112 protein-coding genes, 2 tRNA genes, 3 pseudogenes and 1 other annotated feature (2 of these 118 running past the window's edge) are annotated in these 115343 nt (G+C 38.7%); of the genes and pseudogenes, 36 read left to right on the forward strand and 81 right to left on the reverse strand.

The features are described from left to right. The 8 genes from CZ382_RS12945 to CZ382_RS12980 all read right to left on the reverse strand — a co-directional run. Positions 1 to 1266, reverse strand: partial view of an HsdM family class I SAM-dependent methyltransferase gene (locus tag CZ382_RS12945; RefSeq protein ID WP_088051632.1) — the 5' portion only. 468 nt of this gene lie to the left of the window's left edge; 1266 of the gene's 1734 nt are visible here — the first part of the coding sequence; the start codon lies at positions 1264 to 1266; its stop codon lies off the left edge, out of view. 12 nt (positions 1267 to 1278) lie between these two features. Next, positions 1279 to 1860, reverse strand: a complete 582-nt coding sequence (locus tag CZ382_RS12950; protein WP_088051633.1) for a hypothetical protein — start codon at positions 1858 to 1860, stop codon at positions 1279 to 1281. A 161-nt stretch (positions 1861 to 2021) separates the two neighbouring features. Next, positions 2022 to 2387, reverse strand: coding sequence for a hypothetical protein (locus CZ382_RS12955; RefSeq protein ID WP_088051634.1), 366 nt, complete (start codon positions 2385 to 2387; stop codon positions 2022 to 2024). Between the two features lie 105 nt (positions 2388 to 2492). After that, entirely contained in the window at positions 2493 to 2861 is a 369-nt protein-coding gene (locus CZ382_RS12960; RefSeq protein ID WP_088051635.1) for a hypothetical protein, read from the reverse strand. Positions 2862 to 3277: 416 nt separating this feature from the next. Continuing rightward, positions 3278 to 4153, reverse strand: a complete 876-nt coding sequence (locus CZ382_RS12965; RefSeq protein WP_088051636.1) for an S-4TM family putative pore-forming effector — start codon at positions 4151 to 4153, stop codon at positions 3278 to 3280. After that, the gene (locus tag CZ382_RS12970) at positions 4146 to 5144 is read right to left on the reverse strand and encodes a nucleotidyltransferase family protein (RefSeq protein ID WP_088051637.1); all 999 of its coding nucleotides are present in this window, start codon (positions 5142 to 5144) and stop codon (positions 4146 to 4148) included. The genes CZ382_RS12965 and CZ382_RS12970 overlap by 8 nt, the downstream gene beginning before the upstream one ends. Positions 5145 to 5351: 207 nt before the next feature. Further along, the gene (gene rlmH, locus CZ382_RS12975) at positions 5352 to 5831 is read right to left on the reverse strand and encodes a 23S rRNA (pseudouridine(1915)-N(3))-methyltransferase RlmH (RefSeq protein WP_088051638.1); all 480 of its coding nucleotides are present in this window, start codon (positions 5829 to 5831) and stop codon (positions 5352 to 5354) included. A 24-nt stretch (positions 5832 to 5855) separates the two neighbouring features. Beyond that, positions 5856 to 6611 (reverse strand): AAA family ATPase, encoded by a 756-nt coding sequence (locus CZ382_RS12980; RefSeq protein ID WP_088051639.1) that lies wholly within the window; start codon positions 6609 to 6611, stop codon positions 5856 to 5858. Positions 6612 to 6847: 236 nt separating this feature from the next. Between CZ382_RS12980 and CZ382_RS23440 the strand changes: the two genes are divergently transcribed. Continuing rightward, positions 6848 to 6961, forward strand: a complete 114-nt coding sequence (locus tag CZ382_RS23440; RefSeq protein WP_106427350.1) for a Lin0512 family protein — start codon at positions 6848 to 6850, stop codon at positions 6959 to 6961. Between the two features lie 201 nt (positions 6962 to 7162). On the opposite strand, the gene vanY is transcribed toward CZ382_RS23440, so the two are convergent. From vanY to vanR, 3 genes are all read right to left on the reverse strand, one after another. Next, entirely contained in the window at positions 7163 to 8053 is an 891-nt protein-coding gene (gene vanY / locus CZ382_RS12985; RefSeq protein ID WP_088051640.1) for a VanY-A/VanY-F/VanY-M family D-Ala-D-Ala carboxypeptidase, read from the reverse strand. Positions 8054 to 8170: 117 nt separating this feature from the next. Beyond that, positions 8171 to 9277, reverse strand: a complete 1107-nt coding sequence (locus CZ382_RS12990; protein WP_088051641.1) for a sensor histidine kinase — start codon at positions 9275 to 9277, stop codon at positions 8171 to 8173. Beyond that, positions 9270 to 9971 (reverse strand): vancomycin resistance response regulator transcription factor, VanR-F/VanR-M family, encoded by a 702-nt coding sequence (vanR, locus tag CZ382_RS12995; protein ID WP_088051642.1) that lies wholly within the window; start codon positions 9969 to 9971, stop codon positions 9270 to 9272. Before vanR ends, CZ382_RS12990 begins: the two co-directional genes overlap by 8 nt. 224 nt (positions 9972 to 10195) lie before the next feature. Here vanR and CZ382_RS13000 point away from each other — a divergent pair, with 224 nt between their 5' ends. After that, positions 10196 to 10555 (forward strand): Lin0512 family protein, encoded by a 360-nt coding sequence (locus tag CZ382_RS13000; protein ID WP_088051643.1) that lies wholly within the window; start codon positions 10196 to 10198, stop codon positions 10553 to 10555. Between the two features lie 124 nt (positions 10556 to 10679). Here CZ382_RS13000 and CZ382_RS13005 read toward each other — a convergent pair whose 3' ends face one another. From CZ382_RS13005 to CZ382_RS13020, 4 genes are all read right to left on the reverse strand, one after another. Continuing rightward, the gene (locus CZ382_RS13005) at positions 10680 to 10985 is read right to left on the reverse strand and encodes a TFIIB-type zinc ribbon-containing protein (RefSeq protein ID WP_088051644.1); all 306 of its coding nucleotides are present in this window, start codon (positions 10983 to 10985) and stop codon (positions 10680 to 10682) included. Positions 10986 to 11080: 95 nt separating this feature from the next. Next, the gene (locus tag CZ382_RS13010) at positions 11081 to 14521 is read right to left on the reverse strand and encodes a hypothetical protein (RefSeq protein ID WP_088051645.1); all 3441 of its coding nucleotides are present in this window, start codon (positions 14519 to 14521) and stop codon (positions 11081 to 11083) included. An 80-nt stretch (positions 14522 to 14601) separates the two neighbouring features. Continuing rightward, complete coding sequence (locus tag CZ382_RS13015; protein WP_188725265.1) at positions 14602 to 14808, reverse strand: GNAT family N-acetyltransferase; 207 nt, start codon at positions 14806 to 14808, stop codon at positions 14602 to 14604. Positions 14809 to 15114: 306 nt separating this feature from the next. Then, positions 15115 to 15327, reverse strand: coding sequence for a hypothetical protein (locus CZ382_RS13020; RefSeq protein WP_188725264.1), 213 nt, complete (start codon positions 15325 to 15327; stop codon positions 15115 to 15117). Positions 15328 to 15636: 309 nt separating this feature from the next. Here CZ382_RS13020 and CZ382_RS13025 point away from each other — a divergent pair, with 309 nt between their 5' ends. Beyond that, complete coding sequence (locus CZ382_RS13025; protein ID WP_088051646.1) at positions 15637 to 16182, forward strand: GNAT family N-acetyltransferase; 546 nt, start codon at positions 15637 to 15639, stop codon at positions 16180 to 16182. Between the two features lie 18 nt (positions 16183 to 16200). Continuing rightward, the gene (locus CZ382_RS13030) at positions 16201 to 16578 is read left to right on the forward strand and encodes a group-specific protein (protein ID WP_088051647.1); all 378 of its coding nucleotides are present in this window, start codon (positions 16201 to 16203) and stop codon (positions 16576 to 16578) included. A gap of 243 nt (positions 16579 to 16821) precedes the next feature. On the opposite strand, the gene CZ382_RS13040 is transcribed toward CZ382_RS13030, so the two are convergent. From CZ382_RS13040 to CZ382_RS13065, 6 genes are all read right to left on the reverse strand, one after another. Continuing rightward, on the reverse strand, positions 16822 to 17748 hold the full coding sequence (locus CZ382_RS13040; RefSeq protein WP_088051649.1) for a sensor histidine kinase: 927 nt from the start codon (positions 17746 to 17748) through the stop codon (positions 16822 to 16824). 18 nt (positions 17749 to 17766) lie between these two features. After that, entirely contained in the window at positions 17767 to 18528 is a 762-nt protein-coding gene (locus CZ382_RS13045; RefSeq protein ID WP_088051650.1) for an ABC transporter permease, read from the reverse strand. Further along, positions 18521 to 19444: an ABC transporter ATP-binding protein gene (locus tag CZ382_RS13050; RefSeq protein WP_088051651.1), complete on the reverse strand. Its 924-nt coding sequence runs from the start codon at positions 19442 to 19444 to the stop codon at positions 18521 to 18523. Before CZ382_RS13050 ends, CZ382_RS13045 begins: the two co-directional genes overlap by 8 nt. 83 nt (positions 19445 to 19527) lie before the next feature. Further along, the gene (locus CZ382_RS13055; RefSeq protein WP_200809530.1) at positions 19528 to 20208 is read right to left on the reverse strand and encodes a response regulator transcription factor; all 681 of its coding nucleotides are present in this window, start codon (positions 20206 to 20208) and stop codon (positions 19528 to 19530) included. A gap of 134 nt (positions 20209 to 20342) precedes the next feature. Then, the gene (locus CZ382_RS13060) at positions 20343 to 20795 is read right to left on the reverse strand and encodes a DinB family protein (RefSeq protein WP_088051652.1); all 453 of its coding nucleotides are present in this window, start codon (positions 20793 to 20795) and stop codon (positions 20343 to 20345) included. Between the two features lie 404 nt (positions 20796 to 21199). Next, the gene (locus tag CZ382_RS13065; protein WP_088051653.1) at positions 21200 to 22108 is read right to left on the reverse strand and encodes a helix-turn-helix transcriptional regulator; all 909 of its coding nucleotides are present in this window, start codon (positions 22106 to 22108) and stop codon (positions 21200 to 21202) included. Between the two features lie 77 nt (positions 22109 to 22185). On the opposite strand from CZ382_RS13065, the gene CZ382_RS13070 reads away from it, so the two are divergent. Next, positions 22186 to 22641 carry a VOC family protein gene (locus CZ382_RS13070; RefSeq protein ID WP_088051654.1) on the forward strand — a complete coding sequence of 152 codons (456 nt, stop codon included), beginning with the start codon at positions 22186 to 22188 and terminating at the stop codon, positions 22639 to 22641. A gap of 311 nt (positions 22642 to 22952) precedes the next feature. On the opposite strand, the gene CZ382_RS13075 is transcribed toward CZ382_RS13070, so the two are convergent. The 14 genes and pseudogenes from CZ382_RS13075 to CZ382_RS23775 form a co-directional block, all read right to left on the reverse strand. After that, positions 22953 to 23687, reverse strand: coding sequence for an ABC transporter permease (locus CZ382_RS13075; RefSeq protein WP_088051655.1), 735 nt, complete (start codon positions 23685 to 23687; stop codon positions 22953 to 22955). Further along, positions 23684 to 24592: an ABC transporter ATP-binding protein gene (locus CZ382_RS13080; protein WP_088051656.1), complete on the reverse strand. Its 909-nt coding sequence runs from the start codon at positions 24590 to 24592 to the stop codon at positions 23684 to 23686. The genes CZ382_RS13075 and CZ382_RS13080 overlap by 4 nt, the downstream gene beginning before the upstream one ends. A gap of 196 nt (positions 24593 to 24788) precedes the next feature. Then, a complete protein-coding gene (locus CZ382_RS13085) occupies positions 24789 to 25166 on the reverse strand; it encodes a hypothetical protein (protein ID WP_088051657.1) in 378 nt (125 codons plus the stop codon). Positions 25167 to 25562: 396 nt separating this feature from the next. Beyond that, a complete protein-coding gene (locus CZ382_RS24810) occupies positions 25563 to 25727 on the reverse strand; it encodes a putative holin-like toxin (RefSeq protein WP_155554620.1) in 165 nt (54 codons plus the stop codon). 1085 nt (positions 25728 to 26812) lie between these two features. Beyond that, on the reverse strand, positions 26813 to 26968 hold the full coding sequence (locus CZ382_RS23770) for a hypothetical protein (RefSeq protein ID WP_159457800.1): 156 nt from the start codon (positions 26966 to 26968) through the stop codon (positions 26813 to 26815). A 375-nt stretch (positions 26969 to 27343) separates the two neighbouring features. After that, complete coding sequence (locus CZ382_RS24260; RefSeq protein ID WP_235000430.1) at positions 27344 to 27496, reverse strand: hypothetical protein; 153 nt, start codon at positions 27494 to 27496, stop codon at positions 27344 to 27346. Positions 27497 to 27629: 133 nt separating this feature from the next. Continuing rightward, on the reverse strand, positions 27630 to 28409 hold the full coding sequence (locus tag CZ382_RS13095; protein ID WP_088053468.1) for an MBL fold metallo-hydrolase: 780 nt from the start codon (positions 28407 to 28409) through the stop codon (positions 27630 to 27632). Positions 28410 to 28495: 86 nt separating this feature from the next. Beyond that, a pseudogene (locus CZ382_RS13100) lies at positions 28496 to 28927 on the reverse strand (GNAT family N-acetyltransferase); the annotation flags it as partial. Between the two features lie 122 nt (positions 28928 to 29049). Continuing rightward, positions 29050 to 29544, reverse strand: a complete 495-nt coding sequence (locus CZ382_RS13105) for a phosphoribosylanthranilate isomerase (RefSeq protein ID WP_088051659.1) — start codon at positions 29542 to 29544, stop codon at positions 29050 to 29052. Then, a complete protein-coding gene (locus tag CZ382_RS23445) occupies positions 29537 to 29701 on the reverse strand; it encodes an alpha/beta fold hydrolase (protein WP_123057238.1) in 165 nt (54 codons plus the stop codon). Before CZ382_RS23445 ends, CZ382_RS13105 begins: the two co-directional genes overlap by 8 nt. A 122-nt stretch (positions 29702 to 29823) precedes the next feature. Then, positions 29824 to 30267: a DUF4181 domain-containing protein gene (locus tag CZ382_RS13115; RefSeq protein WP_159457801.1), complete on the reverse strand. Its 444-nt coding sequence runs from the start codon at positions 30265 to 30267 to the stop codon at positions 29824 to 29826. Further along, entirely contained in the window at positions 30254 to 30562 is a 309-nt protein-coding gene (locus CZ382_RS13120) for a hypothetical protein (RefSeq protein ID WP_088051661.1), read from the reverse strand. Before CZ382_RS13120 ends, CZ382_RS13115 begins: the two co-directional genes overlap by 14 nt. Before the next feature lie 76 nt (positions 30563 to 30638). After that, positions 30639 to 31157 (reverse strand): GNAT family N-acetyltransferase, encoded by a 519-nt coding sequence (locus CZ382_RS13125; RefSeq protein WP_088051662.1) that lies wholly within the window; start codon positions 31155 to 31157, stop codon positions 30639 to 30641. Between the two features lie 117 nt (positions 31158 to 31274). Continuing rightward, positions 31275 to 31556, reverse strand: coding sequence for a helix-turn-helix domain-containing protein (locus tag CZ382_RS23775; protein WP_159457802.1), 282 nt, complete (start codon positions 31554 to 31556; stop codon positions 31275 to 31277). 476 nt (positions 31557 to 32032) lie between these two features. Between CZ382_RS23775 and CZ382_RS13135 the strand changes: the two are divergent. Next, positions 32033 to 32519, forward strand: a pseudogene (locus CZ382_RS13135) (N-acetyltransferase family protein). 70 nt (positions 32520 to 32589) lie between these two features. Here CZ382_RS13135 and CZ382_RS13140 read toward each other — a convergent pair. Then, positions 32590 to 32886, reverse strand: coding sequence for a 4a-hydroxytetrahydrobiopterin dehydratase (locus CZ382_RS13140; protein ID WP_088051664.1), 297 nt, complete (start codon positions 32884 to 32886; stop codon positions 32590 to 32592). 518 nt (positions 32887 to 33404) lie between these two features. Beyond that, positions 33405 to 35120, reverse strand: a complete 1716-nt coding sequence (locus CZ382_RS13145) for an ABC transporter ATP-binding protein (RefSeq protein ID WP_088051665.1) — start codon at positions 35118 to 35120, stop codon at positions 33405 to 33407. Positions 35121 to 35308: 188 nt separating this feature from the next. Here CZ382_RS13145 and CZ382_RS13150 point away from each other — a divergent pair, with 188 nt between their 5' ends. Beyond that, complete coding sequence (locus tag CZ382_RS13150) at positions 35309 to 35689, forward strand: DoxX family protein (RefSeq protein ID WP_088051666.1); 381 nt, start codon at positions 35309 to 35311, stop codon at positions 35687 to 35689. 229 nt (positions 35690 to 35918) lie between these two features. Here CZ382_RS13150 and CZ382_RS13155 read toward each other — a convergent pair whose 3' ends face one another. The 12 genes from CZ382_RS13155 to CZ382_RS13215 all read right to left on the reverse strand — a co-directional run bounded on the left by CZ382_RS13155 (position 35919) and on the right by CZ382_RS13215 (position 50831). Then, positions 35919 to 37148, reverse strand: a complete 1230-nt coding sequence (locus tag CZ382_RS13155) for a S1C family serine protease (RefSeq protein ID WP_088051667.1) — start codon at positions 37146 to 37148, stop codon at positions 35919 to 35921. 208 nt (positions 37149 to 37356) lie between these two features. Beyond that, entirely contained in the window at positions 37357 to 38154 is a 798-nt protein-coding gene (locus tag CZ382_RS13160; RefSeq protein WP_088051668.1) for an MBL fold metallo-hydrolase, read from the reverse strand. Then, a complete protein-coding gene (locus tag CZ382_RS13165) occupies positions 38151 to 39071 on the reverse strand; it encodes a two-component system regulatory protein YycI (protein ID WP_088051669.1) in 921 nt (306 codons plus the stop codon). Before CZ382_RS13165 ends, CZ382_RS13160 begins: the two co-directional genes overlap by 4 nt. Before the next feature lie 2 nt (positions 39072 to 39073). After that, the gene (locus CZ382_RS13170) at positions 39074 to 40372 is read right to left on the reverse strand and encodes a YycH family regulatory protein (RefSeq protein WP_088051670.1); all 1299 of its coding nucleotides are present in this window, start codon (positions 40370 to 40372) and stop codon (positions 39074 to 39076) included. Beyond that, a complete protein-coding gene (walK, locus tag CZ382_RS13175; RefSeq protein ID WP_088051671.1) occupies positions 40372 to 42195 on the reverse strand; it encodes a cell wall metabolism sensor histidine kinase WalK in 1824 nt (607 codons plus the stop codon). Before walK ends, CZ382_RS13170 begins: the two co-directional genes overlap by 1 nt. A gap of 5 nt (positions 42196 to 42200) precedes the next feature. Beyond that, positions 42201 to 42905 carry a response regulator YycF gene (gene yycF / locus CZ382_RS13180; protein WP_088051672.1) on the reverse strand — a complete coding sequence of 235 codons (705 nt, stop codon included), beginning with the start codon at positions 42903 to 42905 and terminating at the stop codon, positions 42201 to 42203. Between the two features lie 597 nt (positions 42906 to 43502). Further along, positions 43503 to 44093: a uracil-DNA glycosylase gene (locus tag CZ382_RS13185; RefSeq protein WP_088051673.1), complete on the reverse strand. Its 591-nt coding sequence runs from the start codon at positions 44091 to 44093 to the stop codon at positions 43503 to 43505. Positions 44094 to 44298: 205 nt separating this feature from the next. Next, positions 44299 to 45585, reverse strand: coding sequence for an adenylosuccinate synthase (locus CZ382_RS13195; protein ID WP_088051675.1), 1287 nt, complete (start codon positions 45583 to 45585; stop codon positions 44299 to 44301). A gap of 227 nt (positions 45586 to 45812) precedes the next feature. Further along, on the reverse strand, positions 45813 to 47183 hold the full coding sequence (dnaB, locus tag CZ382_RS13200) for a replicative DNA helicase (protein ID WP_088051676.1): 1371 nt from the start codon (positions 47181 to 47183) through the stop codon (positions 45813 to 45815). Between the two features lie 166 nt (positions 47184 to 47349). Beyond that, positions 47350 to 47796, reverse strand: a complete 447-nt coding sequence (gene rplI / locus CZ382_RS13205) for a 50S ribosomal protein L9 (RefSeq protein ID WP_088051677.1) — start codon at positions 47794 to 47796, stop codon at positions 47350 to 47352. After that, a complete protein-coding gene (locus CZ382_RS13210; protein ID WP_088051678.1) occupies positions 47793 to 49766 on the reverse strand; it encodes a DHH family phosphoesterase in 1974 nt (657 codons plus the stop codon). Before CZ382_RS13210 ends, rplI begins: the two co-directional genes overlap by 4 nt. 120 nt (positions 49767 to 49886) lie before the next feature. Next, positions 49887 to 50831 carry a YybS family protein gene (locus CZ382_RS13215; RefSeq protein ID WP_088051679.1) on the reverse strand — a complete coding sequence of 315 codons (945 nt, stop codon included), beginning with the start codon at positions 50829 to 50831 and terminating at the stop codon, positions 49887 to 49889. Positions 50832 to 51242: 411 nt separating this feature from the next. Here CZ382_RS13215 and CZ382_RS13220 point away from each other — a divergent pair, with 411 nt between their 5' ends. Both CZ382_RS13220 and CZ382_RS13225 read left to right on the forward strand, forming a co-directional pair. Further along, positions 51243 to 52961 (forward strand): IS1634 family transposase, encoded by a 1719-nt coding sequence (locus CZ382_RS13220; RefSeq protein ID WP_088049902.1) that lies wholly within the window; start codon positions 51243 to 51245, stop codon positions 52959 to 52961. Between the two features lie 470 nt (positions 52962 to 53431). After that, complete coding sequence (locus CZ382_RS13225; RefSeq protein WP_088051680.1) at positions 53432 to 53929, forward strand: DUF1189 family protein; 498 nt, start codon at positions 53432 to 53434, stop codon at positions 53927 to 53929. 87 nt (positions 53930 to 54016) lie between these two features. Here CZ382_RS13225 and rpsR read toward each other — a convergent pair whose 3' ends face one another. The 7 genes from rpsR to CZ382_RS13260 form a co-directional block, all read right to left on the reverse strand. Then, complete coding sequence (rpsR, locus tag CZ382_RS13230; protein ID WP_088051681.1) at positions 54017 to 54247, reverse strand: 30S ribosomal protein S18; 231 nt, start codon at positions 54245 to 54247, stop codon at positions 54017 to 54019. A 73-nt stretch (positions 54248 to 54320) separates the two neighbouring features. Then, complete coding sequence (gene ssb, locus CZ382_RS13235) at positions 54321 to 54797, reverse strand: single-stranded DNA-binding protein (RefSeq protein ID WP_088051682.1); 477 nt, start codon at positions 54795 to 54797, stop codon at positions 54321 to 54323. A 15-nt stretch (positions 54798 to 54812) separates the two neighbouring features. After that, the gene (rpsF, locus tag CZ382_RS13240; protein ID WP_088051683.1) at positions 54813 to 55103 is read right to left on the reverse strand and encodes a 30S ribosomal protein S6; all 291 of its coding nucleotides are present in this window, start codon (positions 55101 to 55103) and stop codon (positions 54813 to 54815) included. 229 nt (positions 55104 to 55332) lie between these two features. Continuing rightward, positions 55333 to 56433, reverse strand: a complete 1101-nt coding sequence (gene ychF / locus CZ382_RS13245; protein ID WP_088051684.1) for a redox-regulated ATPase YchF — start codon at positions 56431 to 56433, stop codon at positions 55333 to 55335. A 211-nt stretch (positions 56434 to 56644) separates the two neighbouring features. Then, entirely contained in the window at positions 56645 to 56842 is a 198-nt protein-coding gene (locus tag CZ382_RS13250; RefSeq protein WP_088051685.1) for a DUF951 domain-containing protein, read from the reverse strand. 20 nt (positions 56843 to 56862) lie between these two features. Continuing rightward, positions 56863 to 57774 (reverse strand): mechanosensitive ion channel family protein, encoded by a 912-nt coding sequence (locus CZ382_RS13255; protein ID WP_235000431.1) that lies wholly within the window; start codon positions 57772 to 57774, stop codon positions 56863 to 56865. 102 nt (positions 57775 to 57876) lie between these two features. Further along, positions 57877 to 58899, reverse strand: coding sequence for a YkvI family membrane protein (locus CZ382_RS13260; protein WP_088051686.1), 1023 nt, complete (start codon positions 58897 to 58899; stop codon positions 57877 to 57879). Positions 58900 to 58987: 88 nt separating this feature from the next. Between CZ382_RS13260 and yyaC the strand changes: the two genes are divergently transcribed. Beyond that, positions 58988 to 59614 carry a spore protease YyaC gene (gene yyaC, locus CZ382_RS13265; protein ID WP_088051687.1) on the forward strand — a complete coding sequence of 209 codons (627 nt, stop codon included), beginning with the start codon at positions 58988 to 58990 and terminating at the stop codon, positions 59612 to 59614. A 304-nt stretch (positions 59615 to 59918) separates the two neighbouring features. Here yyaC and CZ382_RS13270 read toward each other — a convergent pair whose 3' ends face one another. The 14 genes and pseudogenes from CZ382_RS13270 to rpmH all read right to left on the reverse strand — a co-directional run bounded on the left by CZ382_RS13270 (position 59919) and on the right by rpmH (position 72640). Then, on the reverse strand, positions 59919 to 60623 hold the full coding sequence (locus CZ382_RS13270) for a DUF554 domain-containing protein (RefSeq protein ID WP_088051688.1): 705 nt from the start codon (positions 60621 to 60623) through the stop codon (positions 59919 to 59921). A 20-nt stretch (positions 60624 to 60643) separates the two neighbouring features. Beyond that, positions 60644 to 61798, reverse strand: coding sequence for an aminotransferase class V-fold PLP-dependent enzyme (locus CZ382_RS13275; RefSeq protein ID WP_088051689.1), 1155 nt, complete (start codon positions 61796 to 61798; stop codon positions 60644 to 60646). Between the two features lie 83 nt (positions 61799 to 61881). Then, entirely contained in the window at positions 61882 to 62718 is an 837-nt protein-coding gene (locus CZ382_RS13280) for a ParB/RepB/Spo0J family partition protein (protein ID WP_088051690.1), read from the reverse strand. Continuing rightward, positions 62699 to 63472, reverse strand: a complete 774-nt coding sequence (locus CZ382_RS13285) for a ParA family protein (RefSeq protein WP_088051691.1) — start codon at positions 63470 to 63472, stop codon at positions 62699 to 62701. Before CZ382_RS13285 ends, CZ382_RS13280 begins: the two co-directional genes overlap by 20 nt. Positions 63473 to 63642: 170 nt before the next feature. Then, positions 63643 to 64500: a nucleoid occlusion protein gene (gene noc / locus CZ382_RS13290; protein ID WP_088051692.1), complete on the reverse strand. Its 858-nt coding sequence runs from the start codon at positions 64498 to 64500 to the stop codon at positions 63643 to 63645. 474 nt (positions 64501 to 64974) lie between these two features. Next, positions 64975 to 65691: a 16S rRNA (guanine(527)-N(7))-methyltransferase RsmG gene (rsmG, locus tag CZ382_RS13295; RefSeq protein WP_088051693.1), complete on the reverse strand. Its 717-nt coding sequence runs from the start codon at positions 65689 to 65691 to the stop codon at positions 64975 to 64977. An 18-nt stretch (positions 65692 to 65709) separates the two neighbouring features. Next, on the reverse strand, positions 65710 to 67596 hold the full coding sequence (gene mnmG, locus CZ382_RS13300; protein WP_088051694.1) for a tRNA uridine-5-carboxymethylaminomethyl(34) synthesis enzyme MnmG: 1887 nt from the start codon (positions 67594 to 67596) through the stop codon (positions 65710 to 65712). A gap of 84 nt (positions 67597 to 67680) precedes the next feature. Beyond that, positions 67681 to 69057: a tRNA uridine-5-carboxymethylaminomethyl(34) synthesis GTPase MnmE gene (gene mnmE / locus CZ382_RS13305; RefSeq protein WP_088051695.1), complete on the reverse strand. Its 1377-nt coding sequence runs from the start codon at positions 69055 to 69057 to the stop codon at positions 67681 to 67683. Positions 69058 to 69458: 401 nt separating this feature from the next. Next, a complete protein-coding gene (locus CZ382_RS13310) occupies positions 69459 to 69977 on the reverse strand; it encodes a hypothetical protein (protein WP_088051696.1) in 519 nt (172 codons plus the stop codon). Positions 69978 to 69982: 5 nt separating this feature from the next. Beyond that, positions 69983 to 70414, reverse strand: a pseudogene (locus CZ382_RS13315) (SAR2788 family putative toxin); the annotation flags it as partial. 107 nt (positions 70415 to 70521) lie between these two features. Further along, entirely contained in the window at positions 70522 to 71139 is a 618-nt protein-coding gene (jag, locus tag CZ382_RS13320; RefSeq protein ID WP_088051698.1) for an RNA-binding cell elongation regulator Jag/EloR, read from the reverse strand. Continuing rightward, positions 71136 to 71903, reverse strand: a complete 768-nt coding sequence (spoIIIJ, locus tag CZ382_RS13325; RefSeq protein WP_088051699.1) for a YidC family membrane integrase SpoIIIJ — start codon at positions 71901 to 71903, stop codon at positions 71136 to 71138. The genes jag and spoIIIJ overlap by 4 nt, the downstream gene beginning before the upstream one ends. 134 nt (positions 71904 to 72037) lie before the next feature. After that, entirely contained in the window at positions 72038 to 72379 is a 342-nt protein-coding gene (gene rnpA / locus CZ382_RS13330; protein WP_088051700.1) for a ribonuclease P protein component, read from the reverse strand. A 126-nt stretch (positions 72380 to 72505) separates the two neighbouring features. Then, positions 72506 to 72640, reverse strand: coding sequence for a 50S ribosomal protein L34 (gene rpmH / locus CZ382_RS13335; protein WP_011067894.1), 135 nt, complete (start codon positions 72638 to 72640; stop codon positions 72506 to 72508). A gap of 652 nt (positions 72641 to 73292) precedes the next feature. Here rpmH and dnaA point away from each other — a divergent pair. The 8 genes from dnaA to CZ382_RS13385 all read left to right on the forward strand — a co-directional run bounded on the left by dnaA (position 73293) and on the right by CZ382_RS13385 (position 84647). After that, positions 73293 to 74645 (forward strand): chromosomal replication initiator protein DnaA, encoded by a 1353-nt coding sequence (dnaA, locus tag CZ382_RS13345; RefSeq protein ID WP_088051702.1) that lies wholly within the window; start codon positions 73293 to 73295, stop codon positions 74643 to 74645. Positions 74646 to 75328: 683 nt separating this feature from the next. Beyond that, positions 75329 to 76465 carry a DNA polymerase III subunit beta gene (gene dnaN / locus CZ382_RS13355; RefSeq protein WP_088051704.1) on the forward strand — a complete coding sequence of 379 codons (1137 nt, stop codon included), beginning with the start codon at positions 75329 to 75331 and terminating at the stop codon, positions 76463 to 76465. A gap of 262 nt (positions 76466 to 76727) precedes the next feature. Next, positions 76728 to 76949, forward strand: coding sequence for a S4 domain-containing protein YaaA (gene yaaA, locus CZ382_RS13360; protein ID WP_088051705.1), 222 nt, complete (start codon positions 76728 to 76730; stop codon positions 76947 to 76949). Positions 76950 to 77294: 345 nt separating this feature from the next. Then, complete coding sequence (gene recF / locus CZ382_RS13365) at positions 77295 to 78407, forward strand: DNA replication/repair protein RecF (protein ID WP_088051706.1); 1113 nt, start codon at positions 77295 to 77297, stop codon at positions 78405 to 78407. Positions 78408 to 78421: 14 nt separating this feature from the next. Next, the gene (gene remB / locus CZ382_RS13370; protein ID WP_088053470.1) at positions 78422 to 78700 is read left to right on the forward strand and encodes an extracellular matrix regulator RemB; all 279 of its coding nucleotides are present in this window, start codon (positions 78422 to 78424) and stop codon (positions 78698 to 78700) included. A gap of 105 nt (positions 78701 to 78805) precedes the next feature. Further along, entirely contained in the window at positions 78806 to 80731 is a 1926-nt protein-coding gene (gyrB, locus tag CZ382_RS13375) for a DNA topoisomerase (ATP-hydrolyzing) subunit B (protein ID WP_088051707.1), read from the forward strand. 220 nt (positions 80732 to 80951) lie between these two features. Beyond that, the gene (gene gyrA, locus CZ382_RS13380; RefSeq protein WP_088051708.1) at positions 80952 to 83453 is read left to right on the forward strand and encodes a DNA gyrase subunit A; all 2502 of its coding nucleotides are present in this window, start codon (positions 80952 to 80954) and stop codon (positions 83451 to 83453) included. Positions 83454 to 83546: 93 nt separating this feature from the next. Further along, positions 83547 to 84647, forward strand: a complete 1101-nt coding sequence (locus CZ382_RS13385) for an HD-GYP domain-containing protein (protein WP_088051709.1) — start codon at positions 83547 to 83549, stop codon at positions 84645 to 84647. Positions 84648 to 84708: 61 nt separating this feature from the next. On the opposite strand, the gene CZ382_RS13390 is transcribed toward CZ382_RS13385, so the two are convergent. Continuing rightward, positions 84709 to 85653 (reverse strand): YaaC family protein, encoded by a 945-nt coding sequence (locus CZ382_RS13390; protein ID WP_088051710.1) that lies wholly within the window; start codon positions 85651 to 85653, stop codon positions 84709 to 84711. Between the two features lie 169 nt (positions 85654 to 85822). Between CZ382_RS13390 and guaB the strand changes: the two genes are divergently transcribed. The 5 genes from guaB (at position 85823) to serS (ending at position 91914) form a co-directional block, all read left to right on the forward strand. After that, the gene (gene guaB, locus CZ382_RS13395; RefSeq protein ID WP_088051711.1) at positions 85823 to 87292 is read left to right on the forward strand and encodes an IMP dehydrogenase; all 1470 of its coding nucleotides are present in this window, start codon (positions 85823 to 85825) and stop codon (positions 87290 to 87292) included. A gap of 169 nt (positions 87293 to 87461) precedes the next feature. Then, the gene (locus tag CZ382_RS13400; RefSeq protein ID WP_088051712.1) at positions 87462 to 88808 is read left to right on the forward strand and encodes a serine hydrolase; all 1347 of its coding nucleotides are present in this window, start codon (positions 87462 to 87464) and stop codon (positions 88806 to 88808) included. A gap of 42 nt (positions 88809 to 88850) precedes the next feature. Further along, a complete protein-coding gene (gene pdxS, locus CZ382_RS13405; RefSeq protein ID WP_088051713.1) occupies positions 88851 to 89735 on the forward strand; it encodes a pyridoxal 5'-phosphate synthase lyase subunit PdxS in 885 nt (294 codons plus the stop codon). Between the two features lie 15 nt (positions 89736 to 89750). Beyond that, the gene (gene pdxT / locus CZ382_RS13410) at positions 89751 to 90338 is read left to right on the forward strand and encodes a pyridoxal 5'-phosphate synthase glutaminase subunit PdxT (protein ID WP_088051714.1); all 588 of its coding nucleotides are present in this window, start codon (positions 89751 to 89753) and stop codon (positions 90336 to 90338) included. A 38-nt stretch (positions 90339 to 90376) separates the two neighbouring features. Continuing rightward, positions 90377 to 90587, forward strand: a binding site (T-box leader). A gap of 52 nt (positions 90588 to 90639) precedes the next feature. After that, the gene (gene serS / locus CZ382_RS13415; protein ID WP_088051715.1) at positions 90640 to 91914 is read left to right on the forward strand and encodes a serine--tRNA ligase; all 1275 of its coding nucleotides are present in this window, start codon (positions 90640 to 90642) and stop codon (positions 91912 to 91914) included. A 43-nt stretch (positions 91915 to 91957) separates the two neighbouring features. Here serS and CZ382_RS13420 read toward each other — a convergent pair whose 3' ends face one another. Continuing rightward, the gene (locus tag CZ382_RS13420; protein WP_088051716.1) at positions 91958 to 93307 is read right to left on the reverse strand and encodes an MATE family efflux transporter; all 1350 of its coding nucleotides are present in this window, start codon (positions 93305 to 93307) and stop codon (positions 91958 to 91960) included. 164 nt (positions 93308 to 93471) lie between these two features. Here CZ382_RS13420 and CZ382_RS13425 point away from each other — a divergent pair, with 164 nt between their 5' ends. The 6 genes from CZ382_RS13425 (at position 93472) to CZ382_RS13450 (ending at position 97758) form a co-directional block, all read left to right on the forward strand. Further along, the gene (locus tag CZ382_RS13425; protein WP_088051717.1) at positions 93472 to 94449 is read left to right on the forward strand and encodes an NAD(P)H-quinone oxidoreductase; all 978 of its coding nucleotides are present in this window, start codon (positions 93472 to 93474) and stop codon (positions 94447 to 94449) included. 87 nt (positions 94450 to 94536) lie between these two features. Beyond that, positions 94537 to 94629 (forward strand) — tRNA-Ser (locus CZ382_RS13430). 762 nt (positions 94630 to 95391) lie between these two features. Continuing rightward, complete coding sequence (locus tag CZ382_RS13435) at positions 95392 to 96822, forward strand: PTS sugar transporter subunit IIC (RefSeq protein ID WP_088051718.1); 1431 nt, start codon at positions 95392 to 95394, stop codon at positions 96820 to 96822. Between the two features lie 60 nt (positions 96823 to 96882). Further along, positions 96883 to 97107 (forward strand): hypothetical protein, encoded by a 225-nt coding sequence (locus tag CZ382_RS13440; RefSeq protein ID WP_088051719.1) that lies wholly within the window; start codon positions 96883 to 96885, stop codon positions 97105 to 97107. A gap of 15 nt (positions 97108 to 97122) precedes the next feature. Then, positions 97123 to 97311: a DUF3188 domain-containing protein gene (locus CZ382_RS13445; RefSeq protein ID WP_088051720.1), complete on the forward strand. Its 189-nt coding sequence runs from the start codon at positions 97123 to 97125 to the stop codon at positions 97309 to 97311. A gap of 9 nt (positions 97312 to 97320) precedes the next feature. Further along, positions 97321 to 97758 (forward strand): DUF3284 domain-containing protein, encoded by a 438-nt coding sequence (locus tag CZ382_RS13450; RefSeq protein ID WP_088053471.1) that lies wholly within the window; start codon positions 97321 to 97323, stop codon positions 97756 to 97758. Between the two features lie 456 nt (positions 97759 to 98214). Here CZ382_RS13450 and CZ382_RS13455 read toward each other — a convergent pair whose 3' ends face one another. The 5 genes from CZ382_RS13455 to CZ382_RS13475 all read right to left on the reverse strand — a co-directional run bounded on the left by CZ382_RS13455 (position 98215) and on the right by CZ382_RS13475 (position 104013). After that, the gene (locus tag CZ382_RS13455; protein ID WP_088051721.1) at positions 98215 to 98532 is read right to left on the reverse strand and encodes a PTS lactose/cellobiose transporter subunit IIA; all 318 of its coding nucleotides are present in this window, start codon (positions 98530 to 98532) and stop codon (positions 98215 to 98217) included. 385 nt (positions 98533 to 98917) lie between these two features. Further along, entirely contained in the window at positions 98918 to 99235 is a 318-nt protein-coding gene (locus CZ382_RS13460; protein ID WP_284732546.1) for a PTS sugar transporter subunit IIB, read from the reverse strand. Positions 99236 to 99361: 126 nt separating this feature from the next. Continuing rightward, on the reverse strand, positions 99362 to 100444 hold the full coding sequence (locus CZ382_RS13465) for a DUF871 domain-containing protein (RefSeq protein ID WP_088051723.1): 1083 nt from the start codon (positions 100442 to 100444) through the stop codon (positions 99362 to 99364). Between the two features lie 218 nt (positions 100445 to 100662). Next, on the reverse strand, positions 100663 to 102597 hold the full coding sequence (locus CZ382_RS13470; protein ID WP_088051724.1) for a BglG family transcription antiterminator: 1935 nt from the start codon (positions 102595 to 102597) through the stop codon (positions 100663 to 100665). A gap of 105 nt (positions 102598 to 102702) precedes the next feature. Further along, on the reverse strand, positions 102703 to 104013 hold the full coding sequence (locus CZ382_RS13475) for a 6-phospho-beta-glucosidase (RefSeq protein ID WP_088051725.1): 1311 nt from the start codon (positions 104011 to 104013) through the stop codon (positions 102703 to 102705). 274 nt (positions 104014 to 104287) lie between these two features. Here CZ382_RS13475 and CZ382_RS13480 point away from each other — a divergent pair, with 274 nt between their 5' ends. Beyond that, positions 104288 to 105004 carry a GntR family transcriptional regulator gene (locus CZ382_RS13480; RefSeq protein ID WP_088051726.1) on the forward strand — a complete coding sequence of 239 codons (717 nt, stop codon included), beginning with the start codon at positions 104288 to 104290 and terminating at the stop codon, positions 105002 to 105004. 431 nt (positions 105005 to 105435) lie between these two features. Continuing rightward, entirely contained in the window at positions 105436 to 106254 is an 819-nt protein-coding gene (proC, locus tag CZ382_RS13485; RefSeq protein ID WP_088051727.1) for a pyrroline-5-carboxylate reductase, read from the forward strand. Between the two features lie 715 nt (positions 106255 to 106969). Here proC and CZ382_RS13490 read toward each other — a convergent pair. Continuing rightward, positions 106970 to 107293, reverse strand: a complete 324-nt coding sequence (locus tag CZ382_RS13490) for a hypothetical protein (RefSeq protein ID WP_088051728.1) — start codon at positions 107291 to 107293, stop codon at positions 106970 to 106972. A gap of 714 nt (positions 107294 to 108007) precedes the next feature. Between CZ382_RS13490 and CZ382_RS24815 the strand changes: the two genes are divergently transcribed. Beyond that, complete coding sequence (locus CZ382_RS24815) at positions 108008 to 108337, forward strand: TIGR04104 family putative zinc finger protein (RefSeq protein ID WP_407701323.1); 330 nt, start codon at positions 108008 to 108010, stop codon at positions 108335 to 108337. Between the two features lie 203 nt (positions 108338 to 108540). After that, a complete protein-coding gene (locus tag CZ382_RS13500) occupies positions 108541 to 109797 on the forward strand; it encodes an IS110 family RNA-guided transposase (protein ID WP_088051730.1) in 1257 nt (418 codons plus the stop codon). Positions 109798 to 109986: 189 nt separating this feature from the next. On the opposite strand, the gene CZ382_RS13505 is transcribed toward CZ382_RS13500, so the two are convergent. Both CZ382_RS13505 and CZ382_RS13510 read right to left on the reverse strand, forming a co-directional pair. Continuing rightward, positions 109987 to 110670: a deoxynucleoside kinase gene (locus CZ382_RS13505; protein WP_088051731.1), complete on the reverse strand. Its 684-nt coding sequence runs from the start codon at positions 110668 to 110670 to the stop codon at positions 109987 to 109989. 15 nt (positions 110671 to 110685) lie between these two features. Beyond that, entirely contained in the window at positions 110686 to 111333 is a 648-nt protein-coding gene (locus tag CZ382_RS13510; protein ID WP_088051732.1) for a deoxynucleoside kinase, read from the reverse strand. Positions 111334 to 111473: 140 nt separating this feature from the next. Here CZ382_RS13510 and CZ382_RS13515 point away from each other — a divergent pair. Next, a tRNA-Arg gene (locus CZ382_RS13515) sits at positions 111474 to 111546 on the forward strand. Positions 111547 to 111782: 236 nt separating this feature from the next. Further along, positions 111783 to 113498 carry an acetate--CoA ligase gene (gene acsA, locus CZ382_RS13520; protein WP_088051733.1) on the forward strand — a complete coding sequence of 572 codons (1716 nt, stop codon included), beginning with the start codon at positions 111783 to 111785 and terminating at the stop codon, positions 113496 to 113498. 44 nt (positions 113499 to 113542) lie between these two features. On the opposite strand, the gene hmpA is transcribed toward acsA, so the two are convergent. Continuing rightward, complete coding sequence (gene hmpA, locus CZ382_RS13525) at positions 113543 to 114778, reverse strand: NO-inducible flavohemoprotein (protein ID WP_088051734.1); 1236 nt, start codon at positions 114776 to 114778, stop codon at positions 113543 to 113545. Between the two features lie 137 nt (positions 114779 to 114915). On the opposite strand from hmpA, the gene CZ382_RS13530 reads away from it, so the two are divergent. Continuing rightward, a protein-coding gene (locus tag CZ382_RS13530; RefSeq protein ID WP_088051735.1) for an RrF2 family transcriptional regulator crosses the window boundary here: on the forward strand, positions 114916 to 115343 show its 5' portion. Its footprint extends 10 nt past the window's final position; only the first 428 of its 438 coding nucleotides appear in the window; the start codon lies at positions 114916 to 114918; its stop codon lies off the right edge, out of view.

Raw genomic sequence — 115343 nt, forward strand, 5'->3', positions numbered from 1 at the left:
AATATAAGGAGGATTTCCGACGATATAATCAAATTTTTGAGACCAAAACTTCCCTTTATCGATAAATGCAATTGCCTCATCCCAACTTGGCTGTAATGTTATAATATTGTTCTCAGAATCCTTCGAATCCAAAGTTAGGAATAAATCGCCATTATAAAGTTGGTTCTCAAGTTCTTTCCAATCATAGTCCTGCTCCCACTTAACTAAACTATCGCTTTCAATAACATTAATTCTATCTGTAAAGTTGTCTAAATCCTTTAATAGTAAGTTGATAGTCGTTAATTGGATTGCGAAACTATCTATATCTGCACCATAGATACAGTGATTTAAAATATGATAATGAATATTTTCCTTTTTCCAATAGTCATATCCTTTAATCTCTCTTTTTTCATCACCTTCATAAATAATATATGTTTCTGAAGCAAACTTTGTATTCAATCTTGAGATATTTCCCTCAAATTTCCCCCTCAAAATATCATATGCTTTAATTAAAAAATGACCAGATCCACATGCAGGATCAAGCACCTTAACGAATGGATCCTCAAGAACGTTTGTATTTTCCACAGTATTCTTAAGGATATATTCAATAATATAATCAGGTGTATAGAATTGACCTAGTTTTTTCCTAGTCTCTCTATCCATAAACTTCTCATATACATCACCAAGAACATTATCTGAAGATGTTCCAAAGTTGTAACGAGAAGTATCTAAGGTTTCAATTATTTTTTTTAGTAGCGCTTCAAAAGCATTATAAAATTTAACTGAACTTTTATCATTAATACCATTTTCTATATCGGTGTTATTCGGAATTAACCAGTCGTAAACATCATCCTTGTAAAGGTTTATGTTTCTATAAGACCTATTCATATCCTTAAAAGCAAACTTTATAAGTTCAGTAAGACTGTAATTGGAAATCAAATTCGACCATTTTTGCAAACCAATCATTGACAACTTTTGACCAACTTTTGAATTTAGTTCTTGTCCCATGATTTTGTCATCATCATTTAACATAAATCCTTTATCTTCACAAATGCGAATAAATAGGATTTTATTTAATAGGGTATAAGCAGAGCGATGGAAGTACTGCACGTTCCATGAACTTTTCTCATCATCCTTAACGATATTATCTCTTTCATACTCTTCTTCAACGAACCTATGAAAAATAGTATCATTTTCAAATTTATATTCAAAAATACTTTTATAAACCTGTACAATTTCAATATGAAGTTCCTTTAAGTCGTTTATTAAATTTTCCTTATTTAACATTTTAACTCTCCTTTATAACAACCCTACTTGTTGTAATAAGAAATTCAAGATTGGAGATGGATGGGAAAGCCTCTGAAGTTCTTCTCTCTTTTCAAGGTTATATAATTTATCAATTACTGATAAGGTTGTATTCGCATCTAGTGTGGCAAAGTCATATTTCGCCATTGTTGGAATATGTTCTGCTAGTACCTTACTAGTTTTATCATTAAATTGTTTCTCGTCATAAATTGATTCTATAAATATTTCCGCTAAGTCATGTTCTCTTTTTACATCTTTTTCAGCGAATTCCAATAGTAGATTATAATCTTCCCTAAAGTTTTTGCTCATTTGATGCCATTTTTTCAATCCATCTTCATTTAACTTTACTTTAACCCTCCCCATTGATTCCTCAATCATACGAATTAGAAAGTATTTAAAGAGTGTATGTAATGCGGCTTTTTCAATAAAAAACTCCTTAAACCTTTCTAAACTATACTTTCCTATATATTCCTCTCTATATTTCTCAACATTTTCGGAACTTAAGGCCTTAACTAAATTACTTTTTATTGTAAACATTTCCTCTAAAAACTCTTCTTGATTGACCTCAATATTCATATTCAAACCTCCATGATAAAAATATCAAAATATCCATCTATTTACCTATTTTAACATAGGGTATCAACATATGGACTTGTTTAAAGAAAATAGCAACTATGAACATTATAGCAACTTGTTCTGTCTTTAGTTCACACACTCTTTCTATGATCCACTATAAATTACTTATCCATCCCTTTTTGATGATCAATTATGCGTTTTATATAGTTAAGTTCCTCTAAATTACAGTAATACTTATATCCATCTTCCACAGAAATCTGAACAGGGTAATGCTCAATAGACTTTTCTATTTTCACTTCAATCTGACCATATACTCCTGATTGAACTATGTCACAAATATCCTCTACATAGAAATTTCTTAACACCATTATCAAATCTCTTTTGCTAAGAATAAATTCTTCAGTTACAACATCCTCATAAAGTTCCAATAGAACAGTATCACCTGTTACATAGGTTATTGTTACCTTTGATGCACTGTTATAAAAATCATTAATTTCAACCAATTCTTCTACTTTTAATTTAAGCAATATTTTCACCTCCCTTATCCTTTACTTCAACATTCGAGGGGGTATTACTGCTTTTTTAATATCATTTTTGTCTGTTGTTATTTAAAAATCAAAAAGACAAGGATTTTATTCCTTGCCATTGTTGTCTAAATAAATAGGATTTAATTTTTCAACCACTTTTAAACACCTAAAGATTGCATCATCATTCAAAATATACTCGCTCAAAATAACATCTAAATTTTGCTTAAGACTTTCAAAGGTTTCAAAAACATTGTCTCTAATCTCTGTATTGAAAACTTCGGTTATAGAATCCCCATTATTAACCTTTGCTAGCCTTTTGTCGAACACAAATAAAAAGTACTGATATTGGGAAAACCCCTTGTATTGCTTCCAGTTAATTCTTTTAAAACGTGTAATAATAAATTGGTAATCCTCATGATTGAATTCAACAATTTCATTTTCCATTGTTTTTCTTGAGTTATTAATTTGTTGCAAGTGTATCTCCTCCATTATCTTTTGAAAGTTTAGTCATAACGACTCTTCAAGATAATGAAGTAAAACCCTTGATTTTATGCTGTAAAACTCAAGGTTAGTGTTATGTATTACCTGTAAACTTAAAATTGATTTAAAAGGCTATTTACCCCTAATTTTTGGACGATATATCAACCTTAGACGAGTATTTCACAATCAAAGGTGAACAAATGCAATATTTTATAGATATGGGTAAACAAGAAGAGAGGCATATTCTCATTTCGAAAGATAATCAAGAAATAACACTATTTCAATTTTATCTGAATTCTAGTAATTGGATAATACCAAATAGCAATACCTGATTTTAGCATCATCCTGAAATAAACACCATGATATAATAGCCATAGTATGGACATTACATCATGGTGTAAAAAATAATATTAATTTTCGGTGTTACTATATTCTTCATTTACTTCTTTGGATAACCTATCATAGGTGATTCTTTTTATCCAATATACTTTTTCGGGTACTGTGTTAATATCGCATCTATTTAAATAAATATAATCTTGAAATTGTCTGCACCTATCTTTAATATCATCAGATGTGGTTATTGATATTTCATTTGTTATTTTCGCTAAAAGTACTCCTAGAGTACTTGACTTTTTCTTATGAGCAACAGCAGTTTCAATTAAATGTAGTAGTAATGGTAAAGAAGGTATAATTAAAGATAAAATAAGTGTTTGAAACGACGCATTTAAATAAAAACCAATAAGTATAAATGTTATTAAGCATATACTAAAGACTGTAAGTAAAAGATTCCCATAGAACTTTCTTAAATTCATATCCCATACAACGCTCGTTCTCTGTGCTAAAAGGACATTATAGAAGTGACTTGTTGCCTTTAATCCATGATACCAGTCCTTTAATTTATCTCTATCTCCTTTAAATTTTTGATTTAATTCAATTTTATATTCTGGATCTACTTTTTCCCCAACCAAAATATCATTCCAGTTAATTTGAAATAATGCCACATCAAACTCTTCTTGTATTTTTGCTGCTTTTTGAACAATATTTTTTTCTAATTCCAGAATCCATGTTCTATTAAGGATTAACCAGATTGCACTTAAAATAGCAATTGTAGGAATAGCAGAGGCAAAATAATTTACACAAATCACACTAATAATTGGAAATATAATTGTAATTACTATTCTTATTAATCTGATGTGTTTTGAAATACCGTATAAATGTCTCATAGCAGCGAGCAGCCTAATTGATTCAGGTTTATTTTGTTTTACTGTGATATAGTCTTTATTCATACTCTGGGAATTCCCCTCCAAAAACCTTCCTCCATTCATCGTGAGCAGCCTTATGATTATCATTAATGGAATAATTTATAGCATTATCCGCATAAGTACATGCTAGCGATGCTGCAGCAGAAAATTTGTTTTTTGTATCTTGATCCAACGTATTTAAATCTCCCTGTATTCCCTTTGGGTCAGGACAACTATAGTAGATATTAGTACTTAAATAAAAGAATATATTTCTCAAAGTAAATTGGTCTGTCACTGAAACATCATTATTATCAAAATAGTTTAGGACTAGGTTTTCCAAAAGATATGAGCCTATATTCGACATTATTGGTCTCCTATGCCAATACTTAATTAAGCGGATATATCTTAATACTTTACCATCCCTTTTTTGATTAATACGGGTCGCTCTAGCAGCGTCTACTCGTGGGTCGGTTTTTTTCCAATTCCCATATCCATCGGGTATCAAATAATAAGATCTACCATCACTTTCGGGTTTTGTTAAAAATGCTGGAACTATATCAAAATTCCATGTATATGATTTTAACTTTAATGTTACTGCTTCTTTGTTACGCTTTATATCTGCCTGATCATATTGGGGAACATCTTTCAAAGAACTTTTTAATTTATTTAACAATTTAATTGAATTTAAAGTATTATCATCGTTAGTTAGCGCCTTTAATCTTGTTGCAGTTTCAGGAACATTCATTGAAATCTTGCCATCAAAAATACTTGTACTATAGGTTGTACCCTCTGCATTAAAAACCACTATAAAATCAATGTCATCTATTGGGCGTATTTTGGTTCTCCTGCTAAATGAGCCCATCTGAACGTCATTTTCAGCAGTATAAATTTTCGGAAAGGATTCGTCAGTTGTTGGAAAGTCTTCTATTTTCCCAACCAACCACTTCCTACTACTTCTTGCTTTTGCTAGATTTTCAGGATCCAAATCTACAATATTCTTCGCAAACGTATTTATAGATGAATATATTGATGCCATTGATTATCCCCCTATTTTTTTGACATAAGTATTGATTCTAATAAAAAAACAGACCTCTATAATTCATGAAGTCTGTTTACAAAAGGTCTCCTATATTATAACATTTTTACCATGGTGTATTTACATTTAACCAACTAGTACTTCTCTATTATTAAATTCTATCTAGATATTTTTTGTTAATAACAACTTCCACTCTCTGCTTTACCACTATTTGTGATACGGTTCCCCCCTAACAATCCGAAACGCCCGATAAACCTGCTCCAACAGCACCACCCGCATAAGCTGATGTGGAAAGGTCATCTTAGAAAACGACAGCGCCAAATCACTCCGCTTCTGCACCGTTTCACTAATCCCAAGTGAACCGCCAATTATAAAGGCAATTTTGCTTTTCCCGTATGTTGCAAGCTCATCCACTTTGGCTGCCAGCTGCTCGGAAGTCAGCATTTTTCCATTGATTTCAAGTGTGATCACATATGTATCAGGTGAAAGCGCACCAAGGATCCGCTCTCCTTCCTTCCGCTTCACTTCCGCCATTTCTGCCTCACTCATGTTTTCTGGCGCCTTTTCATCGGCAACTTCGATAATATCTACTTTTGCATATGCAGAGAGCCGTTTTAAATACTCCTGGATTCCCTGCTTTAAATATTTTTCCTTTAGCTTTCCCACTGCTACGATGGATATTTTCATGTTCAACCATTCCTTTTCCTAAGACTACTGGAACAAATGATGCAGCAAGCGCTCCCGATCTTCGAAAAACTGCTTCATAATTGAATAGTGATTCGTGTCCTCCAGGGCTTTTTCTGTCATACCATCTTCTGTTAGTTCTATAATTTTTGCCTGACTGTACGCCATGATAATCGGCGAGTGGGTTGATATGATGAACTGTGATCCCTCGTTGACCAGCTCATGGATCCGGGCAAGTAAAGACATCTGCCGGAGTGGTGATAGTGCCGCTTCCGGTTCGTCTAAAATATATAACCCTCCACCCCGGAATCGGTGGACAAAAGCAGCGAAAAAGGATTCGCCGTGTGATTGTTCATGAAGTGATTTTCCACCAAAGGAATCAACAATCCTTGGAGCCGGGGCAGGTTGTGCATCCATTTCTTCAATATTCGTCGCCACATTATAAAATGATTCGGCACGGAAAAAGAAGCCATCCTTTGGTCGCTGGACACCTTTTGCTATCCTTAAGTATTGATCAAGGCTGGAGTGGGAGTCATAGCTGGAAAAATTGAAATTGCGTGTGCCGCCTTCCGGATTAAATCCAAGTGCCACGGCAATGCCCTCAAGCAACGTTGATTTTCCCATTCCATTTTCCCCAATAATATACGTCACATTCGGATGAAGAACCAATTCCTGAAACATGTTAATGACAGGCAAATGGAACGGAAACGTGTCATACGAAGGTATCATTTCTTTTTTCAATGTTACGTTTTTAACATACTGTGTATCACGATTTAACTTCATGCCAATGAAAACACCTCGATACGTAAAAAAACTGTTAACCCTATCATAGCAAAATTCCCGTACAAATTGGCTGTTAATTAAACTGAAGATACACCTAACTCATTTTTCTTCGCAGGCATTCCTTGGGGCAGGAGGCAGTTGTCGCTTACCATTGATACTGCATTTTGCTAAGCAAGTTTGTATAATATTAGCTAAGGGAAACATTATTACATAAATCTCTAACAAGGAGCGATACCATGCAGCAACTCTTATTCATTCAAACCGGAACAGGTCTTGACTTGCAAGGACAAGATGTGATACAAGCATCCCAGCGTGCAGTAGAAGATGCGATTCTATTATTTTGGAACTGAATATGAACGAATTCACCAATTAAGTGCAATTCCTCACAATAACTTGTACAACCCAACATAATTTTGTTTCTTAAAAGCGTTTAAAGACCAGGCCTACAACAAGCCTCTTTCTATATTAGGTAAGCATACGATTGTAGGATAAGCTTTTACTTTTAACCTTACTCTTACATTTATTCGATTAGCTATTTCTTTTTTCACTTATCATTCATAAACGGTCACAATTACTCCATCCATATTGTTACCTGAAATCTCATACTCGTGATTTTCCGCTATATTAATGGTCGTGTTTTCAGAAAAAGCGTAATAAGAAACAGTATATTTTTGACCATCAACCTTAGCAGAAACCTTCTTTTTTTCCTTGAGATAATCTAAATACTCTTCTAAAACAAAATTATTTTCCTTCATAATCGCACTATGCGGTAAACCAACATAGCGAATGTGCCAGGGTTCATAGTTGATACCTGTGACGTCAGCTTTATCCTCTGGATAGCGTAAAATGAACCCGTATTTCCAAGCGTTTTTTTCTATCCACTCTCCTTCAGGTGCTTCAGCCATCTTCATTTGAGTAGTTCCTACATCAAGCGATAAACCCAAATTGTGTTCGCTATAGCCGGGTGGCAAGGCATAGGCAGAGCCCTTTTCTTGATAAAGTACACGTTGTTCATCAAAGTCTCGAAATCCACTAGTAATGAAGAAATTAGAAACTCCTTCTTTTTCCGCAGCAGCAATCATATCTGAAAATTTACGTGCTATATCCTCTGACAAATAAGTGTCGTTATCTAACAATCCGTATCCTTTTACCAATTCATTGTGCTTAAATAGATTGACAACATCTGATTTAATACTTTCGCGGTCAACCGGATACTCACTGTTGACCAAGAGCAGATTTCCTTGATAGATTTGATCTTTTGTAAGATCTATTTGGACACTTTCAGAAGTCCTTCCATCCCCTGCTTTATCATTTTCATGTTGATCATATTCTTGTACTTCTACATTTGGCAAATCTGCTTTTGGTTCAAAAAACGGTCCAATATATATATAGGTTAGACACAAGCACAATAGTAATAAAAATAAACATCCCCATTTCTTCATTTTTTACGTTTCCTCCTTATTCTTCTTTACTCAAAAGAATAACTAAAACTATTTAAAAAAATAGTGGGGTAAATCTTAAATTTTTCTTAAATCATGTACTTGCTTGAAGTTTCTATCTTAATTATTTCGTTCACTTTCCTTTGGTAAACGGACTTCAAAAATTGTCTGTATGACGCTACTTTTGGCAGTAATCGATCCATTATGCTGCTCCACAATATTCTTCGCAATGAACAAGCCAAGACCTGTGCTATCTTCTTGGTTAGTTCGTGCTTTGTCCCCGGTATAGAACATATCAAAGAGATGCGGAAGTTCATCCGGAGGAATGCTATCTCCATAATTCACAACTTGAACTACCACTTCATCTGTATCAATAAAACCGTTAATATCGACATACTGGCCGTCATATCCATAACGAATAGCATTAGTAATAAGATTTTCAAACACACGTGCTATCAAATCTCCATCGCCCAGAATGGGTAAATGGGTCGTACTATTCATCCGAGCAATCAAATGACTTTTTTCGAATAAAGGATACAATTCCTCCTTTAATTGGTTAAGTAGATCAGTTAAATTTATTCTCTTATTTTCAACTGGCAGCATTCCATAGTTCATTCTAGTTATCTCGAATAATTCATCAACCAGCCTTTCCAAACGTTGGGATTTGGTAAAGGCAATCGTTAAAAAGTGTCTGACTTGTTCTTTAGACAAGCTTTCATCCTTAAGGATCAAATCCAAATAGCCTAAAACAGAGGTAAGTGGAGTTCGTAAATCATGTGCTAAGTTTACTACTAGCTGATCCTTACTGCTTTCCGAAAAATCACCTCTTTCTATGGCTTCTTTTAACTTTTTACTAGCAAGATTAATGTCGTTCGTAATGTCGTTAAACTCATCATTTGATTGGATTGTAACCTGATGTTGAAAGTCGCCACGGGCAAGGTAGTGAATTCCCCTTGAAATCTCTTTGAAATAAGTGGAATAGCGCTTCGTAAAGAGAAAGAAAAACAATATTGAAAGTGGAATAAATATAAGTAAAAAGAAATTAATATCGCCAATTTTGTACATAAATGAACGGAAATGCGTCAATGGATCGCCGTAATCAACCCAAGTATGGTAATAATATTGAAGTATTTTAAAGATTATATAAGTTATAGTGCCAGAGAGAAACATACTAAAACCAAATAACAACACCATCTTTGAACGAAAACTGCGCATCATTTTAACCATTGAATGTATACCCTACTCCCCAGACTGTCTTAATCCATTTGTCTTTCCGTTTATCTTCTTCAAGTTTTTTCCGAAGCGTACGTACATGAACCATAACGGTATTAGCCCCTTCAAAGTATGCTTCACCCCACACTTGCCTGAAAATACTTTCCACACTAAAAACTTTTTTTGGATGACTCGCCAGTAAATACAAAATATCAAACTCTTTCGGTGTTAGCTCGATGCTTTCGCCATATAGAGTAACTGTACGTTGCTCTGGAGAAATAACTAATCCACCATATTCCACGCTAGTGTAATTATTTGTATCTGTTTTATGTTGATTTAGTTTCATAAAACGTCGGAGCTGAGCATTTACACGAGCGACCAATTCTATCGGGGTAAATGGTTTAGTCATATAATCATCTGCTCCAATTACAAGTCCCTGTACTTTATCAAAATCAGATGTCTTAGCACTCAAAAATATGATAGGCATATTATGCTGTTCACGAATGCGGCGGGTTACTTCATATCCATCCATTTTCGGCATCATAATATCCAAAATCAGCAAATCAAAGACCTGTGTCTCAACAACACGAACAGCCTCTTGTCCATTCGATACTTTCATAACATGGTACCCTTCTTTTTCTAAATGAATGGCAATCAAATCAGCAATCTCCTCCTCGTCATCAGCAATTAATATCGAAATATCTCTCATCTTCCCACTCCTAAGTAAAGTTAGCTATATATAAAGTCCTTTCATAAACCAGCATGGCACTGAAGACAAAGTCATATTCCTTATGCTCGGTTACATATATGTACAATCCCCCTTAAATTTCTTTACTATAGTTTACCAAACTATATGTGCATTTATCTAATCGTGTTTGTATAATCTTACCTAAGGGAATATCATTATCAGACTCACAATAAGGAGCGATAAACATGCAGCAACTACTATTTATTCAAACCGGGACAGGCCTTGATGTACATGGTCAGGATGTTACCACCGCCTCACAACGGGCAGTGGAAGACGCAATTCATTACAATTCCATGCCAGGGATTGCAAAAATGCTTCCTGATGAGAATTTAGAAAATATGAAAGTAAATGTCAAATTGGCAATCCCTGCCGATCATGACAAATTAGACGAGGAGAAAATCAAAATGATGATTCCATATGGCACCGTGACGGTTGAAGTCGTCGATGGCGGCATGGCAACAACAAGTGGTATTTTCCTTGAGGACCAACAGGATAAGAATGATTTGATGTATATTGTCAACGCAGCTGTTGAAGTTGGTTATTAATTTTAAAACGCGTATCCAACATTCGCTTCATGGATACGCGTTTTAATTAAAGCGTCTAAAAACAAGTGAATCATGATAAAGAGACAGGGATTACTTGCCTGTCTCTTTAGTAGAGTATATTTAACTATCCCAACAAGTCACTAAGAATATCTGTCATTCTTTTTTTCTTTTTATACTTTGGTGGGTAACCATGCCTATCGTATTTCGAGTCGTAATCTTTTCGGGAATAATCACGATCATCCCGATAGTATCGATCATCAGATTTGTGGGACCGATCGTTATACTGTTCGTCCTCTCGTAAGCCTTGTGTGATTTTTTCCAGTTCACCACGATCCAGCCATACACCTTTGCAATTCGGACAAATATCAATCAACACGTTTTCCTTCTCAACCTCGCGCATACGTACATTATCACAAACTGGACAATTCATTGCTCCACTCCTTTAATATGGGATAACACAATTTATATTATTATACCACGAGCCTCGAGGAAATAATTTGACAATTTAATTAAGACTTGTGCCTGTCATTCCCACCGTTTTATCCTCTGAATAACCTTTTTATAAAAAATAGAGGCTAATGTTTCTTTCCCATCTGCCGTTTTTTGCTTATGCCATTCATTATAGCTTGCCACCGCAATTAAAATCGATCCGGCAATTAAAAGGTATGCCCACCATGGCAGGTTTCCCCAGTATGGCCTTGTTTGCAAGAAAACATTCAGCAGTAATACCCCTGCTCCGACAAAGAAAAATGCTTTTCGCTGATAAGCCATGCCGCCAAGCATCGAGGCAAGAGACAGCACACCCATGATTAACGCATCATAGATAGTCGAGCTTGCCAGTGCATCCTGGATAAGTAACAGCGAAACGATGACCAGAACAGCCCACTGTATATAATTTACGACCGTTTTATACTCCCTGTCTGCAACCTTTTTCAGGAAAATAACAACAACCACCCACGGTAAAACATATAATTCCCGCTCGATTAAATTAGGTAATCGAATATTTCCAAGTAATACATAATATGGCTGCAGCAGATAAGCACATGCTGCAAAGATTACCCATTTTACCGGAACAGATGGGATACGTTTCCGTTGCAGCAGCAAATAAAGGGAAATGAGCAGCCCAGGCAACAGTTTTGTCCATAACATTTCTGTTGTAACCATATACAAATTACATAGTGCGATAAGGCCAATGATCGAATACCAATCAATCATGTAAGGTATTTCCTTGTCTTTTTGTTCTTGATAAATAACCGGATACGATAACAAACCAACCACCATAAGTACACCAGCAAACACGACAAGTCTAACTAACATGCTATAATCTGGCGATAGAAACGCATCTTCATAAATCCATAGCACATAGTAGACAAGTATGAGTGGGACAACATTAAAGATATCCCATTTTTCCTTATGCATCATGAATAGCGTCAACATTGCGTAAAGCACTGTAACGAGAAATAGCGTAATGTCAAAATCCCGCACTAACGTGAATACAAAAATGCCAAATACGGAAAAAGGAATGACATAAAATGCGATCCGTCTTGTCCACGCTCCCTTACTGAAGTACCATCCAATTGCAATCATGATGCTTGTAAGAAGTCCAGCATAATGAATGTGTTCGTCCAGATCCAACAAGACAAACAATAGACTGAGACCGATCCAAAACGTTGAAAATCCGGCATATAAAAAACTTAAGATCATCCATTCCGCTTTTGCCAACCGAAGACTAAGTCCATAAACAACTGTAGCTACGAAAAATGCCCAGACAGTTTTTTCCTCAAAAAGTAAAAAACTAGCAAGCAAAGCAAATGGCAAGAAAGAGTGTCCTGCCCACCAGAAACTGTTCGTCAGGTTGCTGTCATATTTTCGGGCCATATATCCCACTATTAAGAGCAGCACCGCCCCGATAACGAATTGTAGTGAATTGAAAAGGTCAGATTGGATATCCATTTGCGAGTGAATAGCAAAAAGTACTGCTATATAAAACGTTAGAGATATGCCACTGACAACATACGAGACAGAAGTCGAGTTTGTTTTTCGGTACAGCAAATAAGCCATTACTGCTCCACCTAGCATAATTACAGCACGTATCACAGCATCAAAATCAAGCGTTACTGTTAATACCATCCCTAGCAAATAAAAGCCATTTGCAGTATAAAAGGAATGTTCCTCATACGGCTTTCGTTTCAGCTGCCACCACACAAAGCTTGCCAACAGAACAACAATGCCTGCCAGAACAAAGCTCTCCGCTTGCAATGGTCCAGTATAGTGTTCGATTGTTACCTGATTCTCAATAGCAGCATAAAACATCATAACGGCAAGACCCAATGATAGCGCATGGACCCAAGAAGGAGAATCGCCTTCTGTAAATACCGCTCTTTTTTCAAAACGTTCCATGGTTAATGCGGTCATACTTACAAGCAGGAGCATAATCCCAACCTGCCACCAGTTCATCAACAGATAATCAACCAAAACGCATAATAGCATTATAACTCCACCGACATCTCGCGTGCTTTCTTTAATCGTTTGGAAAAAGGACATTTTCATCAAACAACCAAAGACAATATAAATGATTAAACCCATTAAAAATAACGGCAGTATTAATCCCTCATAACCAAACCAATCCTGACCAAACAAAACAACCTCATATAAAGCACTCATCAAAAATACAGGACTTAAATAAGCAAACAATATCTGTTTTGGCATGTTGGAAAGAAACGTAAAATTCAAGGCAATCAGCACATACGCCAGTAGCATGACTAACGACGGCTCATGCATCCTCATCATAATCCCTTCAAAACTGATATACACAAAAGCACAAGCAGACACGACTGCACTTGTATAACGAAAGGAAATTTTTAGTGAATGATCATCCGCTATGAATCTCGGTATCGCTAAAAAGACAAACCCTAATAGCGCGTAGACGATGGCCCCAACCACATGCAAAATGGAATATTCAATTAGCTGGTATGCACCGTAAACAAGCATGGCACTGAAGACAAAATGATACTCCTTATGCTTGGTTACATATACCATTGCAAAGTAAAGAATCGCCGTTAACAGCAAATTAAAACCATAAACGACTTCATGATTGTAAAAAACGAGCATCAGCAATGTGGAGAAAACCAAATTGAATTGGATATAAAGTACAAATTCTTTGATAAACAGCTGTATACGCTGGTTATCCTTAAGCCGTTTGTATAGTACGATAAGCAATGCATTAAACAACATAATGCCAAGATAAAACCCATCCACAGGCAAATACAATGCCGCTAGCAAGAAGCCTGTAAAAACGGTAACCGTAACATACGAGAACCATACAAAAAGCCGTGATACTAATTTTTTCGCAAGCAAAAGGTAGATTGGCAGAATGACGACACTGCCAGCAGCCCCAAACAGATAACGCCCTTCACCGATAAACGAAAAATAGGGGCCTAGTAATTCAAAAAAGCCTACAGACAAGATAGTGATCGGCAGGAACAGACCGCCAAGTACGTGAAATGCAAATGCTGTCTTTTTGATTTTCAAAATGCGCATCGTAAATAGGGCAAGCCCAAAAAACAGCAAGGAGACGAGTGCAATTAATCCGGATTTCATCCAATTGGCAAGTGTTTCCCATGTGCTTGTAGCAAGAACCAGGCCGCCAATCAAAAGCAAAACGACCCCCAGATTTAGTGACCAGGTAATATTCCGCTCCCGAATCTCCTGTGGCGATAATACTTTCTTTTCGATAACAGGTTCTTTCTCGGGTAACTTTTCCAAAGGGACATCTGTGTCAAACAATTCAGCCTCTTGCATTTCTGCAAACGTCTCTGCTTCCCTTGCTTCCAAATCTGCATAATATTGATTGTGTGCTTCTACAACTTGGGTATATAATTCAGGTGATATGTATTGCGCTTCTTCCAGCTGTTTCAGCTCTTCCTTAACGATTTGCTGTCGTGAGCTGTTTTTTATGTGGTCCATTTAATCCTCACCTTAAAAAGTAAAAATAATCTTCTTTCAGTAATTTAAAAGTTTATCAAGTTCTATGAATTTCTTAGGCACTAACATTCATAAACCATTTTTAGAAACTCATACTTGCTGCCATTCGTTTCCTGCATAAATGTTCCAATGGGTTTAAAACCTGTCTTTTCATAAGCTTTAATTGCTCTTTGATTAAATGTTGCAACAGATAATGTAATTTTTTCAGGTGAATATCTGTGATTTGCAAATTCTAGACCTTCAACAAGGAAAATCATATCCGTTTCCATTTCCTGTTAGATCTGGTCTCATACCCAATCCTATATAAAGGGTCTCTGAATCAACCTGGTTAAAACGAACAAAGGCGCAAGCGCCCGTTTAGCGACGTATGGACTGGACTGAGCCGTAGGAGATAAAGGAAACATGCCCCTTCATAGGGGTATGCCGACGTTGGACGCAAAGTCCGTTCTTAGTCGGCCTTCCTCCTTCCCCGAACCGATGTTGACTTATCGTACGGAGGCGAGGGAAGTCCACTAGTCGCTGGGCGCTGGAGCCGGACGTGGCCTACTCTGCCGAGAACAGAATAGAGCCTAAATTTATATACTTTCTTTATCTTTGAAAAAACCAATTAAGTCATTACCCTTTTGAACTGCAAATACAGATTCCCCACGCTTATCCTGGTCGAGAAATTCCTCTAAATCCTCTTCATCCGATTCCATATCATAAAATGAATAAATACCATCATAATGCCACTGGTAGGCTATAATTTCTGCTTGTTTTTGTGTCATTAGCTTGAAATCAAAACCCATATAGCCCCCACCTCATTAATAAACAATCATCCTGCTACCCGATAACAAAATACTGTTCTACCCATTTCAAAAACGATATCCAACTAATCCCCTGCTGTCACCATCAAAATTTGGCCATTCCAATACAATTACTACATACCACCGAGGAATTCCTGCAAGAAATGCCATAAAGATAAAAAGCCTTCTTCTATATAATCGTTTACAGCACCAAAGGAAGTGGCATCAATCTTGAAAATTAAAGTAATATCTTACCTGGACTTTGTGATACAATATCATATAACCTATTTTATTCGTAAGGGATGTGTTTCCATGTTTTATCAAGAGGTTGATGAGGAAATTACATTAAAATTATTGGTATTAACGGATTCACAGGCATTATTTCAATTAACGGATCAATCCCGGGAAAGTTTGCGGGAATGGCTTGGCTGGGTGGATAATACAAAAACAGTTGACGATAGCCGATCCTTCATTGAACATACACTACAGGTATACGACGACAAAAAAGGACTTCACGCAGGAATTATGTATCAACATGAACTTGCAGGTATTATTGGTTTTAATAGCTTTGATTGGACAAATAAAATTGGCAAGATTGGTTATTGGCTGGCCACGGATTTCCAAGGGAAAGGGATTATGTCACGGGCAGTCCGGTCACTAATTGATTACGCTTTTTCAGAATTAAGCTTGAATCGGGTTGAGATCCGTGCCGCATATGAAAATAAGAAAAGCAGGGCAATACCTGAACGGCTGGGGTTCATGGAGGAAGGACTGATTCGTCAGGCTGAATGGTTATATGACCATTATGTCGACCACGTTGTTTACGGGATGCTGGCAAGTGAGTGGGAAGCACAGTAGAGAAGGGATGCTTTTTCGATGGATTTCTATATAGCGTCAAGTTTTTCGAATAAGAATTTGGTCAGGTATATAGCACAAAAGCTTATTATAAAAGGCTTCCGTCAAACATACGACTGGACGAAAAATGTACGTGCCGACACACCCGCTACATTGCAGTCGACAGGCGAGCTAGAGAAAAACGCCGTTGCCTCCAGTGATATTTTTATTCTGCTGCTTCCCGGTGGCAAAGGGAGCCATACCGAGCTTGGTATTGCACTTGCTTTAGGGAAGCGCGTCTACATTTATTCTGAAGAAGCGCTTGATCCCGTCTCTTGCCCCTCATTTTACTTTGTTAAAGGTGTGGAACGATTTCACGGGAAGAAGGATGATTTTATTTCCACGATTGGATTGGTGTAGGAGGAATAAAGGTGCAAGGGTGCGGTTGTAGTGGGACTTCCTTGGGCTGGAAAGGGAAATTTCAGCTGTCGTGTGGGAATATCAACGCGTATGGGAAACATCAGCCTGTGCAGGAAACTATCAACCCGTGTGCAAAACTTCAACCCTTGCACGGAATCTTAACACGTACAGAATTATATCAACCCCAGTAACCGATGTTGACTTATCATTTGAACGCAGGTACTGCACAATAGCAACTGAACACTAGAACCGAACGTGGCCATTGTGACTAGACAAGAGATCAAACCGGATCGTCAGGACGAATTCATTCCCTTGCTTTTCTGCTTTGATTTCCCCATTCATCATTTCAACCAAACCTTTCGTGATTGACAGTCCCAATCCAGTTGTCTTTCGATGGCGAGATGGATCAGTTGTATAGAAGCGTTTGAACAGATTTTGGATTTCCTGTTCTTGCAAGTTGGGAGCATGGTTTTGTAAATGAATCACCGCTTTACCGTTTGCTTTTTCAATTTTCCCTTTAAAATCACCTTCTCCGTGAGTTAAGGCGTTCCGGATTACATTTTCGAATATACGCCGCAGTACCTCCGCATCACCGATGATGTAAATTGGAACATCTGGAAGAATTAGCTGGGGTTCTGCCTTTTTGTCAGCAAAATCGTAATGAAAAGGATAGATCGTTTCCAGAAATGTTTGACCGACATCGATTTTTTCAGATGCCAGTGCGTGTTCCCCGGACTCGATACGGGCAAACTCAAACAGGTTATCAAGCATTTGCACGAGATGGTGAATCCGTTCTTTTACAATCTGATAATATTCATCCCGTTCAACATCTGTTATTTTTCCGTCCTGAAGCATATCAATATATCCAACGACAGAGGTAAGAGGTGTCCGCAAATCATGCGAAACATTGGTGATTGCCTCTCTAAAAGCTTGTTCTGCTTTGTATAGCGTCACTTTTTCATCCCGTGAATGTATCAAAACGGCGTTGAGGCGTTTCGCCAGCCTTTGCAGTTCATTCGCTTGCAGGAAAAGTTCGAGATGCTGGTTCGTATCGTTGTGATGAACAAAATCAAGCTGTTTGGAGAGAGATTCTATTTGCTTTTTATACACCAATATGTAGGCGGATAATACCCCAAGTGCAGTCACAAGTACAATGATGACAAATAGCATGTTATCCGCCTCCCTTCTTTATTTCATATCACGGTTTGCAAAAACGCTATATCCGACCACAAATGAAACCATCAGATAAATGACAGTGACAGCAAGTGTTGTTCCCGCCATTTCAATACTAATGCCATTGCTGACTTTTACCATAGCAGTGGCGAGCCATGCATAGAAAAAAGAACTGCCTGGCAAAAAGACGGCGCCGATAATCATCGTAACAAACAGAGCAACACTGAAATGAACAGCCATCACAACTGCTGTATGTTTAATGACAAATGCAAGCGTTGTGAACAGGACAGCCAAAGCAACTGATAATCCGATTTCAAGCAAGGTACGCGTACCAAATTGAACAATGTCTTGGATGCCGGGTATACTACTTAATCCATCAAACATCCAGAAGGCTGTGAATATCGACACGATCATGCAGATGATAAGGATAATGACTGTTGCCATACTTGCTACAAGACATTTTGAAAAAAATACACTAAAACGGCTATGGCCGAGTGTCACCGGATCTTTCATCGTTCCATACGAAAAATCATTGGTAACAAAAAGGCAAATTAATATACCAAGTGCAAGTGGTAAAACCATCGGCATAAACTGCCATACAGTAAAAGGATAGAATACAATTTGCAGGAAGTTGCCATACGTTGATTGGTAGCTGTCCGGATAGCTGCTCAGATCAGCAAGAATCACAAAATCAAAAAATGCACTTAGGACAATAACGACGTAAAAAGACTTCAGATGTTTGAGTTTATAAAGGTCCGCACGTATGACATTAAGCATGTTGAAGACCTCCCATCAGGTTTAAAAAGTAGCTTTCCAGATCGTCCCCTTTTGATTCAATTGTAGCTACCTTCACCCCATCCTGAGCAAAAGCAAGACAAATATCTCCTGACCTGTCAAGAAGCTCGTAAATATGAAGGGTCTCCTCATCCATCACCTCGTAATCGGTTATCTGTAATTTATTTTCCAAAACGAAGGTCGCCTTTTCAATATGATCTACCTGTACACGTAAATATTGACGGCAGCGTGTTTCAAGTTCTCTCTTCGTAAATTCATCGACAAAGTCTCCGTTATGAATCACACCATAACGTGTTGCAATCTTGGACAATTCGCCTAGAATGTGACTGGAAATCAGTATAGTAATATTGTAGCTTTCATTTAGTTCTTTAAGCAAATGGCGCATTTCCCTAATGCCCTCCGGATCAAGTCCATTCGTCGGCTCGTCCAGAATGAGAAAGTCCGGATTGGAAAGCAGGGCAAGACCAAGTCCAAGTCGCTGCTTCATCCCCAGTGAAAAGTTCTTCACCTTCTTATTGCCAGTATCCGCCAAGCCAATTGTGTTTAAAACCTCTGTGATACGCTTCTCGTCAGGTATTCCTAACGTTAGCTGTCTAACTTTCATGTTTTGATAAGCTGTATATGACGGATACAGAGAGGGGGATTCAATGATACTCCCTATTCTTCGGCGATGATGGCGGATTGCACTCTCTACTGTTTGTGTAAATAATTCAATTGATCCTTCGCTGGGCGCGACAAGGCCGGTAATCATACGGATCAATGTCGTTTTCCCAGCGCCGTTTCGCCCGATCAATCCATAAATATCTCCTTTTTCAATCGTCATATTGACATGGTTAAGTGCAGCCTGTTCGCGGTATTTTTTAGTTAAATCAAACGTCCGTAATACGTGGTTCTGCATGGAAAGACACCTTCCTTTTGATGTGATGTCTTTAAGATATGGGAAATTTTATAAAACACTTTAAAGAAACCTTTAAAAAAGTCTTAAATGTCATCTGCCAGCTTGAAACCAACTCCCCAAACCGTTTTAATATATTCCGATTCAGGACTTGCCTGCTCCAGTTTACTGCGAATTTTACTAACGTGGACACTGACAGTGTTATCATCGCCGAAGTACTCGTCTCCCCATACAGTTTCATAAATATTAGCCTTGGAGAAGACTTTATGTGGATGTTGCATAAACAGTTTAAGGATTAAAAATTCGCGCCGGGTGAATGAAAGTTGCGTTCCGTTCACCGTGACGATATGTGTTTCAGGATCTAGCGTTATATCTTTGTAGCTCAATTTATCCTTATCGTGTACCGATTCAATTTGCCGAAAGCGGACTTCGATTCTTGCCAGCAGTTCATCAGGATAAAAAGGCTTTACGATATAATCATCGGCACCTAATTTTAATAGATGTACGGTCGTTTCCTTATCCTTTTTTGCAGTAATCACGATAATCGGCACTTTAGAGATAACCCGTATTTTTTGTAATACATCCTCCCCTGGTAAACCCGGCAGCATTAAATCGAGTAGCACGAGGTCGAAGGAATTGGTTTCAAAAAGTCTTAACGCTTCGGTGCCGGAAAACGCGGACACGGTACGATAGTCATTTTTATACAGCAGATCTGCCAGCATTCGGTGAATGTCGTTATCATCTTCTATAATAAGGATCGTGGTCACATGCTTACCTCCCACAAGCCAGGTCGGCAAAACCTAAAACCCGCATAATCATAAAGTAATATTTCCGCTTTTCTCTTCTTCAATTATTATATCTCCTTCACCAAATCATCCTTCCAATTACAGGTTAAAAATAATTAGCGAAAAAACGGGACTTCTTTCACTCCTGCCATGCGTGCGTAAACAAACATTTGGCCTTTATGGTGAATCTCGTGATCATACATTGCAGTAAGATACCTTTTCTTAGACCCTTGAAGTTTCGGGTGCGATGAATTATTTTCGGCTTCCAACTCTGCATCAGTCAATGATTCGTATGTAAGCTTTGTTTTTTTCGTGAAGTCCTTTACAGCTTTGCGCACGTCTCCCATCGTCTTACATTCAGGAATGTCCGGTGAAGCAAACTCTTCTGTTTTGACCATTGAAACGAACACGTCATTCCATCCAGCAATATGCAATGCCAGTTCACCAAGTGCCATTGCCCCTCCCCATGGCCTGAAGTCAATATGTTCGTCATCGATGGATTCCAGTAATTCCTCCAACACATGCCGATGTTGCAACCATTCATTCATCATTTGCTTTGCTTGTCCCATATTATTTCCTCCCTCGTATTGGGTCTTCCATCTGAACGTAAAAAACCCATTTTAAACATAATTCGTTATGGAACAACTTAATTCCTTTTTTAAATCTGACGTTATTATTCCATTATATGGTTCGATCGTATTTAGAATGGCACTCGATCGGTACAAGCACCTCAGCATTTATTATTTTTTAAGTTTTAATTTCCTTTTCAAGATCGTTAACTTTTTGTTGCATCACTTTTTTTGGCTCATAATTTTTTCTGCAATAAGGATAACAAATCCTACAACTGCAACAATTACACCAGCTGCTCCTATGCCAAAAAGCGCCTAATCAATTATTGAGGAAAGGAAATGAGAATTGAATTTAGAACGTTTGATATCCATCTAGTACTCTTCGAAGCCGATCTATGAACACTTTATTTGTAAAGCTTCGCTGCTTCCTCCAAAAAGTTTAAATATTTAGCAATAAAACCTTTTGGCTTCATAATTTTAACTTTATTACCGAAGCCGGCTAAAAACTGGTAGGCAAATTGATTCTTAGGCAATTCAATTGTCGTAAGGTAACTTCTTGTAGTCGCTTTTGTAACGGCATTTTTTCCGTATCTCTCAATAAATTGATCTCTTACAGCAACATCTACCAATAGCTGTACACTAACCAAATTTTGTTGTTCATTGTGTTGTTTTTCTTCTTTAAATTCCTTATCAGACCTTGGGACAAAAAAACCGTCTTTTTGGATATTTAATATCCTCGTCAATTTAAACGTTCGATAGTCCTTCCGTTCTAAACTATAACCAAATAGATACCAATGCATCTCGCTTAAATGTATCTTATAGGGTTCTACGACTCTATACGTTTTGTTTCCTTTTTGATCCACATAATCAAACTTTATTAACCAATTATTCTCAATTGCTTGCTTGATAAATAAAATATCTTCTTTGATTTGACTTCTTCCTGGCCAATCATAAAAAGTTAAATCAAGTTTTGGAGAAATATCTGCGCTGGTCATTCCTTTGATTTTTTGAATAGTGGTTTGAATTTCTTGATTCGTAATCAGTTGTTCAAAACCACCTAAAGCTATGAGTATATTTTCAATATCTTTGTTATTTAATAATCGTTTATCGAATTTATACTCTTCCATTAGCGCATATCCTCCTTCAGCACCATATTTCGCATAAATAGGGATGTTTGCATAACTTAATGTTTCCATATCACGCTGAATCGTTCGTCTAGTTACATTAAAAAGTCGACTAAATTCTGATGACGAAACAACTTCCTTTTGTAGCAAGATCATAACTATCGAGACAAGTCTCTCAATTTTTTTCATATTATCCTCCCATATACGACATACACTTGTCGCCTATGTTCTATTATACTTCAAATATGAAAAGGAGGAAATAAATTATGAAAGCAATAGCTTATCTACAATTTGATGGGAAGGCAGAAGAAGCGTTAACCTATTATGAAAAGGCATTACAAGTAACAAGTGTAAAAAAGGTGAGATTTGGTGCTTTTGGTCAAGATCCAAACACTCCATTAACGGAAGAGGAACAAAATATGATTATGGAATCTCGTATTGAGTTTTCAGGGAATATTTTAATGCTCTCTGATGTACTGCCTTCTATGCAAGCTGTGACAGGCGAAGTCACAAAGGGGAATACCGTCTTAATCAGTATCATTGATGCTGAACCAGAAATGAATAAACAAATTTTTGAAAAGCTTTCAGAAGGTGGTACTGTGATCATGCCGTTATCTTCTACGCCATGGTCAGCAAGTTTTGGAATGTTAGTCGATAAATTTGGTGTAATGTGGAAATTTAATAGTGAGGCGAGTAAATTTCTAGATAGTTTCGTAAATTAAATTTGTATTATTAGAGTTTGGGTCTCGCCAACATTTTGACGAAACACCCACACTAAGACAGTATTTCCATAACAGACCCTGAAGATCCTATATGATTGGGGGATTTCAGGGTCTGTTTTATTTCTATTATCGTATGAGCCTTTCATTTAGAAATAGGCATGTAAATGGGCAAAGAATATATAGTAGGAAGGAATACTAAACACTGCAGCACAACATCCAAATTATTAAGGACAGTACTTTGTTGCCCTAAAACAAGCAGGGCTTAATCTACCAAAACAATGTAAATAATCCCATAAGTCATGTGAACGCTCCTACACCTGCCGCTTCCTCCGGATAAATATAGCCAAATACATAAAAACAACCATATATACAATTAACATAGCAATACTAAGCAATTCTGGCGGGTTTCCAAGTACAATTTCCCATGCGCCGCTGCCAAAGTAATAGGACGGTAACCACTCACCAATATTTTGTAAGAGCGGCGGAAATGCTTCCATTGGCATCCACATACCTCCTAAAATAGCCAAACCTAAATACAGAATGTTACTAACACCACTTGCGGTTTCCACCTTTTTCATTGTCCCAATTAATGATCCTAATGCTAAAAATGGGATGGAGGCAATGAGTATCCAGGCGCCCGCAGCTATCCACTGTCCTGCCGTTAACGCAATTCCATTGATAATAGACCCAACAGTAAAAATGACGATGATGGATAATAAGTGCATGATCATTTGACCGAACATCTTTGCTGAAAAGTATGCCCAGGAAGGAAACGGGGTGATTTTCATGAACCTCGCCCACCCTTGCGTATGCTCCTGAACCATACGGATGCCAAAATTCATGACCGCTGAACCCATTACACTAAAGGTGGTCATAGACATTAGAAAGTGTGCCTGCCATTCATCTTGATCTGGGAGTTCCGTGTTGAAAACATTCGTATAGATAAAATAAAATGCGATCGGCATCATTAAGGACCAAAATACATAATATGGATTTCTAAATATACGTATTACTTCAAACCTGCATTGTGTCAGAATTCCTTTCACCCTGCTTCCGCCTCCTCTTTATCTCCTGTTAATTGCTCGAAAACATCATCCAGTCTGCCTTGATTAATACGAATATTTTTAGCGGAAATGTTTAAACGAAACAATTCCGATAAGACAAAGTCTGTATCCTCTGTGACGACATAGACCACGCCATCTTTTTCATAGCATCGCATAACGGTATCTACTGTTTCCATTTTCGCAATGGCATCTTGATCCTCTGTTTCAAAGGAAACGCTCCTTGTCGTAAGATTGCGCTTAATATCTTCCGGCTCACCGTCGGCAATGATTTCCCCATTATTAAACAGGATAATCCGCTCCGAGAAATCATCCGCTTCCTCAAGATAATGTGTTGTAAAAATGATCGTTTTTCCCTTTTCCTTCAATGATTCTACCTTATTCCAAAACTTCCTTCTAGCCGTTGTATCTAATCCAACAGTAGGCTCATCGAAAAAAATGACATCCGGGTTTCCTGCAAGGGCAATCGCAAAACCTAATCTCCTTTTTTGCCCGCCAGATAGTTTATCCGCCTTTTTCTTTAGGTCAGCTTTCTCCAGTCCTGTCAGAGCGATCAGTTCTTCCATAGAGAGCGGCGATGAATAATAACTCCGAAACATTGTTAAAACTTCATGAACCTTGAGCATATCCATTACGCTTACTTCCTGCAGCATCGCACCAATTTTATTTCGAACAGCTACCTGTTTTGGACTTTTCCCAAGGAGTTCCACTTTTCCTTCATTTGGATCAAGCAGTCCCAACATCATCGAAATAGTTGTTGTTTTTCCCGCTCCATTCGGTCCAAGAATCGCTACAGTTTCACCTTTTTCAATCGAAATAGAAACGCTATTAATTGCTTGAACTTTACCAAACCTCTTTGATACATTTTCTAACGTTATCACTTTAGACACCACACAAACCCCCAATATTGTTTACTGTTCACTCCATTGTTAATATTGCAAAATTTTTAGGTGTAGAATTCCCCATGTTGCGGCATTTCTTCATTGTATTAATACTTATACAAACGGCTCATTCCGGAGTATTTCTTTTTGCACCCGGTAAAGTGGACTGCCTGAAATGCCCATTCTTGCTCCTGTTTGCACTAACCTAAAATTTGACCTCTTTAACCGTCCTTGATTTTAAGGTGACAACAACACTGGCTATACTCACTAAAGCCCCTAATCCCGCAATAATGCTCACCCCAGCATTATTAGGAAAAAGAAATCCAATCGGTATAATTCCTAAAAATGCAATCACTACAAACGCCTGATACACTGCAGATAGAATGATCACGGCACGATTGCTAAATAAAGATAAAATCAATGGCGGTAAAAAGAGTGCTATGATCATTCCAATCGATATCCATAAACCAGCAGGCTCATCGAATGAAACTGTGTTAGGACCTGTGGGATGTTTGGCAGCCAGAAAAACCGCCGCAACAGCAATGATTAAAGTTAGAAAAACCATTAAAAACCTTTTAAACATAATAATGAAATCTCCTTTTTTACTTTACCAGTCACAATATATCCGATAAACCCACTTTAGCATTTGGTCCAATTTTAGTTTATTAATTGTATAACGTCCGTGCCCGAAAAAAGTTCCCATTAATTATAGAAAAGTCAGGATAAATTACAAATTTTCTTCAAAATCCATTTCCTAGCTTTATTGTGGCTGTTAAGAACGTACACACATACAACAACATATTTTTTGTTTGCAAATCGTTTTTTCGTGTTATAATAAACATAGACACAAGAAAAAGGCATAAGCTAATAAAGACCGAAGATACGCGAATATCTTCGGTCGGCAATGAATCGCTCCCCTTCAAGAGGGGTCGGCGCAAGTAAGGAATAGACCTCACTGGCCTGGTAATCCGAGGGAGGTCTATTTTTTATGGTCTATAATCGTCACAACGAGTGTTGCGAAAGCGATCATTAAAACCATTGTCTCAAAAACAGACATAGGCAACACCCCCTTTCGTTGCAGCGTATCGTATGGCACTACAACCGTCAGGAATGCGCCGACCTCCCTTGAGGAAAACGCGATCATTGCTTGTTTTCATTATATCACTTGTTTCGGGAGTTTAAAGAAGTATCTTAATTTTCAACAAATAAAGCCCTCATATGGAATATGAAAGGCAATCTTTATCTGGTAAACAACCTGATGTGATTATCCACTCAAAAGCCGTTTTCACCAACAAGATGCTTTATACATCCTGTTGACAATGAACAGATAATTACCGACACCCCCGAAACTGACAACTATATCCATTTTATTGTCCATCGCTTTTAAACCATTTCAGCATTCAAAAACCCCCCTTAAATAGGTGCTTCCTTTTTCGATTCTATTGATTTCACAATTTAATCCAATTCGAATATAGCATTTATTCCGTTCTATCAATCAATTTCAAATAAACCTTTACAAATTTATTTCAAAATGAGATAATAAATGTAACATAATCGTAATATTGTAACGAATTCGTAATAATGATTATAAAATTTAACATAAGCTATTAGGAGGATGCAAAATGGAAGGACACATTCATAACGTCGCAATCTTGCATAACGGAAAAGAAGAAACTATTCATTCAACCCCCCGCACTCAGAAAACTGAAAACCTGGAAAATAACTAAGCACAATGGACAAAGCTGAATTTCTATGGATGTCCGGTGGCGCAGCTGTAATTGGTACGTGCATCTATCTGCTGTCTGTGGTCACAATGTAAACAACTTGTACAAGAAATTAAATAGCAAAACGCATAAAGGCTGGGACATGCCAAAATAACGTAAAAAGGTTCCGATTATCGTTTTTTGATGATCGGAACCTTTTTTACCCCCTTTTCCTGAAAGTTGTCTTTCTCTTCATCCTTGTGACAGCGTATCTGATAGGGAAGTTGTTAATCTTATAACGGCGGCTTTACTTACGTCATGTTCCGGGGAATCATGAGGTTCATACCTTGCATAACCACTTTTAGATTCAATCAATTGTTCTACTCCAAATATTTGTTCCAACATCTGTAGAGATACGATTCTTACACGGGAAATGTTTCAACATCGCATTAATTAGCTGCTATAAATCGGAAGTGCCGATTTCTTCTAATACCCTTATTAAAAGCACTAGATTATTGTCAGGCGGTTAATTTCGTTTTTTGTTTCGCATTAAAAATGAAATCACGATTCCAGCAGCTAATGCACCTATTGCTCCAAAGAGTGCTTGCACAAAAGATTGCGTTACTATATAAGTACCTATAAAAGTTCCGATTGTTAAACCTGTAGGAAGGGGCCAATTCAAAAATCACATCTCCCTTCTAGCCAAAAGATAATAGCTGAACAATATGACCATTACATACGATATTGGCACTTTTCTTTATAATTAGGGAAAAGCGCCCTTTAAGGTTCTAACAGTCTGTCTAACCCCATTTCTCCCCAACTTTATGACTAAGAAAGAATACTGAAATAAGAAATAACATAACCAATAATGAACCTAAAATCGTATTCATGGTTAAAAATCCGGCTTTGGAAAAGTAATTAAAAAATACAATATTATAGGGGATGATCAGGAATAATAAATATAAAGCTTGTAACGGATGTGTAAACATATTTATAGCAAACAAAAGGTTTAACCCGAAAAACAAAAAATAATATTGTGTTATCGCCGCTATCAATATCAGGATAGAGGAAGCAATTGAAACACAAAAACAACGGCAGAAAACTGTGCTGCGGTAATGTCTTCAAACTTCTTCATTTCTTTTTGTGCAAATGAAGGAATCTTCCTGCTAATCCGAGGATAAATTTTCTTAAACCATCCTTCAATCGTCATAATCTCTTCCAAATTGTGAAGCATAAATATAATTATAAAAGACGTAACCAAAACATAAACGACCGATCCCCCCACTTCATTACTTTATTTGTTACCCGAAACCACATTTTTTTGATTGTCCCGTTATACAGCGTTAGAACTGAACACTAAACCCGTTAAACCGATGAATCCCTGTGCCAAATTTAACAAGGCCTCTTTCTTTTAGAAACGTAACCGCCAGTTTTACTTCTTCTAAAATTTCCGGATCAAGGCCCAAGGTGTTATGAGAACCGTACACCATGGAAACATTTCCCATCCCTGCTATTCTTTCCAGGGAACGAACTAAATCAACAGGATTCGTTGATGGATAGAAAGCATACACAGGAGTTTCATCATAAAGTAAATCGCCCGTAAACAAATACCCGTTGTTCTCATCAAAAACGCATATATGACCTGGTGAATGCCCTGGAGTATGATGTATGGTCAACTTTCTATTTCCTAAATCAATAACATCCCCATCTGCTACAAATCCCGCTGGCTCTCCTTGATACGGCGTATATGTATTAGGGTCAAATATTTCGGGAGGAGGTATGGTAATGTCCCGGTTTATATTTTTTCTTATTTGCTCTATAGGTAATCCCTTAATGCCGTTTATTAGCCAGTCAGCATCCTTCTCATGGACATAGATCCTTTTAAATTCACTATGGCTTCCGATATGATCTGCATGAGCATGTGTCGTAATAACGGTGATGGGCAAGTCCGTAAGCTGATCGGTTATTCTTTTTATATTATCAATACCAAGACCCGTATCAATTAGCACTGCCTTTTCCTTCCCAATTAATAAAAATGAATGCACTTTCTCCCAATGACCATATTCGCTGATTGCAAATGTAAAGCGATCGATTTCCTGAACGGTAAACCACGAATCCTTAATCGTTTTAAAGACCTCCTTCCATAAAATGGGGGTATTAATTTGGAAAGAACACACGTCTTATCCCTGTTGCAGACAGAGTAGGACCCCAAAGGCTTTTTAAACACATAGCCTACTTTTTCATAACCAGCTTTTTCTTCATAAAATCGATGAGCATCTGTACGTTTTAATCCCGATGATAGGGCAACACTTTCATAACCATTTTCTTTAGCCCATTCATGAACATACGACAGAAGCTTATGGCCGTACCCATTGGAACGTTTATTCTTATCCGTAACTAAATCACATACCCAAACAAAGCGCTCGTAGTAAAGGGTGATCATAGGCTTGAATTCTGTAACCGCAACAACTTCTCCTTGATCATTCAAAGCATACAATTGATACATATCTTTTTCTTTGGCCTCCGTTACCAAATCGAGATAAGCTTTTTCATCAAGATGCGTACGTAATTGATTCATTACCGGAAAAGCATCAAGGATTTCCATTTGGGATTGAAGTTCATTGATAGTCAAGGTACTCATTGTAAGGCTTTTTTTAGTAACCTGCCTGTTTGTTCAATATGCTTCCCTTAATTAATGGCCCTTTTCTTAAAGGTAAGACTCTGACCCTTATTCCGGGTAAGAGAACGATATTGGAATAGAAGTCATGGTTTTGTTTTTAAATACTCGATTTTACGAATATCCTTATGATTATTGTTTTCCGCCCGATAACTGTCCTTATATGAGGCTTCATATACCTGCAAATATTGATTCGGCGTTAACAAGTAAAATTTTACATCTTCCTTTTGATGTATTTCCAAATCCTTTAACGATACTCCTGCGAAAGATGGTAAAGTATCAATGATACCAAACCCGACTGATAATCCTCTTTTAAAAAATTCATGTTCATGTAAATCTACTAAACGATATTCAAAGGAGCCCATAACCTCCACAATACGATTCCAATTAAAAATAGCCTTTTCAGCAGGTACTTCCCAACCCCTTTCATCACCAGGTACATGGATATCTAAATCCTGAGCATCCCAATTTCTTTCTGTGACAATTTCTAATCCTACTGAACCCATTAGCAATGGTGTAATTTTAATTTCATTTAATTTTCTGGTTATCCTTAAAAATTCATTAAATTTATAGTTATCCATCTATTCCTCCTGCGGTTATTACATCGTATATCCATTTTTCAATAATTTGATTAAATAAATCTGGTTCTGCCAGCGGCACTCCGTGACCAACCCCGGAAATTACTACACCAGTACAATTTGGGTTATTATTCACTATATCAACTGCTGATTTTTCCATAATACCTTTTTCTTTTGCCCCACAGTAACTAATATTTTTCCATTGACTTTGCTAAATTCATTAGGTATTTCAATGACATATTCTCTTTTAATATCCTTACAAGTGTATGTCGTTCCATCTATCTATTCAAGCCATAATACCACCCCAACAACAGTAACTGTGATTAAACTAATTTCGATTAGCGTTAGTTTGTAATTGCTGCGATTCTCCGAAAATCTCCATTCAACATATGTTTGAAACCCAAGTTGAATTACCGTAAAAAAGGCTGATATCAGAATCAGGATAAGCGGCCTTGCTATAAAAATAACCCCGCAGGCTATAACTGAAAAAATAAAAATCACACGTAATGTCCAATCACCTTTTTTATGAAATTCATTAATATAATTATACGAGAACCACTTCCTTTTATCGGCTCCCATCCAGCGGCGAAGAAAGGCTGGAATTACAGCTACGAGAAAAACAACTACTGCCATAATAATTAAAAAATTCCTTCCAAAACCCTGGTTGCAGTCCGTAGTGTCCCATTTAAAATCAGCTCCGTTTTCATCGGGGTTACCCGTCCCCAACCGTTTTCTCCTTACTATAAATTTCATAAGCAAAATATCCAGCTAAATATCCTATACTAGCTCCTAAGCTGACTGTAGATAGTAGAGAAATAGAGAAAAACATGCCTAGAATTATACCAACAGTGCAACCCAAAAGCATTCCCATTGGTATGAAACTATCTAACAGGACTTGAGCACCTTTTGATTTTTTCCTGCCCAAGTTGCCTTGATTATACTTATGTTTAAGACTTCCGATTACGAATACTGCAACCCCTCCCGCTATTAAAACAGGCACAATTGCCATGACAAATCCCATGTCAGAACCCCCTTTCACTTTTAATCAGGTTATTCCTGCTGCGCCACTGTTAGAAGTATGTTGTTCATCCTAAGTTTTATTTGAGCGTTTTGTTCATAATTAAATCCGTTTGTTTTTCATCACCCATATAAAAAGCATGGGCACCCGTTTGAACGAACCCCATTTTCTCATAAAAAGAAATCGCATTTTCGTTTTTTTCCCATACACCCAGCCAGATTTTCCTTTTATTCTGTTCCTGCGCAATTTCAAATGCTTTATTTAACAGAAGTTTACCAAGCCCTTGTTTTTGAAATTTGTTCTTTATATAAATCCGCTCAATTTCAAGTGATTCCGCACCCATTTCCTCAGACTGAGCATCACCGAAATTAACCTTTAAATATCCAGCCGCCTCTCCATGAAAATAAATAAAGAAGAATTTCGAAGAAGGATTGGATAATTCTTTTTCCACTTCCTTTATATGAAACGCTCTCTCCAAGTAGGCATTCATATTTTCAGGCGAGTTCTGATCTTTAAATGTATCATGAAATGTTTCATAACTAATTTCCTGAAGCAGCCGTAAATCCTCAAGGGTGCATTTTTTAATATTTATCGTCATTTTATATGGTGCTCCTTTTGATATTCTTATTCCAAAGCATCGATGTATCAGCTATTATTTACTTCACGTAGCACAGCCAATATTCCGTCCACTGCTTAATGGCCTGTTCCTCCATTATCAGCTGTTCCTGTTTTTTTCCTGAACTTTTTTCATCATCCCTGCCAGCAACTCAGGTGATCCGCAGCCATGGTTTCGTTTTATGTCAAACATAAGCCGGATTTCCTTTAAGGTCATGCCAAGCCCTTGCATCTCTTTAATCGCATAGAAATCCTGGATATCCTTTTCCTCATAAATCCTTCTATTGTTGCTCCAGGCCGGCTTAATCATGCCCCATTCTTCATAATGCCTGACCGTGTCTTTTGTTGCTTCAACAGCCTTTACAAATGCACCAATTTTCACTGGAAAATCACTCCTGAAAATTTCTCTTGATATGGGGTCGACCCCACTATGTATGCTAATGATACGAATGGAGGTGACCAAATGATTCACACCATCCTGATAATTCTGTATTCTCTTCTTAGTATAACAGGAAATTTGATTTATTTCCGGGAAAATTTCAAGGATCTTCAACAAAGACAGAGTTTATCATTACTATTATTTATATTAATCCATACCTGTTTTCTTATAATTGGCATTGCATGTCTTTTCACTGCGGTTCATACGTTAATGTTATTGGCGGTCGAGGTACTCGTCATTATTTCACGTATTATCAATGGCCAGATACTATACTTGAAAAACAATTGGCGCCATTATTTCGTAACCGTTCCACTTATGACGATTATTTTCTTTCTTCCCTCCAATAATTTATGAAAAAACAGCCAAATCCTCTGCAATCAATGGTATACTATTAGAAATTTTCGGGGGAGGTTAATGGTATGGATTACGTAATCCGTAGTATGCAAAAAGAAGATATTCCTTACGTTCAACATGTCGCGAAAACAAGCTGGAACAGTACGTATGAAGGGATCATACCACGAAAAGTTCAGGAAAATTTCCTGCAGGCAGCTTATAATGACGATCGGATGGAAATGCGATTGCAACGTTCTTTTCTATACGTAGCTAAGGTTGATGGGAAAATTGCTGGCTTTGTAAAATTTTCTCCAGTTAATGAAGAGGGAAAGGCTGAGCTTGGTGCCATCTATTTACTTCCAGCGCACCAGGGAAACGGCATAGGATCCGCATTGCTGAAAAGGGGGAATAGAGGAACTGGAGAATTTTAAAGAAGTTTATATCAGCGTTGAAAAAGACAATGAAATCGGAAAAAGTTTTTATCTGGCAAAAGGGTTCAAAATTATTTCCGAGTTTGAGGATAACTTTGATGGCCATATTTTAAAGACAATCCGCATGGTTCTGCATATATAAAGCTCGCCTTTGCAGCGAGCTTTATTTTTGTTAGTCGACATTTCCCGGGAAATATCGACAAAACTATTTCCTATTTTTCTGCTTTTTCATATAACACATCAAAGTGGTTTACCATTTCAAAATCCAAATCCGTCAATCCTTTTGCCCGCCAAGAGGTAATCTTCAATGTGACAGCTTTATAGTCGATCGAAATAAACGGATGATGCTGCTTGCTCTCTGCATACTCGGCAATTTGGTCAACAAACCGTACCCCTGCCAGGAAGTTTTTGAAATGATATTTCCGGGCTATCCATTTTTCATCAAGTCGTTTCCATTTCGGTAATTGTTCAAGTTCTTGTTTAATTTGTTCTTCATTCAAACGTTCCATATTTCCATCTCCTTTCTAATTTTATAGTTTCGATCTTGCTGTTGCTGTTACATTTAGTTTAACAAATCCAGATGCGAAATTCTCTCCTTATCACTCCCAATCAACCGGAAAAAACTTATGCACACCTTATCCACAGGTATTTGTGCATAAGTGTGTGGAAAAATCAGTTTTCACCGTATATAATTCAGGATTAATTCGATGACTTTTTAAAATGTAGTTTGGGTTCGGTGATTTTTATAAGTTATTCGGCGGTTTTCCTTCCTAGTTCAGTGAAAGTATCAGATCGTTCAGTGAATTTTGACTAAACTTCAGTACCTTTTGAACAAACTTCAGTATCCAGCCAGGAACCGTACCCATTACCATAAAAAGGGGGCCTCCGTGACCAGGCCACGAATCAGAGTGATGTCTTCTCGCATTGCTCAAGCACCAACAAACAAAATTCAGCATCCACCCCGCCCCAGCCTGCCAACCAAAAGAGGACGCTCCACACCTAATCCGCGGAGCATCCTCAATCAATATTACTGCATCTGCACTCTATGCAAATGCGCAAATATCCCTTCCCGTTTTAACAATTCTTCGTGATTTCCTTCCTCCTCAATACCGTTTTTCGTTACAACCATAATCCGATCCGCATTTTTAATTGTTGCTAGACGATGGGCGATGATAAGTGTTGTTCGGTCTTTAGCCAGTTCTGTTAGTGCTTGCTGAATAATCATTTCCGTTTCCGTGTCAAGTGCGGATGTTGCTTCATCCAAAATCAGGATTGGCGGATTTTTCAGGAACATCCTGGCAATAGCAATCCGCTGCTTTTGCCCGCCAGATAGCTTCAACCCTCGTTCGCCGACCTGTGTTTCATAGCCATCAGGAAGTTCATTAATAAATTCTTCCATATGGGCCCGCCTTGCAGCTTCCTCAATTTCCTCGTTCGTTGCGTCAAGCTTCCCATATGCAATGTTTTCCCGTAGTGTGCCGGTAAATAAAAACACATCCTGCTGCACAATGCCGATTTGGCGGCGCAGAGACTCTTTGGTCATATCGCGAAGATCGATTCCATCAATGGTTATGCGGCCGGCGTCAACGTCATAAAACCTTGGTATCAGGGAACAAATGGTTGTCTTTCCAGCACCTGAGGGCCCAACAAAGGCAATCGTTTCACCAGCGTTAATGGCAAAGCTGAGTGATGTTAGCACCGGTGCTTTCGTTTTTTCATAGCCAAATGTTACACGATCAAATAAAATATCGCCCTTTAAAAATGAGACGTTTTGAGCTCCTTCACGGTCAACTACTTCCGGGGAAATTGCCAGCAGATCGGTAAACCGTTTAAAACCTGCCATGCCTTTTGGATATAATTCAAGCAAGGCACTGATTTTTTCAATCGGTTTAAATAATACGTTTGCAAACAGAACAAATGCTACCAACTCACCCATTTCCAGCTTGTCATTAAATGTTAGCCATGACCCGAAAACGAGAACAACTAATACAATAAAACGCATCATCATGTAGATATTGGAGTTGACGAATGCCATTACTTTATAGGCACCGACTTTTGCTTTGCGGAAACTGTAATTATTTTTTGTAAATCGCTTCATCTCAAATTTCTCATTGGTAAATGACTGGACAACCCGAACACCGGAAACCGCATCTTCCACACGTGCGTTTACATCCGCTATATCGTGATACATCTTGCGCCAGGCCTTGCTCATCTTAATATTACTGTAAGCAATCAGCCAAATTAATATCGGTACAATGATTAAAATAATCACCGACAGTTGAAAGTTAATGTTAAACATTAGTAAAAAGGCACCGACAAACGTCATGATTGCAATGAAAAAGTCTTCCGGCCCATGGTGGGCAAGCTCACCAATATCAAATAAATCATTTGTTATCCGACTCATGATATGTCCGGTTTTTGTATTATCAAAAAAGCGAAATGACTGTTTTTGTACATGGTTGAATAATTGCTGCCGCATATCGGTTTCAATATTGACACCAAGCTTATGTCCCCAATACGTAACAATATATTGTAAAAATGTGCTCAGTAAATAAACTGCCAACAGCCCAATACTGACAAGTACAATCAGATTCCAGTCGCCACTTGGCAACAGCTTGTCAATAAATGACTGTACAGCTACCGGAAAAGCCAATTCCAGGAGAGCAACAATAACAGCACAGGAAAAGTCAATCAAAAATAACCGCCGATGAGGTTTATAATAAGAGAAAAAATTTCTAATCACACGCTGCACTTCCTTTTTGCCTTACACGTTTGTTCTTTACATATACCGGAATTATACGTGTTGCTTGTCTACTTGGCAACAGGAATGCACTTTTTGGCAAAAATCAGGTAAAAAATACACCAAATGCTTGTCAAGGTTGTCTTATCCCTTGCATATATATGTAAAAAGTAACCTGGAGGTGTACCAAAATGAGAAAACTACCAATGATTAATTGGATTTGCTATGCTGTTGGTTATGTTTTTATAGCCACTGGGATAATGAAACTGCTGGTTGACGATTTCAAGGTAGTCTTTAGTAACCTGGCTATACCGTATCCGAATTCATTCTTATTTATCGTGGCTATTACCGAGATTGTATGCGGCACTCTGATTGTCAGCCGTCTCTATATGAAGCAGGCTACCGCACCACTTATTTTTATCATGCTGGCAGCACTCTTTCTTACCAAAATCCCAATTCTTACAACAAATCATGGGTTTCTTTCCTTCCTGTATGAGGCAAGACTTGACATTGTCATGCTTATTTTATTAATTTTGCTTTGGCAGCATGTGCCAGGAAAGAAATTGAATTAGGTTTCAACTTTGAAACGTTGCCCACCAATAAGAGTGTTTATAGGTATTAAATCACTGTATAACCGCTTCCTGACCATACCGGAAGCGGGAATTCCATTCTTTAATTAAAAAATTAACATGTAAATAACAAGTTATCCACAAACTTATCCACATATGCACAAAAGTTCGCTTTTATGCCAACCTATATTCATAAACAAAACTGCTCCAACTATCGGAGCAGTTTCTCTAACTAGCGCTGTTCACCTAATTTTATTGATGTTGATTGTTTTTTACCATCCCGGTAATACGTAATGTCTACAGTATCACCAATTTTCTTTTCATGGTACAGGATTTTCCTCAGGTCGATCATATTGAGGACTTCTTCTCCATCAAGATGGGTGATCACATCCAACCGTTTTAATCCTGCCTGGTCAGCTGGGGACATCGGTTCGATACTCCAGATATAAACTCCGCCTTCTACCTCTTTTGGTAAATTAAGCGTACTTTCCCACTCTGTTTGTGGTACTTCGTCAAGTGAATAGATTTCAACACCTAAGTATGGTCTGGTTACTTTTCCCTTTTCCGCTAATTCATTAATAATCGGGCTTGCAGTATCGATTGGAATAGCAAAGCCAATTCCTTCGACAGCTGTTTGATTAATTTTCATCGAGTTAATACCGATCAGCTGTCCTTCGATGTTAATCAGTGCACCTCCACTATTTCCAGGGTTAATTGCAGCGTCCGTTTGCAGTACCTCCGCCTGCCAGTCTGCCCGGCCATCCTGGTTGAAATCCTGCGGTATAGTCCGTTGTTTCCCACTTATGACACCTTGGGTAACAGAACCGGAGAACCTCATTCCCAGCGGATTACCGATTGCTATGGCTGGTTCGCCAACTTTTACATTTTCAGAAGATCCCATTTCGATTACGCCATCTACCTTGTCTTCCTTCATCCGTAATACGGCCAGGTCAGAAAACAAATCACTACCTAACAGCTCTGCTTTTAGATGGGTGTCATCGGCTAAAACCACTTCTAAAGCGTCAGCACCTTCCACGACATGGTGGTTCGTAATTACATACGCATAGCCATTCTCCTTTTTGTAAATAACCCCGGATCCTGTGCCTGCTTCACTTTCCTGTGCCTGCTGCTCCCAGAAATTTCCCTGCCTTTGAATATTGGAGACTCCAACAACGGCTGGGCTGACTTTTTCCACAATATCAGTAATTTGGCTGGACACATCAATATTTACATAATTGTTTTCCGCGGTGCCATTATCCTGAGCACCATTATTATCAGGCAGATTACCACTCTGTTCTGCCTCTTCTGTCCATGCATTTGGGAGTATATCGGATTTTAATAATGATGGCAATGCCACGATCACAACGGCAATCCCAATAATAACGCCTAACAGGACTGGAACCCAGCTCCGTTTCTTCTTATTGGAACCTGGCGGCGAATTTTGATTATCGTAATAGCCCATTTTTTCATCCCCTTCATTCTACCCATATCATATGTATGATTGATAAATATGATGCACATAGGAATTGAACAATAACAACTCCATTTGATACGGATATTAGTAAACTAATTAAACAGGAGGGATTTATCTCACGTCCGGCCTCTTGTACGCAGCGGTCAGTGACTCCCTCACCTGTGTACGATAAATTGGTTTGAATTCCACTTGTGTTTTAACCAACTTCATACAATGGTGTCGGCTTATATGGATCTGTATCACATAGTTCGATCATTTTATTTACATCGAGTCCGCGTTCTTTTAATACGTTGCCAACTGACATGCGAGCAAGATCCTTCATATTATTATCTTGACTTAAATGGGCTAAATAAATACGCTTCGTCCGATTGGAAATAATATCACATAAGGCAAGTCCGCTATCTTCATTGGAAACATGCCCGGAATCACCAAGAATCCGCCGTTTCACATTCCATGGATACCGTCCCATCCGCAGCATCTCTACATCATGGTTGGCTTCAAATATATATGCATCAGCATCTTCTACTGTTTTCTTGATCCGTTCGGAAACATATCCCAAATCAGTTACAAGTGCCACCTTTTGGCCATCGTGATGGAATGTGTAAAACATTGGTTCCGCGGCATCATGGGAAACCCCGAACGATTCTACATCGATATCACCGAATGTTTTCACCTCTTCCATGTCAAAGTAGAACTTCTGATCAAGTGCCAGCTTGCCTATTGCACCTTCCATTGCTTGCCACGTCTTTTCATTGGCATATATTGGCAGGTTATACTTTCGGGCAATAATCCCTAACCCTTTTATATGGTCACTATGTTCATGTGTTACGAGAATTCCGGTTAACGTTTTCGGATCTACCTGAACCCCGCTTAGCAAATCATCCATTTTCTTCCCGCTTACCCCTGCATCAACGAGTAACCCCTCCTTTTCTGAGGCTATATAAAAGGCGTTCCCCGTACTCCCTGATGCCAGCACACTAAAACGTAATGTCATTCCACTTCACTCCGGTTAATTGTTTCTAATTTTAAATCGAGCTGATCAATGATTTCTTGAAAATCCTTATCATCCTTTATTTTTGCAAGCGAATTTTTGATAGATGTCATCGTATCTTCAAGAAATGTACTATCATCATTGGAAAAGGCAAACCCTTCGATCGCATGAATAAAATAATTTCGCTCCCCATTTACGGTAATTTTCCATGTTGGTGCGAATATTAACTCATCACTTGCCATTGGCTGGGCTGAATAATAGCCTATTTTTGCATCGGTAATTTCTTCACCGGTATGCAGCTCATACTGGTTATATAAAGCATCAATTGCCCTAATTGGTTTAATCAACGGCTTTTTACTATTATCAAAATCCTTGTTTTCCTCGCCCAGCATTGTTTGTGTATAAAACGTAATTTCATTCTTGTCATTCAAAAAAACCAGCAGCAGTCCTTTTTGATTGTAGTAGATTGGCTGATTATTTTTCTCTTGAAAGAACATAATCACATTCAGATCTTTATTCCAGCCCCAATAATCATAGCTATCCGGTGACAGAACATTATTTTTGACAATTTCTTTCACTTCATCGCTATCTTTAACCGGGATAGGCTTGTCAAATTTTGATACAATCGTTTTATCTTCAACCAGTGCTATCTTTTGATTATCAGATGCCGCAAGTTTGCTTAGATCTGTATCCGTAAAGTTCTTTTGTTTCACTGAGATATAAGATTCTTCCAGTTCTCCTTCAGGCAAGTCCGGTATTTTGATATCCTCCAATTTTAATTGCTGTTCAATAGAAGATTCCTGCTTTTCCATTACAGCAAGGTCATTCTCTTTCTGTTTATCAAGAAATTGCATCAGCAAGTAAACGTCAAGAACAAGGAAACAGAGGATAAACAGTGTTTTTATTTGACTCCATTGCATCCTCAGCCCCCCTTTTTATTCGGTGATAATTCATCAAAATTTATTTCCTGCCAGCTTCCATTATAGTTAATATACCAAGCAGGTTTTAGTGTTAAATAAAAGGATAAATCATCCTCTTCATATACCAAATGGTAACCGATTTGGATATCATCAATGTTTTCCGCTTTATAGCTTGCGTTTTCAATAAAATAGATGACATCGTTTCCGGACCGCAACTTTACTGAACTTCCACCTATTGGGGGGCTATTATAACTAAATAACGGCCGCTGGTATTTATACAGTTGCTGGTTACGCCATTCCTGTTCGATCACGGCTAAACTGCTGTTAAATACCGGATAACCATCATAATACATCCGGAAACGGACAAAATTAGTAGATGGCCTTAGTTCCTCAAGATTAAAATCTCCCGTCCAGCCTTTTTGTTCATTAATACTAGCCATGCTTGTTTCCAATAAATCAAATGCTCTCATCCGTTCGTAGTTCGTATTGAGTGGATTTACGAATTCAATGCTCCGGCCATCTTCTTTGACGCGCATTCCCCTGGCACTATCCGTATAATAAGTCTCTCCGACATTGGTGACATCACGTCTGACGATTTCCGGATTACGGAACAAGGCATCCACTAGATTATCCGGATCAATATTTTTAATCGTCAATTTCCGCTCGGTCATTTCCTGTAAATTTTTCGGTACATAAATTGGAATACCAGATTCTTTATATTGAATATATTCGCTTAACCCCTCCTGTTTTGTTAGATAAGCCCATAATTGATTATATTTTTTAGAGTTGTTAACGATCGCACTTGCCCGTCTATCTCCACTCGTTGAAAGAAATTGTATTTCCAATGATGAATCGTTTGGGTGAAACGTAATAAACACCCGTTGAAACGACCACTCTGGTAAATCAGGTTCCTCATCAAATGTAAAAAGGTCATCTGCTATTTCCATTGGCAATTCATCTGGAAATAATAATTCAATCTGATAATCGTCATCTGGTGGACCGTTTGCCTCACTTGTTTTAAAGTTGTACAGTACCCAGGACTGCATATCCTGATACAAGGATTGCCGTTCCACTGGATTGGAAAAACCATAATAACGGCTATTGATTTGAAAAATAATGTTTTTTGGCGCGACAACATCCTTCTTGGTCAAATTGCCTTGTCCACCGATATCGGCCTCGGCATAATCCATATCTCCCAAAAACTTTAAATTAGGCTTGAAACTCCAAAGTGCCAATGTTAGTAGCAAGCTAACGCCAACCAATATGACCAGAACAAACGTCTTAACCGTTTCAAATTTCATCAGCTTCCCCTCCGCTTCTGGTTCATTAGCGGAAGTGTAAAGAAAACAGTTGTTCCTTTACCTTTTTTGCTTTTTGCCCAAATTTTACCGTGGTGAGCTTCCACCAATTCTTTGGCAATCGCCAACCCTAAGCCTGTTCCGCCAAGTTTTCTCGTTCTTGCTTTATCTGCCCGGTAAAAGCGGTCAAATATTTTATCAACCTTATCATAGGAAATACCGATACCTTCATCTTGAATACTTACTACCAGCTGATGCCGCTGTTTTTCAATTCCAATACGAATGATACCACCCTCCGGGGAATATTTAATGGCATTGGAAATAATATTATCTAATACTTGTGTCATTTTATCCTTGTCCATCCAAACATAATACTGACCCTCTGGTAATTCGCGTCTTAGTTCAATTCCCTCATATGCGTTCATCTCAAACCGATCAATAATGTGATGTATGTAGGCCATAAAATCCGTTTTTTCCTTATGCAAGCCATAATCCTTATTATCCATTTTCGAAAGCTGCAATAGATCATTTACCATCCGTATCATTCGTTCTGTTTCATTTTGCGTGACACGTAAAAATTTCGGTGCTATGGTTTTATCCTTCCATGCGCCATCCGTCAACGCCTCAATATAACTGCGCATTGTCGTTAATGGTGTTCGCAGCTCATGGGAAACATTGGAGACAAATTCCCGGCGTTCCTGCTCTACCTTCTCTTGTTCTGTTACGTCACTAATTACAGTAATAAAGCCGATAACATCATCTTCATTATCCGATATCGTAGAAAAGTTGGCCCGAATCAGGAATATGTCCTGATCCTCACTCAAATCAATAACGATTGATCCACTATCAGGCAGTTCAGATAGATCTACATCTTTTTCTCCCAGTTGTAATACATCAAGTAAAAATTCGCCTTTTACATCATCAGGGTTTTCACCAATAAGCTTTGCAGCCGCTTCATTCATTAACGTAATCGCTCCCGTTCCATCCGTTGCAATAACGCCGTCTGACATATTGGATAGGACAGAGCTGAGCTTACGCCTTTCTTCTTCGATTGTCGCATACGAGTGTCTAAGCTGATCGTTCATATCGTTGAACGTTTCGGCGAGATTACCAATTTCATCAGCAGCATAGACATTTACTTTCTGGGTAAAGTCCCCTTTTGCCATCGTTTGTGCCTGCCTGCGCATTTCGGTAATTGGTTTCGTGATCGTTCTGGCAACGAGAATACCTAAAAAAGCGGAAACGATGATGGCAAGGATCGAGGCCCGCAAAAATATCTGGTTGATTTCTTCCAGCTGATCATAAACCTCTTCAAGTGAAGCTTCTAAATAAATAGCACCGACGACATCTTCTCCTACTTTAATTGGTTCCACTTTTACAAATATACGATTACCGGTAGAACTAAGCATTGTGTTTTGGTACAATGCACCATAGGAAATGGCTTTCGTAATAAGGTCATCCGTTGTTTTTTTGCCGATTTTATCCTTATCCGCGTAATTATTGGCTCCCATAACCCGTCCGACATTATTTACAACCTGTAAATTGGTAATTGCCTCTGGATCAACATTGTTAACAATATCCTGTACTTTTTCCTGGAGTGTAGGTTCTGTTCCATCTTCCTTATCGCCTCCCGAAAATGCTTCGTTCAGGTTATAAGACAAATATTCAACCCGCTTATTAACGGATTCTTTAAAATTAGTCGTCAACTGGTTTTCGAGCTCTCTGGCAAAATATGACCCAATCACTTGTACTGCAATTAATAAAAGCAGGATATAAATAATAATAAATTTTAATTGTATTGATCGGAAAAAACCGACTTTATTCATAAAACCTACTCCTCGCCAGGATTACGCAAATAATAACCAACTCCACGGCGTGTTACGATCCACACTGGATTACTTGGACTCTCCTCAATTTTTTCACGTAGTCGTCTTACCGTTACGTCAACCGTCCGTACGTCACCGAAGTAATCATAGCCCCATACTGTCTCAAGCAAATGCTCACGTGTCATAACCTGGCCAATATGGCGGGCCAAATAATGCAGCAATTCAAATTCACGATGGGTAAGTTCCACTTGTTCCCCATCACGTGTAACCGCATATGCATCCGGGTGAATGACCAAATTTCCCATAACGATATCTTTTGTCGCCTTCACCGTATCATCTGGCACATGCTGCTGCCTTCTCAGATTCGCCTTGACCCGGGCAATCAGTTCACGATTACTGAATGGCTTTGTTACATAGTCGTCCGCACCAAGCTCGAGCCCCAAAACTTTATCAATCTCTGCATCCTTTGCCGTTAACATGATAATCGGCATGGTTTGTGTTTTGCGAATTTCGCGGCATACTTCATTGCCATCCTTATTCGGAAGCATAATGTCCAATAAAACCAAATCAGGTTTTTCTGTCTCGGCAAGCTCAATTGCCTCATCCCCATCATAGGCACAAACCACCTGATAGCCTTCTTTTTCCAAGTTGAATTTCAATATATCTGCAATTGGCTGTTCATCATCCACAACTAATATCTTCTGACTCATTATCAGTCACATCCTTTTAGCGATTGTTCGAAAAAGTCCGGTAAAAATGACACATCGGGATAGGGGATCCTCAACTAAGTACCGACACGTCGTGTGTCGAACGTCGAAGTCACCACATCCTGTGAAAGCCAGTTGGCTTGTTTCTTCGCTGTTTGGCGAATAGTAGCACGATGTGAATTCGAGGAAGCTTTCCACGGTACTTTCACTACGCCGCCTCGAAACTTCCCGGTCTTTTTTATCCTCTTTTTTTAACATACTTTTTATCACACATGCTTTTGTCTATTTTACCGTACTTTGCAAGAAATGTCTTTAGTTGCAATTCTTTAATTGGAGAAACAGATGAAGGATACAGTAGAGGGTATGCCGACGCCTGAGCGCAAGCCCGTTTTTAGTCGACCTTACTTATCCGAACGAGGGGATGTTCGACTAAGAACGCCACGTCCGCATGTCTTCGTCGAACTGACCTACATCCTGTAGGCCCGACTTATCGTACACGCGTTAATGGAAAGGTGGGGAAGGAAAGAAAATCCCCACTGAATAAAGTTTCTCTTTATCTATGGCAATCGCAAAAACCAGCATTTTTTGGTAAACCAAGTATTATTCTGTTTCAATATTTTTCCTGTTATAGTAACAATTTGCAAGGTATTGCCAGTCCTCAAGAAACAGCTTCCAAAGATTGGGACGGCGCCGGACAGCTAACGGATGATAGGCTGTTGCGATTTGATACCCGTGCACATGATGGAGCGCACCCCTTAATGACTTCACATCTGCATCACGATCACGAAAAAAGGACTGTACCGCAACATTCCCTAAACAGAAAATGAAAGTGGGCTGTTTAACCTGAAGCTGCTGTTCCAAATGGTTCATACAAATCGTTCTGGCTATCTTTTTATCATAAGCTCGTACAGGTTTTCTTTTCAGGATAAATGTCACATACAAGTCATGCATAGCTAATCCGGCATGGTTTGCAGCTTTTTGCAACGTTTGCCTTGTCCCACATACAAATGGATTTCCTTCGCGGTTTTCCCTTAACCCTGGATTATCAAGGAGAATCAGGATAGGGGCATCGGGATTTCCTTCTCCCCACACCATTCGTGAACCATGCTTATAAAGACCACATTCCTTGCAAGCTTTCACATTTTCAGGTGTTGGTTCCTCCGGCCATAGAACCGGGCAAAATTCTGACATTAGTCACTCCTCCTGAATTATGGGATGATGACCTTTAGTGTACCCAATTCCGGTTTGTTTTACGGAGGCAGGAAATATCTCTCCATAATAAAATTTAAAAACTCTACCTGGCTTGTTTAAAGCCTGTAGAGTTTTTTGGCTCTCGCTATCTAATACGTCGGTTAAAGAAAAAACATGCAATATGGCGAAGAGGCTGATTTTCACGTTAACTATAAACGCTTCTTACAAGATTTGTTTGCGAGCGATCAGGCCCAACAGAAAAAATCGACAGTGGGATCTCGGAAAGCTGGGCAATTCGCTCCAAATAATGGCGAGCATTAGCCGGCAATTCGTGAAGGCTTTTTACCCCAGTAATATCCTCCGTCCAGCCTGGCATTTCTTCATAAACAGGCTCACATTCCGCTAATACAGCAAGACTTGCCGGGAATTCATTGATTATTTCGCCTTTATAGCGATATGCCACGCAAATCTTTACTGTTTCGATTCCTGTTAATACGTCTAAAGAATTAAGAGATAAATCCGTAATTCCACTGACACGGCGGGCATGACGGACAACAACACTATCAAACCAGCCAACTCGGCGCGGGCGTCCTGTCGTTGTTCCATATTCACGTCCAACCTCACGAATTTGATTGCCAATTTCGTCCTGCAGCTCTGTCGGGAACGGTCCATCACCGACACGAGTCGTATATGCTTTTGACACGCCAACAACATGATCAATTTTTGTAGGACCAACACCAGAGCCAATTGTTACACCGCCGGCAATCGGATTTGATGATGTCACAAATGGATATGTTCCTTGGTCAATGTCGAGCATGACGCCTTGAGCACCTTCAAATAATACACGGCGGCCTTCGTCCAATGCCTCATTTAATACGACTGATGTATCACATACATATTTTGCAAGCTGTTGTCCGTACTCATAATATTCTTCCAAAATATCTTCTACATTTATCGATTTTACCTCATAAACCTTTTCGAAAAGGCGATTTTTTTCTCTTAGATTTTGTTCAAGCTTGGTACGGAATACTTCTTTATCAAGCAAGTCGGCGATACGTATACCGCATCTTGCTGCCTTATCCATATAGGCAGGTCCGATTCCCTTTTTTGTTGTACCAATTTTATGAATCCCTTTATCTTCTTCCTGAAGAATATCCAATTTAATATGATACGGCAATATAATGTGTGCCCTGTTGCTAATACATAAATTGTCTGTATTAATGTTTCGTTCGTGCAAATAGGCAATTTCTTCTACAAACGCTTTTGGATCAATTACCATGCCATTTCCTAATACACATGTTTTATCCGAAAAGAAAATACCAGATGGAATTAAATGCAGCTTATACGTAATATCGTCAAACTTTATCGTATGACCAGCATTATTACCACCCTGATAACGTGCTACAACCTCTGCATTTTGGGAAAGAAAATCGGTAATTTTACCTTTGCCTTCATCTCCCCATTGTGTGCCAACTACTACTACCGAGGACATAGTCCACCTCCATATGATTATCATTTGTCTTTTTAGCAATTAACATAGCAAGTTTATCAATTAATGAATGATAAGTCAATTTAAACACGAACAATATTAGATTTATACCACTGATTGTTCGCCTAGGTTATTAAACCTTGTTTTTAGTTTCACTAGTTTCTGCATTATAATACTACAGGAACCATAAAAAACAGCCCTCGTCTTGATGAAGGCTGTTTGCTGCAAGTTTATACTGGAACGGGCGGAATATCACTTTCCTGGTAACGATGATCCAAATCAACGAATTTATTGTATTCTTTCACAAATGCAAGTTCAACGGTACCAACCGGACCGTTACGTTGTTTGGAAATAATTATCTCAATAATATTTTGTTTTTCCGACTCCTGATCATAGTAATCATCGCGATATAAGAATCCAACAATATCGGCATCCTGCTCAATACTTCCAGATTCACGCAGATCGGACATCATTGGACGTTTATCCTGGCGCTGCTCAACTCCACGGGAAAGCTGTGATAAGGCAATTAAAGGCACATTCAATTCACGGGCCAGTCCTTTTAACGAACGGGAAATCTCGGAAACTTCCTGTTGCCTGTTTTCCCGTGAATTTCCACTTCCTTGAATGAGCTGCAAATAATCAATTAAAATCATACCCAAGCCATGTTCCTGTTTTAAGCGGCGGCATTTGGAGCGAATTTCACTGACACGAATTCCTGGTGAATCGTCGATATAAATACCGGCATTTGACAAACTTCCCATCGCCATCGTCAGCTTGCTCCAATCGTCGGCCTCAAGACTGCCGGTTCTCAGTCGTTGCGCATCAATGTTTCCCTCAGCACAGAGCATCCGCTGAACAAGCTGCTCAGCACCCATTTCCAGACTGAAAATCGCTACATTTTCATCCGTATTGATGGCGACATTTTGGGCAATGTTTAGGGCAAATGCTGTTTTACCAACAGATGGACGGGCTGCAATAATGATAAGATCATTGCGTTGAAACCCTGAAGTTATCCGATCAAGGTCACGATACCCGGTTGGCACGCCCGTTACATCGCCCTGACGGTTATGGAGCATTTCAATATCATCATAAACTTGAATTAAAACATCTTTAATCGATTTAAATGCACCGGAATTTTGCCGGTGAGAAACTTCCAAAATATTTTTTTCCGCTTCGTTTAGAACATCATCAACTTCATCTTCTCTTTCGTAACCAGTTGTTACAATGTCTGTTGCCGTACGAATTAATCGCCGCAGGATGGATTTTTCTTCAACAATTTTACTGTAATAACCAATGTTAGCTGCAGTCGGAACACTTCCGGCTAAATCCGTCAAATAGGAAACACCACCAACCTCATCCAGCAGCTTTGCATTCGACAGGGCTGTTGTTACCGTTACAAGATCAATTGGTTCTCCAAGATCGGAAAGCTTCATCATTGTTTCGTAAATACGCTGATGACTAGCCCGATAAAAATCTTCCGGCATTAATATTTCCGAGCTTTGTGAAAATGCTTCCGGTTCAAGAAAGATAGCGCCAATAACTGCTTGTTCTGCTTCTATGTTGTGTGGCGGTGTTCGCTCACCATTCCAATTTTCAACCATTTGTTTCTCCCCCTCATACCGAGGTCTTCCAGTAATGTAAAGAAATCGGTTTTTACACCGATTTCTTGCAAGCAAAGTCAGCGTTCATAATGAAAAATCGGTAACCCCTTAGATTACCTTTTTTCCATTTTTATCGCTTCTGACTTCAAAATTCGCTTAATCTTTCTTATTTTTCCGCAACATGCACTTTAATCGACCCGGATACATCAGGATGGAGCTTAACAGGAATCGTTGTATAGCCCAATGCACGGATCGGTTCATCCAGTTCAATTTTGCGTTTATCAATCTTATATCCATGTTCTTTTTCTAAGGCCTCAGCAATCTGTTTACTAGTGATCGAACCAAATAAACGTCCGCTGTCACCCGATTTTGCTTTTAGTTCTACTGTAAGATCAGCAAGTGTATCCTTTAGTTCCATTGCTTCTTCTTTTTCCTTTTGTTCTTCTTGCATCGCTTTACGTTTTTTAGCCTCAAGTGCTTTCATATTTCCCTGGGTCGCTTCTTCGGCTAATTTATTTTTCAATAAATAGTTACGCGCATAGCCATCCGATACATTTTTTACTTCCCCTTTTTTGCCTTTCCCTTTTACATCTTTTAAGAATATAACCTTCATTCTGTCTCTCCTCCTCCAAAATATTCCTCAAGGATATCTTTTAATAATGCTTCTGCATCATCAATTGTTGTATCTTTTATTTGTGTCGCTGCATTTGTTAAATGGCCGCCACCATTCATTTTTTCCATGATAATCTGAACATTGACATCACCAAGGGATCTTGCGCTTATTCCAATTCTACCATCTTCCCGTTCAGAAATAACGAAAGAAGCATTAATTCCAGTCATTGTCAAAAGGGTGTCGGCTGCTTGCGCAATAAGCACGGGACCATAAACTTCGCCAGGTTTTCCTTTTGCAATTGCAATTGAATGGCGATAAACCTGCGCTCGTTCGATTAACTTGCTGCGCTTGATATATAATTTTAAATCCTCTTTCATAAATTGCTGCACCAATACAGTATCCGCACCCTTTGATCGTAAATAGGAGGCTGCATCAAAGGTTCTTGAGCCAGTTCGCAATGTAAAACTTTTTGTATCAACAATAATACCCGCGAGCAGTGCAGAGGCCTCCAGCATTTTAAGCTTCAGCGTTTTGGGCTGGTATTCCAGAAGTTCTGTGACAAGTTCTGCTGTGGATGATGCATATGGCTCCATGTAAACTAGTGTTGGATTTTCTACAAATTCCTCAGCGCGCCGGTGATGATCAATTACTACTTTAAAGTCTGTTTTATTTAGCAGTCGCTCATCAGCCACCATTGAAGGTTTGTGTGTGTCAACAACAACAACCAAGCTCCTGCTTGATAGGAGTGCTTCTGCTTCATCCGGTTCAATAAAATGCTTCCATAAACTTTCTTCCGCTTTAATTGCATCAACTAACCGATAAACCCCTGTATCGACATCATCAGGATCAAACACAATATAGCCCTCTACTTCATTGGCTTTTGCAATATTCAAAATCCCAATCGCAGCACCGATCGAATCCATATCAGGCGATTTATGTCCCATTATTATCACATTGTCACTTTCTTTTACAAGCTCTTTTAACGCATGAGAAATAACACGCGCACGTACTCTGGTGCGTTTTTCCATGGGATTGGTTTTCCCACCATAAAAGCGCACCTTCCCTAAGTCGTCTTTGATTGCTACCTGATCTCCACCCCGTCCCAGCGCTAGATCAAGACTGGATTGAGCCAGTTCTCCAAGCGCTGGAAGTGTCATGCCGCCATACCCAACCCCGATGCTTATCGTAACCGGTACATTTTGTTCTGCATTAAGTTCCCTGACTTCATCCAAAATATCGAACTTGGATTGTTCCAATTTCCTTAAAATTTCCTTGGTGGCAACTGCTAAAAATCGTTCCTGCGATGTTCGCTTTAAATAGATTCCATAAGCATGCGACCAGCTGTTTAAAGCGGAGGTAACCTTGGAATTCAGTTGACTCTTCAAGGTATCATCCATGTTTTGGGTGATTTCTTCATAGTTGTCTAAAAAGATAATTGCTAAAACCGTTTGCTCATTTTGGTAAAGTGTTTGAATTTTATTCTGTTCGGTTCGGTCAAAGAAATATAATAATCGTTCTTCCTTTTTGATAACTGTTTGAAACTCATAGCCTTCCAACTCAAAGCCTACTTCATCTTTTCCTTCTTTAATCATTGGCATCAGGTCTTCGGACAGTAAATTCAGATGTTTGCCGACCAATGTATCTTCATCAGCAAAACGATTCATATACGGATTTGCCCATTCAATAAAGTAGTCTTCGTTATACAGGACAATTCCAATTGGCATTTCCAATAACGCTTCTTCCCCTACCTTTTTAATTCGATGGGAGAGCGTTGCGATATATTCTTCTGTTTCATTTATAATTGTCTTTTCTGTTTGTATACTATAATAAAAGGACGCAGCCAAAAACAGTGTCATTAACAGTCCTAATATCCATTGATAATACCATATCACACCAAGCAAAATGATTGATAATAAATAAATAATCCATAAATGCCTGCTAAGTGCCGGTTTTTTTTGCAAATCTGTCATAGAATTCACTCCATAACCTTAATAGTGTGTGTTCAAAAAGTTGCCATATTAGAAACAGGCAAGCGCCCGAGTCCACTGCTTATCATTTGGTAACTTTTTGAACATCCTCTATTTCGAACTCTATTTCTTTTCCTCTGAAATTCGATCCCGCAGCCGAAAACCTATATCAATTATACCTAAGATGCGAACCAGATAAAGCAGAAATGGTACAAATACAGCTAAAATTACACTCAAAATCGGTAATACTCTTGATTTGTTTTTCTGGTGTGCAAAAAAGAAGATTAGTGAAAACCCTTGGATAACCATTAATAATCCCGCCAGCATTAAAACATTACTAACCGCCAGGAATAGTGTTCCGTTCGGATCCAATTCAAAAAACGAAAAAATTAACGCGAAAAAGTAAATCCAGACAAGTGACACCGGAAGCGTCAAATTACGAAATGGCGGAAACTTGTAATCCTTGTTTTCCAATCGATTGATCACCTTATAGCTGAGCCATTGACTCACCAAGGCAAGTATAATACTAATAACTGCAATCCCGACTGGTATTAAATTCTTTAGCATATCCATTTGCTGTTCTACAAGTGCTAATTGTTCAGCAGCTTGATCGGTAAGGCCAAACTGTTCCATCAATTTCTGACTCTGCTCCATTGATTGGTCAATCATTGCATTGATTTGTTCTACGATATTGACATCAAGCACAAGTTGACTTATTAAAAAGAGCAATACCAATCCAATTACGAATCCCACTGTTCCACGTGCCCACGTTTCATAGGCGGACAAATTTCTGTACATCGCACTGCCAATCATAATTCCGCCAAGCCCCATTAACACAGTTATTGGAGCGGAAAATACTGTAGTAAATAAAGCCGATAGGATAAGGGTCGCTACCAGCACTAATAATGAAGGCTTCCAATCATATCTGGAAGCAAAGACAATAAACGGAATTGGCAAAAGGAGCATAGCTAAAACGCCAATTAAAGGCGCCAGCATCGCTACCAGAAATAGAACAATATAGATAGCCGTAAATAGTGCTCCCTCTGTCAACATTTTAGATCGATTCATTAATTGCACCTCTTATATGTTATATCCTTATTAATCCTATTATAATATGATAACATTTTTTATAGACAATTTGGTGTTGAAAATTGTAGAAATAATTATTTCCCGGGCAATTGCAGTAATTAGTCAGGGAAGGTCAATTTGTTTTTGTTGCCATTTTTACTGAATATGTCGAGAATAAACGTAGCAGGGAGTTTTCTGCTGGACGTTAGTATGGAAAAAAAGTTAACAATGATGTAATATTCACCCTAGTTTTGCAGAACCTCTAATCAATCGCTAACCCGTAATCATTGATTTTATTGATGATTACGGGTGTTTTTATTTTATTTTATTGTCATATTTATGTTGACTATGGTTGTATATAACGATATAATGGTAGTATACATAAGGAATCGACAAGAAGGAGGTGCGTGGATGTTTCTCAAAAAAGTGAAAAACAAAAGAACGGGTCGTACTTATTTGTCCATTGTTCATGGCTATCGTGACAAGGTTACCAAAAAATCAAAGTCCAAAACGATTGAATCCCTTGGGTATCTTGATGAATTGGAAAAAAAGTACGATGATCCAATTGCCTTTTTTGAAACAAAGGTAAAACAGATGAATCAACAACAAAATGAAGATAAGTTCACGATGACCTTTCGCGTCAGTAATGAGGATAGGCTCGAAAAGGATGAATCCAACCGAAAGAACTTTGGCTATGCCGCGTTAAGTAAGATCTATCACGAGCTTGGCATCCATACCTTTCTTACAAATCGTCAGCGCCATATCAAAAGTGGCTACGATGCGAACAGCATTATGAAACTTCTTGTATTTGCCCGATTACTTTATCCTGGCTCCAAAAAGAAAACATACGAAAACAAGGACACGTTCTTTGAAAATACTAATTTCTCGTTGGATGATGTCTATCGGTGCTTACCCTTCTTCAACAAACATAAAGATGCACTACAATTATGGATTCATGAACGGATAAAGGAACAATATGACCGAAATACAAGCCTTGTCTATTATGATGTGACAAATTATTACTTTGAAATTGATGATCCTGATGATTTACGAAAAAAGGGAGTTTCTAAAGAACACCGCCCCGATCCAATTGTTCAGATGGGATTATTTATAGACACGAACGGTATTCCCATTACATACGGTCTTCATCCAGGAAACATGCTTGACAAACAAACGTTAATCCCGATGCTTGGAAATATCCAACGTCATTTCTCACTTGGTCGGACAATTGTAGTGGCAGATAAAGGAATGACTACTGGTGACAATATTTGGTACACCCTTTCGGCCAAAAATGGATACGTCCTTAGTTATTCTGTCCGTGGTGCCAATAAGAAATTCAAAGATTATGTCCTTGATCAGAATAATTACCGCACTATTGGTAAAGGTTTCAAAATCAAATCAAGGCTCTATCCACGAGAGATTACCGTCACATCAAGAAATGGGAAGAAACTGAAGAAAAGAGTCGATGAAAAACAAGTTATTTTCTATAGCGAAAAATATGCACAGAAAGCAAAAGCAGATCGTGCTCCTGCGCTGAAAAAGGCGAAAGATCTTATCGATTCTCCTTCTAGGTTTAATAAGGCGACATCTGTTGGTGCTGCCAAATACGTGAAAAATTTGACCTTTGACAAGAAAACAGGCGAGATACTGAAAGATGCCAAAGAGGCACTGCTTCTTGATGAAGAAAAGCTAAGAAAGGAAGAAGCATTTGACGGTTATTATGCCATCATAACCAGTGAGTTTGAAGAATCGGATGAGCGAATCATTGAAATATATAGAGGTCTCTGGAAAATAGAAGAATCATTCAGAGTGACTAAAAGCGATTTGGAAAGCCGACCGGTATACCTATCAAGACCGGAACATATTGAAGCCCATTTCCTTACTTGTTTCGTATCACTCGTAATTGCACGGGTACTGGAACATCGCCTGAAAGGAAAACATTCCATTACAGCTATAATAGAAAGCCTGAAAAAGGCATCGTGTAGCCATATCCAGGAAAATTACTATCTGTTTGATCATTATGACGAAATACTTGCAGCTATTGGAAAAGAATTAAATTTAGATTTTGGGAAGAAATACATGTCTCTAGGGGAAATTAAAAAAATTTTAGGTGAGGTCAAAAAGGGGTAGAAAACACAACAACTTTATGACAAACAGAAACAGCCAAGAAACCAGTATTCACATAGATTCAAGGCTGTTTTTTCATCAATTCAACTGCAAAATTCAGGATATGATAACATTTTTTATAGACAATTTGGTGTTGAAAATTGTAGAAATAATTATTTCCCGGGCAATTGCAGTAATTAGTCAGGGAAGGTCAATTTGTTTTTGTTGCCATTTTTACTGAATATGTCGAGAATAAACGTAGCAGGGAGTTTTCTGCTGGACGTTAGTATGGAAAAAAAGTTAACAATGATGTAATATTCATAAAGCGCATTTTCCAACGTTTTTTATTATAATTGGGGAGATGTTATATTTAAAAGGATAATTCTGAACGAGTGGAGACGGAATAGTATCAGCTCAGATTCTATTTACCCGCAAACAGCTGATATTCGCTGAAATCAGCGTTTAAGCTTTGTTCATTATAAGGATGGATTTATATGATCTTTCTGGAAGCATTACGAACTAGTATTAGATTGCCAGCTAAAAAGGCAATATTTAGATTAAACCGAATTGGTATGGATATTACTGTAGTGTATATGTTTATTCTGCTAATACTTGTCTCTATTCCATCATTAATCGACCGGTTATCCGTATCCAGCGGTACAGCCGCCGATGTACAGCTGTTTTTTTTACTGATGTATTTTTTTATTTTCTATTATCTCCCATTAGTAATCTTTGTATTTGTTGTGCTTTCTGCAGTTGCTTATGTTGGTGTACTCATCAGCCGCGCTCTATACCGGAAAATCCGTTTCGCGATATTGTGGAAAATGTGCGCTTATACGACAACTATGCCCTTTCTAATTTATACCGTTGTCGCCCTTATTATCCCGATAAATGACAATTGGTTATGGTTATTCCTGTTGTATACCTTTATTTTAATGATAAAAATAATTATTGTTTATCCGAGACGGAAAAAACGGCCAGGTCGAAAATGACTAAACCATCTGATAATGCCCCCTACAAAAATAAAAGAAAAAGGCCTTTTCGTAACATGAAATATTACGAAAAAGCCTTTCCTTTATTTACTCCGATACGTAAGGCAATAATGCCATTGTACGAGCACGTTTGATTGCTTTTGTCAGTTTACGTTGATATTTTGCAGATGTTCCTGTTACACGGCGTGGAAGAATTTTTCCGCGCTCTGAAACAAAACGTCTTAGCAAATCAACATCTTTATAGTCAATGTGTGTGATTCCGTTCGCTGTGAAGTAACACACTTTACGACGCTTTGCGCGTCCGCGACGAGCTGCCATTAGTACCCCTCCTTTTTACTTGTTGTTCAAAAGTCCCAAGCTTATTACTTGGTAACCTCTTGGACAGCATTTTCTAGAATGGTAAATCATCGTCTGATATATCAATTGGCTCCCCGTTATTGGCAAACGGGTTCGCTTGATTTTGATTCTGCTGGTTTTGGTTCTGATTCTGACTTTGATTCTGATTTGGCTGGAAACCAGGTGCTCCTTGGCTTCTATTTGGCGACGATCCTTTTGATTCCAAAAATTGTACACTATCCGCGACAATTTCCGTGACATAAACGGTTTTGCCGTCTTGTCCTTCATATCTACGTGTTTGGACACGACCATCGACACCTATCATACTACCTTTTTTCATGTAGTTCGCAAGGTTTTCTGCCGGCCTGCGCCACACAACACAATTGATAAAATCGGCTTCCCGTTCACCTTGCTGATTGGAAAAAGGTCGATTAACCGCAATTGTAAAGTTAGCTACTGCCACTCCAGTTGCTGTATAACGTAAATCCGGATCCTTCGTTAATCTGCCAACTAGTACGACACGATTCAACATCAGAACCACCCCTTATTATTGATCTTCTTCTCGAATTGCCATATGACGAATGATGTCATCAGAGAATTTCGCTTGACGATCAAATTCATTAATTGCTTTTTCATCGCTTGCGAAATTAATTACGACATAATAGCCATCACGATAGTCTTGAATTTCATATGCAAGACGGCGTTTGCCTTTTTCGTCAACTTTTTCAATCTCCGCCCCATTATCAGTTAACACTTTATTGAAACGCTCCATCAAGTTGTTTAGCGCTTCCTCTTCCATGTCTGGGCGGATGATGTACATAATTTCGTATTTTGTCATCCGTTACACCTCCTTTTGGTCTTAGCGGCCCTTATCTATTGTCCAGCACAAGTCTATCCTGCACTTTTCTCAATAAGAGCAAGGAGTAATCTTCAGTAATTACTCACAATAGTGTATTATAGCAAACAAAACCGTAAAAAACAACTTTTCGAGAGAATCCAAATTATACGTTATCTAATATCTTACTTCCAGCATCTGACCTCTGGCTTCTGATCTCCGACCCCCGGTATCATACATTAAACCGGAAATGAATAACATCCCCGTCCTGCACAACATAATCCTTTCCTTCCAATCGGACTTTTCCATTTTCACGAGCTTGTGCCATTGACCCTGCAGCAATCAGATCATCGTAGGAAACTGTTTCTGCGCGAATAAACCCTCGTTCAAAATCAGTATGAATGATTCCAGCTGCTTGTGGTGCTTTAATGCCTTTCCGGAATGTCCATGCCTTTACTTCCTGTTCACCCGCTGTAAAGTATGTCGCAAGCCCTAACAGGCTGTACGAGGCCTTAATGAGCTTATCAAGGCCTGATTCCCGAATACCCAATTCCTCAAGAAACATTTCCTTTTCATCCTGATCAAGCTCGGCAATTTCTTCTTCAATTTTGGCGCAAACCACAATCACCTCGGCATTTTCACTTGCCGCGTAATCTTTAACCTTTTGCACATTTTCATTTATCCCGGGGTCGGCAACTTCATCTTCCTTTACATTGGCAACATACAACGTTGGTTTACTTGTTAATAGATGAAGACCTTTGACAATGTTCCACTGTTCATCATTGAATTCCAAGGCACGTGCAGGTATTTCCTCTTCAAACGCCGTCTTTAATTTGCTAAGCACCTCATATTCAAGAACAGCATTCTTGTCCTTCTGCCTTGCCAGTTTTTCCACCCGTTGATATCGTTTATTAACTGTTTCCAAATCAGCTAAAATCAGCTCGAGATTAATAATTTCAATATCATCGATTGGATCGACTTTACCTGATACATGGGTAATATTTTCATCTTCAAAACAACGGACAACCTGACAAATCGCATCAACCTGGCGAATGTGGGATAAAAATTGATTTCCCAAACCTTCTCCTTTACTTGCACCTTTCACAATACCTGCAATATCAGTAAATTCAAATGCAGTCGGTACAGTCTTTTTCGGATTCACTAATTCTGTTAATTTATTTAAGCGATCGTCTGGAACTTCGACAATTCCAACATTCGGGTCGATCGTTGCAAACGGATAATTAGCTGCTTCTGCTCCCGCCTGCGTAATTGCATTAAATAACGTAGATTTCCCTACGTTTGGAAGTCCGACAATTCCTGCTGTTAAAGACATTCAACTTTCACTCCTTAAGGATTCCATTCCATGAACGCGTTCGATATACCAATTATAAGTACAAGCCTGTAAATTGACAAGTTATCAAAAAGCAAAAATAGGCATTCCAAGATGCCTATTTTTGCCCGCATGTAATACAAAATTCAATTTTCTACTTCGCTAACCTACGTAAAATGCCATTTCTAAGGAAAAAAATTAATTTTACATGTTTTTATTCCGCTGCTTTTTCCAATACCTTCTTCAGCTTCTTGGTAAATTCTTTTCGCGGGATCATCACACTATGGTCACAACCGAGACATTTGATCCGAATATCCATCCCCATGCGAATAATCTTCCAGCGGTTCTCCCCGCACGGATGCTGTTTTTTCATTTGTACAATATCGTATAAACCAAATTCCTTATCCACCATACTTGAAACCTTCCTTTCTCCTATTCTTGATCGCCTTCCCGCAGCCGTCGTTGTTCTCCTTCACCTTCTAATGCAGTAGGAGTTTCATGCCGGGTATACATGACGAGTCTTGGTGCTGGAATTTCAATACCTTCTTTATATAGTCTTTCTTTCACTTCTTTACGGATAATTCGCGCCCCTGCCCATTGGTATACTGGCAGCGTTTCAGCAATAACACGAATAACGTAATGGGACGTCTCTAAAGCCTGAATGCCATGAATTGTCGGTGTCGCAACAATTTCTTCATATTTTCCAGGCAAATTCTCAATAACCTCTTCAATTATTCGTTCAGCAGCCGGTATGTCACTTTCATACGGTACATTTATATCAACAACCGCCAAACCATTATGAACAGAATAATTGGTAACCTGTGTAATATTGCCATTTGGAATTACGTGCTGTTCACCTGTCCAGCTCACGATTTTCGTTGTTCGAATCCCAATTTCTTCAACGGTCCCTTCCGCATTGGATGTAATAACATAATCACCTACTGAAAATTGGTCTTCGAAAATAATGAAGAAACCAGAAATAATATCCCGTACCAGATTTTGGGCACCAAACCCAATTGCCAGCCCTGCAACACCAGCCCCTGCTAATAGGGCTCCTACATTTAGTTTAAATACATTGTCCAGTATCATAATAAGTGCAGCAAAGTAGACTGTATAGGTTAGCATGTTTTGAACTAGCTTTTTAAGTGTTGTTTCTCTGCGTTCGGTTATCTTAAATGGGCCACGTTGTTTGTTTTTGAATAGGCGATCAATGATCTTTTTGCCAACTCGAACAATAATCATCGACACCACAACAATTAACACAACATTATACACTGCCTCAGCAATTGCTAACCACAAATCTGCGCCAGTTATGTAATCCCAAAAATCATTAAGCTCCTTCAAGTTGATACCCCCAAAACCTGCAAATTCATAATGGATGTTATTCCATCTATGAATAAAGTTTACAACAATATAAAGGATATGGAAAGAAATGAACAAGTTACATCACACCCTTTTATCCATTTTATTCCAAATGGGGTATAAAAGCAGGCGTGTCAATACATACAAGTTAAGTAAGCCATAAATTGGATAAATATACGTGATCAGTGTGGAAAAGCCCAATGTAGTTAAAGGAACCATAATAAGCAGGATCACCATAACCAGTAACCATAATGGTATATTCACGTATTTCTTTAATCTGGTTACAATTCCCATTATCCCTGCAGCAGCCGTTGTAAAGATAGCAAACCAGAGAAGAATCGACATAAAAACGAGCATTGCAAATGGATAGTGTTTCAGAATCGCAAACAATGGAATTTCATATAAAAGCAGCTCATCGGCAATCTGAATTAAACTATTGTTATACACATAAGAAATGACTCCTAAAATCGCTCCACTTCCTATACAGGCGATCCAAATCTCTCCCTTTGAATGGATTTTATTTCCAATTGCTCCAAGCACAGCGATCAACGGCAAAATATTCAAGGCCGTAAATGGAAAAGCAGCCGTCCAGTTCCGTTGTTCATGCCAATGGGCAAAAAGGGAAAGCTCCTGATCAAATGTAAACAAAAGCAAAATATATAACAAGCCACCTAGTAATAACGGTAAAATAAGCTGGTTTATCGATAAAATTCCATTGATATCTTTTAAGAATAACAGAATAAGGACAATAACAATGAAAAAGACTCCCCACCAATATGAGAAATTAAATGCTTGTCCGGTCGCACCACTGCCGGCGATCATGACAACTGTTGTCGTACACAAATAAAGAAAAATCATGATATCGTAAACTCCCGTTAGCTTCCTGCCAACAATATCACGGAGTATTGGCAAATAATCGGTAGACTTTCGCTGAAAGCTTAAATTTAAGATCACATATATTGAGATAGTAAAAAATACCGCAAACAAAAGAATAGCCAGTCCGCTTTCATGACCAAAAAACTGCCATAATTCCCTTCCCGAAGCATATCCGGCACCAATCGTTGTTCCAATAATCAAAAACATCCACTTCAGACCAGCTCTGAGCATTTCATTTCCTCCAATAATTGTAGTATATATGTATACTTCATTCTTTAAATCCGTATACTAATACCAATATGTTTGTGGAGGATAAGCTATGAATCTAAAAAAGCGTTTTACAGTAAAAAATGAAGTTTTCAAGATGGCCTATACAGATCCCGACCTGCTCGAAATAATGTGTGAAAAACTTATCTCATGGCTTCCGGCAATCCCGCAGGAGTATGTCGTTGTTTGTATCGGTACAGATCGTTCGACTGGTGATGCGCTTGGCCCGTTAATCGGTACCTTTTTTACAGAATTAAAACCAAAACATATGAGTGTCTATGGAACATTAAATGAACCAGTTCACGCTACCAATTTGGCAAGCTATGTACAGCTTATTAAACGAAAACACCATAAACCATTTATCATTGCGGTTGATGCCTGTTTAGGGAAAAGCAATTCGGTTGGTTCCCTTATTACCGGAATCGGGTCAATAAAACCCGGTGCCGCATTAAATAAACCGCTGCCGCCGATAGGGGATATTCATATCACTGGTGTTGTAAATATTAGTGGATTCATGGAATATTCGATATTGCAAAATACCAGATTATCAATTGTCGTAGAAATGGCCAAAAAAATTGCTGCCATATTAGACCAGATCGATCAACGGTTAACATACGGCCAAACACTTCCAGCGGTTATTTCCCCTAGAAATATTGCACCATCAACCGCTGATATATAGGATCAATATACATTTTTTCTTGGATTAGAAAAGCGTAAGCGCCCGTTTAGCAACGTACAAACTGGAGCACTCCGCAATGAGATAAAGGAAACACGGTGAGCTGGAAGCGAACCGATGTTGACTTATCGTAGTGAAGGAGTGTGAAGTTTGCTAGTTGCTGGGCGCTGGAGCTGGACATGGCCAACTCTGACGTAAGCAGAATAGAGCCTAAATTTTTATACTTCTTTACTTAAAACAAAAAGACTGTCGCAAACAATACGATCTTACAGTTTGCGACAGTCTTTTTGAACATCTTTTTGAAAACTTAAAAAAGCTGATAAATATAATAAACTAAACCCACCGTTATGATGGAAGGCAACAAATTTCCAATTCGAATACTGGTTAATTTTAATAAATTTAAGCCAATAGCAACAATCATCAATCCGCCTACTGCTGTAAGCTCAGTAATAAAGCCATCTAAAAACGGCTTCGGCAGCCAATTTTCTATTTGGGTTGCCAGGAGTGCAATCGAACCTTGATAAATAACGACAGGCAACACGGAAAAAATAACTCCAAATCCTAATGTTGTTGTTAACACAAGTGCCACAAATCCATCAATGATGCCCTTTGTGATTAATATTTCATGATCCCCTCTTATTCCACTGTCTAGCGCGCCAATTACCGACATTGCCCCAATGACAAAAATAAGCGATGCTGTGACAAAGCCCTGTGCCACACTAAAATTGTCATCTTTTGTCGTAAACTTGCTGCCAATCCATCCACCTAAACGATTCAGACCTTCTTCAACATGAATAAACTCTCCAATTATTGCACCACTTAATAGACTTAATAAGACAATCACAATATTATCCACCTGTAAGGCCATTTGCAAACCAATTAAAATAACAGCAAGTCCTATTCCATGCATAACTGTTTCTTTATAACGTTCCGGTATCTTTGTGAAAAACAGACCAATTAAACTTCCTGCAATGATACATATACCATTTACTATTGTTCCAAATAAAGCCATTGCTACATCTCCAATTGTAATTAAGTTTCATTATAAGCCGCTGTTATTTCCGTTATTGCCTGAAGAAACGCCTTTACTTCTTCTTCTGTATTGTAAATACCGAGACTTGCTCTTACTAACCCCTGGTCTGTTGTTTTTAACATTTCATGGGTTAGCGGACTGCAATGTAAGCCCGCCCGCACAGCAATATCATAATGTGAATCAAGAATCATCGCAATTTCTTGTGAATCTACGTTCATAATATTAAAGGCTACTATCGGCATTCGTTGCTCACCTTCATTCGGACCATAGCACTTAACTTCGGGAATTTCTTGCAATCCTCGATACAACTGTTTTGTCAGCAATGTTTCACGTGGAACATTTTCATTTTTCCTTTGCTCATAGACACAAAAAGCTGCATAAAGTCCGGCTATCCCCGGCGTATTTAATGTACCACTCTCCAATCGCTCCGGCCACTGATCAGGCTGATTTGGGTTTTCGGAAAAGCTGCCTGTTCCGCCATGATGAATAGGTTCTAAATCCATGTCACTTTCAACAAGCAGCATGCCGATCCCCTGTGGTCCTAACAATCCTTTATGCCCTGGAAAAGCAAGCATATCTATTCCCTGCTGTTTCATATTTATTGTCAGATGCCCAGCTGTTTGTGAAGCATCAACTAATGTTAATAGACGATGTCGTTTTGCCAATTCGATAATTTTATCAAGCGGCATTAATGTTCCTGTAACATTGGACGCATGTGTCATGGCGACTAATTTCGTCTCCGGTTGTACTGCATTTGCAATATCTTGAATAAAAGCAGTTTCATTCCCTTTCCATTCAATATACGTAACGCTGACACCATATTTGTTTTTTATGTACTCAAGCGGTCGGCGGATAGAATTATGCTCGAATGAAGTTGAAATAATATGATCGCCTTTTTGCCATGGCAATCCCTTTATTGCCTGATTTAGTGCTACTGTAGCATTCGGATAGAAAAGTGTTTTTTTCGGATTGCTGCAGCCAAATAATTCAGCTGCTTTTATCCGTGTTTGACTGATTACTTTGGCAGCTCTTCTTGCTAGTACATGTCCTCCCCTCCCAGGGTTCGCCCCAAATTCATTCATAACTTTTACCATTGCCTCGATTACTTCTGGTGGTTTTGGAAAGGATGATGCAGCCTGATCAAAATATATCATGTCCGTTTCCCCCTTACATTAGTGATAGAAAAAAGACTGACGTTAGCCATTCTAGTACTTAGTCAGTCTTCCAGTTATTTAAATTAATCTTCCAGTGATTCGATAATTCTCTCTAAATCTTCATCCGAATAAAATTCAATTTCTATTTTCCCTTTTCGTTTGCCTCGTTGAATCTTAACGGATGTACCAAATCTATCGCGTAACATAGATTCTCGTTCCAGTATAAAAATATCTTTTTTCGGCTTTTCCTTTTTCCTGCCCGGCTGTTTATTTAATTGAACAATTAGTTGTTCCACTTGCCGGACATTCAATTTTTCTTTGCGAATTTTATTTACGAATGGAATAAGTTTACTTTTATCCTTCAAGCCCAATAAAGCTCGACCATGCCCCATCGAAAGCTCGCCATTATTAATGTAAGCAATAACTTGATCTGGTAATGACAGCAATCGAACAATATTGGCTATATGGGATCTGCTTTTCCCTAGTCGTTGTGATAAAACCTCCTGAGTTATGTGTAATTCATTCATTAAATTAGCGTAAGCATGCGCTTCCTCAATTGGTGTTAAATCTTCACGCTGCAAATTTTCCAGCAAGGCAAGCTCCATCATTTTTTCATCGGTTAATTCCTTAACAATAACAGGAATCGTTTCTAATCCTGCTTCCTTTGCTGCTCTAAACCGTCGTTCGCCAACAACAATTTCGTACCCTTTAATGCTTTCCCGAACAATTAGCGGCTGAATAATACCATATTGAAGAATAGATTCCTTTAATTCCTCAATCGCATCTGCATGAAATGTCTTTCTAGGTTGATAAGGATTTGGTCTGCATTCATTAATCGAGACTTTTTGAATGTTGGCTTCATCCTTTTCCTCTATCTCAGGGAAAAATGCATTAATACCTTTACCTAACCCTCTCGCCACTATTCATCACTTCCTTCGCTAATTCAAGATATACTTCAGCACCTCTTGACTTTGGATCATACGTAATGATCGGTTGACCGTGACTAGGAGCTTCGCCTAGACGGATATTCCTTGGAATGACAGATTTATAAACTTTATCCTGGAAATACTTTTTCACCTCTTCGATAACTTGAATACCCAGGTTTGTCCGTGCATCCAGCATTGTTAGCAGTACGCCTTCAATCATTAACTGTTTATTCAAGTGTTTTTGTACCAAACGAATTGTATTCAACAGTTGACTAAGTCCCTCAAGTGCATAATATTCACATTGCACAGGAATCAATACCGTATCAGAAGAAGTCAGTGCATTGATCGTTAATAGTCCTAATGATGGCGGACAGTCGATAATAATATAATCATACTTATCTTTAAGACTATCTAATGCTTTCTTTAAACGAATTTCACGTGATATCGTTGGTACCAATTCAATTTCTGCCCCTGCCAGCTGAATGGTAGCAGGTATAATGTCCATGTTTTCAACATTAGTAGCAACACAAACTTCCTCGGCAGGTAAATCCTCAACAAGTACATTGTAAACACATTGATCCATGTCAGCTTTATTAATTCCGACTCCACTTGTAGCATTACCTTGTGGGTCAATGTCAACAAGCAATACTTTTTTATCCAAATACGCCAGACAAGCACTTAAGTTGACCGATGATGTTGTTTTTCCAACGCCACCCTTTTGATTTGCTATGGCGATTATTTTACCCATGTTGTCACCCACCTAAAAAAACTCTATACTTTTCATTTTATCATCTTTTTAATAGAAAGAACTAATTTTTTTACTTTGTTAGCAAAAAGTAATTTAGGAGGCTGCAAAAAAATAACCTAAAATACCCATCAAAAATAGATGGGTAGATTAAGTATTTTTTTATACATCCTTTATTTCTTTTTCGGGATCTTAATTGTGATCTGATAGTATTCATCCAAATCCTTTTCATCTGTTTCCACATTGATACCTGTGTCGGAGACCATATTTAATGACTGACGAATGGTGTTCATGGCAATTCGGATATCCTTATTTACACCTTTTAATTTTGGACGCTTCTTTTTCTTATCTTCTTTCGTGTCCTCAAGTTTAGTAATTCGTTCTTCTGTCTGTTTCACATTTAAATCTTTTTCTAAAATTTCCTGTAAAATTTTCTCCTGTTTTTCGGGTTCCTTAAGCTTAATTAATGCTCTTGCATGCCGTTCCGTTATCGTTTTCTCCAACAAAGCGTACTGTACACTTTCCGGCAATTTTAACAATCGTAATTTGTTTGCAATTGTCGATTGGTTTTTCCCTAACCGTTGTGCCAAAGCCTCTTGAGTTAATGAGTGAAGCTCCAATAGTTTTGCATATGCGGAGGCTTCCTCAATTACTGTCAGTTCTTCACGCTGCAAGTTCTCAATCAATGCAACAGAAGCTGTTTCTGCATCCGTCATTTCCCGAATGATAACAGGTGCCTTTTCCCATTCCAATAATTGAACAGCACGCCATCGTCGTTCACCAGCAATCAGTTCATAGGATTCATCATCTATCTTTCTGACAACAATCGGCTGGATCATTCCATGTGTATGTATCGTTTGCGCTAATTCCTTTATTTTTTCTTCATTAAATATGGATCTGGGTTGAAATCGGTTTGGTTCTATATTTTTAACCGGGATTTGAATTACTTCATCCGGTTGATACGTCTCTTCCCCTGTTTCCGGATCTGTTTTTTCTCCCAACCCAAAGATACGGTTAAAAGGCTGCAACATTATCAGACACCACCTTTAGTCTAAAACTTTACTGATAGAAGATGTTCAAAAAGTCCGGTAAAAAGGACATCAATGATTCCAGCTGGCTTGTCACTTTGCCTCGAACTTCGATGTACAGGACGTTCTAGAGTCAGCATTACAACAGAACATTTCAAATTTAACCGACCTCATTCCTTTTTATCGTCTTCTTAAACACAAATTAAATACAAAGCGGCAAAACTATAGAAATGTTTCACGTGAAACATTTTTAGCAATAGTGTAGAGAAATTTAATATAATAAAAAAGAAAATAATAATGCGCTAACATATTGTAAATTCACCGCACTTGTAAACTATTACTATTCCTGATCATATTCTACCATAGATAGGACTAGAAAAGTATGGGGGAGCTAAAAATTTATTATCAGGGATGTTCAAAAGGTCAGCAAATGATAAGCAGCCACTTTTGAACTCGCATTATCAGTTCCAATACAAATTAGGACAACGGTTTTTTATTTGGCACCCCTGCTTTTCTGGGATACTTGGAAGGTGTTTTTCGTTTTTTATCAATTATCACAATCGATCGCTCGCTGTTTTCTTCCGGCAGCGAAAATGTATGTACCTTTTTCGTATGTCCACCCAACAGCTCAATGGCTGTCTCGGCATCACTTAATTCCTCATTCGCTTGTGAACCCTTCATCGCGATAAATACGCCGCTTTTTTTGCATAACGGTAAACATAATTCACTTAAAACTGACATTCTAGCCACAGCTCGTGCCATTACAATATCAAAGGCCTCCCTGAATTTTGCGTTTTTCCCAACATTTTCAGCGCGATCATGGTAGAATGCAACGTCTGTTAGATCAAGTTCTGTTGCCAAATGGTTAAGAAACCCAATCCGCTTTTGTAATGAATCGATAATTGTCACCTTTAATGCTGGAAAACATATTTTGAGTGGGATGCTTGGGAATCCAGCACCAGCACCCACATCACAAATATGCAGTTCCTCTGTAAAGTCCTCGTAAAAGGCAGCAGAAATGGAATCAAAAAAATGCTTTAAATAGACATCCTGTTCAGATGTTAACGCCGTTAAGTTAATTTTTTCATTCCATTCAACTAAGATCTTGAAATAAACGGAAAATTGATTGATTTGCGCTTTATTAAGTTCAATACCTTTTTTTTGTAATTCTGTAACAAATTGTTCTGGATTCATAATGGGGTCTCCTTGTATTTAATTAGCTACCCGGGCTATTTTACCCTGCTCAATATAAATGAGTAAAATAGACACGTCGGATGGGTTGACACCGGAAATTCTGGAAGCTTGACCAACGGAAAGTGGACGTACCTTTTTTAGTTTTTGTCTTGCTTCCGTAGCAATCCCATTCACGTCATCATAGTCAAGATTTTCCGGAATTTTTTTATCTTCCATTTTAAGCATACGTTCTACTTGTTCATTTGCCTTTTTAATATAGCCCTCATACATGATTTGAATTCCTACCTGTTCCTTCACATCTGATGGCAGCGTATTATCCGGTTCTATGACACGTTCTATCATCCCATACGTTATTTCCGGCCGTTTTAGTAAATCAGATGCTTTTACAGCTTCTTTCAGTGGTGTAGCATTTACATCTTTCAACAAAGCTTGCACATTTTCTTCAGGTTTAATGATTATTTTTCTTAAACGATTTTTTTCCTGCTCCACTAACCGATTTTTCTCGACATATTTCTCATATCGTTCCTTGGTAATTAATCCAAGTTTATAGCCTGTTTCCGTTAACCTTAAATCGGCATTATCGTGGCGTAATAACAGACGATATTCAGCGCGGGATGTTAACAAGCGATAGGGCTCTTTTGTCCCTTTTGTCACAAGGTCATCAATCAACACGCCAATATACGCTTGTGAACGGTCTAAAATTAACGGATCCTTGCCCAGTACCTTGGCCGCTGCATTAATTCCTGCCATCAAACCTTGTGCGGCCGCTTCTTCATAACCAGATGTCCCATTGATTTGTCCAGCCGTGAACAGGCCAGGAATTTTTTTCGTTTCAAGTGTTGGCCAAAGCTGTGTTGGAACGATAGCGTCATATTCAATCGCATATCCGGCACGCATAATTTCAGCATTTTCAAGCCCCGGTACAGATCGAACCATTTCATGCTGAACAGATTCCGGCAATGAGGTCGACAAACCTTGCACATATACTTCCTCTGTTTCCCGTCCTTCAGGCTCCAGGAAAACCTGATGACGCGACTTATCATTAAAACGGACAATCTTATCTTCAATCGATGGGCAGTAACGTGGCCCTGTACCACGTTTTGCTCCGGAATACATGGCGGAAAGACTCAGATTATCATTAATAACCTGATGGGTGAATTCATTTGTATATGTTAACCAGCAAGGGATTTGATCGGTAATATATTCTGTCGTTTCATAGGAAAATCCTTGCAGCTTTTCATCACCAGGTTGAATTTCTGTTTTCGAATAATCGATTGTATGGCTATTCACACGCGGTGGTGTTCCAGTTTTAAATCTTGTGATCTCAAATCCCAGTTCCTCTAAATGCTCTGAAAGCTTGATGGACGGGCGCTGGTTGTTTGGGCCGCTTTCATATTCCAGATCACCCATCAGTACTTTTCCACGCATAAACGTACCAGTGGTTATAATAACGGTTTCTGCATGATAAGCAGCCTTCGTTTCGGTCAATACTCCTTTACATACACCATCTTCTATAATTAAGCGGTCCACCATTCCTTGACGGATCGTTAAATTTTCCTCATTTTCTAATGTCTTTTTCATTTCCCGAATATATAACGGTTTATCGGCCTGTGCACGTAATGCCCTTACAGCCGGACCTTTTCCTGTATTTAACATACGCATTTGAATATACGTTTTATCGATTACTTTTGCCATGACACCGCCTAGGGCGTCAATTTCTCGCACCACAATTCCTTTTGCCGGTCCACCAAGTGATGGGTTACACGGCATAAAGGCAATCATATCCAAATTAAGGGTCAGCATTAATGTCTTCGCACCCATTCTGGCAGCAGCGATACCAGCTTCACACCCGGCATGACCGGCACCGATGACGATTGTATCGTAATGTCCTGCATCATATACCATAATTGTTCATCCTTTCCTTTATGATTAAATCTGACATCCAAATTTTATTTCACTAACCAATGCCAGATGAATTAGATTTCAAATTTACTTTCCTAAACAAAATTGAGAAAATAACTGATCAATTAAACTGTCACTAGCAGTATCCCCAATTATTTCTCCTAATAACTCCCATGTTCTTGTTACATCTATTTGCACGATATCTAAAGGCATCGCTATTTCCAAACCTTGCATCGCATCTTCCAACGCTTGTTTTGCCTGTTTAAGCAGCTGGATATGCCGTACATTTGAAACATAAGTTACATCGCCAGTGTCTATTTCCCCGGCAAAAAATGTTTGCGCAATTGCCGCTTCTAATTCATCAATTCCAGCTTCTTTGATTAACGCTGCTGTTATAACCGGACTGCCGGCTGCAAGGTGATTTACCTCATCCATGTCCAGCTTTTGCGGTAAATCTGTTTTATTAACAATCACAATATATTCCAAGCCTTGAATTGCTTCAAACAGTTTTTTATCCTCTTCCATTAGTTCCTCATTATAATTTAAAACAAGTAAAATAAGATCCGATTCTTTTAATACCTTTCGTGACCGTTCTACACCAATTTTTTCAACAATATCCTCTGTTTCACGGATTCCTGCTGTATCAACCAATTTTAATGGAACACCACGTACATTAACATATTCCTCAATGATATCACGGGTCGTACCAGCTACTTCGGTAACGATTGCTTTATTTTCCTGAACCAGTGCATTCATCAGTGATGATTTTCCTACATTCGGGCGGCCGATAATTGCTGTTGCCAGGCCTTCACGTAAAATTTTACCCTGTTTAGCAACTTGTAAGAGCCGCTCAATTTCATCATGCACTTTTTGGGTCTTTTCACGCATCATTTGATGGGACATTTCTTCTACATCATCATATTCCGGATAATCAATATTCACTTCAACATGCGCTACTGTTTCCAGCAATTCTTGTCTTAACCGCTTTATCAGACCTGACAAACGTCCATCCATCTGTTTTAATGCAACAGACATCGCTTTGTCTGTCTTCGCTCGAATCAGATCCATTACCGCTTCAGCCTGTGATAAATCAATCCGTCCATTCAGAAATGCCCGTTTTGTAAATTCTCCAGGCTCCGCCAGACGAGCATTTTTACTAAGAATGATTTCCAATACACGATTTACTGATACCATCCCACCATGGCAGTTAATTTCAACAACATCTTCCCGCGTAAATGTTTTTGGTGCCCGCATTACTGATACCATAACTTCTTCAGCGATATCACCTGTTTCCGGGTCAATAATTTTTCCATAATGGATCGTATGTGATTCAACCTGTTCCAAGTCTTTTTTACTGAATAACTCATTCGTTATCGCAATTGCTTTTGGCCCGCTTAGTCTCACTATCGAAATCGCGCCTTCCCCAATCGGTGTTGAAATTGCTGCAATTGTATCTCTCTCCATCTCTTTTCACCTCCATCATTACCTCATTTTTCATCTATAATTAAAAATTTTATTTTAGCATCACTAACTTAATAGAATATCACAATTATGCCCAAAAATAAACTTATCCACAACGGAAAATTTTATAATATCCTTTATTGTCTTGTCCACATGTGAATAACTTTATTGGTTTTCAGATCGTCAACAGATTGGAAAACTTATGTAAAAATGGTGGGCATCAGAATTTCAGGATAAACTAAAGAGGCACTTATAAAATGTTAAGCGCCTCTTTTCTATATTAATTCGTAAGTTTTCGCTAGTCTGTTAATTGGTAATTCAACAGTTAACAAAATACTAAATTCACAAAAACAATACATTACACCTTTAGAAAAAATCAACGATTAATTCATGTATGAGTTTTATCAAATGTTATTATCGTAGTATTTATTATATTTTTCAGAGTAGTTTTCTTTTAATGAAGTAATTTTATTAACATTGTTAGAAATAATGTCAATAACGTCACTACTAACGTACACCAAGGACTCGTCAGTAAAAAAACTAATATATGCTTCATTATGACCTTTGAAAATTTTAGAACAATACTTTATTATATCGTACCTTTCTAAATTTTTTATAGTAACGTACACAGCTCCTTCACCACTAACCTCATCAATAACAATGTTTTCATGCCATTTTTTTATATCTATAATTTTCCCAATTTTAGATTTTGAAGAGAAACGTTTATTATTAACGATATATTCTGATACAAATATAACACTTATATTTTCTTTTTCGTTAAATACATCTTCAATAATCTTTTTTATTAAAGTAATATTTAAGTCTTCCATACCGAATCTAATTCTTTGTTTTGAGTTTACTTGAAAATAAGGTGTTTCCTTATAACAATCGAACTCGATATTTAATTTATCTAACTTTACCAAGTCACTCAATCTCCAATTCTTTTTAATTCGGCATCATAAGTGCCTGATCTAGTTTTTTTACTCCCTAATTTTTTAACTGTACTAGCACCTTTCCAAACTCCACCGTTATGTCCATCCTTGTCTACTGTTATATATTTTGGACCTTTACCTTTTTTACCACGTTTAAACACTTTTTGTCCATGTGAAATATATTTTGTAGCAGAATACCCTAAATCTTTTGCTGCAGCTTTAGCAACTGCTGGTGTAGCTCTAATCATTGAACCTACAATTGATTTAGACCATTTTTTAATTGCTTGCTTCAAACCTTGTTTTGCAATAAATCCAACAATTACACCAATTACTGGCCAAACAGATGCTTTTAATTCTGTAGTATCATAAATATACTCTTCCCCAGAATCCCTATCAATGAAAACTGCCTTAAAGTTCTCTTCATCTGACTAAAGTCATAAAAAAACCGCTTTGATTCACTATAATCAAAGCGGGAGGCAAATTATAAAAGCTATTTTATTATATTATAATTGCGTTGATTCGACAAAATGCTTTTCTAAGATGGCTTAATAACAATATGCCTGTGCGGCTCGACCCCATCAGAATATGTGGAAATGCTTCCATTATTTTGTAATGCGCTATGAATAATCTTCCGTTCAAATGCAGGCATTGGCTCAAGGGCAACATTTTTATTTAGACGCACTGCTTTTTCAGCCATTTTTTCCGCCAATGACTGTAAGGTCTCTTTCCTACGTGCACGATAGCCTTCCGCATCCACTGTAACTGTGTAAAATTGGGTCCCTTCTTTATTTAATGCCAGATGTACTAAATATTGCAATGCATTTAACGTTTGTCCACGTTTTCCGATCAGCATTGCTATTTTTTCACCTGTTAAATTATAGGTAACATGGTTCCCGTCTACTGTTGTCGTTACTTCAACAGGTACGTTCATATGTTTCGTAACTTCTTTTAAGAAACGTTCTGCTTGTTCAACCTGATTCTTTTTCATGGTTACTTTTACGACCGCCCGTTTCGATCCGAAGACACCAAGAAGTCCTTTTTTTCCTTCATCAATAATGACTGTTTCAACGTGGTCCCTTGTCGTGTTTAACTGCTCTAATGCTGATTGGACCGCATCATCAACTGTTTGTCCACTAGCAGTTATTTCTCTCACTTTTTGTCTCCTCCATTACTATTATTCATCATTGGTTTACGGATAAATACCGTCTGTGCCACCATAAAGATGTTACCAACTACCCAGTAGAGTGCCAATGCGGATGGGAAGAACAGAGCAAATACGGTGATCATGATCGGCATAACATAAAGCATCACCATCATTTGCGGGTTTTGAGCAGCCGGACTGCCTGCCATCATTAGCTTTTGCTGCAGGAATGTAGCACCACCAGCAATTAATGGTAAAATATAGTATGGATCTGGTGCACCTAATTGAACCCATAAGAAACCATGATCCTTAATTGCCTCCGTACGCATAATGGCATGATAAATTGCAATTAAAACCGGCATTTGGACAAAAATCGGTAAACAACCAGCGAGTGGATTTACGCCATGCTTCTGGAATAATGCCATCGTTTCCTGCTGTAGTTTTTGCTGTGTATTTGCATCTTTTGAACTGTATTTCTTTTGTAATTCCTTTAACTGTGGCTGAATATCCTGCATTGCTTTGGAACTCTTTAACTGTTTTACATTTAAAGGTAACAGTACTAGTCGAATAATAATGGTCACGATTACAATCGCTAAACCATAGTTACCGTCAAACAAATTAGCAAAATAAGTAATTAACTGTGACATCGGGTATACGAAATATTTATTCCAAAATCCTTCACTCTCTGGTGTAATTGGCTCGTTTACACTTGTACATCCAGAAAGCAATGCCAGCAATCCTATGAAGGTTGCAAGCAACAAAATCTTTTTACGCACAATATTTCCTCCTAACTTTCATGCTACAACGTATAGCCGTGTTGTAGCTGGACAAGAAAAACCTATGTATATAGCTTATTCATTAGTTTATCATTAAATTAATATAAGATTCTATATAAAACGTAATTAAGTCATTATTTTTTCAACAATCGTTCTTTTGCTAATAGATGAACCAAACTTTTCTTTATTTGATGAAAGTCCATTTCCTTTGTTGGCTGTCTGGCAATAATAACAATATCATAATCAGTGTTTACTTTTTCCTCTAATTCATGAAAAGCCTGACGCAAATATCGTTTAATCCGGTTTCTCGTTACGGCATTTCCTATTTTTTTCCCTACTGATAGGCCAATCCGGAAATGATGCTGATCCTGTTTCTGTAAATAATAGATAACAAGCTGGCGGTTGGCAAACGATTTCCCCTTCTTAAATACATGCTGAAATTCTTTATTAGCTTTAATTCGAAATGCCTTTTTCATATCTATCACCTTTACGAACGAAACAATTCATGACTATAATACAGCTGATTTTATGCTGTTACATCTATTTGGAAAAAAATTTATTACGACAAAGTGGAAAAAAGACCACTGACTCTTTTCAGTGGTCTATGCTGATAACACTTTTCTTCCTTTACGACGACGGCGAGCTAAAACATTACGTCCATTTTTAGTGCTCATACGCGCGCGGAAGCCGTGTACTTTTTTACGTTTACGGTTATTTGGTTGAAACGTTCTTTTCATCTATCATGCACCTCCCAAGGGAATTAAAAATACAACTTTAAACATATCCTACAGACAGTCTCACTAATTATACGTAAAACAAGCGATATCTGTCAACCGGAAAAACACTTGCTGATTTTTTTCCAGAAAGCAACTGGTCAAAGATTTTTTTATCCACAGCACCATGTTTAAATTTTTTCGGCGAATTTTTTCTATCCACAACACATATCGACAAGTAAATCACAAAATATAGTAGTGTGGATAAAAAATATCTACAACAGGTAGTTTTTGTGGATAACTGTCGAAAAACCGTTGCACATAAGCTTTTTTTTTGGTATTATATTTGTGTTTTAACATGTGGAAAAACCAAATTGGCGTTTCATCTATCCACAAACTGTGTATAACCTGTGGATAGTTGTTCACACCTCTGTTAATCCACTTATCAACAAACAAGTGGATATTGTAGATAATTTCTGTTACAACTAAATATAACAATACTTTATTATCCACATAATATAATAGATAATTTTTACGCTTACCATATACCATTCAACTTGTAATAGTAAGCTGATTTTTTTACGTAAAAATGCCTTTCCATCTTCATTTTTCATAACCTGGGAGATTGAGAGAGGCTTTTTCTATCATTACTTTTTCTGAAAGGAGTGAAACCGGCTTGGAAAACATCGATGAACTGTGGATGGCTACACTCGAGGTAATCGAAGAACAAATCAGTAAACCAAGTTATGAAACATGGCTAAAAAATACCAAAGCCTACTCATTTAAGGACGATACATTAACTATTTCTGCGCTCAATGAATTTTCAAAGGATTGGCTGGAAAGTAAATACACAAACTTGATTTCCAACGCGTTATACGACGTTACCGGGTCAAGGCTGCAAGTAAAATTTATAATTCCCGAAACAAATCCCGATACAGCTGAAATGAATACCGCACCTAAAACGGTCGCAAATACAAAAGATAACCAGGGGCAGGATGTTGCAAAAACAATGCTGAATCCAAATTATGTGTTTGATACGTTTGTCATTGGTTCTGGAAATCGGTTTGCCCATGCAGCATCACTGGCAGTTGCAGAACAACCAGCAAATGCATATAATCCACTATTTATCTATGGCGGTGTCGGACTCGGTAAAACCCATTTAATGCACGCAATCGGTCACTATGTACGTGAACATAACCAAAACGCCAATGTCGTTTATATAACTTCTGAAAAATTTACGAATGAATTTATTACTGCCATTATGGATAACAAATCAAATAATTTTCGTAATAAATACCGGAACGTAGATGTGCTGCTGATTGATGATATTCAATTTATCGCTGGAAAGGAATCTACACAAGAGGAATTTTTCCATACTTTTAATGCATTACACGAGGAGAGCAAACAAATTATTATTTCAAGTGACCGTCCACCTAAAGAAATTCCAACACTCGAAGATCGTTTACGTTCACGCTTTGAGTGGGGACTGATCACAGACATTACACCGCCGGATTTAGAGACGAGAATTGCAATTTTGAATAAAAAGGCAAAAGCGGAAGGCCTTGATATTCCAAACGAAGTCATGAACTACATTGCCAATCAAATTGATACGAATATCCGTGAGCTTGAAGGGGCATTAATTCGTGTTGTCGCCTATTCATCACTGGTTAACCAGGATATTGACGCATCACTTGCAGCCGATGCTTTAAAGGATATCATTCCAAGCAGTAAACCGAAAATTATCACGATCGATAAAATTCAACAGGTTGTGGGGGAAAAATATAATATCAAATTGGAGGATTTCGCTGCCAAAAAGCGAACAAAGCAGATCGCCTTTCCACGGCAAATTGCCATGTACCTTTCCAGGGAATTGACCGATTTTTCCTTACCGAAAATTGGCGAAGAATTTGGGGGACGCGATCATACAACCGTTATCCATGCCCACGAAAAAATAGCAAAACTGCTGGAAAACGATACATTGCTTGATCGGGAAATTGAACAAATAAAAGAGCAGCTAAAGTCATTTTAATTATCCATGAACAAAAGCGCAAGGCGCCCGTTTAGCGACTAGAGGACTCTCGCCCTGCCAAGCAGGGTGGTTCGGTGTTGCCGCCGGGAGCGGCGGTTTTAACCGAACATTCCTACGTAGGAGATAAAGGAAACATGCCCCTTCATAGGGGTAGACGTGAGTTGGGCGCAAAGCCCGTACTTAGTCGGCCATCCTTCTTACCCGAACCGATGTTGACTTATCGTACGGAGGCGGTGTTGTCCACTACAGCTTTAGCGCTGGAGCCGGACGCGGCCTACCCTGACATGAGCGGAATAGTACCTGTTTCTTATACTTTCTTACCCATCAATGAAAATTTTAATGGTTAAGCTGCAGGTCCTTTTACAAACATGTGAATAGTGTGTATAGCAGCACAGAATTGCCAACAGTTTATCCACATGTGTATAACTAGCAATTACGGCTGTTAACCTTGGTTATCCACATAATCACAGACACTATTATTATTACTATTACTTTTTTTATAAAAAATAATTATATAAGGGTGTTCTTAAAGAAGGGTAAAAATAGCATAGGTCTGCTGCTTCATCATTACGCTGGAATTCGCGGCAGATGAAACAAGCAACGAAGTGAGATTGATACATCATTTTTACCCGACTTTTTTGAATGTCCTACATAAATTACATCCTATTAGGAGGATTTGATTCATGAAATTTATCATTCAACGCGAGCAATTAATTGCGAGTGTGCAAGATGTAATGAAAGCAATCTCGTCCAGAACAGCGATTCCTATATTAACAGGAATGAAAATTGATGTACGACACCATGGAATAACGTTAACAGGAAGTGATTCCGATATTTCGATTGAATCCTATATTCCCGCTGAAGAAGCTGGTATCGTTCATGTGGAAAACATAGAAGAAGGAAGTATTGTCATACAAGCACGCTATTTTCCCGATATTGTTCGCAAGCTGCCGGAAAAAACGGTAGAAATTGAAGCTGATCCCAATTTAAAAGTAACGATTCGTTCTGGTAAAGCAGAATTTAATCTTAATGGCCAGGACGCAGAGGAATTTCCACACCTGCCAAAATTGCAAACGGAAAACAGTCTGAGTATACCAACAGATATACTTAAAAGTTTAATTAGACAAACTGTATTTGCGGTATCAACAATGGAAACACGTCCTATTTTAACTGGTGTTAACATAAAGCTTGAAAATAATACCTTAAGCTTTACCGCAACTGACAGCCATCGTCTGGCATCTAGAGAAGTCCCTGTAAATAACGCGGAAATTGAATTTTCCAATGTGGTTGTTCCGGGTAAAAGCCTAACCGAACTCAATAAAATTTTAGCCGATACAGAAGAACCGGTAGAAATTAATGTGACCAATAATCAAATTCTGTTCCGAACGAAGCATTTATACTTTCTGTCACGACTGTTGGACGGTAATTACCCGGAAACATCCCGTTTAATCCCGGAACAAAGCAAAACAGTCTTATACGTAAATACAAAGGATCTTTTGCATACAATTGACCGTGCTTCACTTCTTGCAAAAGATGAACGGAATAATGTTGTAAAATTAACGACGAAGAGTAATCAGGTTTTAGAAATTACTAGTAATTCTCCGGAAATAGGGCGGGTTGCCGAGGAAGTCACGGTACAATCGCTGGAAGGAGAGGAACTGAGAATATCATTCAGTGCTAAATATATGCTGGATGCGTTAAAGACCATTGATTATGATGATGTAAAAATAGAGTTTACCGGGGCAATGCGGCCGTTTATTATTCGCCCAACCGATGATCAATCGATTTTGCAGCTTATCGTTCCAGTCAGAACTTATTAAAACTTCCCAGTTTGCGGCTCTTATCCTCTTCCGGATAGGAGCCGCAAACTGTTAAAAAAGGAAAATATTGGCAAATGATAAGTCGCAAACTCTAGAGTTAGTAATAGGGGGCTCTTTTGCTAAAGCCCCCACGTCCTGTACAAGCCCACTTATAAAAATGAATTACAGGGTCTTACCTTTCCTTAACGTCAAAACTTTAGTAAAATAGAGAGAAGGCAAAATTAATGATGTACTTGCATCTCGAATAAAAAGTGGTGAGAATATGCATAAAAAAATTGAGATCCATACGGACTACATTACATTAGGCCAATTTTTAAAACTGGCAAATATCTTTGAATCAGGCGGTATGATTAAAGGATTTTTACAGGAACAAGGGGTTTTGGTAAATGGTGAAAAGGAAAACCGCCGCGGCCGCAAGCTCTATGAAAACGATGTGGTTGAAGTTGAAAATAGTGGCTCTTATATCGTGACAACAAAGGCGTAAGCGCCCGGTTAGTGGCGTATATGCTGCGCCCTGCCAAGCAGGGTGGTTCGGTGTTGCTGCGCAAAGCAGCGGTCTTAACCGAACATTCCTACGTAGGAGATAAAGGAAACATGCCCCTTCATAGGGGTAGACGTGAGTTGGGCGCAAAGCCCGTTCTTAGTCGGCCTTCCTTCTTACCCGAACCGATGTTGACTTGTCGTACGGAGGCGGGTGTTGCATACTAGCCACTGGGCGCTGGAGCCGGACGTGGCCTACCCTGACATGAGCGGAATAGAACCTGGATTTTTATACTTTCTTGCCTATTTGAAGAAATAATATATTTTATGGAAAAAAGAGGAATTTTTTATGCATATTCAGCAACTAACATTAAAAAATTATCGGAATTATGATCAGCTGGACATCGCGTTTGATGATAAAATTAATTTAATTGTTGGTGAAAATGCACAAGGAAAGACAAATCTTATGGAAGCGATCTATGTTTTAGCATTCACGAGGTCACATCGAACACCAAGAGAGAAAGAACTTATCCAGTGGGAGCAAGAGTATGCTAAAATAGAAGGCAGGATAACAAAACGAAATCAAACCTTTCCACTTGAAATAGTTGTTTCAGCCAAGGGGAAAAAAGCAAAGCTGAATCGTATTGAACAACAGCGTTTAAGTGATTATATCGGAGCATTGAATGTTGTCATGTTTGCCCCTGAGGATTTGACTTTGGTAAAGGGTGCCCCACAAATTCGCAGACGCTTTATTGATATGGAGCTTGGTCAAATCCAGCCTCGATATGTGTATCATTTAGGACAGTACCAAAAAATATTAAAACAACGAAATCATTTATTAAAACAAATGCAGCCAGGAAATACGCAAGATCGTACCATGTTAGCAGTACTAACAGAACAATTAATTGAACATGCTGCAACATTACTGGAAAGACGATTTGTTTTCCTCGACATGTTGCGAAATTGGGCTAATCCGATTCATCATGGCATAAGCCGTGGACTGGAAAGCCTTGAGATCAGGTATTCTCCAACAATTGAAGTATCAGAAGCGACAAATAAGGAGAAAATAGAGACTGTATACTTGGATAAATTTCAACAATTACAGGAAAAAGAAATCGAACGTGGGACAACGTTAATTGGTCCGCATCGTGACGACCTGATTTTTCTGGTAAATAACAAAGATGTGCAAACATTCGGATCACAGGGACAGCAGCGAACAACCGCATTATCCATAAAATTGGCAGAAATTGAATTAATCCGCAATGAAGTCGGTGAATATCCCGTCCTCTTACTTGATGATGTGCTTAGTGAATTAGATGATTATCGGCAATCTCATTTGTTAAACACGATTCAAGGAAAAGTCCAAACCTTTGTATCCACCACCAATGTCGAAGGAATTAACCATGAAACATTGAAAAAGGCTGAGTTTTTCCGTGTTAAAGATGGGATTGTAGTTACATAGAGGTGGTGTTAAGGATTTTTATTCATATTGGCAATGATACGGTAATTCAATCGAAGGATGTTATTACCATTATTGATCGAAATGTAATTACCTCTTCTTCTGTAATGGAGGAGATGATGCATCATGCAAAAAAAGAAGAAAAGGTTGTAGGGGATACAGCTGATACAAAATCAGTTGTGGTGACCAGTGACTATATTTATTTTAGTTCCTTGTCTGTATCAACACTAAAGAAACGCGCAAGCATGATTTCAACGATAAGCAAACTTGATGATTATGCAGAGGAGCTTGAGTAACGATGAAAGGAACGGAACTAGCTGAAGGGAAAAATTCGGCTGCCGCGATGTTAACAATATTTATGCGAGGAAAAACCTCCTGAATGAAGAAATGTGGGTGAAAAAATGTCAATAGAAGACAAGGTAACAAATGAACAAGCCTATAATGCTGATCAAATCCAAGTCCTTGAAGGCTTGGAAGCAGTTCGAAAGCGACCTGGAATGTATATTGGATCGACAAGTGGAAAGGGCTTGCACCATCTTGTATGGGAAATTGTCGATAATAGTATTGATGAAGCATTAGCAGGTTATTGCGATCATATCCAGGTCATTATTGAAAAGGATAATAGTATTACAGTTAAAGATAATGGACGGGGAATCCCGGTTGGTATTCAGAAGAAAACAGGCAAACCGGCACTTGAAGTTATCATGACGGTACTTCACGCAGGTGGTAAATTCGGCGGCGGCGGATATAAAGTTTCTGGTGGCCTCCATGGTGTCGGTGCCTCTGTTGTTAATGCTTTGTCGAGCAATTTAGAAGTATATGTTCACCGTGAGGGAAAGATTCATTTCCTCGCATTTGAAAAAGGTGTACCACAAGATGAAATTAAAGTGATCGGTGAAACTGACATTACTGGAACGATTACTCATTTCAAGCCTGATCCGGATATTTTTACAGAAACAACGGCATTTGAATTTGAAGTATTACAGCAACGTGTACGTGAATTAGCCTTTTTAAATAAAGGAATAAGGATCTCGCTTGAAGATAAGCGTACGGATGAAGAGCCCGTTACTTATCATTATGAGGGCGGTATTCAGTCTTATGTGGAATATATTAACCGGACAAAAGAAGTTTTACATGAGCCCTTCTATGCGGAAACAGAGGAACAGCAAATTACTGTGGAAGTAGCGATTCAATATAACGATGGATTTGCCAGTAGTATTTATTCTTTTGCCAATAATATCCATACGTATGAAGGCGGGACACATGAATCAGGCTTTAAAACAGGGCTGACAAGAGTGATTAATGACTATGCCCGGAAAAATAATTTGTTTAAGGAAAATGACCCGAATTTAACAGGTGATGATGTTCGGGAAGGATTGACAGCAATTGTCTCGATCAAGCATCCGGATCCGCAATTCGAAGGACAAACGAAAACAAAGCTTGGAAATAGTGAAGTTCGCACAGTAACAGATGCGGCATTTAGTGAATCCTTCTCCGCCTTTTTATTTGAAAACCCAACTATCGCAAAGATTGTCGTAGAAAAAGGGTTAATGGCGTCCCGTGCACGAATGGCAGCGAAAAAGGCGCGGGAGTTGACAAGAAGAAAGAGTGCTCTGGAGGTTTCCAATTTGCCTGGTAAGCTTGCCGACTGTTCATCGCGAAATGCAGAAATTAGTGAGTTATATATTGTTGAGGGGGATTCAGCTGGCGGGTCTGCTAAACAAGGCCGTGATCGGCACTTTCAGGCAATTCTTCCATTACGCGGGAAAATTTTAAACGTCGAAAAGGCAAGGCTCGATAGAATTTTATCAAATAATGAAGTTCGGGCGATGATTACAGCACTGGGAACTGGTATTGCCGAGGACTTTGATATTACAAAAGCCCGTTACCATAAAGTTGTCATTATGACTGATGCTGATGTTGATGGTGCCCATATTAGAACATTATTATTAACGTTTTTCTACCGGTATATGCGTCCATTAATTGAAAATGGCTATATTTATATTGCCCAGCCGCCACTTTATAAAATACAGCAAGGCAAGACGGCGCATTATGCGTACGATGATAAAGAATTGGATCGTATTCTGGCAGAGATCCCGAAAACACCTAAACCAGGATTACAGCGTTATAAAGGTCTTGGTGAAATGAACGCGACACAGCTTTGGGAAACGACAATGGATCCGGAGAATCGTACATTATTGCAGGTGGAGCTTGCAGATGCGATTGATGCTGACCAGGTTTTTGATATTTTGATGGGTGATAATGTCGAACCAAGGCGTAATTTTATCGAGGAAAACGCCCAATATGTTAAAAATCTTGATGTATGATAGCGGAGGTCAGAGGTCGGAATCCGGAGGTCAGATTTGGAAAATTTTTAAATTCCCAATCTAACTTCTTAGCAGAATGTTTGATTACAGAATTTATATAATAGCTGGAGAGAAGTATAGATAAATAAATTGGCTATTTAGCTGTTTTATTTCAGTCTGACTTCTTCTCCCTGCATTTTTGGAAAAATGCGAAGGTGTTTTTCTAAAAGGAGGTATTTTAATGGCGGATCAACAACGTCCGAATGTTCAAGAAGTGAATATCAGCCAGGAAATGCGCACATCGTTTCTTGACTATGCTATGAGTGTTATTGTGTCACGTGCTCTCCCAGATGTACGTGACGGTTTGAAACCCGTTCATCGCAGAATATTATATGCGATGAACGATTTAGGTATGCATGCTGATAAAGCATATAAAAAATCCGCCCGTATTGTTGGGGAAGTTATTGGTAAGTATCATCCACACGGGGATTCCCCTGTATATGAATCAATGGTAAGAATGGCGCAGGATTTCAGTTATCGTTATATGCTCGTTGACGGGCATGGAAACTTTGGTTCAGTCGATGGCGATTCTGCGGCGGCAATGCGTTATACGGAAGCCCGTATGTCGAAAATATCCATGGAATTATTACGTGATATAAACAAAGACACGATTGATTACCAGGATAACTATGACGGTTCTGAACGCGAGCCTGCGGTTTTACCATCTCGCTTTCCGAACTTGCTCGTCAATGGGGCATCAGGAATTGCAGTTGGAATGGCAACGAATATTCCCCCGCACAATTTGGGTGAAACAATTGATGCTGTTCTGGCGGTTAGTAAGGATCCGGAAATCTCCATTGATGAGTTAATGGAAAATTATATTCATGGCCCCGACTTCCCAACTGCCGGTCAGATTCTTGGCCGCAGCGGGATCCGCAAAGCATACGAAACAGGTAAAGGTTCGATAACCATTCGAGCCAAAGTCCATATTGAAGAGCATGCAAATGGGAAATCAACGATTATTGCAACAGAATTACCATACCAGGTAAATAAAGCGAAATTGGTTGAAAAAATTGCTGAACTTGTCCGGGATAAACGGATTGACGGCATTACTGATTTACGCGATGAGTCCGATCGAAACGGTTTGCGGGTTGTGATGGAACTGCGCCGTGACGTTAATGCAAATGTCGTATTGAATAATTTGTACAAGTATACCGCGCTGCAAACTACATTCGGAATTAATATGCTCGCTTTAGTCGATGGTCATCCAAAGGTTTTATCGGTTAAACAAGCTTTGCAGCACTATTTGGACTATCAAAAAGTAATTATTAAACGCCGAACTGCATTTGAATTACGTAAGGCAGAGGCACGTGCACATATTTTGGAAGGTCTGCGTATCGCCCTGGATCATCTTGATGAAGTGATTTCGCTAATTCGTAATTCGAAAACAGCTGATATTGCCCGTGATGGGTTGATGGAACGCTTTAAGCTATCCGAAAAGCAAGCACAGGCAATTTTGGATATGCGTCTGCAGCGTTTAACAGGCCTGGAACGTGAAAAAATTGAAAATGAGTATAACGAGCTTTTAAAATTAATCGACGAATTAAAGGCAATTTTAGCCGACGAAGAAAAAGTTTTGGAGATTATCCGGGAAGAGCTTACCGAAATAAAAGAACGTTACGGGGATGATCGCCGTACCGAAATTATGCTCGGCGGCACCGATTTTATTGAGGATGAAGATTTAATTCCGGAAGAAAATATTGTGATTACATTGACACATAAAGGCTATATTAAACGGCTGCCATCCTCTACGTATCGCACACAGAAACGTGGTGGCCGAGGAATTCAGGGGATGGGAACGAATGAGGATGATTTTGTCGAGCATTTAGTGTCAACTTCCACCCATGATACCGTAATGTTCTTTACAAATAAAGGGAAGGTCTACAAAACAAAGGGCTATGAAATTCCGGAATTCAGCCGTACCGCAAAGGGAATTCCGCTTATTAACCTGCTGCAGGTGGAAAAAGATGAATGGGTTAATGCGGTCATTACGGTAAATGAATTTGCTGACGACTGGTATTTCTTCTTTACGACAAAATATGGCATATCCAAGCGCACGAAGCTTTCCCAATTTGCCAATATCCGTAAAGGTGGTTTAATTGCCTTAAATTTGCGTGACGAAGATGAATTAATTTCCGTAAGATTAACCGACGGAACGAAGCACATTATGATTGGTACCCGAAACGGCTATCTAATTCGCTTCCCGGAAGATCAGATTCGTTCCATGGGAAGAACCGCTGCGGGGGTTAAAGGTATTTCATTACGAGGTGATGATGAGGTTATCTCGATGGAAATCCTTGAAGCAGGCATGAACATTTTAAACGTGACAAATAAAGGGTATGGAAAGCAAACACCTGAAGTCGAATATCGCGTGACAAATCGTGGTGGAAAAGGTATTTTTACGTGTAATATTACTGAAAAAACAGGACATGTCGTAGCGGTGAAGGCCGTTACTGGCGAGGAAGATATCATGCTGATCACGGTTGCCGGTGTGTTAATTCGTATTCCAGTTGAAGGTATCTCGGAAACAGGTAGAAATACACAAGGAGTCCGGCTGATTCGTCTGCAGGATAATGAAGAGGTCGCAACGGTTGCTAAGATTGAACCGGATGAAGAAGAAGAAAGTGAACAGGAGAACGGCGATACACCTGATGAAAATGTGGAAAACAATGATAACGAGTAACAACTAGATAAAGAACATTCACAGGGTGACTAGAGCTGCATCAATGCTTCTTTAGTCACCTTTATTTTAAAGGATGGCTAAGGAGGGAACCAGATGCAGGTGAATCCATCACAACTTATGCCTGGCTGTGTGCTAATTAGCGATGTCATTGGCAAAACAAATCGACCAATTATTCCGAAAAACACTGTTTTAACAGCGTACCATATTACAGTACTGGAGAAATTCCTGGTGGAGTCCGTTGATGTAGCGGCTAAGCTTCAGGATGGAGAGCTTTTTACACCGAAACAGATACAAAAAGAAAAGGTAGAGCAAGCAATACCAGAAGTCGAGAAAACAAATAAAGTTCCGGAACGATTTACAGCACATTATTTAGCCGTTGTCGAACAATATCAGAAATTATTTACAAGCTGGCAAAATCATGTCCCCATTGATATGCCATCCGTAAGAAAACTGCTGATTCCATTATTTGAAAGGACTGTAGAAATTGGCCCGGAGGTGCTTACGTTAAACCGCTTTGTTCCAAAACCTGACTATTTTTATCACCATGGTGTAGCAGTTGGTATGCTTGCAGCGTATTTAGCCAAGAAAATGGGTTATCCAGAAGGGAAATGGCTGCAAATTGGCCTGGCAGGGTTTTTGTGTGATTGCGGGATGGCTAAAATTGATCCGAAAATTGTTGGCAAGGAAAGCATACTAACCGAATCTGAACAGGCTGAAATCAAGAAACACCCAATTTATTCCTATCGAATGATTGAGCACATTCCTTTCATCAAGCAGGAAGTGAAATTGGCTGTTTTGCAGCATCATGAGCGATTTGATGGAAGTGGCTATCCACTTGAGCTTTCTAAACAAAAAATTCATATCTATGCGAGAATCATCGCGATTTGTGATACTTATCACGCGATCACGTGTGAACGATCTTACAGGAAAAAGCAATCACCGTTCAGGGCAATTGAAGAGCTGCGGCATGAGCGTTTTTCCCAGCTTGATCATCATGTGGTACAAACCTTTATTCGTTGCCTCACGAATTATTCACCTGGAACCAGGGTCAGACTTTCGAACCAGCAAACAGGAGAAATTGTTTTTATGGAAGACAACTATCCAACAAGGCCAATTGTCAGGATGGATGAAACTGGTAACGTTATATCACTAAAAGACGATACGGCATTGTTTATTGATGAAATTCTTCCATAACATTGTTTTTGAGTTCCGGTACTTAAGGGGTGCGCCGGGATTAAATTATTTGATCTTGAATTCATCCTTGCATCAGTTCCATCCCCAATAGGAAAGGTATTTTTTTATTTGTTATCGTTAGAAACTGCTGAATGAAAGGATAATCTATTTCAGTTTTCGTTGCCAGAAGTTCTCCCCACCATTCTGTTTCATATCGGCTTATCATACTTAAATTGTAGAGCAACAAATAATGGATCAGTACTTCCGGAATAGTCAGGAAGCTATCTCGATTCATTGGGAAGTAAATCTCACCATCCCGATGATAGAAAAATGGCCCTACGGAAAAGCTGATTGGTTCTGTTAATTCCAGTTGCAGCTGATCGGCATTTACATTTGTCTCTTTAATCGGTGGCAAATGTGCCGATATTCGTTTCAAAAATGCCTTTTCCGTCAAGAAATAAGTGTCTAATAAGCTTAAAGGAAAGGTGAGTTTGTTTGTGTCTGCTTTCCCGACTGAAAGCAATTTTCTATGGCCGGAAAACAAAAATAAATCACTCATTTCCGGAATAAGTGTAAACAGCTCATCCATATTTATTTTTTCAAAGGGGATATGATCCATCCTGTACAAATGCTTTGCTGCATACGAAAACAATCCATTGTGCTGTATTTTGACCTCATCGTTAATAAATGTGTATTGCTTCTTTTTTCTCTTCCTTGTTGATACACCGTGAGCAAGGATGGATGTTGATTCCGGGTAATCCGGCCGTTTCGTCAAGAGACATGCTTTTAATAAATGGGTCAATCCGTAGAATAATAAAATCGGCTGCATAAATATGGGGGAACGTTGACCCGCTGAAAAAAACTGCCTTCCATGGTCAAGATAATACATGAACGCATTGCAGTTTTCATAGCTCTTTGCTTTCGCGTCAACACCAGGCAATTTTTTATAGCATTGCTTCAAATAATGACGCGCAGTCTCCTGTGATTGTAAGTATGTGTAAAATAATGCTGTATCTTGTTCCCACATAAAGGCTTCCCTCTTAAGTATTAAAAAATTTTGAATCTATTTTCTTCTCTTTGGCAGCAAATCTTTTATTGAAAAAGCGTTTTGGATAACGTATTGTATATAACAATAATAGTGTAACCTAGTGATCAAAAATATACACAGACAGCCAAAATCTAAAGGAGGAAAATTCATGCGAACGGATAAGTTTTCCAAGGAAGGGTTAACATTTGATGATGTGCTATTGGTTCCTGACAAGTCAGAGGTTTTGCCCAAGGAAGTCGAATTAAAAACGGAATTGTCAGCTAATTTAAAGCTCAATGCACCACTTATTAGTGCAGGGATGGACACGGTAACGGAAGCAACGATGGCAATCGCGATGGCCCGCCAAGGCGGTTTGGGCGTTATTCATAAAAATATGTCGATTGAAGATCAGGCGGAAGAAGTTGATCGGGTAAAACGTTCGGAAAGTGGTGTAATTACCAATCCTTTCTTTTTAACACCGGAGCATCAGGTTTACGATGCAGAACACCTGATGGGCAAATTCCGGATTTCCGGCGTACCGATTGTGAATAGTATTGATGAACAAAAACTGGTCGGCATTTTAACGAATCGTGACTTACGCTTTATCCAGGATTATTCAACATTGATTAAAGATGTGATGACAAGTGAAAATCTTGTTACGGCCCCTGTTGGTACAACGATTGATGAGGCAGAAAACATTCTCCAGCACCATAAAATAGAAAAACTTCCTTTAATTGATAATGAAGGTATACTTAAAGGTCTTATTACGATAAAAGATATTGAAAAAGCGATTGAGTTCCCAAATGCTGCGAAAGATGTACACGGAAGATTGCTGGTAGGTGCAGCTGTGGGTGTAACTGCGGATGGCATGAAACGGATTGAAAAATTGGTTGATGCCGGTGTTGATGTAATTGTTATTGATACCGCTCATGGTCATTCAAAAGGTGTATTGGATCAGTTACGTGCCGTAAGAAAAGCTTACCCTGATTTGGACATTATTGCTGGCAATGTTGCGACAGCTGAAGCAACAAAAGCCTTGATTGAGGCTGGCGCTACAATTGTGAAGGTTGGAATCGGCCCAGGGTCAATTTGTACAACCAGGGTCGTTGCTGGTGTTGGTGTACCGCAAATAACGGCGGTGAACGATTGTGCAATGGCTGCAGCGGAATATGGTATAGCGGTAATTGCCGACGGTGGTATTAAGTATTCTGGTGATGTTGTCAAGGCACTTGCTGCTGGTGCACATGCCGTCATGCTTGGCAGTATGTTTGCCGGTGTTTCCGAAAGCCCAGGCGAAACGGAAATTTTCCAAGGGCGCCGCTACAAAGTATACCGTGGGATGGGTTCTGTTGGTGCAATGAAGGCTGGATCAAAGGATCGATATTTCCAGGAAACAGAAGATACAAAAAAACTTGTTCCAGAGGGTATTGAAGGAAGAGTAGCGTATAAAGGCCCACTTGCTGACACGGTTCATCAATTACTTGGCGGGCTGCGTGCAGGTATGGGATATTGCGGGACCCCAACCATTAAGGCTTTACGGGAGGATGCCAGATTTGTTCGTATTACCAATGCAGGATTACGTGAAAGCCATCCGCATGACGTGCAAATAACGAAGGAAGCACCTAATTATTCTGTATAAAATAGGCCTGTTCGTTAACCGGCACCGAGTTTGTCTAATTTAATTTAAAATAGTAGTGTTTTCCTATACAAAATTTTACTAGATAGGGACTATTCCCTGTCTATTTTTTTACCTTTTCTTATGGTAAAATACTAAAGATGCATACTATTTTCAGGCGGAGGTAGAGAAAGTGAAATACAAATTACAGAGAAATATGTCGCTATTACTTGCATTGCTCGTAGTAATGGCATCGTTACTAGTACAGCCATTTTCTGTACAAGCAGCAGGAACAGTAGATATCGATGCTGAATCAGCTATTTTGGTTGATGCAGAAACAGGAAAAATAATTTATTCAAAAAATCCTGACGTAGCACTCCCTCCAGCTAGTATGACCAAAATGATGACCGAATACCTTGTATGGGAAGCTATCGAAAAGGGTCAAATCAGCTGGGACACAACAACACAGATTAGTGACTATCCATACAGTATATCTGCGGATTCTACTTTTTCAGGTGTAGGTTTAACACAAAATAAGGATTATACGGTAAAGCAGCTCTATGAAGCAATGGCGATCAATTCTGATAATGGTACAACCATTGCACTGGCTGAATTAATTGCAGGATCTGAAGGTGAGTTTGTTAAACTAATGAATAAAAAGGCGGAAGAAATGGGTCTGCCTGATTACAAGTTTGTTAATGCATCTGGATTAGCAAACGAAGATTTAGGAAAAAATCACCCGAAAGGTACGGAACCGGATGCCAATAATTTATTGTCCGCAAGATCAGCTGCATTACTGGCGTATAATTTAATTAATGATTATCCGAAAGCTTTGGAAATTTCCAGTATTCCAGAAGCAACGTTTGAAGATCAGACAATTCGCAATTGGAACTGGATGCTGTCACATGATAAAAAGGATGCAAGTTCACTTACACAATTTTATTACGAAGGTGTAGATGGACTAAAAACCGGCTACACCGATCTTGCTGGTTATTGTTTTACCGGAACAGCAGAACGGGATGGCCAGCGTCTCATTTCCGTAGTTATGAAAACAAAAAGTGACGAAGCAAGGTTTAAGCAAACTGCTAAATTATTTGATTATGGTTTTCAAAATTTCCAAACGAAAGAGTTATTTGCGAAAGGGTATCAATTAAAAGATAACAAGACTCTTCCAGTCGCAAAAGGAAAAGCGGATACAGTTGAAATTGCAACAAATAAAGCAGTAAAAGTCCCTCTTAAAAATGGGGAAGAGAAAAAATACACAATAAAATATCATATCAATAAAGATAAACTGAATAAAAATGGGGAATTGAAGGCTCCGGTTAAAAAGGGTGAAAAAATAGGTACGGCCGAAGTAGTTTTCAAAGGCAAAAACGACTATGGCTATATTTTTGACGCCAATGCTAATGATACAGTTGATATTGTTACGACCGAGGCTGTGGAAAAAGACAATTGGTTCATGCTGTTACTCGGATCCATCGGTGCGTTTTTCAGTAATCTGTTCTCCACGATTGTTGATACGGTAAAAGGCTGGTTTTAGGTATTAAAATGAGATAGAAAGTTTACAAGAGGGGGAATTTTTATGGGAAACACTGGTACTGATCGTGTAAAACGTGGAATGGCAGAAATGCAAAAAGGCGGCGTTATCATGGATGTTGTCAATGCCGAGCAAGCAAAAATAGCTGAACAAGCAGGGGCAGTTGCGGTTATGGCATTAGAACGTGTTCCATCGGACATTCGTGCTGCAGGCGGTGTCGCTCGTATGGCAGATCCAACCATTACGGAAGAAGTTTTAAACGCAGTAACCATTCCGGTTATGGCAAAAACTCGAATTGGCCATATTGTTGAAGCACGTGTCTTAGAAGCAATGGGTGTTGATTACATTGATGAAAGTGAAGTTCTGACGCCAGCAGATGAGGTTTTCCACCTGAAAAAATCGGATTATACGGTGCCATTTGTTTGCGGCTGCCGCAATTTGGGTGAGGCTGCCCGCCGGATTGGTGAAGGGGCGTCCATGCTGCGGACGAAAGGAGAACCTGGAACAGGAAATATCGTTGAAGCTGTTCGCCATATGCGTCAGGTTCAGTCTGAAATCCGTAAGCTTACGGCAATGTCAGCAGATGAGGTAATGACATATGCAAAAGAAATCGGTGCACCGTACGAACTCTTATTACAAATCCGGGAAGAAGGTCGCCTGCCGGTTGTTAACTTTGCGGCTGGTGGAATTGCCACTCCAAGTGACGCTGCGTTGATGATGGAGCTCGGAGCAGACGGCGTATTTGTCGGATCTGGTATTTTCAAATCGGACAATCCGGAAAAGTTTGCAAAAGCGATTGTGGAAGCAACGACCCATTACAAAGACTATCAATTGATCGCAGAGCTTTCCAAAGGTCTCGGTACGGCAATGAAAGGAATTGAAATGAGTACCCTAACCGCCGCTGACCGCATGCAGGATCGTAGTGAGTAGAAAGAAGGAATAACGATGATGACGATTGGTGTACTTGCATTGCAGGGTGCCGTACGTGAGCATATTCGCTCGATTGAAGCTGCAGGTGCAAAAGCTATGGAAATAAAGCGGAAAGAGCAGCTTGCAGAAATCGATGGGCTCATTTTGCCCGGCGGGGAAAGTACGACAATGCGCAGACTTATTGATAGCTATGGTTTTTTCTCGGCAATTCAGCAGTTCGGTGAAACGGGAAAACCGATTTTTGGTACCTGTGCAGGCTTAATCTTGATGGCAAAAGAAATCGATGGTCAGGAAGCACACCTGGGGTTAATGAATATGAAAGTAGCCAGAAATGCGTTTGGACGTCAGGTTGCAAGCTTTGAGACAGACCTTCCGATTGTCCACGTTGCTAACGATTTTAATGCCGTATTTATCCGGGCACCATATATTTTAGAGGCTGGGTCCGATGTGGAGATTTTGGCAACATATGATGATAAAATAGTTGCAGCTAAACAAGGGCATTATATTTGTACTGCTTTTCATCCGGAATTAACCGATGATAACCGATTTATGGAATATTTTGTTGAAATGGTGGAACAATCTATAAAAACACTTGCTTCTTAAAGCTATATTAGCTATGATTTAGGTAACATAGGATCGTTGTAAAAGTAATGACAGGAAATAGTAACAGTGTGTAATGCTAAAGAGAGTCGATGGCTGGTGTAAATCGATACAGGAATACTGTGAATCCATCCTTGAGCTGGTTTACTGAAATGTGTAGGTAAGCCCGGTTAATAACCGTTAATGTATTGGAGCCGGAAGATTTTTTCTTCAACAAGGGTGGCAACGCGGGAATAGACTCTCGTCCCTACATTCAGGGATGGGAGTTTTTTGATTTGTAAGGAAAATAAGGAGGAATTGAACAATGCTTGATATGAAGTATTTACGTAATAATTTTGATGAGGTAAAGGGGAAATTAGCCCATCGCGGTGAGGATTTATCGGAGCTTGCGAAATTCGGAGAGCTTGATACGAGACGTCGGGAATTAATTTCTGAGACAGAAAAATTAAAGGCGAAACGGAACGAAACGTCCCAGCAAATAGCTGCCCTGAAAAAGGAGAAAAAGGATGCTGACGCTGTTATTAAAGAAATGCGCGAAGTTGGCGAACAAATTAAAGCATTCGATACGGAACTAAAGGAAATTGAAGCGAAACTTTCCCAGATTATGCTCTCCATTCCGAATATTCCGCATGAAAGCGTTCCGGTTGGGGAAGATGAGGATGATAATGTAGAAGTGCGTAAATGGGGCGTAATTCCCGAGTTTGGTTTTGCAGCAAAGGCACATTGGGATATCGCTACAGATTTGGAAATCCTTGATTTTGAAGCTGCAGCAAAAGTTACTGGCAGCAGATTTGTTTTTTATAAAGGTGTGGGTGCCCGATTGGAGCGTGCCTTGCTCAATTTCATGATGGATCTGCACGCCGATGAACATGGTTATGAGGAAATGCTGCCACCATATATTGTCAACCGCACAAGCTTGACCGGTACAGGACAATTACCGAAATTTGAAGAAGATGCGTTTAAGCTTGAAGAATGGGATTATTTCCTGAATCCAACTGCTGAGGTGGCAGTAACCAATTATCACCGGGATGATATTTTAAAGGTAAAAGATCTGCCGAAAAAATATGTCGCATTTAGTACAAGTTTCCGTTCTGAAGCAGGATCTGCCGGACGAGACACCCGTGGCTTGATTCGTCAGCACCAATTTAATAAAGTAGAGCTTGTTCACTTTGTAAAACCGGAAGATTCGTATGATACATTAGAAATGTTAACAGGCCACGCGGAAAAAGTACTGCAGCTGTTAAAACTTCCATATCGAGTTATGAGCATGTGTACGGGAGATTTAGGTTTTACCGCTGCGAAAAAATATGATATCGAAGTATGGATTCCAACACAGGAAACGTACCGGGAGATTTCTTCTTGCTCCAATTTTGAAGATTTCCAGGCAAGACGTGCAGGAATTCGCTTCCGCCGTGAAGAAAAAGGAAAGCCGGAATTTGTTCATACGCTAAACGGATCTGGCCTGGCAATTGGTCGTACTGTCGCAGCTATTTTGGAAAATTACCAGCAGGAAGACGGCTCTGTTGTTGTACCGGAAGTATTGCAGCCGTATATGGGTGGAAAGAAAGTTATAAGGTAACCAAACTAAAATCCCAGGTTTTAATAGGACCTGGGATTTTATCTTAAAATCCCCGCGAGCTCAATCCTCTACGCATGACGCTATTCCGAGCAAAAACCATTAATGTTATTGCAACCATTCCTTCCGCTACTGGTAGTGCAAGCCAAATTCCTGTCGTTCCAAATAAGAGCGGCAAGATAAACAGCATTCCTATTAACAAAATAAAGCCACGGAACAGCGTGATCCCTACAGAAGGGCGGACATAGCCGATTGACTGATAATAGGTCATGTAAATGAAATTTGTCCCCATAAACAAATAACCAAGGAAAAACCATTTAATTCCTTTTGCAGCTAGCTCAGCGATTTCCGGAGTTTCTACACCAAAAATCGATACAAGGAAGTCAGCACCAATATAGCCAATGCCCAAAAATAATAGGCCAAGTGCAAGTCCGGTTATTTCAGCAACTTTCACGGTTTCCTTAATCGAGTTAAATTGTTTGGCTCCATAATAAAAGCTGATCATTGGTTGAATCGATTGGCCGATACCGATAAATGCCAAAAACATAAACGTGTGCAAATAGTTAATAACGGAAAAAGCAGCAAGTCCTGTTGTACCAGCGTAATAGGCGATTGCAATATTATAGCCCATTACAAAAACACCTGTCCCTGCTTCAGACAAAAAGCTAGGCATACCAATGGCGCTAATTTGTTTTATATGCTGCATGTTCCATTTTGTCCTGATAAATTTTAAACCAGAATCTTTTTTAAAGAAATGAAACAAATAGACGACAAGACCCGCAAAAGTTGCGATTACTGTTGCTAACGCTGCTCCTGTTACTTCCCAATTGAGGATAAAGATCATCCAGTAATCAAGCACAATATTGAGTAGTGCCGAAACAACCAAGCCAATCATCGCCAGCTGTGGATCACCATCATTTCGTACAAAAATACTGAAAAAGTTTTCCCAGGCAAGAATCACCGAAAAAATTAGTAATATTCTCATGTAATCAACCGTATATGGAAGTGTTTCTTCATTTGCTCCAAATAGATTGGCAAGTGCATCCATATTTACATAACTGATCAGGGCGATAATTACTGTAACAAGTGTTAGAAAGATAAACGAAATAGTAAATAGCCCTTGAGCTTGTTTTTGGTTTCCCTCTCCCATTGCCATGGAATATAATGTTCCGCCTCCTACTCCAATAAGCAGGGCAATGGAAATAATAATGGAAAAAACGGGTACCGCCACATTCACACTCGCGAGTGCAACAGACCCTACCCCATTCCCTACAAAAATGCCATCAACGACAACATTTATCGACATCAGCATCATGCCGAGAAGTGTCGGGATAAAGTATTGAAAAAAGCTTTTGGTTGCAGATTGTGTCGCCAAACGTTCGTTTAGAGTACTCATATAAGTCACCTCAGAGCATGCAAATTACTTTCTATTTTAATCTCTTGGGTAAGGATAGTCCATTATTAATCGAAATTAATATCAATTAGTTGCTTGTATCTATTTTTTGCAGTAGCATGTAAAATATTAATTTCATTCTAAATAGCTGATAAGGAGCAAATGTGATGAAAGCAGTTGTGGTCAATCAACCTGGTGGCGCGGAACAATTACAATTTCAAGAATTTCCTAAACCGGCATTAGAAAGCGGCGAATTGTTAATAAAGGTAAAAGCCTCTGCAATAAATCGTACCGATATTATGACACGAGAAGGCAAATCCGGATATATGAATAATCCGATTCTGGGCATAGAAGTTGCCGGGGAAGTTGAGAAAGCTGCAGAAGGAACGGATATAGAGGTTGGTACCCGAGTGATGGGTCTGGTAAATGGCGGGGGGTACGCTGAGTATGCGGTGATGCCTGCAGATCGGGCGATAAAGATTCCTGAAAATTTGTCTTATGCAGAAGCTGCTGCTATTCCAGAGGTATTTCTAACTGCCTATCAGACGTTATTTTGGTTGGGTAATATAACGAATCAGGATACCGTTCTCATCCATGCGGGCGGCAGTGGGGTTGGTACCGCAGCTATCCAATTAACAAAACAATTAACCAATGCAAAAATTATTACGACAGCAGGCTCACAGGAAAAATTGGATTTTTGTCGTTCGCTTGGCGCGGATATTGGCATAAACTATAAAGAACAACGCTTTGCTGAGGAAGTCTTAAAAGCAACCAACAATCATGGGGCACATGTCATACTTGATTTTGTTGGTGCCTCCTATTGGGAGCAAAACCTGAAAAGCATTGCAATCGATGGTCGCTGGGTACTAATTGGTGTGCTGGGTGGATCATTGGTAGAGAAAGTAGACTTAATGTCACTCCTGGCGAAGAGAATCCATCTAAAGGGTACATTATTAACACCTAGAAGTGATTCCTATAAAAAAGCCTTAACAGAGGAATTTAGTCGAAAAGCAATACCTTTATTTAAACAAAATAAATTAAAAGCTATTGTCGATCGTACTTTCCCATTCGAGGACATTCAAAAAGCACATCGACATATGGAGGAAAATAAAAACATTGGTAAAATCGTGCTAAAAGTCGATTAAAACGTAACCAAAACTTCGTGCTAAATAATGTATATTTCCGTTTGACAAGCTATTATGGAGCATGGTATATTATATCTTGTCGATTGCGGAGGTATACCCAAGTCTGGCTGAAGGGATCGGTCTTGAAAACCGACAGGCGGGTCAAACCGCGCGGGGGTTCGAATCCCTCTACCTCCTCCATTTGTAAATTAGCGCATAAAATTTGGAGATAAAAATAAAGCCGTTACTTTTGTAGCAGCTTTATTTTTTTTGGTAATCGGAAAATAGTGTGGATAGAAAGTGAAAAAGAACTTTCTCCTCCATTACCTTCGTCAGTCATAGATTTCTACAGCCCGAATTTTATAATTTCCTGTAACTTGAAAAAACGCTGCATATTTTCCTCTCCACTTGCTTTGAAGCAAACCAAAAAAACTGCAGACTTCCCCTTTCCTCTAGTGCATCAAACAATAGCGTAAATGACGCCTAATACTACCAGCACCGAAACCGCAGAACTTAGCAAAAAGGTGAAAAATCCCTTCCATGCCGAAATGCCGAAAATTGATGTGCTCTTACAGATTGCGTTTGAACCAGCCAAACAGATGATTTTTTAATTTATAATGATGACTTTGGTCACTACAAAGGAGTCGCTTTAAACATATAGAAAACGAAGGAAATCTGAAATGTTGTTGGGTATCATAAAAGAGACTCAATCTTTCAATATTTACGCTTTCATGATCGTTTTTTAGTTTCCTTCTACACTTTTCCGTTAGTAAACGGAAAAAATATAACATAACATTAAGCGCTTTCATGTTAAAATAAACATGTTAGAACCAATATAAACCAAACATTGGGGGTGCAATTGAAATATAACAAGGGATATTTAAGACAAAGTACGCTCTGCTTTAAACAAGTGTTTAGATTTATAACATGTCATTAAAAAATTCTATGTAAGGGGGTATTCTAATGCAATTTTTAACTGCATGGTTGGAAAAGTATTTTCTTCCGATTGCAAGTAAACTTGGAGGTCAAAAGCATCTAGTTGCTTTAAGAGATGCATTTATCGGAACGCTTCCGGCAACGATGGCTGGGTCTGTAGCAGTTATGATTAATGCACTTATACGGGATCTACCGCCACAATTCATCGATGGATATGATGGAAATACCATTCCAGTCATTAAAGAAATTATTACGGTTAATGGGTATGTATGGAATGGAACGCTTGCAATTGCCGGTTTGATTTTTGTGTTCTCGTGGGGGTATAATATTGCAAGAGCTTACGGTGTGAATGAATTATCGGGAGGAATTGTTTCAACAGCTGCTACGATTGCCGGGATTACGTTCTCTTTCACCGGTGGAATTACAGGATTGAATTTGGACCAGGCTACTGTAGATGCCATCAACGAAGCCGGGTGGTCCGCAACTGCAACAGACATTACAGCGGCAGGATATGGCTGGCTCCCATTGAGCAACCTGGACGCCAATCTCTTCTTTACTGCAATGATTATTGGTTTTGTTGCTACCATGATATTTGTTAAATTGATGTTAAAAGATTTAACTATTAAGTTGCCGGAATCCGTTCCACCAGCTGTTTCCAAAGCTTTTGCATCGATCATTCCGGCAACTGTTGCTCTATATGTTATTGCTATTTTCTATTTCGTATTCTCTAAGATAGTACCAGATATGACTTTCTTAGATTGGTTACAAAAAACAATTGCTCTGCCACTTCTTGGACTATCTCAAGGATTTGGAGCAGTTATTCTGGTTGCCCTATTCGTTCAATTGTTCTGGTTCTTTGGAATCCATGGACCGAACGTTCTTGCGCCAATCTTGGAAGGCGTCTTTGGTGTTGCCCAATTAGAAAACGTTAGGCTGTTCCACCAAGGTGGTGCAGAATTGGTAATTGCTGAAGGATATCATTGGGTTCGCGGATCTTTTGACGCTTATGCTTGGTATGGTGGATCCGGCGGAACGATTGTTTTGATTATTGCTTTACTAATCTTCTCCAGACGGAAAGACTACCGGACGGTTGCCAATTTGTCTGTCGGACCTGGAGTTTTCAATATCAATGAACCAATCATGTTCGGTTTACCAATTGTGTTAAACCCAATTATGTTCATTCCATTCTTGCTTGCACCAGTGGTATCCGTTTCCATCGGCTACTTTGCGACGATATTGGGACTGGTTGCGCCAGTTTCTGTAGCAGTGGCTTGGGTTACTCCACCGTTCTTGTTATCCTTCCTGGCTACAGGAGCAGACTGGCGTGCACCAATTGTCACATTAGTTGCTATGCTTGTTTCGTTTGCCATCTGGATTCCATTCGTTATTGCTGCAAACAAGATGGATCCAGCCTTGGGAGAAGAAACAGAACATGACGATCAGAAATACGCGAATTAAGAGGCCACTTCCATCGTGAAGCGGCCACCCTTCTTTATCATAAGGAAAGGAGTCGAAAAAATGATTGAAATCAGCTCCGCTGTCCAACAAGACAAAATCATTGAATTATTGAACAACTATAGTGAAGAGGGGACTCAATTTTCCTTCAAGGACAAAAAAGGTATCAATCTTTATTTTGAAACAAACGCAAATGATTTGGAAAAAGCAGCAAAACTGGCAAAGTCAGCTATAAAAAATCAGCCGTGGGGTTCGGTTCTTTATTTCCGTTCTTCCCCTGCTAAATAAAAAAGGATGATTAACATGGCTAAAGGAGGTTTATTTCTTCTTAGCATCGGCTGTCTCCTATTATTATTTAGCGCAAATGCCAAAACAGGGAAGTACGATATCCTTAATATGACCACTGCATTATTTCTTATTATAGTTGGTACAATTATTGTTTTTAAGGAAAAGAAGGAAAAGAAGAAAAAGAATAAAAAGGAAAAAGATTAGGTGAACCTAATGGAAATAGTAAGAAAAATGAATGTGCCGGTTGAATTTTTTTACAAGACGATTATAGATTCCGTTTTATCTGATATCCATTCCCAAACGGGAAAAAAAGTATCGGAAAAACAATTGACAGGGTTCGAGTATGTCAAGACGTTCTCAAAAAATTCCAAAGCTACGGTTCGGATTGAAGAAGTCACCAAAAATAATTCCTATCAGTATCGAACAACCAGCAATAAAAATAATTTTTTAGTAGCCTATAAGATTCGTCCACTTACGGAAGAGAGTTGTCAATTGCACTATACTGAAAAAATGGAATCCTTTGGCTATCTTCAAAAATTAAATGATGCGTTTATCGGCATTGTTTGGTCTCCCTTGAAAAAAAGAAGATTTAAAGAAATGCTTAAACAAATAGAAGCTTCTTATTTAAATGGAGCCAAAAAAAGTGGTTGAGAGGAATAGAATGCCTCTTAATCACTTTTTTCATGATGGTTGTTTTTTCACAAGTGGTCAGTTCGGTACCCGTAAGAAAAGCGCAAGCGCCCGTTTAGCGGCGTATGTGCTGCGCCCGCGCAACGTGGGTGGTTCGGTGTTGCCGCGCAAAGCGGCGGTTTTAACCGAACATTCCTACCGAAGGAGATAAAGGAAACACGGTGAGCTGGAAGCGAACCGATGTTGACTTTCACCACAAGGGTATAAGTGCGACTAAGCCTCTGGTTTCACCAATCGGCAAGTCTTCTTTATCGTACGGAGGCGGGTGTTGCACACTAGCCGCTGGGCGCTGGAGCTGGACATGGCCATTCTTGATCATGAATTAATATCGTTAAAAATTATATACTTTACTTTTAAAAAAAGGATCATTACCAAGTGGTATGGTAATGATCCCTTTAAATCAGATAATACTTTTTATCATTCCACGATTTTTTTATACATTTCAATCATTTCTTTAACTAATTCAGTAATCGTTTCTGTACTCATCAATTGGTCTTCCGCATGCATAAAGAGTAAGGAAAATTCAACTTTATCTCCAGCAGCTTCTTTTTGAATTAAGGAAGCATGTACTTTATGTCCTTCAACAAAATATTTCTTTGATTCCACTAATTTTTCTTCTGCCAGAGCAAAATCACTACGCTTTGCCGCATAAAGGGCTTCCATTGCTAAACTTTTTGCTGATCCAACGTTACTAATAATTTGAAAAGCAATCGTATTTAAACTTTCATCAACCATTTTTATTGCACAACCTTCTTGGAGTAGTATAATTCATTTCTAACTTTATTCTTAAAAAGCTGACCTATTGAAAATCAATTAATGCACCTGGCTATATTATTTTTCTTCCTGTTTTCTCTTCACAAATAAAATAATCAGCTAATTTAAGACTTACCAAACTAGGGTGCCAATAATTCCAGAACCGTACCACCTAGTAACCTAAGAATCTTTAAATGGGATCCTACAGCCGTTAAAAGAGGGATAACAGGAAGAGAAACCTTCATTTTTGTTTGGACAGATCCACTAAACTTTTGCATTTATTAATTCATTTTTCTTGCTTTACATATAGGGGGCGTATTAACTAATTAAGTTGATATGCCCCATAAAAAGAATGTAAAAGATGAAATTATTTATTGTCAATTAGATTTAGGGCATGTTCTAATACTTTTTCACCGTTCATCAGTCCATAATCTTGCATGTTGATGGAATCAATAGGAATATTTTTGCTTTTCAGTTTGGTTTCAAATTTAACTTTCATATAACGAACTTGTGGACCCAGTAATAATACATCAATGCTCTTCTTTTCCATCGTATTATCAACTTCTGAAGCGGAAACTGCAAAGATATCTGCTTCAATATTTCTGGATTCGGCTGCTTTTTGCATTTTTGTTACTAACAGACTTGTGCTCATTCCTGCTGAGCATACCAACATAATGTTTTTCATACCCATCCCCCTCAAGTTTGGATTATATTAGTTCCAACATGTTTATTTTACCATGAAACCGCTTCATGTTATGTTATATTTTTTCCGTTTACTAACGGAAAAGTGTAAAAGGAGACTAAAAAACGATCATGAAAGCGTAAATGTTGACCACGGCTTTATGTAATCCAATAAAAAGATGGAGTCTTGTTTAAGACGCCCAACTACATTTCGATTTCCTTCGTTTTCCATATCTTTTAAAGCGACTTGGGTTTCCCCTTTGTATTGACCAAAGTCATCATTACAAATTAAAATATCACCTTTTTTGATCGGTTCCGTATGATGTGCTAAAATACTTTCATTTTTATATTTAATCCTTGTGGAAGTGGAACGAATCATATATTCTGAGCGATCCCCTCTATATAGATGAATCTCATCGAGAATTATTTTCTTTTCTATATCAGAGAGACCATCGATTAATTCAATTTCGAAATTTGGATGCGGACTAAAAAATGCTTCTGACATTGCTTTTAATTCTCCTTCATTTGCATAAGCATTGCCAATTAATAAATCATCAATTGTATCCATTAACCGAAAATGAGTAACCTGAGTTTGTATATTTAAGTTTCGATGCTGTTCTAATGTACATAAGCCTGTTTGAACTGGCCATGGTCCGAATGTGCCTGCTTGTGAAGAAACAAAAGCTGCTGTATGAATATTATGTTTATTAAACAGAGCTGTCGTCTCTTCAAAATGAGACTGTGAAATACCTGAGTATTTTTGTGGATAAAAGTTATGTGATGCGCAAAAATTTTTCTTTTTTGGATGGTAACTTAAAATATTTTCAATATATTTTGTGCCACTACTCATATTTACTTCGATTTTCAAATCATATGGATTCTTTGTCATTTGAGCTTCTTCCAACCCAGTAAAGCCAATATCCAAACGAATTCCTGCAGCCCCTAAATCTTTAAAGAAGCCGAGATCATCATAATTGGTATTTAGTTGTTTAAATAATCCAGGGTTGATATCCAAAATCGTTTCCATCCCGATTGAATTGCCATAATCAATTATTTTTTTGAATTTATTAATAACTGCTTCTGCATCTCCATCAATTTCTAATAAGCTTGTGAAAATTCTAGTGAAACCATATTTCCTGGCAAGATCAAGATATTCTTTATCATGTTCAAAAGTAGTTTTTGCAGGGTATATAGATATGCCGATATTTACTATTTTTCTCCCTCCTATTGAATGGTAATTTTTACATTCTATATTATTATTTTATATGAAAGTGATTTAGTTTTCCGTTTAAACTTTTTCCTTTATTAAAGGAAAAAACGTAAAGTGAGCGATATTTTCGTTTCCCAAAACTAGTCCCATAATAAATGCCTGGTAGCCTCGTTACTATAAGATTTTTAATTTTCACCTGATCACCCGCTTTGTGTCCAGCGTCATGTAATGTCATTTTTTAACGTTTCAATCAGCTCTTCTACTGTGTTACTCTCAATCAATTTTTGGATGAGTGATTTATTTTCAGTGATTGAAATCAGTTTTTTAAACATTCGATCTAAATCTCCTTGAGAACCTTTTTTAATATTTAACAAACAGATAAATTGTACCATTTGCTGGTCATACCATTGAATTGGCTGTTGTAATGTGCACACCGTCCAAAATGTTTTGTTTGTGACAGGCGTTATGGGGTGTGGGACGGCCACTAAATTTCCAAAACTGGTTGGAGCTGCAGCTTCTCTTTTCAAGACAAGGTCTACATAATCTTTCTGTACAAGCTTTTGTTTATATAATTCGCCGCACAGAAATTTAATGACACTTTCTTTATCAAGCAAGTCCTGCTGAAGAAAAATTCTGGAAGGTTGTAAATAAGTTTCAATTTCATTTTCATTCTCGGAAATAGATTTTTTTATGGAGTCGATGTCTTTTCTCTCTAGGAAAGTATTGACAATTTGAACAGGTATCTTGAAATTTTCTTGTATAGGGATTGTACTTATAATTAGATCAATGGTCGATAAGTCATGCGATGCTAAATTATAATAGTTAATCGTATCCATTATCTCAATTTCTTGTTCAAAAAATTTTTTTAAGCGATAATAAAGTAATCTTGCACTTCCGACACCTGTTGCACAGACGATAATTACTTTTTTCTTCTTCTTCCTTTCTGATTCCATTCGCTCTAATGCTACAACAATATGAAGGGCAATGTAGGCAATTTCATGTTCAATAACTTCAATTTGTAAATATTCCTCTATACATTTACTAGCAATAATTGCCCCTTCAAATGCAGTTGGATATTTTTTCTTAATATCATTTAATAAAGGATTCCGAATGTTCATTTTGTACCGCAAACGGTTCATAGCCGGACGAATATGTAAAGTTATTGCTTGGATAAATTCATCATCCATACTAAAATCCCAATTTAGTACCGTCCTTAGTCTTTCAAGCATACAGTTTACGATGGTACCCACTTCATCAAACTCACTAAATTCAATTAATTCCTTCTTACGTAAAAGTTTTGTGCCTAATAAATGGACAATGATATAATCCGTTTCTGCATTTGGAAAGGTTAATCCTGTATAGTTTTCAACGTCTCTAATAATTTCTTTCGCTACATTTTTTTCAAAAGGATATTCATCATCAGTTAAAACATCGTCTGATTTATCAATGAAAAATCCTTTTTCAATCCTCTTACATGCAATTGCTATATGTGTGGCCAAGTTTTCCAGAGATATATCAGACATATCGATCTGATACTGATTGAGCCTTTTTATTAAAATTTCTTTAATCTTTGCAAATGCTTCTTGATCAATAAGTTGTAAAGATTCGCTTTCACGAAATGCTTCTTGACCACGACTGATTAGTAAATTGGATAAACATAAACGCTTCATATATTCGTCGCCTTCAACTTTTGATCCATAGTGGGGGCGATTTGTTAATTTCAAATGATATTTTTCTAGTATTTTTTTGACAATTTTAATGTCATTATGGATGGTCGACATGGAGACAAAGACTTCATCCGTAAAGCTTTCCAGCTTAATAAAATTCTTTTCTAATAATAGACGTCCTAGTATATAAAGAACCCGATTATTTTGGTCAGCAAAGTAGCCTGATATATCATCGTCTTCACTTGTTAATTGTTGATGTGAAGGCATAAATTGCTCTTGACTCCGTATATTTAGTAGGTATCCTTTCCCTCTAATTGATTGGATAGAAAAACCGACTGATTCCGAGTCTTGTTGAATTTGTTTGATGTCATTTCGTATTGTACGATCACTAACACCTAATTCTTTTGCCATCCATTCTGATGTGATTGGGTGTTTAATCCTTGATAAAAGTAAAACAATATCCTTCTGACGTTTTGATAGTAAGTTCAATGTCTAACTACCCTCCTCATCTTCAACTTCTTCACTTGTAGCAATATGCCTCACCAGTTGTCTTCGGTACGATCCCGCCAAATTGTTACTGAGCCTTCATTCCCCCTATTTTTGAAATTGTGGTAAATATGCCTGATGTGCTGCTAATAATTCATCCAAGAGCACTTTACTGTCTCTCTCGTCAGCTATCAGCGGATTCATGATAAATGCGAGATACGCATCTTCGTAGTTTCCGGTGATGGCTGCCTGGATGACCAATTCTTCAAAAGCTTTCATTTGCAAAATGGCGCCCTTCACTTGATATGGCAACTCTCCGATAGCCAGCGGGTTAGGGTCATCCTTGGTGATGACGCAGTTCGCTTCAATCACGGATTCATCGGCAAAATCGGAAATGGCACCATTGTTTCTCGTGTTGACGGTTTGGATGTCCCCCTTGTCATTATAAATTGAATCCATCAGACTGCATGCTACATCGCTATAATAAGCACCTCCTCTTTGTTCCAATTCTTTCGGTTTCATACGCAAATCGGGATTTCTGTATAAATCAAACAAGGATTCTTCCAATAGCTGCACAACTTCTGCTCTAGTGCCGTGTTCTTCGAAGGCTTTGATATCTTTCTGCAAAACTTCTTTTGTATGAAAATAGTACTCATGATATGGACTTGGCAAAAGCTTGGTAGCTTCGATAAACGTTTTCGACCATCCAATGTTGACGATATTGGCCGGCGAATAGTCCAAGTTGTCACTTGCCAGTTTTTCCAAGACTTCCGCTGTCCGATTGACGCCTTTGACAAAGATGTTTTTTCCGAAAACAAAGTGGTTCATGCCGACAAATTCAATCCGGACGGTTGCCGGATCGATATCCAGTATTTCTGCCACGGAATGACGCATGTTATACGGAATATTGCACACACCTATCACTTTTTTGTGCACCGCATGTTTTTGTAGTGCTTCTGTTACCATGCCCGCGGGATTCGTAAAATTGATCATCCAGGCATCCGGACAAATAGCTTGGATGTCTTTTGCGATGTCCATTAATACAGGAATAGTGCGAAATGCTTTGAATGCTCCCCCGGCGCCGTTGGTTTCCTGCCCGATGTAGCCATGACTCAGCGGAATTCTTTCATCCAATGCGCGTGCTTTCAAGCCGCCCACTCGAATTTGTGTAGAAACAAAATCTGCATTTTCCAAGGCTTTTTTTCTATCAAGTGTCCATGATAGACGAATGGCTTTGCCAGCTTCTTCTATCATCCTGGCAGCCAGTTGACCAACGACTTCAAGTTTTTCTTTTCCTGCCTCAATATCGACGAGTACAATATCTGTTACAGGAAACGAATTATGCCGGCGGATCATTCCTTCAACAATTTCTGGTGTATAGCTTGATCCTCCACCAATAACGACTACTTTTAATGCCATAACGGGTTCTCTCCTTAGCTGTACTTCTTTTCCTCACATCAATAATTGCGTTTTCATTATTATTATTTGATCCGCCTTGATTGGCTAGAAAAGATAACTAGCTGTAATAGTTTAAATTTGTACCTACCTTTATAAATAATGTACCATACAAATATAACAATATCCACACCTTTCTCAAACTGTATTTATAATTATAATAACAAATAGGATGCAGTTGTCAGTATTTGTATTATCCTGTACACTAAAGGTATTGAATGATTGAAGGAGTCAGCATATGGAAAAATCGCAATCTTTACATGCATATATTAAGGAAGAGCTGCTGGATCGAATTAAAGCCGGAAAATATATGCCAGGAGAAAAAATACCGACAGAACTTGACCTTTGCAAAGACTATGATGTCAGCAGGACTACGGTTCGTACAGCACTGAACCAATTAACGCTGGAAGGTTATTTAAGCAGAATACAAGGAAAAGGGACATTCGTTGCAGAGCAAAAAGTGAAGCAGGCGCTTTCCAATACCATCAAGCGCTACAGTGATCAGATTGCGGTGCAGGGGAAAAAAGGCATTGTCAGTTTGGTCAACATATCGGTCATACCGGCAAATGACATGTTGCAACATTTACTGGATGTCTTCGTCAATGCACCCATTCAACGGATTGAAAGGGTTCGCAAAGCCGATGGAGAACCGACGCAATACGAGATTGCTTACATTCCATGGGATGTAGCACCGGGGATTGCGCGAAAACATGCGGAATCATCCTTGTACGCATCCCTGTCCGATAATTTTGATGTACGCATTGCCAAAACAACGGAAACGATCGAAATTGCACTGGCAGATGAACGGACAAGCAAACACTTGAATTGTGAAGAAGGTATGCCCTGCTTCTACATGGAAACCATCGCGGAAGACAAAAAAGGAAACAAAGTAGAATTCTCCCGCTCCTACTTCCGCGGAGACAAAACAAACTTCACCATCGAACGCAACTACTAATCATGGGGCAGTCCCCGCCGCTTTAAAGCGTTAAGTGATAGCATGGTGGGGGCAAGAAAACTTCAGCCGAGCATTGTCATATAAATATGAATACTAGGGAATTTTCCAAAATAAGCCCTTGACATTTTCTGATTTACAGCGTATATTACATAAAAATATCTATATAAAAAAGATGAAGAACAGGCCAGTAACAATTTATTAGCCTGAAAGAGATTGGAATTCACCGGCTGAAAGATTCCATCGGCAGCTAAAATTGCGAACCTACCTGGGAGTCGTTAGAACAAAATCTGACCGCAGTTGATGCGTTATAAAATAAGAGCTGGACACGTTTTGTGTCAAATTAGGTGGTACCGCGGATAGACCTCCATCCGTCCTTATTATTAGGGCGGATGGGGGTCTTTTTGAATTTAGATTAAAAAGAGGTGCTGAAAATGGTTGAGAAGATTTGTTTTGTAGGGGCAGGCTCGATGGCGGAATCAATTATTTCTGGGATTTTGCATAATCAATTTTTAATGAGCAGTCAAATCGTTGCAACGAACAAAAATAATCAGGAACGTTTGGAAGAAATGCAACACCGCTATGACATTAATGTTACAACAGATAGGAAATACGCAATTGACGGAGCAGATATCATTATGCTTGCGACAAAGCCGTATGATATTGTTGATGCAATTAATCAAGTAAAAGCACATGTAAAGCCAAATCAACTGATTATTTCTGTAGTCGCTGGAATAGCTACCGGATTTATTTCGGAACGACTCGGCGAGAATGTACCGGTAGTTCGGGCGATGCCTAACACGTCGGCTTCCATTGGATTCTCGGCAACAGCTATTACTGCCGGGGAAAATGCCGGGGCAGCAGATCTTGAGCTTGCTGAATCACTTTTTAAAACGATCGGTCTGACTACGATCGTTGACGAGGGTGATATGCATACAGTAACGGGAATTTCCGGAAGTGGCCCGGCCTATTTTTATTATTTAGTGGAAGCCATGGAAAAGGCGGCATTAAAAGCTGGGTTGGATAACGCGGTGGCGATTCAATTGATTACCCAAACGATTATTGGGGCAGGTGAAATGTTAAAGCATTCCGGGGATCCAGCAAGTGTATTAAGGGAAAAAATCACGAGTCCGGGTGGCACGACTCAGGCAGCAATTGAAACACTAGAAGCAAATGATTTTCAGCAAACCGTTATGGACTGTGTGGAAAGTGCCCGGATACGATCGATTGAGCTGGGGGAAAAGTGGAAGTAATGAAAAAGCGGCTCAGTAGTTTACTATTAATGGAGAAAAACTAAAATAAAAAGCGAAATAACGAGTTTTTCTTCTGCATTCGATCGCTCATGCCTTCAATGGGTGCCCGAATGATGATTTTTCTTCTGGGTTCGGTCACTCATGCCTTCGATGAGAGACCAAATCATAGTTTTTCTTCTCCATACGGTCACTTATGCCTTGATGAGAGCCTGAATGATGTTTTTTCTTCTGCATTTGGTCACTCATGCCTTGATGAGAGCCCGAATGCTGGATTTTCATCTTCGTTCGGTCACACATGTCTTCGATGAGAGCTCGAATGATGTTTTTTCTTCTTCATTTGGTCACTCATCCCCTTGATGAGAGCCCGAATGATAGATTTTCATCTTCATTCGGTCACTCATGCCTTTGATGAGAGCCCGAATGCTTGATTTTCATCTTCGTTCGGTCACACATGTCTTCGATGAGAGTCCGAATGATGATTTTTCTTCTGGGTTCGGTCGCTCATGCCTTCGATGAGTGCCGGAATGACAACTTTTCCTTCAGATTCGTTCGTTACTTCGTTGTGGTTATGAAATGATTTGATATTTTAGCTGTACAAGCAAAAAAATGCTTGGATAAATTATATCTACCCAAGCATTTACGCTACTCAATTATAAATATCGAACATATTCTTTTTCTACAAAGTAGGTGAAAAGCCACTTTTACTACCAACAACTTAATTTTCCACAGTTGCTCCCTGTGTATGTAACGTCGCGATCATCCCGTAAAATGCATAATAGAATTCATCTGGTGCTTCGAGCCGAAAATGGCCGACATCGCTTGTGTCAAAATCCATTGCCGTCTCCAGCAAGCGATATGTAGAGTAAGCATAGAAACAGAAATATTTATAATCAAACTTTGGCATTTTCTCATAGATTATGGCAATTTCATCCTTATAGTGATCGAAATCTCGTGTTGCTTCATCAATAAGGGTTTGCAAATCGGGTAAATCAGCTTCAAGAACCATATCACGCTCATTTTCCATCCGAATAGTAGCCATCCGTTTTTCCCTCCATATTTCATCATCATGTTTACTATAGCGAAATTGCTATAATTTTTCGGTGATGTACATCACGCTTTAGTAAATTTGTAGACTACTATTACTTGGAATAATGGCAATTATTAGTGAAATATAATATAATATTAGAAAACTTGGCATTCGCCAAGCCTTTGGGCGAATGCCTTAGTTGCTCTTATGCAGAATAAGAAAGTTTATACTTTTGTATGAAAACACTTATCGAGAAAAGCCAATACAAAGCTAGACCCTTCATCATTCAATTTTTTGAAGGGGTTAAATTATCTACGGGCTTTATTTGTGATCTAAAGATAAAATACTATGTCCTTTCTTTGAACAAATTTAGCAATTTTGGTTAGGGTCTCCTTTATATTATAGTTAATGGAGGATGACCACATTACCAATATAACAATACAAATGACAGTAGTATTATTGAAAAACTTTTGTATACGTGTTCTAGTCACAATAGATGGTACTTCTATACTGTCACAACCCGTTTCTTATACAGGGTATCCCCTTTCAGGATCCACCAGAGTATTTTCGGCCTTGTTGTATTGTTATTAAACTGTATTGGCAATAAATGAATGTGATATACCTCCTATCCAGGCTAGAAATTCTTTTTCATCATAGATGGTGGCTGCGCGAATGCGGAGCCATGTTGGTTTCTTATCTGCCAAAGTGAAAGGCGGTGAGCCAATTATGCCCACATGTCAACATTGTCATCGTAAATGGACGTATGGGAATTCCATTAGAAAAATGTTTCGTATCAAAAAACGTTGTCCCTATTGCAGTAAGGTAAATTATATAACAGCGAAGGCGCAGTGGAGAATGAACCTTTCTTCCTTATTTAGCTTTACGATTTTACCGCTCTCCATTTTCGATGTTCCAATTAAATGGGTTGCAGTTACAGGTGTGAGTATCATATTGATCATAATAAGTACCATTCCTTTCGCTGTGCTCAAGGCACAAATCTTAATGAAAGTAATTCTCTCCCCCAAAATATTAAATGTTATAATTATAGATGGATAGGCAGATACACTACAGAGCACGATGGGGTGAGTGGTGTCAGTATATACTGCCCGAATAATAAGATGTGCCGTTTGCTTTTTCAAGCACAAATAAGTGTGCCACCGAGCACGTAAACTAATCCTTGTATAAACAATTCCTGTTTATTCCGCGGCAAACAGTCAATGTCTGCCTTATCCACTATAAACTTTCGAGGGGATGTGTATATGCTAAGGATTGTTCACCCAATTTGCTGTGGAATTGATGTCCACAAAAAGTTTGTTGTGGCAACTGTTGGAATAACAACCAAATCAGGAGTTACCGAGTACCAGACCAGAAAGTTTTCCACTTTCTCGGAAGATCTACACCATCTTCTAGATTGGTTAAAATCTCAATCTTGCGTCCATGTCTGTATGGAATCTACCGGGAAGTACTGGCATCCTGTGTTTAATGTGTTAGAACACGACTGTCAGGTTGTTGTTGCCAACCCAAAATATGTGAAGGGCATTCGCGGGAAGAAAACCGATGTGAAAGACTCCGTTTGGCTTTGCGATCTGCACAAGCACGGTTTGGTTCCCGGCAGTTTTATACCGCCATTACAAATTCGCCAAATTCGTGATTTGATGCGATATCGGTTCAAACTTATTAATTTCAAATCCAGCGAAAAAAATCGAGTTCAAAACTCCTTGACTGTCTCTAATATCATGATTTCCAGTGTGGTTTCGGATACGTTTGGTGTAAGTTCCATGAAAATCATTCATCATATTCTGGATGATCCGGATGACACCAATTTTGATGTTTCTGAGATGCTGCACGGAAGTATGAAAGACAAAACGGATATCATCACCAAATCCATTCAAGGAAATTTAACCAAACCACAAGCTGATAAAATGCGTGTGTCCCTTCAACATATGGATAATATTAAGAAACATATTGCGGATATTGAATCCGTCGTTTTGAAATTATCTCAGCCTTACTTGCCACAAATCGAAATACTTTTATCCATGCCAGGTATTAAAGATATTTTTACAGCCATTGCCATTCTTGGTGAGATAGGTGTCGATATGTCTGCATTCCTTTCTCAGAAACATATCAGCTCCTGGGCCGGATTAACACCTCAAAATGATGAGAGTGCCGGAAAGAAAAAATCTGTCCGTGTTTCAAGAGCTGGCGTTTATATCAAACCTTTATTGGTTCAATGTGCCAATGCTGCCATTAAGAGTAAGGACTTTCCTTACTTCAAAAATCGTTATCATCAAATTAAAAAACGTCGCGGTCACAAAAAAGCAATTATCGCCATTGCCCATAAACTGCTTATTTGCATTTACCATATGCTTGATAAAAATGAGCCATTTAACGAAGAATTATATCAAATCGATTCCAAGCCCAAACAGACTTATTCACCAAAAATTACAGAAGATATGGCTATTCGATACTTGGAAACTTTAGGCTATCAAGTAACTGATAAAGGTGTAAAAACTTAGTAATTATATTTTACAATATATGCCAATAAAGCCTTGGATTTGAGGCTTATTTTGTTATGCACTTTTTTTATTTAAGGTGTATCTTTTTATTCTTTCAAACTAACATCCCCGTTTATCGAAAAATTCAGTAGGGAAAGAGAATATCTAACATAAGAAAACGAGGAATAGCTACGTATCCCCCGTTTTCTTTTACTTAATCAATTCCCTGGATTTCCATCGGCGTGACTGTTGAATAAAATGCCCAATCTTTTCCAGAATGGGCTCGATGGATTTTTCCTTTTTCAATAAATCATAGTCAGAAATATTAATGCGTAAAATTGGACAAGCATTGAAATTGTTGATCCAGTCTTGATAACGTTTGTACATTTCTTCCCAATAGGAGATAGGCGTGTTTTTCTCCATTTCCCGTCCGCGGTCGTGGATTCGTTCCAGAATCTCATCCAGTGATCCTTCCAGATAAATTAACAAATCGGGGTGCGGAAAGTACGGTGTCATTACCATGGCTTCAAACAGATTGGTATACGTTTCATAATCGGTTTTCGACATGGTGCCATTTTCGTAATGCATCTTGGCAAAAATCCCTGTATCTTCATAAATGGAACGATCCTGTATAAAGCCACCGCCGTATTCAAATATTTTCTTTTGTTCCTTAAAACGTTCAGCAAGAAAATAAATTTGTAAATGAAAGCTCCAGCGCTCAAAGTCAGCATAAAAGTTTTCCAAATACGGGTTTGTATCAACTTTTTCAAAGGAAGTTTTAAAATTAAGGGCATTCGCAAGTGCTTGGGTCATCGTGGATTTACCAACCCCCACTGTCCCGGCAATTGTAATAATGCTGTCATTCGGAATAAGATATTTTTCACGTAAATTCATGTTTGGTATGCTCCTTCAATGTTTCGATATTGCCTGATTGCCGTGAAGATGGCGCTCCACTTGCTTAATAATGGCATTTAAATCATCCTGATGTTTAACAAAGTCGAGTTTATCCCCATCGATTCGAATGACAGGAATCTCCGGATGAAGTATCTCAAATTCATCCATATAATCGGTATAGTCCTGTGCAAGCTGGGCCAGATAGGATGATTTCATATTTTGTTCAATATCCCGACCCCGCTGTTTGATGCGTTCCCAAATCGTATCCAAACTTGCATGTAAGTATATCATCATATTCGGAACAGGCATATCTTTCGTCAGTATATGATAAATTTGTTCGTATTTATCAAACTTATCCTGATGCAGCGTACGTTTCGCAAAAATCATGTTTTTGGAAATATGATAATCGGCAATGACTGCCTTGTTTTGTTTTAAGTATTTGTGTTCAATATCTTCCAGTTGTTTATATCGATTGCATAGGAAGAACATTTCCGTTTGAAAACTCCATTCGTCGATATCCTTATAAAATTTGCCGAGAAACGGGTTCTCTTCAACGATTTCTTTTAGTAAATGATAATCAAAATGGACCGAAAGCTTTTGTGCAAGGGATGTCTTGCCAATTCCAATTGGTCCTTCGATTGCAATGAACGGAACCTCCGCCATACCTTCCCCTCCAATCCGACACGGCTTAGCAGATGTAGTTCATTTTATCATATATGAAGTTTGTATTCCATGTGGAAAAAGGGATGTTATGCTTTTCATTTCGCATTACTTTTTGTATAATAATTACTGTCGATTTAGTTGCCCCCGTAGCTCAGGGGATAGAGCACCAGTTTCCTAAACTGGGTGTCGCAGGTTCAATTCCTGCCGGGGGCGTATCAAAATATAAGCAATTTGCTGCTTTGCTTAAAAACTGTCCATCAGTTGATAGGACAGTTATTTATTTTTATTTTAGTGTATCACTTTAAAAATGTCACAAAATGTTCTAAAATAGAAAACAGTTAGCGAAATGTTTGAATAATTTTCAGGCTGCATGTTTTTGCAGTTTGAAAATAAACTATACTTACAACAGGTATTGTAACCGATTTCAAATTTACAAACGAGGTGATTGGATGGATATGAAGCGAGTACCTGCACGAGCAGGTAATTACAATCTAGAAAACTATGAAAAAGTACGCGAGAATTTTTCGTGGGAGGACATGAAAAAGAATTTCAGCTGGAATGAAACAGGAAAAGTAAATATTGCGTATGAGGCAATTGACCGGCATGCCGAGGATCCAAATAAAAAGGATAAGCTTGCCTTACTATATTCTTCACCAGATCGGGAAGAGAAAATGACATTTGGTGAAATAAGTGAACAAAGTAATCAATTTGCCAATGTATTAAAGAAATATGACGTTAAAAAGGGAGATCGTGTTTTTCTATTTCTTCCAAGAAGTCCGGAGTTCTATGTAGCTTTCTTTGGCATTTTAAAAACAGGTGCTATTGCCGGACCTCTATTTGAAGCATTTATGGAACAGGCAGTTCGGGACAGATTGCAGGATAGTGAAGCAAGTATACTGATTACAACACCGGAATTGCTGGAACGCGTTCCACAGGAAGATTTACCGGATTTGCAGAAAATTGTGCTTGTTGGGGACCATAATGAAACCTCAGACAAATACATTGATTATGCTAGTGAAATGAAGCGTGCATCAACTGATTTTGCAATCGAATGGGTTGATTTGGAGGATGGGATGGTTATCCATTACACATCCGGTTCAACTGGTAAACCAAAAGGCGTTTATCATGTACATAATGCGATGATCCAGCATTATGCTACTGCTGAATGGGTGCTGGACTTAAAAGATAATGATATTTATTGGTGTACAGCGGATCCGGGCTGGGTAACCGGTACAAGTTATGGCATTTTTGCACCTTGGTTAAAAGGTGTGACAAATGTAATTCGTGGTGGCCGTTTCACCCCTGATGACTGGTATGGCACCTTGGATAAATTCAATGTAACCGTTTGGTATACGGCACCGACAGCATTACGGAAGTTGGTCAGTGCCGGTGAAGACGTTGTGAAAAAATATGATTTATCTTCATTACGTCATGTGATGAGTGTCGGCGAGCCGCTCAATCCGGAAGTAGTCACGTGGGGCTTGAAGGCCTTTGATTTGCGGATTCACGATACATGGTGGATGACTGAAACGGGGGCACAGCTCATTTGTAACCTCCCTGCACTGGAAATACGGCCAGGTTCAATGGGTAAACCGATTCCAGGAATTGAAGCATCGATTGTTGATAATGAAGGAAACGAATTACCACCAAATCAAATGGGAAATCTGGCTATTAAACAAGGCTGGCCTTCGATGATGCGCAAAATCTGGAAGCGCCCAGAAAAATATGAGAGTTATTTTATAAATGGCTGGTATGTTTCCGGTGACAGTGCCTATAAGGATGAAGACGGCTACTTTTGGTTCCAGGGCAGACTGGATGATGTAATTAATACATCTGGTGAACGTGTAGGACCGTTTGAAGTAGAAAGCAAACTAATTGAGCATCCTGCTGTTGCGGAGGCAGGTGTTATCGGCAAACCGGATCCAGAGCGTGGTGAGATCATTAAAGCGTTTATTACGTTAAATGAGGGTTATGAAAATTCACCTGAATTACTGGAGGAAATCCGCCAGTTTATTAAAACTGGATTAAGTGCCCATGCAGCACCTCGTGAATTAGAGGTGAAGGACTCCATTCCAAAAACGCGCAGTGGTAAAATCATGCGCCGCCTGTTAAAATCATGGGAGCTTGGCTTGCCAACTGGGGATACATCAACATTAGAAGAGTAATAGAAAAGGGTGCCAGCCTGTTATTACTGGCACCCTATCGTTTTTTATGCTGTAATAGCTTGGGCTGGTCCGAAAAACTCAAAATGAATATCCTTCTCAGCCACATGATATTGCTTTAACGTCCTGTACATGGCTTGCATGAACCCTTTTGGACCGCAAAAATAGAAATCGGCATTATTTGTCGGGAGAATCGATGTCAACCATTCATAATCAATGTACCCATCTTTGTCATAGAAATTTTCATCGGCAGGGGACGGGTTATCATATACTGTATAAGCATGGATTTGTTCATGTTCGCTAGCCAGATTACGAACAACTTCCTTCATCGCATGTACATTTCCATTTTGCGCTGCATGGATATAATAGATTTCACGTTCCGGTTGTTGTTTGATTGTAGCTTCGAGCATACTCATCATCGGTGTTAAGCCAACCCCGCCGCTAATTAGAATAAGTGGTCTTGTGTCCTGTTGATTGAGTGTAAAGTCACCGGATGGGGCGCTAATTGGCAAAATGCTTCCTTTTTCAATCTGGGAATGCAAATAATTGGATACGATCCCCGCCGGCAACTCCCCATGGGCATCCTCGCGTTTAACACTGATTCGGTATACACCTTCATCAGGTGCACATGAAAGGCTGTATTGTCGCAAATGTGTATACGGCTCGCCTTCAATTTCCGCTTTAACCGTAATGTATTGTCCTGGCTGGTAGATCGGAAACGGATTACCATCGGCTGGTTCCAAATAGAAGGATGTAATCACATCACTTTCAACTATCTTATCGACAACCTTAAAATCACGGAAATCCACCCAGCCGCCAACTTTATTTTTCGTTTCCTGATACATTTGTCTTTCTGTTTCAATAAACACATCAGCAATAACACCATAAGCCTTTTCCCATGCGTTGATCACATCATCACTAGCTGCGTCCCCCAACACATCTTTCATCGCTAATAATAAATGTTTGCCCACGATTGGATAATGCTCTGGTTTAATATTCAAGCTTTTATGCTTGTGTGCAATTTGTTTTACTTGTGGTAAAATGTCCTCCAGCTGATCAATGTGAGCAGCAGCAGCGTACACTGTGTTTGCCAGTGCTTTTGATTGATCGCCTTTTCGCTGATTCGTCTGGTTAAAGATATTTTTCAATTCGGGATGATTTTCAAACATAAGCTGATAAAATCTGCTGGTGATCTCATCCCCTCGTTCTTGCAAAATCGGTACAGTAGCTTTTACAATATCCCTAGTATCCTTTTCTAACCCTGTTGTAGCTTGTGTTGTCAAAGCAAAGCACTCCTTTTATTTTTTAAACATGTATTTCAAATACATGTTTATTGTATAATAACTATTAGCACTGTATCAATAGGGTAAAAGGGAAATACTGTTACAGTTTTGTGAAATTATTTACAAGGAGCATGACAATGAATCTAAAAAAATATACAGACTATGCATTGCGAGTACTTATTTTTACAGGAATGAAGCATGAAGGGGAGCTTGCTAGTATAAAAGAAATCTCCGAGACGTTCTCAATATCCCAGCATCATTTAGGAAAAATCGTTTTTGAATTGAATAAACTAGACTTACTAGAAACTGTCAGAGGTCGGAATGGCGGGATACGTCTTGCTAAAAGACCTGAAGAAATTAATGTCGGCATGGTTGTACGTCAGCTGGAGAATGATTTTGTCCTGCTGGAATGCTTTGATCATAAGAACAACTATTGTGTGATTTCACCTGCCTGCAAATTAAAGCATGCTTTAAACGAGGCACTGCAAGCCTTCCTGCATGTGCTTGATCAATATACGATAAATGATTTGATAACAAACGAGGATGATTTGCGCCAATTAATGGG

It is taken from the genome of Virgibacillus dakarensis (assembly GCF_900155625.1).
GTDB classification, from domain to species: domain Bacteria; phylum Bacillota; class Bacilli; order Bacillales; family Amphibacillaceae; genus Lentibacillus_C; species Lentibacillus_C populi.

What these genes read in the sequence shown, in the direction of transcription:
- CZ382_RS12950 (WP_088051633.1), bottom strand. Translation starts at nt 1,860, where the DNA reads ATGAATATTGAGGTCAATCAAGAAGAGTTTTTAGAGGAAATGTTTACA.
- CZ382_RS12965 (WP_088051636.1), bottom strand. Translation starts at nt 4,153, where the DNA reads ATGAATAAAGACTATATCACAGTAAAACAAAATAAACCTGAATCAATT.
- CZ382_RS12970 (WP_088051637.1), bottom strand. Translation starts at nt 5,144, where the DNA reads ATGGCATCAATATATTCATCTATAAATACGTTTGCGAAGAATATTGTA.
- rlmH (WP_088051638.1), bottom strand. Translation starts at nt 5,831, where the DNA reads ATGAAAATATCCATCGTAGCAGTGGGAAAGCTAAAGGAAAAATATTTA.
- CZ382_RS12980 (WP_088051639.1), bottom strand. Translation starts at nt 6,611, where the DNA reads ATGAAGTTAAATCGTGATACACAGTATGTTAAAAACGTAACATTGAAA.
- CZ382_RS23440 (WP_106427350.1), top strand. Translation starts at nt 6,848, where the DNA reads ATGCAGCAACTCTTATTCATTCAAACCGGAACAGGTCTTGACTTGCAA.
- vanY (WP_088051640.1), bottom strand. Translation starts at nt 8,053, where the DNA reads ATGAAGAAATGGGGATGTTTATTTTTATTACTATTGTGCTTGTGTCTA.
- CZ382_RS12990 (WP_088051641.1), bottom strand. Translation starts at nt 9,277, where the DNA reads ATGGTTAAAATGATGCGCAGTTTTCGTTCAAAGATGGTGTTGTTATTT.
- vanR (WP_088051642.1), bottom strand. Translation starts at nt 9,971, where the DNA reads ATGAGAGATATTTCGATATTAATTGCTGATGACGAGGAGGAGATTGCT.
- CZ382_RS13000 (WP_088051643.1), top strand. Translation starts at nt 10,196, where the DNA reads ATGCAGCAACTACTATTTATTCAAACCGGGACAGGCCTTGATGTACAT.
- CZ382_RS13005 (WP_088051644.1), bottom strand. Translation starts at nt 10,985, where the DNA reads ATGAATTGTCCAGTTTGTGATAATGTACGTATGCGCGAGGTTGAGAAG.
- CZ382_RS13010 (WP_088051645.1), bottom strand. Translation starts at nt 14,521, where the DNA reads ATGGACCACATAAAAAACAGCTCACGACAGCAAATCGTTAAGGAAGAG.
- CZ382_RS13015 (WP_188725265.1), bottom strand. Translation starts at nt 14,808, where the DNA reads ATGGAAACGGATATGATTTTCCTTGTTGAAGGTCTAGAATTTGCAAAT.
- CZ382_RS13020 (WP_188725264.1), bottom strand. Translation starts at nt 15,327, where the DNA reads ATGGGTTTTGATTTCAAGCTAATGACACAAAAACAAGCAGAAATTATA.
- CZ382_RS13025 (WP_088051646.1), top strand. Translation starts at nt 15,637, where the DNA reads ATGTTTTATCAAGAGGTTGATGAGGAAATTACATTAAAATTATTGGTA.
- CZ382_RS13030 (WP_088051647.1), top strand. Translation starts at nt 16,201, where the DNA reads ATGGATTTCTATATAGCGTCAAGTTTTTCGAATAAGAATTTGGTCAGG.
- CZ382_RS13040 (WP_088051649.1), bottom strand. Translation starts at nt 17,748, where the DNA reads ATGCTATTTGTCATCATTGTACTTGTGACTGCACTTGGGGTATTATCC.
- CZ382_RS13045 (WP_088051650.1), bottom strand. Translation starts at nt 18,528, where the DNA reads ATGCTTAATGTCATACGTGCGGACCTTTATAAACTCAAACATCTGAAG.
- CZ382_RS13050 (WP_088051651.1), bottom strand. Translation starts at nt 19,444, where the DNA reads ATGCAGAACCACGTATTACGGACGTTTGATTTAACTAAAAAATACCGC.
- CZ382_RS13060 (WP_088051652.1), bottom strand. Translation starts at nt 20,795, where the DNA reads ATGGGACAAGCAAAGCAAATGATGAATGAATGGTTGCAACATCGGCAT.
- CZ382_RS13065 (WP_088051653.1), bottom strand. Translation starts at nt 22,108, where the DNA reads ATGAAAAAAATTGAGAGACTTGTCTCGATAGTTATGATCTTGCTACAA.
- CZ382_RS13070 (WP_088051654.1), top strand. Translation starts at nt 22,186, where the DNA reads ATGAAAGCAATAGCTTATCTACAATTTGATGGGAAGGCAGAAGAAGCG.
- CZ382_RS13085 (WP_088051657.1), bottom strand. Translation starts at nt 25,166, where the DNA reads ATGTTTAAAAGGTTTTTAATGGTTTTTCTAACTTTAATCATTGCTGTT.
- CZ382_RS24810 (WP_155554620.1), bottom strand. Translation starts at nt 25,727, where the DNA reads ATGATCGCGTTTTCCTCAAGGGAGGTCGGCGCATTCCTGACGGTTGTA.
- CZ382_RS24260 (WP_235000430.1), bottom strand. Translation starts at nt 27,496, where the DNA reads ATGACGATTGAAGGATGGTTTAAGAAAATTTATCCTCGGATTAGCAGG.
- CZ382_RS13105 (WP_088051659.1), bottom strand. Translation starts at nt 29,544, where the DNA reads ATGGATAACTATAAATTTAATGAATTTTTAAGGATAACCAGAAAATTA.
- CZ382_RS23445 (WP_123057238.1), bottom strand. Translation starts at nt 29,701, where the DNA reads ATGGAAAAATCAGCAGTTGATATAGTGAATAATAACCCAAATTGTACT.
- CZ382_RS13120 (WP_088051661.1), bottom strand. Translation starts at nt 30,562, where the DNA reads ATGGGATTTGTCATGGCAATTGTGCCTGTTTTAATAGCGGGAGGGGTT.
- CZ382_RS13125 (WP_088051662.1), bottom strand. Translation starts at nt 31,157, where the DNA reads ATGACGATAAATATTAAAAAATGCACCCTTGAGGATTTACGGCTGCTT.
- CZ382_RS13140 (WP_088051664.1), bottom strand. Translation starts at nt 32,886, where the DNA reads ATGGAACGTTTGAATGAAGAACAAATTAAACAAGAACTTGAACAATTA.
- CZ382_RS13150 (WP_088051666.1), top strand. Translation starts at nt 35,309, where the DNA reads ATGAGAAAACTACCAATGATTAATTGGATTTGCTATGCTGTTGGTTAT.
- CZ382_RS13155 (WP_088051667.1), bottom strand. Translation starts at nt 37,148, where the DNA reads ATGGGCTATTACGATAATCAAAATTCGCCGCCAGGTTCCAATAAGAAG.
- CZ382_RS13160 (WP_088051668.1), bottom strand. Translation starts at nt 38,154, where the DNA reads ATGACATTACGTTTTAGTGTGCTGGCATCAGGGAGTACGGGGAACGCC.
- CZ382_RS13165 (WP_088051669.1), bottom strand. Translation starts at nt 39,071, where the DNA reads ATGCAATGGAGTCAAATAAAAACACTGTTTATCCTCTGTTTCCTTGTT.
- CZ382_RS13170 (WP_088051670.1), bottom strand. Translation starts at nt 40,372, where the DNA reads ATGAAATTTGAAACGGTTAAGACGTTTGTTCTGGTCATATTGGTTGGC.
- walK (WP_088051671.1), bottom strand. Translation starts at nt 42,195, where the DNA reads ATGAATAAAGTCGGTTTTTTCCGATCAATACAATTAAAATTTATTATT.
- yycF (WP_088051672.1), bottom strand. Translation starts at nt 42,905, where the DNA reads ATGAGTCAGAAGATATTAGTTGTGGATGATGAACAGCCAATTGCAGAT.
- CZ382_RS13185 (WP_088051673.1), bottom strand. Translation starts at nt 44,093, where the DNA reads ATGTCAGAATTTTGCCCGGTTCTATGGCCGGAGGAACCAACACCTGAA.
- CZ382_RS13195 (WP_088051675.1), bottom strand. Translation starts at nt 45,585, where the DNA reads ATGTCCTCGGTAGTAGTAGTTGGCACACAATGGGGAGATGAAGGCAAA.
- dnaB (WP_088051676.1), bottom strand. Translation starts at nt 47,183, where the DNA reads ATGGTTGAAAATTGGAATGGTGAGCGAACACCGCCACACAACATAGAA.
- rplI (WP_088051677.1), bottom strand. Translation starts at nt 47,796, where the DNA reads ATGAAGGTTATATTCTTAAAAGATGTAAAAGGGAAAGGCAAAAAAGGG.
- CZ382_RS13210 (WP_088051678.1), bottom strand. Translation starts at nt 49,766, where the DNA reads ATGACAGATTTGCAAAAAAAACCGGCACTTAGCAGGCATTTATGGATT.
- CZ382_RS13215 (WP_088051679.1), bottom strand. Translation starts at nt 50,831, where the DNA reads ATGAATCGATCTAAAATGTTGACAGAGGGAGCACTATTTACGGCTATC.
- CZ382_RS13220 (WP_088049902.1), top strand. Translation starts at nt 51,243, where the DNA reads ATGTTTCTCAAAAAAGTGAAAAACAAAAGAACGGGTCGTACTTATTTG.
- CZ382_RS13225 (WP_088051680.1), top strand. Translation starts at nt 53,432, where the DNA reads ATGATCTTTCTGGAAGCATTACGAACTAGTATTAGATTGCCAGCTAAA.
- rpsR (WP_088051681.1), bottom strand. Translation starts at nt 54,247, where the DNA reads ATGGCAGCTCGTCGCGGACGCGCAAAGCGTCGTAAAGTGTGTTACTTC.
- ssb (WP_088051682.1), bottom strand. Translation starts at nt 54,797, where the DNA reads ATGTTGAATCGTGTCGTACTAGTTGGCAGATTAACGAAGGATCCGGAT.
- rpsF (WP_088051683.1), bottom strand. Translation starts at nt 55,103, where the DNA reads ATGACAAAATACGAAATTATGTACATCATCCGCCCAGACATGGAAGAG.
- ychF (WP_088051684.1), bottom strand. Translation starts at nt 56,433, where the DNA reads ATGTCTTTAACAGCAGGAATTGTCGGACTTCCAAACGTAGGGAAATCT.
- CZ382_RS13250 (WP_088051685.1), bottom strand. Translation starts at nt 56,842, where the DNA reads ATGGTGGATAAGGAATTTGGTTTATACGATATTGTACAAATGAAAAAA.
- CZ382_RS13260 (WP_088051686.1), bottom strand. Translation starts at nt 58,899, where the DNA reads ATGCTCAGAGCTGGTCTGAAGTGGATGTTTTTGATTATTGGAACAACG.
- yyaC (WP_088051687.1), top strand. Translation starts at nt 58,988, where the DNA reads ATGAATCTAAAAAAGCGTTTTACAGTAAAAAATGAAGTTTTCAAGATG.
- CZ382_RS13270 (WP_088051688.1), bottom strand. Translation starts at nt 60,623, where the DNA reads ATGGCTTTATTTGGAACAATAGTAAATGGTATATGTATCATTGCAGGA.
- CZ382_RS13275 (WP_088051689.1), bottom strand. Translation starts at nt 61,798, where the DNA reads ATGATATATTTTGATCAGGCTGCATCATCCTTTCCAAAACCACCAGAA.
- CZ382_RS13285 (WP_088051691.1), bottom strand. Translation starts at nt 63,472, where the DNA reads ATGGGTAAAATAATCGCCATAGCAAATCAAAAGGGTGGCGTTGGAAAA.
- noc (WP_088051692.1), bottom strand. Translation starts at nt 64,500, where the DNA reads ATGTTGCAGCCTTTTAACCGTATCTTTGGGTTGGGAGAAAAAACAGAT.
- rsmG (WP_088051693.1), bottom strand. Translation starts at nt 65,691, where the DNA reads ATGAATCCAGAACAATTTGTTACAGAATTACAAAAAAAAGGTATTGAA.
- mnmG (WP_088051694.1), bottom strand. Translation starts at nt 67,596, where the DNA reads ATGGTATATGATGCAGGACATTACGATACAATCGTCATCGGTGCCGGT.
- mnmE (WP_088051695.1), bottom strand. Translation starts at nt 69,057, where the DNA reads ATGGAGAGAGATACAATTGCAGCAATTTCAACACCGATTGGGGAAGGC.
- rnpA (WP_088051700.1), bottom strand. Translation starts at nt 72,379, where the DNA reads ATGAAAAAGGCATTTCGAATTAAAGCTAATAAAGAATTTCAGCATGTA.
- rpmH (WP_011067894.1), bottom strand. Translation starts at nt 72,640, where the DNA reads ATGAAAAGAACGTTTCAACCAAATAACCGTAAACGTAAAAAAGTACAC.
- dnaN (WP_088051704.1), top strand. Translation starts at nt 75,329, where the DNA reads ATGAAATTTATCATTCAACGCGAGCAATTAATTGCGAGTGTGCAAGAT.
- yaaA (WP_088051705.1), top strand. Translation starts at nt 76,728, where the DNA reads ATGCATAAAAAAATTGAGATCCATACGGACTACATTACATTAGGCCAA.
- recF (WP_088051706.1), top strand. Translation starts at nt 77,295, where the DNA reads ATGCATATTCAGCAACTAACATTAAAAAATTATCGGAATTATGATCAG.
- gyrB (WP_088051707.1), top strand. Translation starts at nt 78,806, where the DNA reads ATGTCAATAGAAGACAAGGTAACAAATGAACAAGCCTATAATGCTGAT.
- gyrA (WP_088051708.1), top strand. Translation starts at nt 80,952, where the DNA reads ATGGCGGATCAACAACGTCCGAATGTTCAAGAAGTGAATATCAGCCAG.
- CZ382_RS13385 (WP_088051709.1), top strand. Translation starts at nt 83,547, where the DNA reads ATGCAGGTGAATCCATCACAACTTATGCCTGGCTGTGTGCTAATTAGC.
- CZ382_RS13390 (WP_088051710.1), bottom strand. Translation starts at nt 85,653, where the DNA reads ATGTGGGAACAAGATACAGCATTATTTTACACATACTTACAATCACAG.
- guaB (WP_088051711.1), top strand. Translation starts at nt 85,823, where the DNA reads ATGCGAACGGATAAGTTTTCCAAGGAAGGGTTAACATTTGATGATGTG.
- pdxS (WP_088051713.1), top strand. Translation starts at nt 88,851, where the DNA reads ATGGGAAACACTGGTACTGATCGTGTAAAACGTGGAATGGCAGAAATG.
- pdxT (WP_088051714.1), top strand. Translation starts at nt 89,751, where the DNA reads ATGATGACGATTGGTGTACTTGCATTGCAGGGTGCCGTACGTGAGCAT.
- serS (WP_088051715.1), top strand. Translation starts at nt 90,640, where the DNA reads ATGCTTGATATGAAGTATTTACGTAATAATTTTGATGAGGTAAAGGGG.
- CZ382_RS13420 (WP_088051716.1), bottom strand. Translation starts at nt 93,307, where the DNA reads ATGAGTACTCTAAACGAACGTTTGGCGACACAATCTGCAACCAAAAGC.
- CZ382_RS13425 (WP_088051717.1), top strand. Translation starts at nt 93,472, where the DNA reads ATGAAAGCAGTTGTGGTCAATCAACCTGGTGGCGCGGAACAATTACAA.
- CZ382_RS13435 (WP_088051718.1), top strand. Translation starts at nt 95,392, where the DNA reads ATGCAATTTTTAACTGCATGGTTGGAAAAGTATTTTCTTCCGATTGCA.
- CZ382_RS13440 (WP_088051719.1), top strand. Translation starts at nt 96,883, where the DNA reads ATGATTGAAATCAGCTCCGCTGTCCAACAAGACAAAATCATTGAATTA.
- CZ382_RS13445 (WP_088051720.1), top strand. Translation starts at nt 97,123, where the DNA reads ATGGCTAAAGGAGGTTTATTTCTTCTTAGCATCGGCTGTCTCCTATTA.
- CZ382_RS13450 (WP_088053471.1), top strand. Translation starts at nt 97,321, where the DNA reads ATGGAAATAGTAAGAAAAATGAATGTGCCGGTTGAATTTTTTTACAAG.
- CZ382_RS13455 (WP_088051721.1), bottom strand. Translation starts at nt 98,532, where the DNA reads ATGGTTGATGAAAGTTTAAATACGATTGCTTTTCAAATTATTAGTAAC.
- CZ382_RS13460 (WP_284732546.1), bottom strand. Translation starts at nt 99,235, where the DNA reads ATGAAAAACATTATGTTGGTATGCTCAGCAGGAATGAGCACAAGTCTG.
- CZ382_RS13475 (WP_088051725.1), bottom strand. Translation starts at nt 104,013, where the DNA reads ATGGCATTAAAAGTAGTCGTTATTGGTGGAGGATCAAGCTATACACCA.
- CZ382_RS13480 (WP_088051726.1), top strand. Translation starts at nt 104,288, where the DNA reads ATGGAAAAATCGCAATCTTTACATGCATATATTAAGGAAGAGCTGCTG.
- proC (WP_088051727.1), top strand. Translation starts at nt 105,436, where the DNA reads ATGGTTGAGAAGATTTGTTTTGTAGGGGCAGGCTCGATGGCGGAATCA.
- CZ382_RS13490 (WP_088051728.1), bottom strand. Translation starts at nt 107,293, where the DNA reads ATGGCTACTATTCGGATGGAAAATGAGCGTGATATGGTTCTTGAAGCT.
- CZ382_RS24815 (WP_407701323.1), top strand. Translation starts at nt 108,008, where the DNA reads ATGCCCACATGTCAACATTGTCATCGTAAATGGACGTATGGGAATTCC.
- CZ382_RS13500 (WP_088051730.1), top strand. Translation starts at nt 108,541, where the DNA reads ATGCTAAGGATTGTTCACCCAATTTGCTGTGGAATTGATGTCCACAAA.
- CZ382_RS13505 (WP_088051731.1), bottom strand. Translation starts at nt 110,670, where the DNA reads ATGAATTTACGTGAAAAATATCTTATTCCGAATGACAGCATTATTACA.
- CZ382_RS13510 (WP_088051732.1), bottom strand. Translation starts at nt 111,333, where the DNA reads ATGGCGGAGGTTCCGTTCATTGCAATCGAAGGACCAATTGGAATTGGC.
- acsA (WP_088051733.1), top strand. Translation starts at nt 111,783, where the DNA reads ATGGATATGAAGCGAGTACCTGCACGAGCAGGTAATTACAATCTAGAA.